A 115,343-nucleotide genomic window follows, 5' to 3' on the forward strand; every position below is an offset into this window, starting at 1 on the left:
CTCACTGGTCGAGTCGGTCTGCGCGGAAGATGTAACGGGGCTAAACTATGCACCGAAGCTGCGGATTCAAAATTTATTTTGAGTGGTAGGGGAGCGTTCTGTAAGCGGTTGAAGGTGTACCGGGAGGTATGCTGGACGTATCAGAAGTGCGAATGCTGACATGAGTAACGATAATGCGGGTGAAAAACCCGCACGCCGGAAGACCAAGGGTTCCTATCCCATGTTAATCAGGGTAGGGTAAGTCGACCCCTAAGGCGAGGCCGAAAGGCGTAGTCGATGGGAAACGGGTTAATATTCCCGTACTTGGTATAATTGCGATGGGGGGACGGAGCAGGCTAAGCAAGCATGGCGTTGGTAGTCCATGTGAAAGTGAGTAGGTTGGTGACTTAGGAAAATCCGGGTTGCTAAGACTGAGACACGAGACGAGTCACTAAGGTGATGAAGTTGCTGATGCCATACTTCCAGGAAAAGCCTCTAAGCTTCAGATTATACCGAATCGTACCCCAAACCGACACAGGTGGTCAGGTAGAGAATACTAAGGCGCTTGAGAGAACTCGGGTGAAGGAACTAGGCAAAATCGTACCGTAACTTCGGGAGAAGGTACGCTCCTATCTGTGATGAGATTTACTCTCTAAGCGGACGGGAGCCGCAGTGACCAGGTGGCTGGGACTGTTTATTAAAAACACAGCACTGTGCAAAATCGCAAGATGACGTATACGGTGTGACACCTGCCCGGTGCCGGAAGGTTAATTGATGGGGTTAGTTTTCGGACAAAGCTCTTGATCGAAGCCCCGGTAAACGGCGGCCGTAACTATAACGGTCCTAAGGTAGCGAAATTCCTTGTCGGGTAAGTTCCGACCTGCACGAATGGTGTAACCATGGCCACGCTGTCTCCACCCGAGACTCAGTGAAATTGAAATCGCAGTGAAGATGCTGTGTACCCGCGGCTAGACGGAAAGACCCCGTGAACCTTTACTACAGCTTGGCACTGAACATTGAACCTACATGTGTAGGATAGGTGGGAGACTTTGAAGATGAGACGCTAGTCTTGTTGGAGTCGTCCTTGAAATACCACCCTTGTAGTTTTGATGTTCTAACGTTGGCCCCTGAATCGGGGTTACGGACAGTGCCTGGTGGGTAGTTTGACTGGGGCGGTCTCCTCCCAAAGAGTAACGGAGGAGCACGAAGGTTGGCTAAGTACGGTCGGACATCGTACGGTTAGTGTAATGGTAGAAGCCAGCTTAACTGCGAGACAGACACGTCGAGCAGGTACGAAAGTAGGTCATAGTGATCCGGTGGTTCTGAATGGAAGGGCCATCGCTCAACGGATAAAAGGTACTCCGGGGATAACAGGCTGATACCGCCCAAGAGTTCATATCGACGGCGGTGTTTGGCACCTCGATGTCGGCTCATCACATCCTGGGGCTGAAGTCGGTCCCAAGGGTATGGCTGTTCGCCATTTAAAGTGGTACGCGAGCTGGGTTTAGAACGTCGTGAGACAGTTCGGTCCCTATCTGCCGTGGGCGTTTGAGAATTGAGAGGGGTTGCTCCTAGTACGAGAGGACCGGAGTGAACGAACCGCTGGTGTTCGGGTTGTCATGCCAATGGCATTGCCCGGTAGCTACGTTCGGAACTGATAAGCGCTGAAAGCATCTAAGCGCGAAGCAGGCCTCGAGATGAGTTCTCACTAGACTTTTAAAGTCTCTGAAGGGCCGTTGAAGACTACAACGTTGATAGGCAAGATGTGGAAGCATGGTGACATGTTAAGCTAACTTGTACTAATTACCCGTGAGGCTTAACCATACAACGCCAAACGCGTTTTATCATTTACGTCCATGTAAATGACTAAAGCCGCACAAGTGCGTTAAAATCTGTTCCAGACAGATTTTTATGTGACTGTTTAAGCGCAGAAGTTAAGATTGTAGGTCGTGATTTATCGCGACAACTAAAGTAGATTTACTAGCAGCTGTAAGCGATAAGCTTTAAGTTGTAAGAAAACAATTATCAGATTTTCCAGATTTTAATTAATTGGCTCGCAAGAGCGGATTAATACCCAATTTGCTTGGTGACAATAGCGTTTTGGACCCACCTGACCCCATGCCGAACTCAGTAGTGAAACGAAACAGCGCCGATGATAGTGTAGCATTTGCTATGTGAAAGTAGGTCATCGCCAGGCTCCAAATAAGAGAAACCCGTTACAGCAATGTGACGGGTTTTTTGTTGTCTGGAATAAAGTATAGCTGTCAGCGTTAAGCCGTCAGCTATCAGCCGCACAGTGTCAACCTGGACACCGTAGCGTGGGTTGAGTATCTGATACTCATGGATAAATAAAGCCACAGACAATGAGAGCGTAGCATTTGCTATGTGGCTCTCTACCGCTGTAGGCACTACGTCATCCCAGGCTCCAAATTAGAGAAACCCGTTACAGCGATGTGACGGGTTTTTTGTTGTCTGGGATAAAGTCAGCTGTCAGCTGTCAGCCGTCAGCTATCAGACGCACAGTGTCAACCTGGACACCGTAGCGTGGGTTGAGGACACCCACGGTAAAGAACGCCACGAACTCCTCAGAGCGCAACATACACCTTTAAAACGGCTTGCCTCTTTCACTCTCCCATACTTTAATCTTGAAAAACTCGAAACTCGAAACTCGAAACTCGAAACTCGAAACTCGAAACTCGAAACTCGAAACTCGAAACTCGAAACTCGAAACTCGAAACTCGAAACTCGAAAAATACTAAAACAGCCCGTATGCTTCGGTTTCTTCTGATTGTTGATTCATTAGGTGTGCAGGTCTGAAGATAGCGCTGGGATCTATCAGTACGCTGTGTTTTTGTTCAAGCTTGATAAGTCCTCTCATCATATTTTTAGTTTGTGAGTCGATCTCGAATCCAACGTCTGTCAGTTTATCGAGCGGTTTTACATCTTCTTTTTTGTAGTTGATACTGTCTTCTACTTTATCGACGAGTAGCCCGATATGTGGATTAATACCGTCTTTGGTCGTGAATATTATAATCGGTTTGTAATCTAGGCTTAACTGCTCTTTTGCGGATTCAAAAAGCCTTATCAGTTGAGTAAAGCTGCTATTTCGTTCAGAGTTTAGCTCTTTTTTAGCTCTTTCAGTTTGGCCTGATTTTGTTAGTTCAATAAGTTCGCTCGCACGTTGATATAAGTGCTCATGTGGAATTCTAAATCGTCCTATAATGGCTTGTAGATCTTCATTATCTGTTTTAAAGCTCTTATACCATTTGGCAAAACTCGATTGCTGACAATCTATATTGTCATTAAATACTGTTTGTTGGTTAATACTACTTTCTAATGAAGAAAACCAGTCTTGTTGCTTACGCTGCCACTTACTAAATACTTCGAGTAACGATTGGTTGGCCTCTTGAGTGGATTTCTTATTGAGAATAATACCCAAATCAAAAATAGGGGTGGGTATTTCCATGTAGTCTTTAACACCGATAAAACTTTTATTATCGTTTGGTAATGAGGTTAAATTATCTTCAAAGCGCTCAGTTAAAAGTATGTCGAGAATTTTTAATGAAATCGTCTTTTGACCTACTTTAAAATTAATTAAATCCATACCGCCCTCATCTCCTAGATTGATAGCTTAAGAATAGAACATTATTTAGAAAGCGCTGTAATTTTGTTAAAACGTAGAACGATAGACAATATGTTTATTTTTATCTGTTTTATTGATGAATAGTGCATGTATTTTCTGGTCTTCACTGAAAATTATATTCAAGTGATGCATTAAGCAATTTTCTTGTAATGGTAGAGGGCAACGTTGTGCGGCGGCGGTAAATATTACTGCATTCAGATAGCCTTCAAAGTGTATGCGATTTGGTTTATTAATATTGGCCACTGCCATATCTTTTAGAAACTCACGACACCAATAGACGTTGCATTTATGTGGGTTTGGCACTACTTCGGTCACCATTACTTCACTAGGGTATTTCAGTCGCGCAAATAGGTCTGAACTTGAAGCAAACGAGACGCTGGTATAGTCTGGGTTAAATTTTTGCTCATAGGCATTATTTATAAACTCTGATAATGGCTTATAAGTACCTACTAAACTAATGGCTGTTACGCCACTGGCTTTAAGTGTTTTTAGGGCGTTTGCGATATCAAGACTATTTCGTTGATAGCGCGCAACCTTGACTGGTTTTAGGTTAAATTTAGCGAGTGACTTTCTTAGCCCTGACTCCACGACGAAGCCAAACTCATCAGCTTGAATCAACAACCCAATACGGCTGTGATTCTTCTCTTTGACAAGGTGCTTTATTTGTTCGTCGGCTTCATCTTCATAGCTGGCACGCAGGTTAAACACATTTATTTTTGGTTGGAAATGCAAAAATTCGGCACCGCTGTAAGGCATCAGATAAGGTGTTTGTAATTTTTCAAGTAAAGCAGAAACAGCGAAGCTTGTTGGCGTGCCCATTGCCCCAAATAGAGCATCGACTTTGTCTTCATAAATAAACTGGCGAGTGTTACTTACTGCTCGTTTTGGTTCGTAACCATCATCGGCAACTTTGAGTAATACTTTAGCGCCATTGATGCCTCCATCTTTATTAATCTTGCTAAAATAAACATTACTACCTTGATACAGTTGTTCACCAATTTGTTTCGCAGGCCCTGTTAATGCGGTCGACATTCCTAGCTTGATAACCGGTTTTTTTTCAGCATGGGCGTAATGACTGCTTAAAAAGAAAAGAAATAAAACAGCACTAAGGTAATTTCTTAAGTAAATATTGCTCATACCATTTAGCTACAACCTGTTTGAATTGTTTGTTGAGTGATTTATTACCATTGATCTGCAAGGCTGCTTGTGCCTTTTGTGGAGACCAATTTTGTAATATTAGCCTAATAAAAAGACATTTGGTATTTTCATCACAATTGAACAAGCTGCTAGGTGTGCACCAAAGTGTGCGCCACAGTAAAGGTTTAATGGCATGCAATTGGTAGTCTGTTGTTAATAAAGATTTTAATCGTCTATCTAAATGGCAATCTATATGTTGTGGTATAAAAGCTGTAAGTATTTGCTCAACTAATTGTGTGTCTAGCTGATTAAAATGATCGAGTAGTTGTAATGCAAAGTCGGCCTGAAATTCATTTTTGAGTTGATCATTTAAGGTGTTGTCATGACTTAAACTTTTGAGCACCAGCGCGGCATGCTCTGCAGTTGCTTTATCTTGTTTGAACCCGAGTTTAATTAAATTAAACCCCGCAGTTTGCCAAAATCTTAGTAAGCTAGCATTTGCGCCAAAACTAGCACCAAACCAATGACAAGTGGTGGCTAATTGTTGCTCGCAATGCGCCAGTAATTTTGAGCCAATCTTGTTGTTATGCTGGGATGGTGCAATAGCAATGCGCACCACACGGGCACAGTTTAAAGAGAGTATACTTGGCTCAACAGTTAGTTGTGCTAAGGTTTGCGCCATTAAATGTCCTTGTGGCCGGCGTTGGCCACTGGCGATCTGTTTGCTTATTACGGTATTTAAACCACCTTCAATAGCAATTAAACATACTCCAATAAGTGTATTGCGTTGTTGGCAGGCAAAAATACGCTGGGCTGTGGCATCCAATAGGTGGCGCAAATCATTCACGCTGGTTTGATAGTGCGCTAATGATAACAGCCCTATGACTTGGCGAAGTAATGTTTCATCACTGGCTAATTCAGCCGCTTTTAGTTCAGTAAACTGTAGTGTAGCGCTATCAAGCTCAGTATTTTTGTAGTCGGCATCTAGGGCCAGTAATTTGCAAATATGTTGTTCGAGCGGATCAGCTGCAGCAAAACGAATTGGTTGCTCTAGATTAACACTACGCATATTTTTAAAGTGTGTTTCTAAGTAGCGCCTAAAGCGTAAAGTATAACCACGACCATTTCCTTCATAGCCAATCATAGTGCTGGCAAATACTACTCGTGGGTAATGATCGAGCATTTTGATAAGCATGGGCACAGGGATTGCTGCAGCTTCATCAACCAACAGTACATCGCACTGAGGCAACTCACTTAATAATTGATCGGGAGCAATGTAACGTAAGTTAGCGAGTTGTTTTTGTGGGGCTTGATAATCGATTCCTTGTTCGTCAGCAAAGTGTTTAAAGCTGCTATGCAGCGCTGAAAATTGCTGTGAACAGATAATTATATCTTTACCGCTTAGCTTTGCAGCTGCAAATCCCAATGCAGCGGATTTTCCTCGGCCCCGATCAGCGCTGATCAATAACGGGCGATTTGCTCTTCCTGTTGCCGTTTTAATTATTTGCTCAATACAATACTGCTGCTCTATCAGTGAAATTACACCCGCTTTAGGGCTAACTTTAGGTAACCGCTGCCAGCCACTAGTTTGGTTAAAATGTGGCAGAGAGTTATCGCTGAGCAAACGAGCTAAACGCTGATTAAAGTAGCTGTGCTGGCGTTGTTGAGCAAATGATTGAAAAGTCTCTAGAGCAGGATCGCACCAATGTTGTAAGTCAGCAAGCTCTGGCAAGAGTAAAATGAATAAGCCGCCAGCTTGGACAGTTCCACTTAGTGCTGCGAGTTTGTCTGGTACTAGCCCACTAAAGCCATCATAAATAACATGTTGGAATTCTTGGCCCAGTATTTGATGAGTATGTTTAGGCCAACTGCTGTTTGTCAGATCGTCATTGTTTGATAATACTTTGCACAGGGTCGGATTCAATTGCTGGTATAATTCGTTGGCTTGTTGGTAACACCAATTTTGCTCGCCAGTAATTAGCAGTAATTGCCTATGTTTTGCATAGGCAAGTTGCGTGAGAAATGTTGCAAATTGCGGGCTAAATAGCTTGCAGTCGTGCATACACTGTTACTAACCATTTGCTACCAAAGTCATCAAAGTTAACTTGTACGCGTGATTGCGCGCCACTGCCTTCATAATTGATCACAGTACCCACACCAAACTTAGCATGTAACACGCGTTGCCCTAAATTAAAGCCGCTTTCTTCAAAAACAGCATGGCTTACTGATGAACTGAAGCGTCCTGCTGCTGGCGGGCGAGATACTTGGGTTTTGATACGAATTTCTTCAATACAATCTTCCGGCATCTCACGTAAAAAACGTGATGGACTGTGGTATTTTTCTTGCCCATAGAGGCGGCGACTTTCAGCGTGACTTATGTAGAGTTTTTCCATTGCGCGAGTCATGCCGACATAACACAGGCGACGTTCTTCTTCTAAGCGACCAGATTCTTCATTACTTTGCTGAGAAGGGAACATGCCTTCTTCAACACCGACCATAAATACCAGCGGAAACTCTAAGCCCTTCGCTGAGTGCAATGTCATCATTTGCACTGCATCTTCATGTTCTTCTGCTTGACCATCACCGGATTCAAGCGAGGTATACGCTAAAAATCCTTGTAGTGGTGAACTAAACTCTTCATCTTCAGGTAGTTCGTACTGACCACACGCGCTAATAAGCTCTTCTAAGTTTTCTACTCGCGCACGGCCTTTTTCGCCTTTTTCAGCTTGGTACATCGCCATTAAGCCGGATGTTTGAATTGCGTATTTGGCTTGCTCTTCTAATGTGAGATCGCTAATTTTATCTTCAATATGTTCAACCAACTCAACAAACTTAGTAACAACACTGGCGGCACGCCCTGATAAGTGCTGTTGTTCAATAATGGCTTTAGCCGCATACCAAAGTGGCAATGATTCAGCGCGAGCGCAATCACGTATATGGCTGAGTGTTTTATCACCAATACCGCGCGCTGGGGTATTAATAACCCGTTCAAAGGCTGCGTCATCTTGGCGGTTCCCTACAAGGCGCAAATAAGCAAGGGCGTCTTTGATTTCTTGACGTTCGAAGAAGCGCATACCGCCGTAAATACGGTACTTTAAGCCTTCTTGTAACATAGCTTCTTCAAGTACCCGCGACTGCGCATTACTACGGTATAAGATTGCGGCATCTTGCAGTGCATTGCCGGCATTGAGCCAGCTACGTAATTTGCTACTAACAAAGCGTGCTTCGTCGAGTTCATTAAAGGCGGCATACACTGAGATTGGCTCGCCATCATTACCATCGGTCCAGAGGCTTTTACCCATGCGCTCGGAATTGTTTTGAATAAGCGCATTGGATGCTTTTAGAATGGTAGCTGTTGAACGGTAGTTTTGCTCAAGACGAATTGTTTCGGCTTCAAAGTCAGTTAAAAAGCGTTTAATGTTTTCAATTTTTGCACCACGCCAACCATAAATACTTTGATCATCATCACCAACAATCATAATGCTATTGGTGTCGCCAGCGAGTAATTTTAGCCAGGCATATTGAATGGTATTGGTATCTTGGAACTCGTCTACAAGCATGTGCGCAAAGCGTTGCTGATAATGGCGCAACAAGGTTGGGTTGTTTTTTAGTACTTCAAAACTACGTAGCAGAATTTCGGCAAAGTCAACTAAGCCTGCACGGTCACACGCTTCTTGATAAGCAGTATAAACTTTGAGCATCATTTGCTCGTTAATATCATAGGCTTGAATGTCTTTTGGACGTAGGCCTTCGTCTTTCTTTGCGCTGATATACCAACCGAATTGCTTTGCGGGCCATTTTTTATCATCGATATTCATGGCTTTTAATAAGCGTTTGATCATTCGTAGCTGATCGTCTGAATCTAAAATTTGAAATGCTTCAGGCAGATTAGCTTCACGGTGATGGGCGCGTAAAATACGGTGTGATAAACCATGGAAAGTACCGATCCACATACCACCTACGGGCGCTTGAAGGGCTTGCTCTACACGCGTGCGCATTTCTTTGGCGGCTTTATTGGTAAAGGTTACTGCAAAAATACTGTAAGCAGAGGCTTGCTCTACTTGCATAAGCCAAGCGATACGATGAACCAGTACTCGAGTTTTTCCTGAGCCTGCGCCTGCCAACACCAACATATTTTGCAGTGGAGCAGCTACGGCATCCCGTTGTTTATCATTTAAACCGTCGAGTAATTCTGAAACGTCCATCATCACGCCTTTTCAATCAATATTGTGAGCAGTATAACAGGTGTTTTTGTTAGGCTAAATAAAATACTGTTTTTATAAACAGTTAATTTCAAAAAGTTCTTTGTTCTATTCGCAGTGCTTTTTAGCTAAGCTATTGTTGTAAGCAATATTTGCTGTAGCCAATTTGACTGATATTTAGTAAAAACCACTATTAAAGGAGAAACTTTATTAGCTAGGTTTGTTGTAACTTTTTGATAGTTAATGAGTTAAAGAATTGGCACGATGTGTGTAAGTATCTAATAAGAAAATCAAATTAATAAATTGAGGTTAACATGGCAGAGCAAGGTTCAGGCGGTAATGTAATTGCGGCAATTTGTAATATCTTTTTTCCAGGTCTTGGGCAATTAGTCCAAGGCAGGATCATGGCAGCGATTGGTTTTTTCCTCGCTTGGGTTATTAGCGGTGCGCTTATTTATGTTGCGATTGGCTTTATTTTACTTCCTATCGTTTACATTTGGGCGATTATTGATGCCGCACGCTTTAAAACCTATCGGTAGCAATTCTAATTAAGAAAATAGCGCTTTATAGCGCTATTTTTGTATCTGGCTTTCTTAATTCACAGCTGACTAGGGTATAATCCTAGGCATGAGATGTATTTAGGTAAAGTTATGGAATATCAATTTATACGTGATCCAATAAGTGGCTTACGTATTAAAATTAGCAGTGAACATGCAGTAATTGGCCGTTGGCTGAATGAAGAAATCGGCAAAGAAAAAATAGCTATGGTACAGGCTTTGATCAGTGCTGTTGCCACAAGTTTTGAGCCTTTAACTTTACAGGGGCAAGAAATTGATTTGATTTTAAATAAAGACGAAGCGATTTTTGAAGCACATGCACTACACCAAGATTCAGAAGATTTGTTAGCCTATCAAGATGATGAGCTAATGCTAGAAGAAAGCGGCTTGAGCAGTGGCTGCGGTTTTGAAGATTTTGTTGATTTAATTAATTCGTGGCAAGAGTTCGCATCTGGAAAGTAAACAGAGAGCTGAGGCTCTCTGCTAAGTAATTATTTACTGTTCAGATACCGATTTCACGGCTGCTAATAATAAGTTTTCGGTTAAGCGAACCTTGTAATTTGGGTTTGCATACTGAAAATGCACCAAGCCTTTTTTATCAATTATAAAAACGGCTGGAACCGGTAAGGCGACCTTTGCTTTGCCATCAAGAGACACAAAATTAACCCCTAATTTATTGCGGTAAATGGTTGCTGTTTTATCATCGAGATAAAAAGCTAAGCCAAGTGCTTGGCTTAAAATCAGACTATCGTCAGATAGTAACTGATAGTTTGGTGAATCAATTTTACTTTCAGCCAGTTTTTCAGGGCTATCAGGTGAAACCGCGATAATTTGTGCGCCTAACTCCGCTAGCTCAGCTTCAATTTTTTGTACATTAGCCAGTTGCTTAGAGCAGTATGGGCACCAACCACCACGGTATACGATTAAAACAGTGGTTTTTTCTGCGAAGCGTTCAGCTAAAACAACATTGTTACCGTCTTTATCTTTTAGCGTTAAAGCTGGAATTGTTAAGCCGGGCATTAATGGACTTACTTTTTCAGCAGCAGAGGCAATATTGGTTGCAGTCGCAGCATTAGCAAAGCTTGCCACAAAGAATGTGCATGCAAGTACAATAGATTTAAACATAGACCACCTTATTTCAGTTATTTTAATAGTGAAGTTTACAGAGTAACAGTACAAAGCTTTTCCTCCAATACGCTCCTTGAGCTGATTTGTGTATACCTGTACTATTAACCGTAATTAAATAGAGTAACTGGGATCGAAATGTCTGCCAATTTAAATAAACTAGTGGTGATGCTAGAAATGCAAAATGCCATGAATACCAAAGTTCATGATCAGTGGTTTAGCCAAGGGTTTGAGTGGTATCGCGCGATCTGGGTTGAATGTGCTGAAATGCTTGATCACTACGGTTGGAAGTGGTGGAAAAAGCAAACACCAGATACAGAGCAAGTGATTCTAGAGCTTGTCGATATTTTTCACTTTGGTTTATCACTACGAATCGACGGAGTAACCAGTTACACCGAGCTGGCTAAGCAGCTTGAGCAACAGTTAAGCGCACCGCAACAAGCCAATGATTTTAAACAGACGCTAGAAATTTTAGCAGCATCAGCGGTTGCTGATAAAACCTTTAATGCGGCTGCTTTTGCAGGTTGTATGGCGCAAATAGGCATGGATATTGATGACTTATATCGTGGCTATGTTGGTAAAAATACACTTAATTTCTTCCGCCAAGATCATGGTTATAAGGATGGTAGCTATATTAAAGTTTGGCATGGTCAAGAAGATAACGAGCATTTAGTCGAGGTGGTAAAGAGCCTTGATACTGAGCATGCTGATTTCGCAAAGCTTGTTTACCAAGGCTTAGAGGCTCGCTACCCGAAAAGCTAGGGAAGCAGCGTGCGAAAATCAGTCACGTTTAAATAATCTCTGAGTTCATTGTGCGGTTGTTTGCTATCAGGGTTAGCAACCGCCAATAAATGACCTATACCATACTCTTTAGCGGCATTTAGCACTGCTAAACTATCATCGACAAATAACGTTCGTTGTTTCTCAAAACCTAATTCTGCCTGTACTTGTTGCCATAATGGTTGGTGTTCTTTACTTACACCATATTGATGCGTTGAGATCACCCCATCGAGATAATTATCTATGTCGGTTTGCTCAAATTTGAGCATCACACTTTCTGGATGCGCGTTGGTTAATAATATTAATTCTTTACCAGCTTTGCGTAGTGCCGTTAAAAACTCAGGCACATCGTCACGTACTTTGATCAAATGCTGGTGTTGGCGTTTTAGTTCCATGATTGGCAGGTTAAGTTGTTGTTCCCAGTACTCCAAGCAATACCACTGAATTTGCCCGCTGACTGCTTGATAGCGTTTGAGAATATCTGCTTGGGCTTGCGCTAAACTGATATTTTTAGCAATGGCGAGTTGCTCGGGGATCACCGTTAGCCAAAAGTAATTATCAAAATGGAGATCGAGTAAAGTACCATCCATATCTAACAGTACTGTATCGATTTTCGACCAATTTAGCATAGGAATTTCATCTCATAGGGTTTATTATTAAACTAACTGCCATGATAGCAAATTAATGCCAATGACACAGAAAAAGCACCCAACACCACCACAAATTCTTAGCTGCGAAGTGGTTGCTAAAAGCCGCCTATTTACGGTGGAATCACTTGAGCTTAAGTTTTCAAATGACGAACAGCGTCAATATGAGCGGATCCGCGGCGGTGGCCGAGGCGCAGTAATGATTGTGCCATTAACCACTGACAATGAATTATTGTTGGTACGTGAATACTGCGCAGGCACTAATGACTATCAACTTGGTTTCCCGAAAGGACTAATTGACCCAGGTGAAACTCCTGAGCAAGCCGCTAATCGAGAGTTAAAAGAAGAAGTGGGCTTCGGTGCTGAGCAATTACAAACACTGAAAACAGTGTCTATGGCGCCCAGTTATTTTAATGCCACTATGCACATACTGTTTGCTCAACAACTGTATCCTGAGGCTTTAGTAGGCGATGAGCCTGAAGCTTTAGTGGTTGTTAAGTGGCCATTAACTGATTGGCAGTCATTATTACAGCAATCCGATTTCACAGAAGCACGAAGCGTTGCAGCTTTGCTATTATTAACTAAGTATTTAGAAGTAGGAGCTGCGAATGATTGAATTACTTGAGCCATGCATTGAACTTGCACAAAGTGCAGGTGCTGCAATTATGGCAATTTACAAGAAAGATGATATTGGCCAGCAAGAAAAGTCAGACCATACCCCCGTAACTAAAGCCGACTTAGCTGCTAATGATGTATTGGTTGCCGGGTTAAAAGCATTGGCGCCTGATATTCCTATCATGTCGGAAGAAACACCGATCCCAGCTTTAGCTGACAGACAAAACTGGCAGCGTTACTGGTTGCTCGATCCAATGGATGGCACAGGAGAGTTTATTTTAGAAAGCGGTGATTTTGCTGTTAATATCGCTCTGATTGAAAACAATCGCCCTGTACTTGGGGTGATCTATTGGCCTGCGAAAGAAACCACTTATTTTGCCAGTTATCAAAATGGTGCCTTTAAGCGTATTGATGGTAAAGATCAACAAATTAATGTTGCTACTCCTGATAACCTAACCTTAGCGGTCAGCCGTCGCCAAAAGATTGAAGCAGTGAGTCAGTACCTGAATATGCAGTTTACCACGGTTGCTGTGGGGTCTTGCTCCCTAAAGGCTTGTATTGTCGCTGAAGGTAAAGCTGATTGTTTTTTACGAATAGGACCAACGGGTGAGTGGGATACGGGCGCATCGCAAATCATCGTTGAAGAAGCAGGTGGGTGTATTACTGATGCTGAGTTTAACCCGCTAACCTACAATCAGCGTGAGAGTACAGAGAACCCTGATTTTATAGTAATGGGTCACCCTGATTGGGAATGGCAAAAAATGATAAATCCACATCAAAGAGCTGTTTAATCGCTCTGTTTGTTTGCTTTTTGTGCGGTTAAACTGCTTTAAGTGGTTTAACAGTTGCATTCTAATTTGATTACTATATTATAGCGCTCTCTTCGAAACAGGCTCGCAAATAACACGAAACTGTTAAGAAGAAATTACAGGCGCGGGATGGAGCAGAATGATAAATCATTCGCCGGACTGCTTAAACCTGAAGTCGAAGGTCGTCGGTTCAAATCCGGCTCTGGGACTCTAAACATACAGGCGCGGGATGGAGCAGCCTGGTAGCTCGTCGGGCTCATAACCCGAAGGTCGTCGGTTCAAATCCGGCTCCCGCAACCAATTTCCTTTAGAGGTTTGAGGTTACTGTAGAATGTAAGTTAAGGAAAAGCTTGTCGGTCTCAGCTCTTCATTAGCCAGCAAAGGTAGTCGTTTTAAATCCGGCTCCCGCAACCAATTTCCTTTAGAGGTTTGAGGTTACTGTAGAATGTAAGTTAAGGAAAAGCTTGTCGGTCTCAGCTCTTCATTAGCCAGCAAAGGTAGTCGTTTTAAATCCGGCTCCCGCAACCAATTCTTTTATTTAAGATTGGTGCTGTAAAACTCTAACTTAAGAGATTAAAATAAGTAGTCGATAGACTTAAAATATACAGGCGCGGGATGGAGCAGCCTGGTAGCTCGTCGGGCTCATAACCCGAAGGTCGTCGGTTCAAATCCGGCTCCCGCAACCAATTTCCTTTAGAGGCTTGAGGTTACTGTAGAATGTAAGTTAAGGAAAAGCTTGTCGGTCTCAGCTCTTCATTAGCCAGCAAAGGTAGTCGTTTTAAATCTGGCTCCCGCAACCAATTTTCTTAGAGAGTTGGCTGACTTCTTTAATTAAGTAAGAAGTAAAATAACACTTAATATTTCAGGCGCGGGATGGAGCAGCCTGGTAGCTCGTCGGGCTCATAACCCGAAGGTCGTCGGTTCAAATCCGGCTCCCGCAACCACTGAAATAAAAATAGTAATATTAAACATACACGCCTAAAGCGTGTTTTTTTATGCCTGAAATTCAGAGAATGCAAAGAATGGGCCATTCATAACCCGAAGGTCGTCGGTTCGCTCTTCATAAACTCTGGCTCCCGCAACCACTGAAATAAAATGTAAGAATGAATCGACACTCTTAATGAGTGTTTTTTTATGCCTAAAATTCAGAGAGTGCAAAGAATGGGCTATTCATAACCCGAAGGTCGTTGGTTCGCTCTTCATAAATTCTGGCTCCTGCAACCACTGAAATAAAATGTAAGAATGAATCGACACTCTTAATGAGTGTTTTTTTATGCCTAAAATTCAGTGAGTGCAAAGAATGGGCTAATACCAATCGTGTTAAGTTACTGACCATTTATAGCGACAGATAAATGGCGTGATAACAAGGCATAAATTTTGACATGTAGTTGTTCTACATGAAAAATTTATAACGCAGTTAGCGCTTTATTTAGCCCGCTAGAATGGTTAAATATTTAAGTCGATTGGTATAACCCGATGGTCGTCGTCACTGCGTGAGGCGCTCACTCATCATAAACTCTGGCTCCCGCAATCTTTGTATGTCAGCATTTTGATAGAACATAGAACATAGAACATAGAACATAGAACATAGAACATAGAACATAGAACATAGAACATAGAACCTAGAACCTACTTCCAAAGATCAGGATCTTCTTCTGGGCGTGAATTTTGCCTATCTAGAACCTGCGAGAATCGATTAGCAAAAATACCAAGGTAACCCCACGCAGCGAAGAACAGTGCGATGGTTAAAATTACTAAGCCGATGATTTGTAAGCTGTAGTGGCTATAATAGCCGAGGGCAATAAATAACACGGCCAGCACAAACAGTGCTAGGCCGCGTAAAAAGCGCTTTAAGCTGAGCTTAGGTTCAGAGCCTAAGCGATATATCAGCTGCTTTAACATTATGATGGGCGATTAATAGTAAGAATGGTCACCAGCTTTGTGGTCTGTGATATCAGCAACCCCGGTGATTTCATCAAACTTTGCTACCATCTCTTTTTCAATGCCTTCTTTTAGCGTGACATCGATCATAGAACAGCCATTACAACCGCCACCGAATTGCAGTACAGCAATACCTTCAGCCGTTACTTCAACAAGACTTACTTGACCACCATGATTAGCAAGCTGAGGATTCACTTCAGTTTCGAGCATGTGTTGAATACGCTCGTTCAGGCTTGCGTCATCACCTATTTTACGGGCTTTGGCATTTGGGGCTTTAAGTGTTAACTGCGTGCCCATTTTATCGGTAACGAAATCAATTTCAGCTTCTTCCAAAAATGGCGCGCTTTCAGCGTCAACAACAGCATCAAAACCGTTAAAAGGAAGGCGAATGTCAGTGGCTTCTACTGCATCTTCAGGGCAATACGAAACACCACATTCCGCTTGTGATGTGCCAGGGTTTACAACAAATACACGAATATTTGTTTGCTCAGCTTGGTCAGCTAATAATTTTGCAAAATGCGATTGTGCGGTTTCGGAAATAGATATCATAAAACGGAATTCAGACTATTCTTGACTAGATACTGAGTATCATACTCCGCTCATCGCGTTGTCGCCAGTGTTGAGCGTAAAAATTTGGCATCTATTTTAAGCAATGGTAGCGTGCAAACATTGATCATTAACTGAGTGTTTTCTATGCGTTTGATAATAACAATCTTTACACTATTGCTGAGCTTTTCTTGTTTAGCGCAACCGCTTTCCTATTATTTTAATAATGATGTGAAATTTGATCCAACAATTCCTACCCCAGAGCAGGTTTTAGGTTATGAAGTCGGGCAGTGGCACGTACGTCATGATCAACTTGTACGTTATATGGAGATATTGGCAGACAAGAGTGACCGAATTAACTTTGAAGTGATTGGCCGTACTCATGAACAGCGTCCATTGGTGATGCTTACTATCACTGCTGCTAATAAGTTACCAAATGTGGAGCAACTACGTCAGGCACATTTAGCGCGTTTAGCTGATCCAGAAAAAACCAAAGAGACCGATCAGCCTGCAGTAGTATGGATGGGGTATAGCGTCCATGGTAATGAATCATCAGGTAGTAATTCAGCCTTGTTGGTGGCGTATTATTTAGCTGCTGCACAAGGTAAAGAAATTGATACATTATTAAATAATACGGTTATTTTACTCGATCCTTCATTAAACCCCGATGGTTTAGCACGCTTTGCGAATTGGGCGAATAGTAACCGAGGCATGAACTTATCGTCTGATCCACAAACGCGAGAGCATATTGAAAGCTGGCCAAGTAGTCGTACTAACCATTATTGGTTTGATTTAAATCGCGATTGGTTATTATTACAGCATCCAGAATCACGGGCACGGATTGCCAAATTTCATCATTGGAAGCCTAATATTTTAACTGATTTTCATGAAATGGGGCCAAACAGCACTTTTTTCTTTCAGCCAGGCATCCCATCGCGCAAACACCCAATTACGCCGGATGAAAATGTGAGCCTCACTAAAGCGATCGGTAACTACCATGCAAAAACATTAGATGAACATAATGCGTTATATTTTACTGAAGAAAGCTTTGATGATTTTTACTATGGCAAAGGCTCTACCTACCCAGATGTAAATGGTGGTGTGGGCATTTTATTTGAACAAGCTAGCTCGCGGGGTCATGTACAGGAAACACAAAACGGTACTTTAACTTTCCCTTTCACAATTAAGAATCAGCTGCTTACCAGTCTATCTACATTTCAGGCCGCGATAGATAACCGTCAGGCATTACTTGATTATCAAGCCAGTTTTTATAATCATGCTATCGAGCTTGCCAATGATGAAGATTATAAAGGGTACGTAGTTCAAGGTGGTGCTGATACTGCGCGCATGGCGTTGTTTTTAGACTTACTAAAACAGCATCAAATTCAGGCATACCCACTTAATAAAGCAGTAAAAGCAGATGGTAAGAGTTTTTCAGCATCAAGCTATTTTGTCCCACTTGCACAGCCACAATTTCGTTTAGTAAAAGCTATTTTCAGTGAACAAAAACGCTTTGTTGATAATACATTTTATGACGTTTCAGGTTGGACCTTGGCTCATGCTTTTAACTTAGAGTTTGCGGCGATAAAAAGTGGTTGGGGCTTGGATGTTAGCAATGATGCATGGCAGCAGCCACAACAACCACAATTGCCAGTCTTGAATGCGCAGTATGCGTTTGGCTTTAAGTGGGATAATTACTTAGCCCCAAAAATGCTTAATAAGTTATTGCAGCAAGGTGTACAAGCACGTGTTGCATTAAGTCCATTATCGGCTAAGTCGCTTACAAGCACAGAAGAGTTTGCTGCGGGCAGTATTATTGTTCCTGCAGGGATCCAAACAAATCCACAATGGGTGTCGTTATTAAACAGTGCTCAAACTGAGTTTGGTATTGCTATTACGCCAATTACTTCAGGCTTGACATCACAAGGAGCCGATTTAGGATCACGAACACTTGCGGTAGTTAAAGCACCTAAAGTGTTATTGGTCGGCGGACAAGGAACGAGCCAATATGAAGTCGGTGAAGTATGGTATTACTTAGACCGCTTTGTAGGTGTAGCGCCTACCATAGTTGAAATGGAGCGCTTGGGTAATTTAGAGCTTAGTGACTACAGCCATATTGTTTTGGCGCATGGTAACTATAATCAGTTGTCAGATGCTGACAAAGTGGCACTTAAAACTTGGGTGCGTAAAGGTGGCGTTATCTGGGGACATAAAGGCGGAGCGAAGTTCTTAGTCGATCAACAACTTTTAAAAACCTCTTATTTATCACGCCGGGATGTTGCCAGCGCCTTCAAAACGGATGGCTTGCATTATGGCGATAAAGATCACCTAGCAGGGCGCCAGCGTATCGCTGGGGCAATCTTTAATACGAAAGTTGATTTAACTCACCCACTCACTTTTTCATTACAGCGTGACACTTTACCAGTATTTAAAAATAGTACCTGGTTATTGGAAATGTCATCTGCACCGTTTGTAAATGTATTGCAGTACACACAGAATCCGTTACTTGCTGGTTTCACCGATGACGTAAATGTAGAGCAAGTTGCTGGTGCAGCAGGTTTGGTCGCTCACTCTTATGGGCGCGGCAATGTAATAGGTATGACAGATAATCCCGTATTTAGAGGGTATTGGTATGGTACTAGCCGATTATTGAGCAATGCATTGTTCTTTGGTCATACATTTAGAGCGAATGCTGATTAAGTACTAGATCCTAATGGTGTTAAGCAGGTTACAAAAGCCCAAACTTGCTTAGCTCCAGCATTTTTAAGTGCGACAGTAGCGGCATTAAGTGTGGCTCCTGTCGTCATCACATCATCAACAATAGCCACGGTTTTTCCTGTCATATCGGTATTGCACATAAATGCCCCCTGTAAGTTTTTAATCCGCTTGGTCTTACTGAGAGATGACTGTGCTTGTGTTTTTTTCGTGCGCTGTAAACTATGGCTATCAATGTTTTCATCAACTAAACATGGCAGCCAACATTGTGCAACTTGGTTAAAACCTCGCTTTAAAAAGCGTTGCTGATGCAAAGGTAAAATAATAAAAAGCTCAGGCCACACCTCACAATGCTGCTTACTAATGGCTAATTGTAGGCTAATAATTAACGATAATGCTTTTTTATAATGGATTTGATTACTGAATTTTAGTTGTGTAAGCCAGCTATCAAATGGAGAACGATACCAAGCACAAGCAAATAGATGATCGAACTGGCAATCTGGGAACAGCTCGACTATATCAGGGCGATACAATAAATTCGGATGTTTACGTAAATCGAGTAGTGGCAAGTCTGCTAAGCATTGCTCACATAGGCTAGAATTACTGTTAACAACGTGCTGGCATTGCACGCAAAAGGAAGGGAAAAACCAATCACCTAACTGTCGAATATATTGCTTACAAGCAGTCATTGCATTCATTCCTTTAAACGCTATTATGGGCCCTAAGTTTGGATGAGGGTTTGCTAAAATGCAAAATGAGTTAGTGCTATTACATGGTTGGGGAATGAACCAAGGTGTGTGGCAAGTGATTTTACCTGAGTTAGAGTTTTTACACAGCGGGACTGTACGGTGTTTAGATTTACCTGGATATGGGAATAACCACCAATGTCCGCTCCCTTACAATTTACATGATGCCGCAAAGCAATTAAGTGAGCAGTTGCAGGCCAATTCGACGCTAATGGGTTGGTCACTGGGGGGCTTATTTGCAATGTATATTGCGAAACATTGGCCTGAAAAAGTAGCCAAAGTACTCTTAATTGCGTCAACCCCATTTTTTGCAGAGAGTGATGATTGGCCTGGTATTAAAAGTAATGTATTAGCTGCTTTTAAAGAGCAGTTAGTCACGCATCGTGAAAAAACCATAGAACGGTTTTTGGCGATCCAAGCTATGGGGAGTGACAGTGCTCGTGATGATATAAAACAACTGAAAAAGCTGTTAAATGAATACCCAGCCCCGCAAGGAAGTGCCTTAAGTGGTGGTTTAGATATTTTGCAGCGTGATGATTTACGTGAGGCTTTTGCTAATTGTCCCGTGCCAATTCGCGCTGTGTTTGGTCGCTTAGATGCGTTGGTTCCATACCGCGCTGTAGCTAAAATGCAGGCATTAAACAGTGACTTTGAGTACGAAGTAATAGATAAAGCATCCCACGCACCTTTTATCTCTCATAAAAGAGAATTTTTATCCGCCATCAAATCAATGCTTTAAAAAGTAACTCTAGAAAGGCTCGAAAAACTCCGTAGGAAAAGCTTTATTTTGGCTGTTTTATGAGCGATAATTAATCAATCTACAATTGGTGGAAGTGTAGCATGCCAATAGGATCTATATTTAATAACGGTGTTGAAGGCTTTAATCGTGCCAGTCAGGGTATTGAAAAAGCCAGCGCAGAAATAAATCGCGCCAGCATTGAACAACAAGATGATGCTCAGCTGGCTCAGCAGCGTCAACTACAAGCCGCTCGCCCAGAAGAGGCCGTAACTGCGCCGGTATCGCAGCCTGCCCGTATAGACGAGGCTTTGGTAAACTTAAAAGTTGAGGAGTTTAATGCCAAAGCCAATACGCAATCAATTCAAACCGCAGATGAAGTACTTGGTACTTTAATTGATGTGCGAGTTTAACTAGCTATGAATATTGTCACGCCATTTCCAAGTATTAATATAAACACCGCAAATGTTTATACAGAAACAGCTCGGCGTGACAATCAGCTGCGTGAAGTTATTCCGCCTCCAGCCGCTACAAAACCAAGTAATGCTGAAAATAAAGCCCTTGGCGATAATGAAAAAGCAAAGCAGCCTGGCACTAACGAAAGCACCACATATGATGCTAAGGGGAAACTTGCTGACGAAAAGGCAATTCAAGAGCGTCAGCAAAGTGATGCACAGCAAGATCCTGAGCAAAGTGAAGAGCAGCAAGACGCTAAAAAAGAAGCGCAACAACAAGAGCAAACAGCACAACAAGAACAGCAAGATGCTGAGCAAATAAAAGAGCTTAAAGCGCGTGATACAGAAGTGCGGATTCATGAACAAGCGCATGCCTCTGTTGGGGGTCAATACGCCGGCTCTCCTAGCTATGAATATCAGCGTGGCCCCGATGGTACTAATTACGCTGTTGGTGGTGAAGTGCAAATAGATGTTGCTGAAATCGAAGGTGATCCACAAGCCACGATAGAAAAAATGCAAACGGTTCGTGCCGCGGCACTCGCACCAGCAGAACCTTCTGGCGCTGATCGCGCAATTGCTGCTGATGCAACGCAAAAGCTTGCTGCAGCGCAGGCTGAGTTAACAAATACAGAAGGGGAAAATAATACTCAAGCTGCGTCACTCAAGACCGAAGACGCATTGGCAAAAGATGAGCCCGTAGAGTCTACGACATCAGAAATCACTAAACGTGATAGTGAGGTTGATCAGCGTGCGGTACGCATTGCACAGTTTTATCAAGCGGCGATCTCACCTTATGGACAATCAGGCTTTTCTGCGACTATATAAACTTTCTTGTAATACCTGCCTTTGAATCTTAAATTAAAATAAACCAGTAACCTCCAGTGTTTCTCAATAGTATCCGCAACATTAAGTTTTAGTTATTTTAAAAGGGTTTGCGAGCAAGCTTAATCTGCGAATCCTTCTTTATATAACTCTTTTCAATACTAAATTATTTTTTTAAATAATTAGGTTATAGCGATACAAAAAGATACATTTGTTATCTATTTGCACGAAAGTTGCGCTGGGTGTGACTTTGTTGTTGTTGATTTGTTAATTTTGTGTGTTTTTCGGTGCTTTGTAAAATTGACCGTTAAAACAACCCTCTGTATATCTGATCCTTGCTAAATGTATTTAGCATTAACAGGAATAATTCAAAGCAGGATATCTGCCTAACAAACGAATTTAATAGGATGAATATGCAACCGTGCAATAATAAGAAAATGCACTTAAAGAAAAGCTCTCTCGCAATTTTGACTGCAATTTATGTGGGAGCCACTGGTTATGCGGCAGCAGAGCCAAGCTTTAAAAAAGTGCCAAATACAAGTTTACACGAACCTACTATTTCAGTTGCTGATTTACAAAATTTAAAAGCGCAAAAAAATCAGTACGACGGCCCAGAAGCGGCTAATTTGAGTGCCGATATTGGGCTTTTGAATAAGCAATATAAAAATGCTCAGCCGCAAGCTGTATTTACATCGGCAAAAGCGAGTCAAGGTGAGCAAACTTATATTGTCCAGTTTGAGGATCGCCCCATTGCAAGCTACGAGGGTGGGGTACATGGATATACTGCCACTGCACAAAATACAACACGCACATTTGTAGGCCGCTCTGTGCTTAATATGCAGGCCGCAGAGGTGAAGCGTTACCAACATTACTTACAAAACCGTCAACAAGCGGTGGTTGCTTCTGCTCAGTCTAGTGGTGCGAGTATTAAGATAAGTAAACAGTTTACTGTTGCAAATAATGCGGCAGTAGTGCGAATGACTCAAGCTGATGCATTACTGCTTGCCAAACAAGCGGGTGTAAAAAAAATCACCCCTAACAGAATATTAGAGCTACAGACCGATCGTGGTCCTGAGTTTATTGGGGCTGATAAGGTCTGGTCTGGTGAGGTTACTCCTCAAGGCGTTGGCTCACAAGGTGAAGGAATGGTGGTAGGTATTATTGATACTGGTATCAATACCGACCATATTGCGTTCGCTAGTGATTCACAATATGAACAAATGAACCCGCTTGGTGCTGGTAATTTTCTAGGTGATTGTGTTGAAGATGCCACCCTCTGTAACGATAAATTAATTGGTGTGCGCTCGTATGAAGAGATCACGAAAGCAAATTCAGATTATATTTTTGCTCGTGATGATCGTCGCCCAGAAAACGGTGAAGATTATAATGGACATGGCTCTCATACTGCTTCAACAGCCGCGGGTAATTATTTAGAGAATACGCCGTTACAACAAATTACCGGAGAAAAAGTGAGTGATGGTGTGGACTTGCCATTTAACTTTCCAAAAACATCGGGTGTAGCCCCACGTGCGCACATTGTTGCTTATCAGGTATGTTATCCAGGTAATGCAGACGATCCTTATGTTGGTTGCCCAGAATCAGCAATTCTATCGGCATTTGAAGATGCCATTGCTGATGGTGTGGATGTAATCAATTTTTCGATAGGTGGTGGAGAAAGCTTTCCGTGGGATGATCCTATAGAGCTTGCGTTTTTAAATGCACGTAAAGCAGGTATACATGTTGCGGCTGCAGCAGGTAACTCAGGGCCTACGTACTACACTGCAGACCACACCTCTCCTTGGGTAACCACTGTAGGGGCTGCATACCATGATCGTGTGCTATCGCTTGGCGAAAAAGTGTTAACTGACTTCCAAGGTACAGGTGTCCCCGCAGAAGAAATTGTCGGTAAAAGCTATACTGGCAGCATTACAGGACAAGTTGTTTTAGCTGAAAATTATGCTGATCCTGATGAAACCGATGAATTTGATGCACAAATGTGTAATGCCCCATTTGCTGAGGGTACTTTTACCAGCGATCAAATTGTGGTGTGTTTACGTGGCGATGCACCTCGTACAGATAAGGCCAAGAATGTTGCTGCGGGTGGCGCTGGTGGCTTTATTTTGCAAAACGTTGATTACAATGCAGATGACTTAGTCGCTGATCAATATGTGATCCCAGGTATTCAAATCACGCGTTCTTCAAGATGGAAATTACGTAACTGGGTTAATGACAATGAAGAACAAGCAATTGCAACCATAACTGCCGGTGAAAACATTTACACCACGGATGCAGAGTTAGGTAATCAACTAGTGCCATTTAGTTCAATGGGCCCTAGTCGCTATATAAATAACTTAGTGCCGGATGTTGCAGCGCCAGGTGTGGATATTTATGCCGCAAATGCAGATGAACAGCCGTTTACTAACTATCCGTCAGCATCAGACTGGACAATGATGAGCGGTACTTCAATGGCAACGCCGCATGTTGCAGGCGCCATGACACTATTAGCCTCAATTCATCCAGAGTGGACTCCAGCTCAATTGCAATCCGCATTAATGATGACAGCAAAGCCTGTCACAATTGCTTTGGCAACAGGTATTCGTGCACCCTACTATACTTTTATGGGCGGAGCTGGTGCGATAGATGTAGCTAGTGCGGCACAGGCAGGCCTAATAATGGATGAAAGCATTGATAATTACATTGATGCTAATCCTAATAATGGTGGCTTGGCTGAATGGTTAAATGTCCCTTCAATGGTCAATATGGAATGTGAGCTAAGCTGTTCATGGGTGCGTACGGTGACGGCCACGCAAGATGGTACTTGGAAGGTTGATGGCCGTGCATGGTCTGCAGAAGGACGTTCAGATGAAATTGGTTTGAGTATTGATGTTCAACCCAAAGCATTCACATTGAAGGCTGGTGAAAGCCAAGATATTCACGTAACTATGAACTTACCTAACGTAGTGGAGCACAAGTTAGACCCTACTGATGAAGCCGCTCCTTGGGATATGATACAAAACCAAGATGTATGGTTTAACGGTGAAGTTACCTTTATCGACCAAGAGGGTGATGCACCGAATGCACATTTACCAATAGCTGCACGCAATCATTTGGATGAGTTACCGTTAAGCGTGGATATGGAGGTTGCACGTGAATCAGGATCTGAAACATTACTTGTAAATACTGATAGCTATAGTCAGCTTACACCACGTTACTATGGTTTAGTAGCACCAACTCGCGAAACGGCAATTATCGAAGAAGTTGGACCTTTTGTTACTAAAGAAAATGTAGAAAAAGGCTGGCATATTCAATCAATAGATGTCCCTGAAGGCACAAAACGTTTGGTCGTTAAAAATGAACAAACACATATGCTTGATGATGAAGTTGTTGTTGATCCACGCTATCAAAAATTCTTCGGTCATGTCATGGTGGGTTTTGATGCTAATGAAAATGGCTCATTTATGATCTCAGATGAAGAAATAAATGAGTATGCAGGTGCGCTAAAAGATGCCTTGTATGAAGAAATGGTGTGTTACTCATCAAGTATGGCAGAGCTTAACTACTGTAATATTGTTGACCCTGCACCAGGTAAATATTGGATAGCTACTGCAATGATCAATGCTCCTAGCAGTGATTATGAAGTGACGACCCACTACGCAATCGTGACCGATGAAGACAAGGGTAACCTTACGGTTGAGGGCCCAGCTTCACATGACGGCAATGGCAACTACGCATTAAAAGTTAATTGGATGATGCCAGAGTCAGAGGTAGGAGAAACCTACTATGGTGGTTTTGACTTAGGCGATATGCCAGGTGGTGAAGGTTCATTAGGCTTTACTGCACTAAATATTCATCGCGATGCTAACGTGTTAACAATGGATGTGGACAAAGATAAAGCCCGCGCAATGGATGTGGTTGACGTTAATGTAAAACTTAAAGCAAACTTTGAAACTGACACGCGTGATTATCAAATGACATTACAAGTGCCAGAAGGATTAAGACTCGCAGAGCAAACGTTGCAAAGTAACAACGAGCAAGTTGCTGAGCTACTAAAGGTAGAAGGAAATACCATCACGTTAAACGGCTCACAATTAAGTACACGCAATGTTCAACGTGAATACAAGTTGAGCTCTAGCTTGACCGATCAAATGTGTCGTACCCCACAAATTGATGAACAATCAACCGGTGGTTATATTGATTTATTCAGTGAGTACGGCATGCAGCCAAATGCTGAATGGATGGTTGGTGATGCAGGTGACTATGAAGATGTGCCTATTGATTGGCTTTTCTATAAAGAAGGCGCAGACTTCAAAGTGTATAATCAGCCGAGCATTAACTCAATGCGTATGCATGCAGTTGGTGCCATTCAAACTACACCATTTTCATGGGTCATGAGCCAACACCGTGGACCAGGGTTTTTAACTGAAGCACTGGCACCATTTTGGCGTGGATCATTTGAAATGGATTACTTACGTCATTGGGAAGACCCTCATGGTTTAACTATTGCAACACAATACGCTGATGAACGTCCTGACTTAGGTGACTTGTTATTTCTCGAATATGACAATGTGAAAGACAAAGAAACTGGTGACAGCTACGATTTCCAAGCTATTTTACGCAGTGGTTATGATGATCATAAGAACAAGTTTGAAATCATTTATGCTTATAACAACCTAGGTGATAACTTAGCCGAAGGTGCTATTTTTGTTGAAGGCGGTGATTCCAACTTCTCACGAACAGCAGGTTTTAAAGAAGGTGGTTTGTACACTATGGTTGGTTATAACACGCTAGATAACGTGTTAGAAGATGATTTAGTGTTATGTTTTGACTATGTGGGTCCTGAGCAAAGTGAAATTGAGTTCAGCTTTAAAGCGGCAGTTAAACCTGATGCTAAAGGTACACAGCAAGATATTACTTTAAATTACCAACTTGGTTCTGCAACAGCTAAAACAATGACTCATTCGATTGCTGTACAAAGCAACCTGAAAGTATCAGCACTTGACGATATGACAGTGGCTGAAAATGGTCGTATTGACGGTATTGAAGTGATGGTACTGGATGCTGATCAATCACCTAATGAGCTTGTAATCACAGGTGAAGGTATTTCAGCAGAAGTAAATGGCATGTCATTTAACCTGATCCCTGATCCACATTTCTTTGGTGAAACGTATGTCACTGTAACCGTGCAAGATAAAGCTGACCCAACTGATAAAGTAAGCACTGAGTTTATGCTAACGGTTGTTTCAGATGGTATCGATGCGCCTGCAACAATTGTTGAGATTGCTGACAAAACAGTTATGGAAGATGGCGTACTTGAAGCAATCACAGTTGCACTATCGCGTGAAACCGATGAAGAGTTTACTCTTTCTGTAGCGGCCGATAATGCAACAACGACAATAAATGGTATGGAGTTTAGCCTTAAACCAGATGCTGGTTTCTATGGTGAAATACCCGTTGTTGTGACGCTTACTGGTACTGAGAACGTGTTAACCACTGAGTTTATGGTTACAGTAACGCCAAGCGATCTTGCGATTGTGGAACTTGCAGATATGACAGTGATCGAAAATGGCAAGCTAGAAGACATTAACGTTGCATTATCGCGTGAGACTGACGAAGAGTTTACTCTGTCTGTTACGGCGCAAAATGCAGCAGTAGTTGTCGATGGTATGTCATTTAGTATTGAGCCTACCGCCCATTTCTTCGGTAATATTCCAGTAATGGTGACATTAACCAGCGGTGCAAAATCGTTGACTACAGAGTTCACCTTATCGGTTATTTCTGATGGTATTGAACTGGGTTGTACGTATCCAGAAGCGACTAACTTTGATCCTGACGCTAATAGCGATGATGGTAGCTGTATTTATCCTGAAGTCGAGGATGAAGAAGACAGTGGTTCGTTTGGTTATTTGATGTTGTTACTACTACCACTGCTTAATGTGCGTCGTCGTAAATAATGATTATTGAATAGCTCGGTCAGTGAAAGCTGATCATATATCAGATAAAAAGCCGCGAGTGTGAATTCGCGGCTTTTTCTGTTGTAGAAACAAAAAGAAGCTGTTACTTTTGCTGCGATTTTTACTATGGAAGACAATTAAATGAAATATGCAGTAATCGCAGGAGCTTTATCGCTTTTTTCAATCACCGCTGCGGCAAACCAAACATCAGGCTTAAGTTACGACTATGTCGAAGTTGGCTATGCAAAAATGGACGTAGATGATTTAGATGATCTCAGTTTTGACGGTTATGCCGTTAAGATCAGTAAACAGCTTAGTGATAATTGGTACTTGACCGGTATGTATGCGAGTACATCAGATGAGATGTCAAATAGTGTCTCTGAGGATTATCGTGATATTTATCAAAATGGTGAATATGTAGGAACATCAACCCTTAATACACAAGGGACACTCGACGCTGAATTTACTCGGATCGAACTCGGCGCAGGTTATATTCAACGCTTATCGGCAGTTACTAATATAGATTACAGTATTAATTTAGGTAAACTTAAATATAGTACCGATTTTGATTTCACCGTTGAAGAAAGATTTAATGGTCAAGTGTTTTCATCTTCTGAAGAAGGTTATTCAGATTCAGATAGTGCAGATATTCTTTCAGCCAATATACAAATTAGACATTTATTAACGGACAAATTTGAAGTAAATGCAGGGGTTGGCTATGAGCGTTTACATGATGAAGAAAGTGATAATAATCTAGTGTTAAAAGCGGGTGTTAATTACACCTTAACTGAAAAAGCAACTTTGGGTGCTTCATACCGTTATGTTGATGAATATGCAGATATCGCAGCGACTTTACGTTATTACTTCTAGTTTTTAGTTATGAACAACAACGCCACAAACTAAGTTTGTGGCGTTTTTGTTTACGAGCTATTTTTTCACTTTGGCATTGGCGAAGGCGTCTGCAAAGGCATTGCCCATCATCGCATTACCGGTATCGCGTTTTGGTTTAGCGGCGCGAGGTTGCTGAGCATTACCACGATTATTTTGCGACTTTTGGTTAACTGATGGCGTTGATTTATTGCTGGTATCAATATCATCATCTAAACGCATGGTAAAACTAATACGTTTACGAGCGGCATCTACTTCCACCACTTTAACTTTCACAATATCGCCAGCTTTAACCACTTCGCGCGGATCAGAAATAAACTTATTAGTAATTGCTGAAATATGCACTAGGCCATCTTGGTGTACACCCACATCAACGAACGCACCAAAGTTAGCAACGTTAGACACTACCCCTTCTAAAATCATGCCTGGTTTTAAGTCGTTGATGGTTTCTACGCCGGCTTTAAATTCGGCGGTTTTAAAATCAGGACGAGGATCGCGGCCGGGCTTATCAAGCTCACTGATGATATCGGTGACAGTCGGTAAGCCAAATTTCTCATCAGTGTAGTCGTTAGCGACTAACTTATTAAGGAGCTCAGAATTACCTATAAGTTGAGTAACATCAAGGTTATTTTTCTCACAGATACGTTTAACAACAGGATAAGCTTCAGGGTGAACCGATGACTTATCAAGTGGATCGCTGCCATTGCTGATTTTTAAGAAGCCCGCGGCTTGCTCAAATGCTTTTGGCCCTAAACGTTCTACTTTCTTAAGCTCTGAGCGTTTAGCGAATGAACCGTTAGCATCGCGATAATTAACAATGTTTTGCGCTAAAGTTTTGTTCAAACCGGATACGCGAGCAAGTAATGGCACTGAGGCCATGTTTAAATCTACACCGACTAAGTTAACACAATCTTCAACAACCGATGTGAGCGTTTGACCTAGCTGACTTTGCGATACGTCATGTTGATATTGGCCTACGCCAATTGATTTTGGCTCTACTTTAACAAGCTCTGCGAGTGGGTCTTGCAAGCGACGTGCAATAGACACAGCGCCACGTAACGATACATCTAAATCGGGGAATTCATTGGCTGCAAATTCTGACGCCGAGTATACAGACGCCCCAGCTTCGCTGACCATAATCTTATTTAGTTTAAGCTCGCTATTCGCTTTGATGAGTTCAGCAACGAGTTTGTCTGACTCACGAGAGGCCGTGCCGTTACCAATAGCAATCAGCTCAACTTTGTGCTGGCGACATAATTGTTCTAGCGTACGTATTGATTTATCCCAATGATTTTGTGGCGCATGTGGGAATATTGTTTGTGTCGCCAATAATTTACCAGTGCTATCGACGACTGCGATTTTACAGCCTGTACGTAGGCCAGGATCAAGGCCAAGTGTAGTGCGTGCGCCAGCAGGTGCTGCCATTAATAAGTCTTTTAAATTTTTCGCAAATACATCAATTGCACCGGTTTCGGCTTTTTCGCGCATAGATGCTAAAAACTCGTTTTCTAGATGTAGGCTTAGTTTAATTTTCCAGGCCCATTGCACAACGGTGAGTAACCATGGGCTAGCTGCTTGGTTATTAATATCAAGGCGATAGTGATCAGCAATCATTACTGCACATAGCTGAGCGGGGTTTTCTGAACTTGGCTCAGGGTTAATACTTAGCTGTAAAATACCTTCATTACGAGCACGAAGCATCGCAAGCGCTCGATGTGAAGGGATTTTCTTAAGCGCTTCTTGATGCTGAAAGTAATCACGATATTTAGTGCCTGCTTGTTCTTGACCTGCAATAAGGCTTGCTTCTATTTGACCATGTTGACTTATGTGACTACGAAATTTAGCGAGTAATTTTGCATCTTCAGCAAAACGTTCCATCAAAATGAATTTAGCACCATCAAGTACCGCTTTTTCGTCAGCAAAACCTGCTTCTGGGTTTAAGTAGCGCGCTGCTTGTTGCGCAGGGTCTAATGTTGCATCGTTGAAAAGCGCATCAGCCAGCGGTTCAATTCCAGCTTCAATTGCTATCTGCCCTTTAGTACGACGTTTTGCCTTATAAGGTAAATATAGATCTTCTAACTCAGTTTTGCTGTCTGCATTGTTGATATCAGCAGCTAAGCTTGCCGTGAGCTTATCTTGAGATTCAATGGTTGCTAAAATAAAAGCTCTACGTTCTTCTAGTTCACGTAAATATGATAAACGCTGTTCGAGTAAACGTAATTGAGTATCGTCTAATCCGCCCGTTACTTCTTTGCGGTAGCGAGCGATAAAAGGCACGGTTGAACCTTCATCGAGTAATTTTGTAGCAGCTATAATTTGTTGCTCTTGGGCGTTCAGCTCAGTGGCTAAACGTGCAGAGATATTGCTCATGCAAAAACCTTATTAAACAATTTGAAGACCAGAACGAGAGTTTTGGCGTAATGAATTGCCTGAATAATATCACAGCAACGCACAATAAAAAGGCCTTAAAGTATGCTTTAAGGCCTTTGCTGTAAAGATAATGACTACTTACGAAATACGTGAATAGTTAAAAATTAATGTGGGTGCTCAATATGCTCCATTACTTCACTAAAAGAGTGGGCGATAGGGCTAATATGAACAGGGATTTGCAATGTTTTTGCAATCTCACGAGCAGAGATCAAGCCACAAATTTCATTATGTACACTAGTAACTAATAAAAACATAACACCGGCTTGCTCCATTGTTTGTAATGCATCACCAACACATGCATAGCTTAAGCTTTGCATACTGACACCTGTTAAGTGGCTAAGTGGCGTCATCACGTGACGCAAGCTGATTTCAGCACGAGAAATATTCAAACGCTGTGCTAAAATCATTACTTTTGAGCTTTGTAGATCAGCACTAGATGCGATCCCTAGTAATTTCTCTTGGTCATCAATTACTAAAATAAAACCGGTATGTTGACTGGTTATTTGTTTTAGTGCATCAACAATGGTGGTTTCATAATGCGCGCGAAGCGGATCTTTTTGAGTGAAATTATTAACCATAGTTAAAGCCGGAGAAGTTAAATCAATTAACGGCTGAGTTTCACGGTAAGTGTGAGATAAAACGCCTTCAGAAATATTTTGAGTACGAAGCTCTTTAAAGTTAGTCATAATAATCACCAATTATGTTATTAAATTTAATAAAGTTTTAAGCAGTAAATTAAATCAAATAACTTGGTGGACCACGCTGGTAAGCTTGGCTAAAAGGTTGTGTTAAAGTAGTGCTCACATAAAGTGATAAAGTATTTTCAGGGAGTGGTTGAAGCACCCTGATAGAGAGTCTGTCAACGTGTGTATCTAGGTCAACGTCAGGGGTAGTTTGCTCTGCTGTGTCACAAACAAAGTAGTGTGGGGTTGGAGAAGCTAATTCTTTAGAATTGGTAACGTCATGCGCAAATGAAGTCAAACTCACACTTACTAAAAGTGTGAATAACATGGCATTACTAATTATGCGATGTATTGCGTTTGACATGACAACGACCTTCCAATTCTGAACTCAAGTGCGAAATGCTTGACTTGAGTATCTTTAGTTATAGTCTACAAATTCACTTTAGACAACCAATAATTAATCTTATCTGAATAATAAATCGAATGCGTTGCTTGCTCTGTCTTACACGTTTTAAGAGCCTGGGTAGTAAATACTGTTAACGTACCACTCTTTCTTTCCTTGTGGGGTTGTGACATAAAATTCATCATCAACTTGCTTGTTTAATAGTGCACGTGCCATTGGAGAATCAATGGAAATATAATCTTTGCGGTCATAAATCTCATCAGGGCCGACAATTCTAAATTTAAGCACTTCACCTTGCTCATTTTCAATTTCCACCCAAGCACCAAAAAACACTTTACCAGCTTGTTGTGGTGAGTAATCAATTATTTTTAGATCTGGCATACGTTTACGCAAATACCGAACACGGCGGTCTATTTGTCGTAGTAAACGCTTATTGTATTGATAGTCTGCATTTTCAGAGCGATCCCCCAAACTTGCTGCCCAGCTCACTATTTTAGTGACTTCAGGACGCTTAACATTCCATAAGTGATCATGTTCTTGTTGTAGTTGTAAATAGCCCTCTCGGGTAATTAAATTGGTTTTCACGTTGCAATTTTACTTTGGGAAACACGTACGCAAGGTATAAAAATCTCGTTGCCTTGTCGAGCTGATTTTTACGATCCTTTATATTTATTGTGCCTTGAAATGTTCAGTAACAATCTAGTGAGCTAATTAGTTTTTTATTATCAAGTTTTTCATTTATATTAATCAGTAACAGTAAAAACAATAAGAATGAAATTAATGGGACATGAAACTACAAAAGTATTAGTCGTTGATGATGATATGCGCTTACGCGGCTTGTTAGAGCGCTACTTGGTAGAACAAGGATTTATTGTACGTACAGCGGGCAACTCAGAACAAATGGATCGCTTACTAGAACGTGAAAACTTTCACTTAATGGTGCTCGATTTAATGCTTCCGGGCGAAGATGGCTTATCTATTTGCCAGCGCTTACGTCAAAAAGAAAATGAAATCCCCATTGTAATGCTGACCGCTAAAGGTGATGAAGTTGACCGAATTATTGGTTTAGAACTTGGCGCAGATGACTACATTCCAAAGCCATTTAATCCACGCGAATTATTAGCTCGTATTAAAGCCATTTTGCGCCGTCGCGCAAAAGAAGTACCTGGGGCGCCTGCTGCAGAAGAAAATGAAATTACGTTCGGGGAATTCTCACTTAATTTAGCCACGCGAGAAATGAGCCAAGGTGACAAGACCATGTCGTTAACCAGTGGCGAGTTTGCGGTATTAAAAGCGTTGGTGACTCACCCACGAGAGCCGCTAAGCCGTGATAAGTTAATGAATTTAGCTCGTGGCCGTGATTACAGCGCACTAGAGCGTAGTATCGATGTACAAGTATCGCGTTTGCGTCGGATGATTGAAGTCGATGCCGCTAATCCGCGTTATATTCAAACTGTGTGGGGCTTAGGTTACGTATTTGTACCTGATGGTGAAAAATAACCTGCTATGAGTATGTTTCCCAAGAGTGCATTTGGACAAACAGTGTTTTTGGTAGCAGCATTATTGTTGATCAACCAAGTAGTATCTTACATCACTGTGAGTCTATACGTAGTTAAACCGACCATTGAACAAGTTAATCTGATTTTAGCCAAGCAGATCAAAACCGTGTTTATAGATTGGGAAGATGGCGTTGAGATCAGCGATGAAGTATCGAATAAGTTTTTTGAAATAACGGGTATCGAAGTCATGAGTCAGCGCCAAGCGATGAGCGAGGGGCTCGGCCAAACCCGTGAGTATTCAATGCTATCACGCAGTATGTCTGAGCAATTAAATGGCTCTGCCCGAGTGCGCATCAGTCAAACCGATCCGTTAGTATATTGGGTTGAAGCACCGCAAGCCCCTGGTTACTGGGTTAAAGTTCCTCTGACTGGTTTTAAAGAAAACAACCTCGAATTTTTGACCTTCTATTTATCCAGTATCGGTTTTTTAAGTGTGCTTGGTGGCTGGCTTTTTGCTCGTCACTTAAATCGACCATTAAAAGCATTGCAGCAAGCGGCTGTTAAAGTAGGTGTTGGTGACTTTTCCACTAAACTTGAAGAACATGGTTCAACTGAAGTGATTGAGGTAACACGGGCATTTAATCAAATGTCACGAGGGATTGCTGCACTTGAAAATGACCGTCGATTATTGATGGCGGGTGTGTCTCATGATTTACGTACGCCACTGACACGCATTCGCTTAGCCACCGAAATGATGTCGGATGAAGAAGACTACCTGCGAGAAGGGATCATCTACGACATTGAAGATATGAATGCCATTATCGATCAATTTATTGAGTATTTGCGCCACCACAAACGTGAAGAGCTCGCGCTTGAAGATCTTAATGCGATTGTTTCAGAAGTGGTGCACTCAGAGCAAAAACATCAACGTACTATCACCTTTCGCGAAAACCCTAGTATTAGTAATATCCCTTTAAGTATGGTGGCAATTAAACGCGTTGTTACCAACATGATTGAAAATGCGATACGTTATTCGGATGGCGATATTGAAGTTGAAACGGCGATCAGCAGTGATAAAAAATACGCTGTGGTGATGGTAAATGATCATGGCCCCGGTATTCCTGAGAGTGAACTAGAAACTGTATTTGAACCCTTTAAACAAGGTGATGCAGCCAGAGGCAGTGAAGGTAGCGGCTTAGGTTTGGCAATTATCAAACGCATAATTGATATGCACGGTGGTAAGGTAAAATTAGTAAACCGCCCAGAAGGTGGTTTAAGTGCACAAATTTATTTACCTAAGTAGCCTTTAGCCGTAAGCAACTTAAAGCTTACGGCTTAAAACTTATGGCTACCTTTAAAGCGCTTTAAATCTAATTGCTGTGCCGCCGCTGGTGGCAAGTTTCAGCGTTAGCTTATCTGTTGCTGTAACAACGCGTTTTTCGATTTTTAAATCGTAAGGGTTGTTCTTCCACTCGGCTTTGTCACCATCACGGTAAATGTGTGCTTCAAACTTTTTACCTTGCTCTAAAAAGTCGAGTTCAACTTCTATGCTACGGGCTTGCTCATCGGTGACTGCGCCTAAGTACCAATCGTTACCTGAATAGTGATCGCGTTTGCGCTCTTTACGAGCAAATACTACGTAGTCGCCAACTTCCCCTGCGATAGCGATACTTTGTTGCCAATCAGTGGGTACGTCTTGAATAAACTGGAAGGCATCAGGCTTGGCCAAATAGTTACGCGGTAAGTCAGCGGCCATTTGAATTGGGCTATACATTACAACATATAAAGCCAGTTGCTTCGCTAAAGTGGTTTGTGGGCGATTAGTATCAGCGCCTAAACCATTAAAACTCATATCAAAAATACCCGGAGTAAAATCCATCGGCCCTGCCAGCATACGAGTGAAGGCAAGCATTGGAATATGTTCAGGTGGATTAGGTGGTGTGCCCCAAGCATTAAATTCTTGGCCGCGAGCACCTTCACGAGCGATCCAATTTGGATACGTACGGCGCAGGCCGGTGTCTTTAATTGGCTCATGGGTATTAATGCTGAGCTTATGTTTAGCGGCTAGTTTGATACTGTGAAGGTACTCGTTAACCATAAATTGGCCGTCATGCCATTCTTTTCGAACAATACCATTGTCGTCAATGCGTTTGATATTACCGCCATCAGCAACGTATCCTGTCTTCACTTGGCTAACGTTGGATTTTTCATAGAGTGCGTAGGCATCTTCCATTTGCTTGCGGTAGTTTGTAACGTTACCAGATGTTTCGTGGTGGCCAATCAGTTGTACACCTTTTTGTTTACCGTAACGAGTAAGTTCAGCAATATCAAAATCATCGTAAGGTTTGGTAAAGCTAAATACATCGCCATTAAAGAACCAGTCGCCATCCCAGCCAATATTCCAGCCTTCCACTAACACACCATCAAAACCGTATTTAGCGGCAAAATCCATGTAACGCTTTGTCTCGCTGGTAGTGGCGCCGTGTTTTTCACCGCTCCCCCAAGTATTTTCATTGATGTGCATGCCCCACCAAATACCGACATACTTCCCTGGTTTAACCCATGACACATCACCGAGTTTATTGGGTTCATTGAGGTTTAAAATAATATCTGAGTTGATCAAATCAACGGCTTTTGCACCAATTTGAATGGTACGCCACGGTGTATTAAACGCGCCGTGTTTTTTTACAGCGATGCCATCAGACCAAGGAGTTAAATCGGCTTGTAAAGTACCTGGGCGACGTTGATTTAACACCATACTGGCGTAATCAACTAGCGCTGCTTCGTGAATACTGACATGCACTCCATCGGCATTTTTAAAAGTAAATGGTGTGTGTACCAACGCGGCATCGTGTAATGGCGTGGTGTTATATGCGTATTCATAGCGATTCCAGCCACGCGCCGGGATCCACCATGCAGTGGTTTTATCAGCACCGGCAATTGCAAACTCAGTAAGCTCTTTGGTGATTTCTATGTTTTCAAAACCTACTTGTTTAGGTACTTCGTAGCGAAAACCTACGCCATCATCAAATGCTCTAAAGCGTACGGTGTAAGTAGCTGCGTGTGGGGCCGATTTGCTAAAAGTAACGGCCACTTCATTATGCTGATCAATAACGGTTTCGCGTTCTCCCCAAGGTTGTTGCCATTGGCTATCATGTTGGGTGTTTTGTACGTCGATGATTTTAAACCCTTCAGCAAAGGCGGCTTGCTGTTTAAATTCAAAACCAAGCACTGAGTTTTCGATGATATCTTTGCCGTTAAAGCTGATTTTATAGCTTGGCATTATTTGCTGATCTGAAATGGTTATTTTTATATTTCCATTCGGAGATTGAATTGTCGCGTCTTTAGCAAAGCAAGCGCTTGAAAATCCTAATAGAAGTAGCAAAGGTAATCGCATAGCTGTTCCTTGAGGTGTAACCTAATTGAATCATTTAGCATAAAACGCCAGTGCTTTTATTACGAGATGGTTGCATACGTATTCAATTTATTGTCAGCTAAGCTGAAACTAAATCTTGGTAATAAAATTAACAAAGTATCAATTGAATCGGTCTATAATGAATAAAAATAAAATAATAAGACATTCAGATGTTCAAACTATTTATTACTGCTTTATTCATTTTTATGGGCTGTAAAAGCTATGCTGCAACCATCACTATTCATGATCAAAACCAGCAACCGCTCGCAAATGCGGTAGTATGGCTAACTGCAACTGATCATACCCTACAAACACTGCCTGTGAGTTCACTCTTTACGATGACGCAAAAAGACCGGCAATTTACTCCTCATGTTTTAGTGGTACCGCAAAATGCGCAGGTTGAATTCCCCAATGCTGATTCAATCATGCATCATGTTTATTCGTTTTCAAACGCTAAATCATTTGAACTAAAGCTTTACCGTGAGCAACCGCAAGCTCCGATCCGCTTTGAGCAAACGGGAGTTGTTGAGCTAGGTTGTAATATTCATGATTGGATGTTGGGTTATATAGTAGTGGTTGATAGTCCATTTTATGGCATCACAAATACTCAAGGACAAATAGCGCTGACTCCACAACACGGTGAGTATGAACTTAATGTATGGCATGAAGGATTTAGCGATATTAGTCAAACCGAAAGTAAAACTATCGCGCTTGGTAGCGCAGCGGTTGTTTATCAAATAAAGCAGGTTATTGTTCCTCGCATTACGATTGGTGTAGATGAATTTGATGACTATGAATAAGGTTAGTTTAGCTTTTATCCTACTAGGGCTAGCATTTAGCTTTAATGCACTGGCACAGGTTAAGGGATTACTGCAATTGACTGCTGTAAATGGTGACCCGCAACTTAGTTGGCAAGAAGGTGGCGTTGGACTTTACCGTTACGATAGTGACAACGATGGTATTGTACTTTCGCAGGGTCTTATCGATTTTAGGGTTGATTTAAGTACTAATTGGTCGGCGCATGGGGTTGTTAATGCTCATCAAGATCCGCAAGCTTCGTTAGGTTTTAGCCAAGCCTATTTTCAATATCAGCCACTAACGAGTAGCAAGTATAAATGGCATGTTAGAGCGGGGGGATTTTACCCGTTATTATCACTGGAAAACCCGGATATGGGTTGGATCTCTCCTTATAATTACACCAACTCTGCTATTAATTCTTGGATTGGTGAGGAGGTTCGTACTGTGGGGGTTGAAGCAACTATCAAGCGCCCTGGTCGCAGCTTTAACAGTAAACATAGCTTTGCGTTTGTTGGTGCAACATTTAAAGGGAATGATCCCGCAGGTACGCTTTTAGCGTGGCGTGGATTTGCAATGCATGACCGACAAACAACCTTTAATGAAGCGGTTGCATTTGCACCCGTTGCATCACTTAATACACCTCAGCTGCAACATCAAGCAAATCAGGTTTTGCCTTTTGAAGAAGTTGATGGTCGCTTTGGTTATTATGGTGGCATTCATTGGGACTATCTTAAAAAGTCACAGTTTCGTTTTTATTATTATGATAATAATGGCGATCCAGCGGCATTAAATTACAGCACAGGGCAATATGCGTGGGATACGCGGTTTTCAAGTGTTGCATGGTTGTATAAATTTACAGCTCAAACTCGCCTGATAGTACAAGCTATGTCTGGCAACACGGCGATGGGCGAGAGCCGTGGTGTTGATAATGACTTTTATAGTCACTTTATCCTATTAAGCCACAAAAAGGCAGCGCATAGGTTGTCTATTCGCTATGACTACTTTGAAGTTACTGACAAAGATGATTGGACGTTTGACCCAAATGCCAGTCATGGCGAAGGGATCACAGCTACTTGGCGCTACCAGCTTTCACCACAATGGCAGTTAGGGATCGAGGGGTCAGCTTTGCATAGTCAAGCTGACAACCGTGAAGCGATGGGCATTGCCAGAAAATTATCGCAACAGCAGCTGAGCTTAAATGTGCAGTGGCGCTATTAATGGTAATTTTATTCATTTGAACTATCTTTAAGTAACTATTGATACAGCATTTTTTGTAAAGGTAAAACATGAAATTACAGAGTATTCGTGTGAAAAGCTCCATTCCAATCATGTTACTTGGGATTGCAATAATTGTATTGATCACAGGTTACAGCCATTTGATTAATTTACAAAAAGTGGCTTTAGATACACAGTCTGAGCGATTCCTTAATGCTATTTCAGTGGTTGTTAATGGCGATCGTGATCTCTACCAAGCCAAAGTTGCAGAGTTGCATTTAGTCACGAATAAAATCGGCAATGCTGAAGAGTTGCAAGAGCATCAAGAAAACGCCCAACAAGTGGCTGAGCGATTTAAGCAGTATTTGCAGTACTTATCTGTCTATCCACAAGTTACTGCACAATTTAGTGGCTTTAACAACGCATTTGATAAATGGCTATCGGCATCAAATGCCTATATTGATGACCCACAAAACCGACAAAAAAATCTTCAAGCTGATAGAGAGTTTGCTGCACTGCGTGGCATTTTAGATAAGGCAGGTGAGCAAGCGGAGCTGACATCGAAAGATGAAAAACAAAAGCTGCTTGAAAAAATTAGCACTACAAAAGGATTCTTATTGGTTATGGTGGTAGTACTGTTAGCCATTTCTGGTTGGTTCAGTTATATCATTCCGCGTCAGTTAACTAAACAGATGCATTATGTGACTGCACGGATCAATGATATTGCCTCCGGTGACGGTGATTTAACGGGCAGGATCGCCGTCAAAAGCCAAGATGAATTTTCTGAGTTAGCGACAGCCTTTAATCGTTTTTTGGATAATTTACAGCAATTGATCCGTGATATTTTAGAACAAGCAAAAGAGTTAAATCACTTAGGTATCGATCTTAATCAGTTCGCCAAGCAAAATAATCAGGTCAACCAAAAACTCAGCCAAGCATCCGAGTCAATTGTCAGTGCTGTGCATGAGATGAGTGTTGCTAGTCGTGAAGTGGCCAATGTTGCGCAGCAGTCATCTAAAGAAGCAGATAACTCACAACAATTTGCTAAGCAGGGGTTAGCGGCGGTGGCTAATTCCAGTGATAAAATAGTTGCGTTATCTGATAATATGGAACACGCGAGTAATAAATCAACCGAGCTACAGGAAAACTCCGAGAATATAGCTAAAGTGCTAGATGTGATCCGTGCAATTGCAGAACAAACTAATCTACTGGCGTTGAATGCGGCGATAGAAGCTGCGCGCGCCGGTGAGCAAGGTCGAGGTTTTGCGGTGGTGGCTGATGAAGTGCGCACTTTGGCAACTCGCACTCAAGAAAGCACTAATGATATACAAATTATGGTGGAGCAATTTGCTAATAGTGTAGAGCAATCATTAGCGGCAATTAATGGTGGCAAGCGCTTTGCTGATGAAGCTGTTGCTTCATTTGCGCAAACTAATGATGTGCTTAATGCTATGCAGCAATCATCGATAAAAGTGAATGATATGGCGATGCAAACAGCGCAAGCAACCGATGAGCAAACCGCCGTTGCTGAAGAAATTAGCCATAATTTATCGTCATTAAATGATCAAACCGTGCAAGGTGGTGAGCTTGCACATTCTACTGAAGAGGTGGCTGTAAGGATGAACCAGTTAACCGATGAGCTGAGTCGTTTAGTGCAACGTTTTAAGGTTTAGTTAATCTTAAATACAGGCAATAAAAAGGGTTCGTACGAACCCTTTTACATATCAATTTTTACTACAACGTTTACTTTTTCTCAAAAGCGCGTTTCATATAATTAGGTGTTGCTAGCGCGCCGTGGTGAATACCACTGTTGTAGTATTCTGTACCTTGTGCGATGTCTGCAGCAGCATCTTCTCTAAATCCTGCAAATGCTTCATCTTTACGAGCAAGCGTCACTGACCATAAACCACTTGGGTAAATTGGCTGTGGGAATGGCAGTGTTTGCAAATCGTTAAAGCCAACATCTGTCATTGCATCACGCATTTCTACTAATAATGGCATGTGCATAAGGGGTGATTCACTTTGTTGCACCATAATACCGCCAGGGCGAAGCGCGTTTAAACAGCTCGTGTAAAAAGCATGGTTGAATAAGCCTTCACCAGGGCCTACCGGATCAGTACCATCAACAATAACCACATCAATTGACTCAGCAGCAAGTTCACGCATGTACTTGATACCATCGTCAAACATGACAGTGGCACGTGGATCTTGGTTCGCTTCACATAATTCAGGGAAGTATTTTAATGACATTTGTGTCACAACTTCGTCAATATCAATCTGTGTAACAGATTCAACGCTAGGGTGTTTGAGCACTTCACGTAAGGTGCCGCAATCACCACCGCCGATAATGACTACATTTTTCGGGTTTGGGTGAGCAAGCAATGCTGGGTGGCTGATCATTTCATGGTAAAAAAAGTTCTCGCGACTACTTACCATAGTACAACCATCAATAATCATTAGGTTACCAAAGTCGGTAGTTTCATACATTTCGACTTTTTGGAAAGGTGATTGCTGCTCATCTAACTTTTTATTGATGCGTAGAGAGAACGCACTGCCGTCACGTTCGCTGATTTCGGTAAACCATTTGCTTTGCTCTAAATTTGCCATGTCGCTAGTTACACTTTTGAGTTGAGTATGAAAAAGGGGCAATTTTGCCAGTGCTTGGCGTTTTGCTCAATGAAATTTTAACCAGTATAGCGAATATTTTATCTTAGCTTTGGTTTAAAGGTTATTTTTTGTTAGCTTAGGGCGTTATGACGTATTAAAATAACCGATTCCGCGAAACTTGTTAACTAGAGAAGAATTTGCCATGACTTGGGGTTTAGACACAGCACGCTCTACATATAACGTCGCACATTGGAGCGATGGTTACTTTGACATTAATAGCCAAGGTGAGTTAGTCGCTTACCCAGATGGCGATCAAACTAAAGCCGCTATTTCATTAACTGAGTTGACTGAGCAATTCAAAAAACAAGGGTTAACGCTACCTGTACTAGTACGTTTTACTGATATTTTACAAAACCGCGTTGATACTCTAACCAGTGCTTTTCGCAGTGCACGTAATGCTCGTACCTATCATGGGCAATATACTTGTGTATACCCAATAAAAGTAAACCAACAGCGCTCAGTGGTCAGTAAGTTATTAGCCCACCCTAGTGGTTTAGTCGGTTTAGAGGCAGGCTCAAAACCTGAGTTAATGGCTATTTTAGGTGTAGCTAAACAGCCAATAACTATCGTTTGTAATGGCTATAAAGATAGCGAGTTTTTACGTTTAGCGTGTATTGGCCAAGCAATGGGGCACAAAGTTAAAATCGTGGTTGAAAAACTTTCCGAATTAACAACCTTACTCGCAGAAATTGAAGATTTAGGCATTGAGCCTGCCATTGGTATTCGTATCCGTTTAAATTCAGTGGGCAAAGGTAAATGGCAAAATACCGGTGGTGAAAAAGGTAAGTTTGGTTTAACAGCAGGGCAAGTATTAGCGGCTGTTGAAGTCCTTAAAAAACATGACAAACTGCATTTAATGCAAATGGTGCATTTTCATATTGGTTCACAAATTGCCAATATTCGTGATATTCACCGTGCTTTACGTGAATGTTCCCGTCACTTTGCTGAATTAAGCCAATTAGGTGTACCACTGAATACCGTGGATGTGGGTGGTGGTTTAGGGGTTGATTACGAAGGTTCGGGTTCACGCAGTGCTTGTTCAATGAATTATACAGTTGAAGAATACGCGCGTAATGTGGTTAATGCGTTTGCTGAAGTATGTGAGCAGCATGATTTACCACACCCTGCCATTATTACTGAATCAGGCCGCGCACTCACTGCGCATCATGCGGTATTGATCACCGATGTTATTGATGTTGAACAAGCACCAAATCACAGCAACCCAAGTGCCCCGGAGCCGAATAGTGCCTTAGTACTTGATGATATGTGGCAATGTTTACAGCGTTTAAATCCACGTATGGCACTGGAAATTTACCATGATGCCATGCACTTATTCAGCGAAGCACACGATCAATATGTACACGGCCTAGTAAGCATGTTGGAATGGGCTAAGATAGAACAGCTTTATTTTACTATTTTGCATCGCGTTCGTGCTTCTTTAAGCAATGCCCGTGCTCACCGTGAAGTGCTTGATGACCTAAACGAAAAATTAGCTGATAAACTGTTTGTGAACTTTTCTTTATTTCAGTCGCTGCCAGATGTCTGGGGGATTCAGCAGTTATTTCCGGTGATGCCGATTGAAAATCTCGACAAACCACTAACACAACGCGCTATTATTCAAGATATTACCTGTGATTCTGATGGGCAAATTCGTGAGTATGTGGAAGGTGCGGGAATTGAAACTAGCCTACCTATCCCACAATATGTTCCTGGACAGCAGTATCACATTGCTATGTTTATGGTCGGGGCGTACCAAGAGATATTAGGTGATCTGCATAATTTGTTTGGTGATACTGATTCTGTACACGTAGAGCTTACCGAGCAAGGTTACCAGCTTACGAATGCAATTAAGGGTGATAGTGTTAAGGATGTATTAAAGTTTGTTGATTATGATAGCGATATTTTTTCGGACAACTTTACTAGCACAGTGCAGCAGTTAGATATCAGTGAGCCAATTAAGCAACAATATTTAGCAGAGCTCAATGCAGGTCTTGAAGGGTATACCTATTTTGAAGATTAATTGCAATATTGGGTATGGCTTAATCAATTGCCTAACAGTTTTAATGAAAGGAATTAAGTAGTAATGTCTTTGATCCGTTGTATTTTTAGCATCTTTTTCTACACCCTAAATACGATAATTTGGTTTGTGCCTATTTTTATTTGTGGCTTAATTAAATTACTGCCGATTAAACCATTGCAAAAAGCCATGAGTTGGTCGGCTAAAAAGTGTGCCAGTATTTGGGTGTCTTGCAATTCGATTAATCAAAATATTTTTACTCCTCATCAGCTAAATGTCACTGGGCTTGAAGAAATAAAGCTAAAAGACTGGTATTTAGTTATTGCCAACCACCAAAGTTGGGTGGATATTTTAGTGATGCAGCGTGTACTTAATCGCCGCATCCCATTTTTAAACTTCTTTTTAAAGAAAGAGCTTATTTATGTGCCATTTTTAGGCTTGGCATGGTGGGCACTGGATTTCCCATTTATGACGCGCACAAGCAAAAGCCAATTAAAAAAGAACCCTAAACTGCGAGGCAAAGACTTAGAAACAACACGTAAAGCCTGTGAAAAGTTCAAAGAGATGCCGGTAAGTATTGTTAACTTTGTTGAAGGTACACGTTTTACAGCACAAAAACACGCTCGTCAGAACAGCCCTTTCCCACATTTATTGAAACCAAAAGCGGGTGGAGTAGCATTTGTAATGCAAGCGATGGGCGAGCAGATCTCTAAGGTAGTTAATGTGACTATCCATTACCCAGATGGCATTCCTAGCTTTGTCGACTTTGCAAGTGGTCGCGTTAAGAACATAAATGTACACATAGAAGTGCGGCCTGTAAGCCCCGAGTTAATAGGTGATTACACGGGAGACTCTGAATTTAGGGTTGGCTTTCAGTCTGAATTAAACCGCCTATGGCAAGAAAAAGAGCAACAGTTAGTTAAGCTTGAGCAACAAGCTAAGTGATCTGTACAAGCGAGTATGTATGCTAAAAAATATCATCCCTAAATGGCTAAATGGCCTTGCAGTAGGTACACTGCTTTTTAGTAATACCTTGCTGTGGGGCTGCATTGTGTTAATACTCGGTCTAATAAAGTTAGTATTACCCATGGCTTGGGTAAGTAACTTACTACATAGCGCTTATCAAGGCTGGTGTAGTGGGAATCGGCTTGGCTTAAAATTCAGTAATGCCAAAGTGACAACAGTGATTAATGGTGATGTTAATAAGCTGGGTTGGTATTTATTGATATCGAATCATTTTAGCTGGCTCGATATTGTGGTGCTAAGTGCAATTGACGTATTACCAGCGCCGAAATTTTTTCTAAAAGATGAGCTAAAATATGTGCCGCTGATTGGCTCTGGTGCGTGGGCGATGGGTATGCCATTCATGAAGCGCATCAGTAAGGCGCAAGTGGCGAAAAACCCAAAGCTCAAAGGTCTTGATGTTGAGCGCACTAAGCACAGTTGCCGAAACTTTCGTAGCCACCCAACCACCATCATTAATTTTGTTGAAGGGACGCGTTTTACTGCTGCAAAACATCAAGCTCAGCAAAGCCCATTTAAACATTTATTAAAGCCGAAAGCGGGTGGTGTTGCATTTGCATTAGAGGTGCTGGGTGAGCAGTTTGATGCCATTCTTAATACAACCTTGATGTACCAAGCAAAAAGCAATCATATTTGTGCGAGTTTTCTGCGAGGGCGCTTAAGTGAAGTTACAATAAATATTACTTTAGTGCCAGTCAGTTCTGAGTTACTTGGTAACTACCAGCAGGATAGTCAGTTTAGAGCTCGCTTCCAAGCGTCGATTAACCAATTATGGTTAGCTAAAGATAGCGAATTGGCTATGGCATATGCACAGCGCAACGCTGAAGCTGTCCTAATCAACAATAAGGAGATTAAACTACCGTGACTACACAGACGCGTCTACAACAATTGGTGACACCTTGGTTTGAAGGTATGCCAGATACGGCATTGTTTAGCTCTCTTACTGCTACCGCAATTGGAGTTTTCTCACTCTTGGTCGTGTATTTATTTACTCGTAGGTTAATGCTGCCTGGTATTCAAAAAGTGGTGACAAAACTTTCACCAGAGCGCATTGGTGTGTTAGCCCCCATGCTAACAAAGTTAAACCGTCGTTTTGCAGGGATGTTGTGTTGCGTTTTATTTTTAGCCACGTTTGATAGTGTCTACCCTGTAAGTGAGTTTGTAGCCGAAGTGTTTAAAACGATCGGCCAAACGTTGTTGATTATTCATGTCGGTTTTATTATCAGTAGTATTGTAAGTATTGCGGGTGGTATTTATAACCAGCTTGAATTTGCCCGAGAAGTGCCTATTCAAGGGTTGATCCAAGTCGTAAAGCTGATCACCTTTATGATTTGTGCGATCCTAATTGTGAGTATCGTACTGGAAAAATCACCCACTTATATTCTTTCGGGCTTTGGCGCGATTGCCGCCGTGACTTTATTAGTATTTAAAGACACTATTTTAGGATTTGTTGCCAGCATTCAAATAGCCGCAAATCGCTTGGTAACCTACGGAGATTGGATCCAGGTAGATAACTATGGCGCAGATGGTGAAGTGATTGATCTGGGTTTAAATACGGTAAAAGTACGAAACTGGGATAATACAATCACCACGATCCCTACTTATATGTTGGTAGCGGGATCATTTAAAAATTGGCGCGGTATGCAAGAGTCTGGCGGACGTCGTATCAAGCGCTCCCTTAATATTGATATGAATAGTATACGTTTAGCCGATGATGAATTGACCAAAACGATAGGTCAAACTATCGCTTTAAAAGAATATATCAAGATGAATACGCTACCAGATCCGGTATCGAATCTCGGCTTGTTCCGTCGTTATGCTGAAGGTTATTTAAAACAGCACAGTAAGATCAATACCTCACTGACATTAATGGTGCGTGAGCTACAGCCGCTTAATCACGGCTTACCTATTGAATTTTACTGTTTTAGTGAAGACAAACGTTGGATATCTTATGAGCATCTGCAAGCAGAGATCATGGACCATCTGCTTGCTGTATTGCCTATTTTTGATTTGCGTCCTTACCAAAGTGTTACAGGACAATTTAGTCCTGCTTCCATTAACCCAACAGGTATTAAGCCCACAATTAAAGTGGCAAATAATACTGAAGAAGACCCATACTAATAAAGGCTATCAACAGCCACCAAATAGGTGGCTTAGCAAGTCTTAACCATGCAAATGCAGCGGCAACAATCACACTATGCCAAATAGAGTGGATCGCAGATGTCCAGATTGGTGAATACAACGCCGCTGCTAAAAATCCCACCACGGCAGCGTTGAGAGCAGCAATACTACTTGCAAAACGAGGGCGTTTGGCTAATTGTAGCCAACTGTTTTGCAAAGCAAACATTAGTAACAACCCCGGTAAAAAAATTAAAATGGTAGCAATTAATGCACCTACAACAGGCTGAATCCCCTCAAATTGCGCACCTAAATAACTCGCAATAGTGAACATAGGCCCAGGTACTGCTTGAGCGCTGGCATAAGCTGTTAGAAATTGTTCCGTACTAAGGGTAGGCAAACCTGCTTGCAGAATGGGTAACACGACATGCCCACCACCAAACACCATTGCACCCGCTTGATAAAAAGGCGCAAATAACGCGATACTTTCATTTAGGGGAATAAAGCTTAAAGCCAGTAGTAAGGCAAATAGCAGTAAAGCAAACCAGTTAATTCCCGCTTTAGTTGTGGTTTTACTCTCATCATTATTTAAGTTGAGCATTGGCCAAATAGCACCAACACTGGCAGCTATTACTAAAACAGCTATTTGACTGGTTAGATTTGGTATTAATATAAGCAATATGGTACTTGCTACGGCCAATATTTTTAATATCCAATTAGTGCAAAAGCTTTTCGCCATACTGAGAGTGGCATCGGCGACAATAACCACAGCGAACAGCTTTAATCCTGCAATAATCGCAAAGTAAATGGCATCAAACTGATGGGTACTAATCGCAAGTAATATCATGATCAACAAGGATGGCAGTGTAAAGCCAATAAATGCCGCAATACCACCGAGTAATCCACCGCGTTCAACTCCTATGGCAAATCCCACTTGGCTTGAGCCTGGCCCCGGTAGTGCTTGGCTTAAACTAATTAATTGCGCATAACGTTGGGTAGTTAACCACTTAAGGTTATCAACAAAATGGCGTTTAAAGTAGCCCAAGTGTGCCGCTGGCCCGCCAAAGCTCATACAACCGAGTAAAAAAAACTGTTTAAATATAGCGAGTAACATAATGAATGTATTTTCCTTTACCACTTTTATATTTCATTATGACAAATTTTAGTGACAGTTTTATGGTTTTTAATTGATGTACCTATTTAGCTTAGATAACGAAATACCTCGGTTCTTAACCGAAAATTCAACAGTTGCTCACAAGGCGATGGGCTTTTAACTGAGTCTTCATCGTTTGTTCATGGATAACTTTGCATACTTGCTGGCAAATGAGAATTTATAGGTAAGGAGTTACCATGACGTTAACTAAACCATTACTAACAGCAGCAATCGTAGGTGTACTACTGACTGGGTGTGAAACCACCAACACAGGTGTGGGAGCGGGTATTGGTGCCGCAACCGGCGCTGTGCTAGGTAAAGCAACCGGTGACCACGATGATAAACGTATTTTTATTGGTGCTGCTATTGGTGCACTAGCTGGCGCCGCTGTCGGTGACTACATGGACAAACAAGAAGCGGCTTTTCGTGATGAGCTTGCGGGTTCTGGCGTCGAGGTTGTGCGTGAAGGTGATAACTTACGCTTAGTTATGCCATCTAATATTACTTTTGCCACTGATCAATCGTATATTTCATCGGGTTTTCATAACACCTTAGATGCTATTGCTAAAGTTATGAATAAATACGAAAAAACATTTTTAAGTATTGAAGGGCATACTGATAGCACAGGTAAAGACAGCTACAACATGACGTTATCTGAGCAGCGCGCACAAAGCGTAAAAAGCTACTTAGTGAACCAACAGATCCTAGCTGGGCGTATTAGTACACGCGGCTACGGGGAAACTCGGCCAATTGCCAGTAACGACAGCGCTAACGGCCGCGCACAAAACCGCCGTGTAGAAATTCAAATCGTACCAAACACCGAAGGTTAGTTATTTGCATTTATTTATCTCAATCACTTGTTTATTAGCTGGTGATTGAGATTATTTACCGCTGACCGCCCCCTCAATCTCTATTAAACTGCAGCTCACATAATTGTTTATACAGCGGATTAGACTCTATTAATTGTTGGTGAGTCCCCGTTGCAATAATTTCACCTTGCTCCATCACTACAATTACATCGGCATGTTTTACGGTTGCTAAGCGGTGAGCAATGATCAAGGTTGTTCTGTCTAGCATTAAATGTTCAAGCGCGGCTTGTACGTGGTGTTCACTTTGTGCATCTAAGGCGCTAGTTGCTTCATCTAATAGCAGTATTTCAGGGTCTTTTAGTATGGCTCTTGCTAATACAATGCGCTGTTTTTGCCCGCCGGATAAACGCACACCTTGCTCACCTAAAAAGCTTTCATAGCCATTTGGTAATTGCGCTATAAACTCATCGGCATGAGCATGCTTAGCGGCAGCATATACTTGCTCGTCAGTGGCATCGGGGTTGCCATAGCGAATGTTGTGCATGACATCCGAGCTAAATAAAATTGGGTTTTGTGCCACCATACCCATGCTATTGCGCAGCGTATTGAGTGACAGATCTTTAATATTTATGCCATGAAATTTAATGTCGCCATGGGCGGGGTCGTAAAAGCGTTGTAATAGTTCAAAAAGAGTGGTTTTACCTGCACCAGATGGGCCGACAATCGCCACTGTTTGGCCTTGTTTTATATTAAGCGTTACATTTCTCAGTGCACTTACATCAGGACGTGATGGGTAATTAAAAGTAATGTTATTGAGCTCAATGGCCGCTGATTTATTGTTTAACTGCAACTGTTCATCAAGTGGTGCTTCAGGGTTTACAATTTCACTTTTTACCGCTAACAGCTCAAGCAGTCGTGCTGCGGCACCAGCCGCACGCTGTAATTCACCATATACTTCGGCCACGGTTGCCACTGACATAGCCACCATAATGGCGTAAAACACAAACGCGCCTAGCTCACCACCGGTCATGGTGCCTGCGAGTACATCGCTGCCGCCAACCCAAAGCATCACGCTTATGGCACTAAAGGTTAAAAATATCACTGCGGCAATTAAAAACGAGCGTTGCTTAATGCGGCTTTTGGCAACCTTAAAGGCTTTTTCGGTCTCGAGTGCAAAGGCGTGCTGCTCACGCTGTTCATGACTATAGCTTTGTACCACTTTGATGTTTTGAATAATTTCGCCAGCATACGTGCTTATATCGGCAATCGCATCTTGGCTGGAGCTGGCAAGCTTACGTACTTTTTTGCCAAATACCATCATCGGCACTAAAACCAACGGTACACAAGCAACCACCACCAAAGTGAGTTTTAAGTTAGTGATTAATAGCATAGCTAAACCACCCACCAACATTAGTGCGCTTCGCAGCGCCATAGAAAATGACGAGCCAATAATAGATTGCAGTAAGGTGGTATCAGTGGTGAGTCGTGACATTAATTCGCCACTGCGGTTTTCTTCAAAATAACTCGGATGAAGGGTAACAATGCGGTCAAACACCGCTTTACGAATATCATTACTAACACGTTCACCAATCCACGACATTAAATAAAAACGGCTAAAGGTGCCAATGGCTAGTAAGCTGATCAACCCAATGAGCACTAACACGGCTTGTTTTAGCTGCTCTTGAGAGCCTGCAATAAAGCCGTGATCGATGACAAATTTAACCCCTTGACCGAGTGATAAGTTAACTCCCGCGGTTACTAGTAGCGCTGCAAGTGCAGAAAAAACCACCCATTTGTAAGGTTTAATAAACTGAAAAATTGGAATTAAACTACTAAAAGCAGCTTTTTCTTTTGGCTCGGGTTTGCTGGTGCTCATGCTGGATTCTTTTTGGTGGATAAGGTATAGATATGGTTACATAAATCATAATTTCAATAACTAACTCTATAACAACGAAGGGACTAGCTATGGCGACTCAAAAAGTAACGGGCGAATTTAACGTTAAACTCAACCCCATTGAAGGTTATGCGAAAGGCGTTGATGGCGTAAATTTGGGGCGTATGTCAATTGATAAAACCTTTACCGGTGAGCTTGATGCAACCAGCACGGGCGAAATGCTCAGTGCAATGACAGCCACGCAAGGTAGTGCCGGTTATGTCGCCATTGAGCAAGTAACGGGGAGTTTATCAGGCAAAAAAGGCAGTTTTGTGCTTCAGCACTATGGGCAAATGAATAAAGGCAAAGACAGTCTAATCTTACAAGTTGTGCCTGATTCAGCAAGCGGTGAGCTAGAAGGATTAACTGGTGATATGGCAATCCGCATTGAACAAGGCATTCACTTTTATGACTTTGAATATCAACTGTAAAGGCTAAAGCTATGCAAAAAATAATAGAATTTAAAAAAACGCGCTTTTTCGGTGGTGTAAACGTCGAGGCCCTAAACGAAAAAATTTATCAATTAAACCAAGATGGCTGGAAAGTGATAAATGTAAGCTCGATCACAGGGTTTTTCGGTGAAGCGAATGGTTATGCGTTACTTATCGAAAATACGGAATTGTAAATGACGCTATCGCTAAGTTTAGTCGCCATTTGGATGGTGGGTGCAATGTCACCTGGGCTAAGGTTGGCTGTGGTTTTTATAGGACTAGCAATAAGAGCGGTGCTTATGATGTAGGTTATTAAATTTTATTAATCTTTACCGCTTACCTTAAAAGTTGTTTCTAGTAATTTGTAATTTCCCCGCGAAATCGTGGCATAAAGCGAGCTTTCTGCTCGCATATCGATTTATTTCACGTTATCTACACGATCGCAGCACTTCGTAACTAAGTTCCTTTCCCCGCAAGCTATTGTCTTTGCTAATGCATACGTATTCATCACACTTAATTTACTTTTTAGTTACACTTTATTGGTTTTATTTTATCCACAATTTAAAAATAAACGGCACACCTTTTTAAAAAATACAACACACAACTATAAAGTTAATAGGGTAGGAAGCTCATGGGGAAATTCAAACTGAGTGCACTAATGCTCGCAATGTTTGCAGCGAGTAGTGCGTTAGGCGCGGTTGAAAATGATGCACAAAATAATGCTGAAAAACCGCAATTAGGTGAGGAACTTGAAGTTATTGAAGTGACTGGGTTTAGTCGCAGTTTAATTCAATCACTTAATCAAAAACGTTTTACTGATACAGTATCAGAGCAGTTATCGGCAGATGACTTAGGGGCATTGCCTGATGTCTCTATGGCTGATGCATTGACTCGATTACCGGGGATATCAGCGGTACGAACTGGCGGACAAGCCGCGGAAATCAACATTCGTGGTATGTCTGGTGGGTTTGTATTTTCCACCTTAAATGGTCGCGAACAAGTATCAACCAGCGGCAGTCGTAGTATTGAGTTTGATCAGTATCCATCAGAATTAATTAGCTCTGCAGCCGTGTATAAATCTCCGAAAGCCTCGCTTATTGAAGGCGGTGTGGCAGGGACTGTAGAACTGCAAACAGCCAGTCCGCTAGATAATGATCAGCAGCATAAGTTTGTGGTTAACGCCAGAGGTATGTACAACGATCGAGCGTCAGAGGTGAACGATGCCACTGAATTTGGCGACCGCATTAGTTTTTCATATCAGGGCAAATTCCTTGATGACACGCTAGGCGTAGCACTTGGCTATGCTCGCTTATTTCAACCTAGTGTAGCAACGCAATTCATTGGTCTTGCGTATAACGATCATAAAGATGTCGACGGTGTTGCTAATGATACTAATGGCCCTGAGGTAAAACCAGAAAACGAATACATCAGCGAAGGCTTTGAGCTTCAGCATTTAGGCGGTGAAGAAACCCGTAACGGTTATATGGCAGCAATTGAGTGGGTGCCGGTGGATAATTTTAAATTAAAAGGGGACGTGTTTTTATCACGCTTTGATACAGAATCATTTGCCCGTGGCTTACGAGTGAAATTAGGCGGCCCAACGGCCACTTATACAAACGCTCAGCTAGAGGGAAATTCGGTGGTTGGTGCCTCTGTTAATCGTACTTCAAAAGGCTACACTCACGTTGAAATTGTAAATGATGATAACCAAGACTTTGACGAAGTAGACAGCTATGGCATTAACGCCGATTGGCAAGTGACAGAACGTTTAAACGTTAATGTTGATGTGTCGCTATCACGGGCTAAAAGTAATTTCCGCAATGGTTTATTGTGGGCGTTGGTTGCCGAAGATGCTACAGCGCAAGAACCAGTTTTAGATAAAAATGTATCAATAAACTATCAGCTCAATGGTTTGAATTTACCGGATGTTGGCTTTAATCAAGCGGCTGCATTTAGCGATATCGAACGGGTAATGGTGAGTAAGTACGGTATTTACCCTTATCAGAATGAAGATGAAGTAAGCGCTTATCGCCTTGATTTTAAATACGAGTTGGATAACAGCTGGTTTAGCTCAGTTGAATTTGGTGCTCGTTACTCTGATCGCGAATACAGTAACAATCGTTCAGTGTTTGAATACGGTAATGATGGTGATTTTTCAGTGAGTGAGCCGCCACTGCGTTTAACCAATGACATGGTAAACGTCGTAGATTGGGAAGGTGATTTTAGTTATTTTCCATCATATTTGGCGATTGATTTAGATAAGGCGCTTAATGCTTGGTTTCCAGAAGGGGCGCCACAGCCAGTTAAAACTTGGGGTAATGCAGATGGGGTAGTCGACCCACAAGGTTACACCACTAACTATTCGTGGACCATGTTACAAAGTGGCTCAGTGTATGAGGAAGTGCTTTCAGCGTACGCCATGCTTAATATTAATGCTGAGATCGGCAATATGCCAGTGTTAGGTAATATTGGTATTCGCCGTGTTGATACTGACCAATCGGCCACTATTTTAGAAAACGTTAATGGTGATTTGGCACTGGGTGCCCAAAACATTACCGACAGTATTGGTATCGTAAATAAAAACTATTTACCTAATGTACTTGGCACAACTTATACTGATTATCTGCCATCCCTTAATTTAAACTTTCAGCTAACGGATAACACGCAATTACGTTTTGCGGCGGCTAAAGTGATGTCGCGTCCACCAATCAACCGACTGGCAGGGGACGCCAGTGCGCAGGCCGATAAAACCACCGGTAAAATTAACGGCTCAAGTACCAATAATCCATTCTTAAAACCATTTTATGCCGACCAATACGATATCTCTTACGAGCATTATTTTGATGAATCAGATGGTGCGCTTGTGATCGCTGGTTTTTATAAAAACATCGATTCGTTTATCGATACCATCGCCATTGAAGGATTTGATTTTAAAGGTAATGGCTTTAACGTTCCTGACTATATTGAAAACCCAGTCAGTGGCGAGCAGGTAGCAACGACTAACGGTACTTATACCACTGCAGTTAATAACGCTAATGGTGGTTATATTCGCGGTATTGAACTTGCCTACACACAAGTATTTTCTTTTCTACCCGCGCCGTTTGATGGTCTTGGGTTTAACGGTAGCTATTCATACACCGAGAGCGAAGTTGAATCTATCACCAGCTTAGGCGGTGAAACGGTAACGCAAGGTTTGCCTGGTTTGTCTAAAAATGTATTAAATGGCACCTTGTTTTACAGCCTAGATAATTTTGAAACCCGCCTTAATGTGCGTTATCGCTCAGACTTTGTTTCAGAGCAAGTAGCTATCAATGAACAGATAGTTAACTTTGATGCTGAGACAGTGGTCGACTTTCAAACCTCTTATCAATTTACTGACTCATTTGGCATGTTGCTACAGGTTAATAACCTTACCGATGAACCAACCCAAAGTTACTTTGGCAATGAAAATATCACCGGTACGACCCAGTACTTTGGTCGTCAGGTTTATTTAGGTTTTACCTATAGTCACTAATAGCAAATTGGAGCATAAATAATGAATAAAATAACTAAATTGACTCATTTGCTATTAGCGGTGAGCTTAACACTACTTTTTGGCTGTGGTGGTTCAGGCAGTAGTGACGTAAAAGCAGGCCAAGCCTTATTGACTTGTGATGTACCGCAAGTGCCTAACAGTGAAGGGACTCAGTGTGTCGATCCTGAGCCTATTTCTTGCGATGCACCGTTGTTTCCAGATGCAAATAATGAGAGCTGTATTAATGGCTATAACCCTGACTTACCAGACCCTGTGGTATTTGCAGGGGAAAATGAAGCCGTATTATTTTATAAACGCAATAAAAATGAAGGATACGAAGGCTACCGTTTACATTCTTGGAATACCGACGGTTGTGACGCTTACGCGCCGCCATTTGATGCTACCGATTGGCCTAATGGCCATGAGTATGATGGTGTGGATCCAAACTATGGGGCTTATTGGATAGTTGCGCTAAAAGACGGTTATACCGAGTGCGCTAATTTTATTATTCACATAGGCACCGAGGGCACCGGTAAGGCCCATGGTGATGTGGATTTAACCATGCCACTGATGCAAGACGATGAACGTTTTGTGCGTATGAACTTTACCTTTGATGGAGAGCCAACAGTATTTGAATACCCAGTTGCGAGCCTTGGTGAACGCCCAGTTGCAATTGATGGTGCATCAGCGCATTGGATAGATTTAAATACGGTTTTGTATAAGCCCGGCAATGAGCTTACGCAGATTATTAAGCTGCATTCATCAGCTGCCGCCGATTTGGTTGTTGATTTAGATGCGGGCTTAAATGGTGAAACAGTTGAACTAATCGCCACAAATTTAACCGATGAACAAGCGGCCAAAGTGCCGCACCTCGCAGATTGGACTGCTTATCAAGGCAATTGGGATGCCGCTACTGCAAAACAACTTATAAAACAACAGCTGGTTGTGGCGGGCTACGACGCCGACGGCAAGCTACTTGAAGCAAGCTTTGTACAAACAGCAAAAGCCCTCGATGCTCTATACACCCAAGGTGAAAACGACGCGAACGAAGCCATGCTGGGTGTGCAATATAATAACAATGCAATAGATGTATCAGTGTGGGCACCAACTGCTAGCAATATGATGATCAACGTGTTTGATGCCGAAAAAGCGCAAGTGCATAGCACAGCCATGACGTTAGACAACAATACCGGTATTTGGTCAGTGAGTTTAGACAGCCAATACGACCGTCATTATTACCGCTTTGCGTTTGATGTTTACCATCCCACTACTCAAGCGATTGAAAGTTTATGGAGTACAGACCCTTACTCACTCAATGTATCAAGCAATGGCCTGTATTCGCAGTTGATCAACTTAAATGATGACGATACCAAACCAGAGGGCTGGGATGAGCGCATTGTGCCAACAATCACTAACCCAGAAGATGCTATTATCTATGAAGGTCATGTACGTGATTTTAGTGTTCGTGATACGTCAGTAAGTGAAGTAAATCGTGGTAAGTACCTCGCGTTTACGGAACTTGAAAGCGTGCCAATGCAGCACCTTAAACAACTGGCAGATAAAGGCTTAACGCATTTTCATTTACTCCCTGTAACAGACATTGGCACCATTGAAGAAGATACAGAGCAACGTGTTGAAATCACCGATACCTTAGGTAAATTATGTGAGCGTATAAACGATGAAGCCAATGCCTGTAAAATCGAAGATAAAAACAGCATCATTGCTGATTTAATGCAAAGCTACTTGCCTGGCTCTGATGACGCTCAAGCACTTGCCAGCGCCATGCGTGATTTAGACGGTTTTAACTGGGGTTATGATCCGCATCATTTTATTGCCCCAGAAGGTTCGTATGCTTCAAGTAGCGAGGGCATTGCTCGGGTTAAAGAGACACGCGCCATGGTACAGTCACTACAAGAGGTCGGCCTTCGTGTGGTTCTTGATGTGGTATACAACCATACAACGTCATCAGGCATTTGGGAAAAATCAGTATTTGATAAACTCGTGCCGGGTTATTACCACAGATACAGTGAAATAACCGGTGAGATTGAGCGTTCAACCTGTTGTGAAAACACCGCGACTGAACATGTGATGATGGACAAGTTTGTTAGCGATTCACTGGTCATTCTTGCTCGCGACTTTGGTTACGACAGCTTCCGCTTTGATGTTATGGGGCACATGCCTAAATCATCAATTTTAGCAGCGCGTGAAGCAGTGCAAGCTGTTGACCCTGACAACTACTTTTATGGTGAAGGCTGGGATTTTGGTGAAGTCGCTAATAACCGATTGTTCACCCAAGCTAAGCAAGCTGATATGGCAGGCTCCGAAGTGGGCACATTCAATGACCGCATCCGTGAGGCTGTTCGCGGTGGGGCTATGTTTAGTAATAATCCGACCGATGGTAATTTAGCAGACCAAGATACCTTACGTTTATCGCTGGTGGGTAATTTACAAAACTACATACTCAAAGACTTTAAGGGTAACTCAGCAAAAGGTAATAGCTTTAGCTGGAACACCCAGCCAACCGCTTATGCGTTAGACCCAGCAGATAGCATTAACTACGTATCAAAGCACGATAACGAAACCTTATGGGATCAACTGCAATATAAGCATGCAGCAAGTATGAGTATTGAGCATCGCGTGCGTGCCCATAATATGGCATTAGCAATTCCATTGGTAAGCCAAGGTATCCCGTTTATGCAATTGGGAGCTGACTTACTGCGCTCAAAATCAATGGATCGTGACAGCTATAATGCAGGGGATTGGTTTAATGCGGTAGATTTAACGAAAGAAAATAATAATTGGAATATTGGTTTACCTAATGCGGAGAAAAACCAAGAGAAATGGCCTGAGATCATTAAGGTCTCAGGTAATCCACAAGCTGCTGCACAGCCGCAAGATATAGCGTACGCAGGGGATGTGTTCCAAGAGTTTTTAGCTATTCGTAGTAGCAGCCCTTTATTTAGATTAACTACAGAGCAAGATGTTATTGACCGTGTCGGTTTTCACAATGTCGGTAAAAACCAGCAACATGGTTTGATTGTAATGAGCATTGATGATGGTCAAGGTCTTGCTGATTTAGATAACCAAGTAGATGCGCTCGTAGTAGTAATTAATGCAACTGAGCATGCGCTTTCACATACAGTACCAACCGCTGCTGGGTTTGAATTACATCCAATACTTAAAAACAGCACCGATAGCAGTATGTCTGGAGTAAGTTTTAGTGCTAATGAAACTGAAGGCACGTTCAATGTTCCTGCTTACACCATAGCTGTGTTTATTAAACCACAAGGCGAAGCGCAAGGCGTTGGTTTGAGTGCTAATGCAACAGTGGGTGCGCCAGATGTGGTGCCTTTTGGTAGCACAACAGTGTATGTGCGTGGCAGTTTAAATGATTGGGGCACAGCTGACAGCTTTGAATATGTAGGCAATGGTGAATACCGTGTCGCTATTACTTTAGCTGCGGGAGACTATGAATTTAAAATTGCCTCTGAAGATTGGTCGAGTGTGGATTTTGGTGCGCTATCAGACGCTGATAAAGAGGTGTTGGAAAATCAAGCCGAAGCACTCACACGCAGTGGCGCTAATATGACCTTTAATGCTGCAATTGATGCAACTTATGTATTCTCGTTTGATGCCAGTGATAAAGACAATCCACAGCTGAGAATTTATAACGAAGAACCATTTGTAGGTACGCCTGTATTTGTTCGTGGCAGCTTGAATGAATGGGGCACCAGTGATGAGTTAATCTATCAAGGCAAAGGAATTTATAGCTTTTCGACTTTTCTTAATGCCGGTAGCTATGAATTTAAAATAGCTTCTGAAGATTGGGATACCATTGATTATGGTTCTGGTGAAGCGGATGCAACCGTAACCGTTGCCGAAGATAAGTTATTAGCTGTTAAAGGCGCTAATATGACGATGGATATTGCAACCGAGGGCGAATATCAGTTTATTTTTGATGCCAGTGATTTGAATGCACCCACGCTGAATGTATTTAATGCGCAAATGTTTGCAGACACACAAGTTTATTTACGCGGCAGCTTAAATGGTTGGGGCACAGATAACCCATTAATCTATCAAGCTAATGCTATTTATAGTACATCACTTGATTTAGATGCCGGTGATTACGAGTTCAAAATAGCCTCTGAAGATTGGAGTACTGTTGATTATGGTGGAGTTGGTGAATCGCCAATTGTTATGGTTGGCGAACAAAGTTTACTTGAAGCTGTGGGGGCAAATATTAATGTAGCCATTACAGATGCAGGTAATTATACCTTTACGGTGATTGGCCCTAATCGTGACAATGTGCAGGTACTGATCAATAAGAACTAAGCATTGATACACTTTATAAACAAATAGAACCGAGCATCCTAGATGCTCGGTTTTTTTATGATCAAATTGCAGCTAAAACAAAGTTCGCGTATTTTATAATCATAATCCAACTATGAGTAGCTAAGATGTCAGAAGTTATTTTAAAAAGTGCCTCTTTTGATCCTAAAATTAAGTCGTATTGGCTAGTCTTTGCTGTGTGTGTCAGTACATTAGGGATTGTGACTATTCCTTTAATTCCCGTGATTTTGCTGCTTGTTTGGATTGTCAGTGGCAGAATCTTGGCTGCTATGTCGGCTCAATTACTCGAGCGTAAGCTGGTGGTTAAACGTGGTGTATTTTTTAAAGAAGAAAAGTCTATCCCACTTGAAAAAATCACCGACGTTGGGTTAAGCCAAGGGCCACTGATGCGCTTATTTGGTTTGTATCGCTTGAGTTTTGAAACCGCAGGGCAATCTGGCCATGGCGCTCTCGTGTCACTGCTTGGCGTAGTCGATGCCAGCGAGTTTCGCGAGGCAATCTTAACGCAAAAAGATAACCTAGCCGAAACAAAACCAAGCAAGGTTAAAGTTGATGAGCCACAAAGCCAAGTCGAATTACTTCGCGCACTCACCTACAGTGTGAAAAACATCGAGCAAATGATGGTCACGCTACTGGATGAGAGAAAGTAAAATTAACTTATTATTGTACTACATTTTGCACAAAGAGAAGAAAATGAGAAGTGAGTGAGGGTCGAAAATTAAATCAATTGACCAGATCAACTGAGCATGTAGGTCGTCATTTATGGCGACAGTAGTGTAATTAACGCGCTAAAGCACGTCCTACGAAGATCCCAGCATCTGGAGTTCGTTACCGCAAAGGGCTCTTTCGCGGAGCTTCGTTGCACTCAAATAACTCCGGCGATCAGCTGATCGCCGGGCTGCTTTAATCTTTCACCTAGAACCTTTTCCCTAGCACCTAAAATCTTTACCCTTGAATTACTGGCTGACCTGCTAGCATACGTAGTTCTTTGCTGCGCTCAGTTTGCATGGCGTAAGACGCGGTTTTAATACTGCTTACGTAGTTCCACTTGGCAGCGGCTTGCTCTGGGGTAAAAGTAACGGTTAAATAACCACGATCTACGAGGTTGTTATAAACTAAATCATTGACTAGTAATGGGATCACTTGTTCCATTTGCGCTGTGGCTTCTGGTCCTTGGGTGTTCAATGCTAAGTATTCTTCCAGACCTGGCGAAGACACCGATGAAGTGGCAAATTCCACTCCTGCATTTTGTGAGGCGGCAATTGGGTTACTGGCATCAGTAGTTAATTGCCCAGCCCATGCATTATGGGTATCACCGGCTAGAACGACTAAATTCTTTTGTGTGGCAATAGCCGTACCTAGCAGTACTTCGCGTTCGTAGGCGTAGCCGTCCCACGCATCTAGATTGTAAGGTGCAGTGGTATCAACACGGGCGCGCTCAGCATCAGTTACCGTTGGATCACCGGCTAGAATACGGCCTTTAATTTGTGCCAGCTCAGCAAATAACCCTGATGCTTGGGCTAATAAGGCATTTGTATCCGCGCCGTTAGCTTGGCTTACTTGTAGGCTTACTAAAAGCTGTAGCACTTCAAACGGCAGGTGCATCTTGGTCATTAACACTTGTTGGCCAAGTACTTGCCATTTTGAACTTGAGGTGGCCATACTATCGGTGAGCCAGGTTAGTTGTTCACTACCCAGTAATGCGCGTGTTGGCGAGCTAACAGCACTAACAAAATCGCTTTGTCCTTGTGCGCTGGTTAAATCAAAATCACCATAGCTTAGTTGCTCATCGCGAGCGAGTACTCGAGTATCAAGCATATACAGCGAGACTAAATCACCAAATTCAAAACGACGGTAAATACGTTCTTTATCAGCTACATTACGTATCGGCATCCACTCAAAGTAGGCTTGCAAAGCGTGCATTTTACGCGCGTTAAATTCACCTTCACCGTCATTATGGTTTTCTGCCCCTTCACGCCAGGTATCATTTGTAACCTCATGGTCATCCCATACTGTTATAAAGGCGCAATTACCGTGAGCGGCTTGTAAGTTGCTATCTTTACGATAGTGGGCGTAACGTTTACGGTAATCAGTTAGGCTGATGATTTCTTCGCTATTATCTTCAGGTAGTAAGCGCCCTAGCAGAGCGGCGTCTTGTGAAGCATAACCACCATTACCGTATTCATAAATATAGTCACCCAAATGTAAAACGGCGTCTAAATCTGTTTGCTTAGCTATTTCGCCGTACACATGAAAAAAGCCAGCAGGGTAGTTAGCGCACGACACAACAGCAAATTTCACTTTATCAATACTGCCTGTAGGTAATGTTTTACCTGCACCCGTAGGTGATGTTTTACCGTTTGAAATAAAGCGGTAATAGTATGTGGTGTTGGCGTCTAGGCCTTGTAAGTCGACTTTTAGAGTAAAGTCGCTGGCAGTCGTTACTTCGGTTTCACCGTCATGAACTATATTGTTAAAGTTACTGTCGGTTGCTGCTTGCCATTGTACTTTGATGCTGGTGGTTGCAGAGTCAAGAGGCGTTACACGAGTCCATAAAATTAGGCTGTCACTAAGCGGATCGCCACTGGCTACACCGTGTTCGAAGCTAACCTCAATGATTTCATCATCATCGTTATCAAATGTACACCCTGTGATGCCTAATGATAAAACGGCAGCGCCAAAACCCGCTGCCGATGCTTTTAAAAACCTTCTCCGTGTAAACGTCATTGCTCTATACCGTTAAAAATAAAACAACGAGCTTATCCGACCAGTATGACTTTTATGTGAAGATATGATGCCAGTTATTTTAAAATACTTGGCAAATAGTATCTGCGTTACAAGTAATCACAGTGACGTTTTCATACCCTACACGGGTTAATGCTTCCGCACTTAAAGTTGCCCGCGCGCCACTGGCACAATGAAGGTAAATCGGTCGTGTAGGGTCTTTTTCAATTTCCATTAACTTCATTTCCAGCAAGCCGCGAGGAATATTAATAGCGCCAGTGGCTGCTTTAGTTGCATGCTCTGCGGGCTCTCTGACGTCAATTAGTAGGCCGTGATTTTGCTCAAGCTCTTGCTTTGCTTGCTCAGCATCAATACGGCGCTGGTTGGGGGTAATTATTTTCATTAGATCTGGGATTGAAGTAAGCATTAGTCTGTAAACCCTCGTTTGCGCAAAAAATTTATAAGTGGGCACCATTTAGTAAACGCTGTTTGGATCAGGTTTACTCCTATAAATAATGTTAACCACATAAAACGGCTATCTACAAAGTAGCTTAATACCCAAACCACCTCAAGATACAGAATTCAGCGTTTCACAGGGGCTTAATATCAAGGCGTTACTTTGCAGGAATGGCAGCCCCTTTTAAGATGTAACAACGATGAGAGTAAGTTCCTGTGGAACGCCCATCGGGTTGGTTTAAAAGCGATTTATACTGCGTTATTGATTTTAGCAATAGAACCACTATTACTTGCAATCAATGCCTTGCCTAAATCGCTTTTAATTCCAACTGAACCTCGGATCTTGAGGTGGTTTGGGTATACTCTGAAATTGTCACCATACTACCTGCAAGTAAAAGAATACCGTCACTAATTTTCATATTTATACCTTATATTAGTTTTTCCTAATGTTATTTATATTAGATTTTACTAATGTAAAAATCTATACTTTGCTTAGAACGTTTTAGTGGGATCGTTATGAATATTGAGCAATTAGCGAATAATGCACAGCAGGCTGAACAGTTTTTAAAACTGATGGCGAATAAAAATCGGTTAATGATTTTATGTAGCCTATTAAACAATGAGTTAAGTGTAGGGCAGTTAAATGAGCGTGTGCCGTTAGCGCAATCTGCGCTGTCGCAACATTTGGCGAGCTTACGTAAAGCCGAGATGGTGGCTACACGCCGTGATGGACAAACAATTTATTACTATTTGACCGACCCAAAAGTTGAGTCGGTCATTGCAATGCTTTATCAGTGGTTTTGCAAAGAGGAAGGTGCTAAATAAACGTTGCAATTTCGTCCAGCGATTTTTTCACTAAGGCATGATTAGGTACGGTTGCCTCATCACTGGGGTAACCTGCTACCAAAAGCATATAAGGGCGCTCGTTGTCTTTATCACGACCGCATATATCGGTTAAAAAACTCATTGGCTTTGGTGTATGGGTGAGTGTTGCAAGGCCAGCTCTATGCAGTGCCTGAATTAAAAAGCCTGTTGCAAGGCCGACCGATTCATGCACGTAATAGTTAGTGTTTTTATCATCAGCATTTAACCCACCTTTCTTTTGACTAAATACGGCAATTAACCACGGTGCATGTTCTAAATAGGGCTTGTTAGCATCTGTGCCAAGGGGTTTTAACGCATCAAGCCACTCTTCGCCTGCGCGGCCTTCATAAAAAGAGCGTTCTAGTTTTTCAGCTGCTTCACGAATTTGTTTTTTAACGTCACTAGAATGAATCGCCACAAAATGCCACGGCTGGTGGTTCGCCCCACTTGGTGCTGTGCCTGCGGCTTTAATGCAGGTTTCTATGATGGCTTTTGGCACAGGGCGATCGCTAAAACTACGAATGCTATGACGGCGCTGGCTGGTGGTTAAAAATTCCGTTGCCCGTTCGAGCATTACATCTTCAGGGTATTCGGTAAAATCATTAAGTGGCTGATTATCATGTTGCTGCATGGCTTTTCGCTTCTTATAAAGTGTGTGTGCTATTTTTATACCTAGTGGCGAGAACAGGTGCAAGTACTATCTACTTTACACTTTTGCTTTTTTAGATTGGGTTGTTTGTTTATTGAACGTTGTGTTCACAAAATATTCAGCTATCTTTGCATATAGTGTCGATCTAGATGGAGAGAGATCATGAACATTCAAGCCGCTAATCAAGTTAATCAATATCAACTTAACACGCGTTTAAGTGATGCAAATAAACAGGTTGCAACAGCGCAAACTACGCCTGTAGAGAAAACCGCTAAGACTGATGTGATTCAAATATCAGCACAAGCACGGGCTTTGAATGCTCAGCCTATCACACCAGAAGTACCTGCAATTGGTCAAATAGAGCAGCCGATTAACAACAAGGTTCAGCAATATTTAGATATTCAAAAATCATTAGCCAAAGCTGATGCCGTTGATAACTTTACTGATGATAATTTTTCGATCGGTGAAGCGTATTTAGCAAAAAACAACGATACCGTACGTAATGCGTATTTAGCTAAAGATAAGATTGAACAAACCAATGAAATTGCTGACATCATGATTGATTCTATCGATCAAGATGATGAGCAAGATGAAAATAATTTACTACAATATTAATCATTAATTTTAGTTAAGTGATATATCAGAATTAAGTCACCTCTCCTAAAGAGTGAAACCAAGCCGCATTTATGCGGCTTTTCTGTTTTCATTCTGTTACAAAATTATAACTTGGCGCTATTGTTACTAACCTACTGGTAATGTAAGTTAATGAACTTAAATAATTACTATAATTAAATACTAGGAAGTAATAATGCTATCTATTAAAGGGCTCTCGAAAACCTATGACAATGGCGTGCATGCCTTGCAAGGTGTTGATTTAAATATTGAAAAAGGTATGTTTGGATTGCTCGGGCCAAATGGCGCGGGTAAATCATCGTTAATGCGTAGTATTGCCACTTTACAATCGGCTGATTCGGGCAGCATTACTTTTAATAGTATTGATGTCTTCAAAGAACCACAAAAACTACGGGAGCGACTAGGCTACTTACCACAAGATTTTGGTGTTTACCCTCGTGTTTCTGCCTATGATTTACTGGATCACATGGCGGTTTTAAAAGGACTAGACAACAAAGCGCAGCGCAAGGAGTCAGTTGAAGGTTTATTGGCGCACACTAATTTATATCAACACCGTAATAAAGCGGTAAGTGGTTTTTCTGGTGGTATGCGCCAACGTTTTGGTATTGCACAAGCATTACTTGGCGATCCTGATTTATTAATTGTTGATGAGCCTACAGCAGGGCTTGATCCTGAAGAACGTAATCGCTTTCATAACTTACTAGTAAGCTTGGGCGAGAAGAAAGTAGTTATATTATCAACTCATATCGTTGAAGATGTGGCAGAGCTTTGTCCTAACATGGCGGTCCTCGCTGGCGGTAAAATACTACTTGAAGGCAACCCTATCGCGCTGACCGATAAGCTGCAAGGTAAAATTTGGCACAAAACAATGAGCCAAACTGAAGCGCAAGAGCTAGAGCAGCATCTACCTGTTATTTCTAAGCGTTTGTTTGCAGGGCAGACAATTTTAAATGTATATAGTGAGCAAGCCCCAGAAGGGTTTTCTGCAAGCCAAGCTAACTTAGAAGATGTGTATTTTTCTACTTTGCATCAGCATCGCAATACCAGTGCAGCGTAGGGGAATATCATGTTTTTGAATATGCTTACCTTTGAGCTGCGTTATTTTATACGTCAGCCTTCATTTTATGTGACCACGCTAATTTTCTTTTTAGCGGCTTTCTTTGCAAGTAGCAGTGATAACTTCTTGCTAGGTGGCAGTAATGTCAATGTAAACTCACCATTTAGTATTTTGATGCTAATGAGTGGCTTGCTGCAGTTTGCTATTTTTCTGGTGGTAAACTTTGTTGCTGGTTCTGCGATTCGTAATGATGAAACTAATATGTCGGAGCTGGTCTTTAGCAAGCCCTTCAAGCCATTAATGTATCAATTAGGGCGCTTTTTAGGTTCGTACTGTGTTGTTGCGCTTATTTTTGCGTTTGTACCGCTGGGAATATATTTGGGCTCAGGCTTTGGTTTACTGGTTGGCTGGCTAGATCCTGAGCTCGTCGGGGCTAATAAGCTACATTATTATTTAACTGCTTATTTCTATATCGCAGTGCCTAGTCTGTTTGTTTTAGCGGCTATTTTTAATGGTGTGGCCACATATTTTCGTTCAATGATGGCGGTATATCTTACCGCTGTGGCTTTTTTAATTGCCTATTCAACGATATCTGTTTACTTCGATGATTTAGCGTTTCGTTGGATTGTAGGCTATGCCGATCCTTTTGCTAGTGGCTCATTACTGGATGTTACTCGTTATTGGACTGCAAGTGATAAAAATAGCCAAACGTTAGAACTGACGGGTGTCTTACTATTTAACCGAGTGCTATGGATTGCCCTTGCTATTATTATATTTTTTGCGTCTGGAAAACTGTCGTCACGTATTGTTATTAAACGTGAGAAGAAAAAACTCGCAGCGTCTAATTTTACTAAACAAAAAGAGGCTGCATTGATTGCCTCTTCGGTGAATCACAAAGCAAGCGCAAGCTCGTTCAAACAGCAACTATTATTACGCTGCGTCTTTGAATTTAAGCATGTCGTGGTCAGTGCACCATTTTTAATTTTAAGTCTTATTACTTTAGCTGTACTAATGGTGCCTTTATTTGCACCGATTGGTTGGTATGGCACAGTTAATTGGCCTGTTACCCAAAATATGGTGGGGATCATTCAAAACGCAATCGGATTATTAATCACCATTGTTATTGTGTACTACAGTGCTGAATTAGTCTGGCGTGAACGTAACAGCGGGATGGGCGATATTATTGATAGCTTCCCTGTACACAACAGTGTGTTTTGGGTTTCTAAGTTATTGGCTTTAGTGAGTGTTATTGGCTTACTTTATGTTTTTAGCATGATACTGACCATTGTTGTGCAGTTAGTTAAAGGGCAGTTTAATTTAGAGCTTGGGCAATACCTATTTAGATTGGGTTATTTTTCTTTCTTACCTTTTGTGATGCTCGCTATTATGGCGTTCTTTTTGCAAATAGTGAGTGCCAATAAATATATCGGGATGGGATTATTTGCACTGTATTATTTAGTTTCAATTGTACTGAGTAATTATGGTTTTAGTCATAATATGTTTCATTTCGCTCAGTCAAGTCCAGCTCCTTATTCTGATATTAATGGCTATGGTCATTACTTAACTGGGGTGGCATGGTACACACTTTATTGGGGTGGTTTGAGTGTGGTGCTAGCCGTTATTGGGCTTGCATTGTGGCACCGTGGTCCGTCGCAAAGCTTACGCAATCGTTTGGCGCAGTTACAGTATAATTTAGGTCGCAAAGGGCAGGCTATAACCGTGCTTGGCTTAGTAGTATTTGTCGCTGCAGGTGCACAAATTTATTACAACACACGAGTGCTGAATGATTTTTACACAGAAGATCAGTTAGAAAACTTGCAAGTTGAATATGAGCAAAAGTTTGTACAGTATAAAGATGATCCACTGCCGATAATCACTGATGTTGAACTTAATGTGGAGATATATCCGCAGCAACGTAAAATGCTCGCCACAGCCAATGTACTTATTACCAATACCAGTGACCAAGCGATTAAGCGCTTTTTGGTAAGTAAACCGGATAGCAGCCCACAGTGGGGCGTTAAAATTGCCGGTGGCGAAATTGTTGAACAATTACCTGACTATAATTCAGCGTGGTTTGAATTTACCCAGCCGTTAATGCCTGGTGAAGTGCGCAAAGGTGAGATTTCAGTTGAGCGCAGCCACCAAGGTTTTGCGGATAACATTACAGATACTAAGCTTGTTGCTAATGGTACCTTTATTGATAATTGGCGCTTATTCCCACGCTTTGGTTATAACGACAGTTATCAATTAACGGATAAACATGAGCGCCGTAAACGAGGCTTACCTGAGTTACAGCGCGCTAATAAACTTGAAGACACTCAGTATTATAAGCAAAGCATGTTTGGCGCGAATGGCGGTTTTATCAACTTTGCTGCAACCATTACTACCGATGAGTCGCAATTTGCAATTGCCCCTGGTTATTTAAAAAGTGAAACCGTGACTGATGGGCGACGTACGTTCCGTTATGAAATGGATTCACCAATAATAAACTTTTATGCCATTTTATCTGCTCGTTTAGAGTCTAAAAAAATAACGCATAACGGAGTCAATGTTGAAGTTTATTACCATCAAGACCATCCGTGGAACGTAGATCGTATGATTGAGTCGGTTACTGATTCAATTGATTATTTTTCTGCTGAATTTGGTGCTTATCAACATAAGCAAATGCGTATTATTGAGTTCCCTGGCTATCAGTCATTTGCACAAAGTTTTGCAAATACCGTACCTTATTCTGAGCAAATTGGTTTTATTACTGATAACCGAGATAGCAGTAAGATTGATGTGCCGTATTATGTTACAGCGCATGAAGTGGCGCACCAGTGGTGGGGGCATCAGGTTACCGGCGCTAATGTACAAGGTGCAGCGGTATTGTCAGAAAGCCTATCGCAATACAGCGCAATTATGGTGCTTAAGAAAAAATACGGGGAGCAAAAGCTACGTAAATTCTTAAAGTATGAGCTTGATAAGTATTTACAAGGTCGCTCGGTTGAAGCGTATCAAGAAATGCCGTTGTATAAAGTAGAAACTCAAGCGCATATTTATTACCAAAAAGGTTCAGTGGTGATGATGGCCATGCATGATCTGTTTGGTGAGGAACGTTTGAATCGTATCTTAAAAGAGTTTGTTCGTGACTTTAAGTATCAAAATAATCCTTATCCTACTACGCTTGATTTACTTAGCTATTTAAAGCGTGATGCGACTCCCGCAGAGCAAGCGTTTATTGATGATCAGTTTATGTTTATCACTTTATATGAGCTCACCATGAAAGAAGCGAAAGTATCTGATGAGGTTGATAGTGACGGTTTATATACGGTAACACTCACTGTTGAAGCTGTAAGCTGCTAAAAAGCGTGCTGATGGTCAAGGGGAAGAAACAGACCAGCCACTTGATGAAATGATTGATATTGCATTATTCAACGATGATCCTGAAAACCTACTAGCAGAAGACTTTGTGATTTATTCACAAAAGCATCGGCTTGTAACAGGCACCAATACAATTGAATTAAAGGTGAAAGAAAAGCCGCTATTCGCGGGGGTTGATCCCTTTGTTAAGTTAATTGATAAAGACAGTGTTGATAACCTAGCTAAGTTTTAGGTTAGTTGACTGGTTTTTAAAAACAACAAGGCCGCACTTATTGCGGCTTTGTTGTATTTCTAAAACGTGTTAATTCATCGGTTAACCACTTATTGGCGGTAACTGTAGTGCCATTAGCTAGGATCACAGTGTAAGGCTTACCAGTCCATGAGCTTTTACTGGCAAGGTTGTCAATAAAATCATCAGCTGTTTTTGCATAGCGCCCAGCTCTGCGGTATTTCATGGCTAAGTGTTCAGCGGCTTCTGTACTGGTATGTTCATCGCCATTACGAATAAAGGTGGCCTGACTTTGCTCAATAAAACTAATTAAGTGATTCACTTCTTGTTCTGCGCTTGCGGCAATACTTAGCTGACTAATACAGAGTAAAAGACAGCCGATAAGAATGTGTATATTACGGGATAGATGTTTCATTTTCAGCCTCGTCTAGGTGAAGTGTTACCTGTATTGGGTTGTGGTCCGAACTTTGATATTGCGGTACGCGAGTTGTGCTGATGGTTACACCACGAGTCCACACTTGATCAAGGGCTAAGCCAAACGCTTTAGTGCGTTTATCGTCTAGGTAGAGCGTTTCAGATAACCCGAGTTTGCTTAAAGCATTTACCACCACAGCTTGTCTCGCATCGCTCCATGCATTGAGATCACCTGCAAAAATAATCGGCCCTTGGTGTTGCTGCATCACTTGTACGGCAGCCTCGATTTGTTGTTGGTAGTTCTCAGTACCTAGTGTGAAGTTTATGCCATGTAAATTCACACTTAATAAGCGTTGTTGACCTGCCATAGCATATTCGACGATATTGGTTGCTTTAGGGCTGCGTAACCAGGGCTCAGTATGAGTAAATGTACAATGCACGGTTGCAGGCCAGCGGCTTAATGTCATCACGCCTGATTGTTGATCGCCACTTTTGTAACCGGGTGAAAAGCGCCAGTATGGTTTGAGTGTACTTAGTTGTGAATCTGCAATCGCCTCTTGCAGCAACACCATATCGGCCTGCTCATTTAACTGTGCCAGATCTTGATAAAGCCCTTTATTTTGCGCTTTATAAATATTCCAACTCAGCAGTTTAAGCTGTTCAGGGATAATGTATTTGTTACTATATGTTTGTTGCCTGCTGGCATGAAGCTGTTGGGCGCATTGCGTGGGTGTATGTGCTGTTTCAGTAAAGCCCTTGTCTTCATCTGATTGTGGTGTGCTGGCCAAAGCTGTGATGCTTAGCAAAACAATTACAGAAGTAACACAAGTAACAAGAAAAAGTGATTTTATCTGCATCAATTACCTTAAAGCAATGTGGCTAAAAAGAGTGTTATCTACATATTAGGCACCATAAATACGATAAAGTTCCTATAAGAGCTTGCCAAGCTAGTGAATACCGCTTGCTGTCTACATTTTCAATACAGTTTCTTACTTTTTTTAGTACGCATTTATTTTACACTTCGTATCAATAAATTAATTAGGATGAAGTAATGCGAATATTTATAGCTGGTTTGTTATTTTTAGTGCTTGCAGGTTGTTCGGCCGTAACAATTCAACCACAAAAAATAGCTAAACTAAACTCAAAACCGACTTATCAAGATAGTCGGCCATTTTTTATGTGGGGACTGGTTGGTGAGCAACGTGTTGATGTGAAAAAAGTCTGTGGCGAGCAAGCTGTAGTGCAAATGCAGTCTCAGCAAACATTTACCGACGGCGCGTTAGGATTAGTAACATTAGGCATTTATGCTCCCCATACCATTAGCGTGTGGTGTAATGAACAACAAGTTAAAGGAGCTGAAATATGAAGAACTTAAGCTTTTTAATACTGTGTATATTCATGATGATTTTAACGGGTTGTACAAATATTCACTTTGATAATGGTGAATATGATGATTTAGCTAATAATCATAAAAGTGAGCAGTGGCATCACAACTTTGCCGCCGCTCTTTATGAGGGCTCCGACGCAGTTGATTTATCAGCTATTTGCCCAGAAACGCAGTGGCAAAGTGTCCACACATACAAATCGTTTACTAATGGCTTAGCCGAGCTGGTTGTAAATGAAGTAGGCCCTATTTGGTATCCTAAAACAGTTGAAGTTAGCTGTGCAAAGGTGCCTTACCAAGTAAAATAACAGTAACTATAAGAACAGTACGGTTGGCTTCACAATAACTACATTGGAGCCAACTTTATAATCACAATCCGAAATATTATCCATTTCTTCCCTATTTATTTCAGTTAACCTTTTAACACTGTTAAAAATATGTCAAGTCGGTAGAATAAAGCGCATTAAATTAAAAGCTAACGGCTCGTTAGTACTGAAATAAATATCCCAGATAAATAAGAGATAATTATGAGCGGCTCAGATCGTGTTATTGAACAATTAGTACTTGGTTTTTGGCGATTATTAGACTGGCAAATTACACCGCAACAATGTTTAACTTTTCTTGAGCAAGCAATTGAAGCGGGTGTAACACATACAGATCATGCTGATATTTATGGTGAATATGGCTGTGAGCGTGAGTTTGGTAAAGCCTTGGCACTAAAGCCAAGTATTCGTGATGAAATTAAAATTATTACTAAATGCGGTATTAAACCGGCCTTTGCAAGCTTAGGCTTAGCGGGTAAAGCCAATCATTATGATTCAAGTACACAGCATATCATCACTTCAGCTCAGCAATCCCTTAAGCACTTTAATACCGACCGTTTAGACGTATTACTTATTCATCGCCCTGATTACTTGATGGATGCAGATGAAGTTGCTCAAGCATTTAATACTCTTAAGCAAAATGGTGATGTACTGGAATTTGGGGTATCTAATTTTACTCCTTCACAGTTGAGTTTATTGCAGTCACGTTTGGACTTTGAATTGGTCACTAACCAAATAGAGTTTTCACCTTATGAAATGAAAGCGCTTGATGATGGCACGTTGGATCAATGTCAGTTGCTCGATATAAAACCTATGTGTTGGTCGCCGCTGGCAGGCGGGCGCTTGTTCGCAGAAAACGATGAAAAAGCCATTCGTCTACGCCATGTGCTTGAACAAGTTGGCAATGAAATTGGTGCAAGCGCAATTGACCAAGTCGTTTATGCTTGGTTGTTAATGCACCCAAGTGCACCATCGGTAGTACTTGGTACGGGCAATATCAAACGTATTGAGTCTGCGGTTGCAGCTAAGCGGTTAAAATTAAACCGTGAGCAATGGTATCGTATTTGGCAAGGTTCAACAGGGAATAGTGTGCCGTAAAGTGAAAGGTTATTTTATAGCGCGATTCGACATCGCGCGATAAATATTAAAGTTAGCAGTTACTAACGGCGATAAAGGTAGTTTCTTTTTGATAAATATTTACAACGCGCTCGTTAGCGTGTTTGTCTACAATTATAACAGTGCGTACATGCTTTACATTTACGCCAGTCATTACGCCACGAGGGCGACATTGAGTTTGCAGATTGCCTCTTTGTGGATTGTTAATTAAAGACTCTAACTCATCAGGAGAGTGAGATCCCTTAATAACATTTTGAGATTCTAAGAATTGTGTCAGAGTATCCCCATTAGCAGCACTTGAAGCGTCTAAATCAGCAATGATTTTTGCAACCCCTTTAGTTACATCTACGTTGACAACTAAAAGACTGCCATCATCAAAGCTCATAACCACATCGTAATTGAGTACTTTATTTAAATTGTTAGTTTCAACATTACCTAAAACTAGTTTAATAAAGGCGCTTGCTTTATCGAGTGCAGCAACGACTGAAATTGAGTTAGCATTATTTTGTACTTCAAGGCGAATCTCGTCGTTTAATATACCCCGGCAATCATCATCACCATTAACATAGTTCATCGCGGTTTTACAGGCATTGAGAGACGATTTTACCGTTGACTGTTCACTCCCCGAATACATGACTCCGCCTTTTTGAGTAAACGTCAATGCGTCCTGTACTTGCATATGGTAATGCTGTGCTTCATTTAAGTGTTTTACAAAGTCACGTTCGTGTTGTGTAGGGTTTACGCGTTGAACGTCGATGCGGCCTTGTTGAGTTATAAGGCCATTTGCGTTAATCACTTTGGGGTATATTGTGACCTGGAATCTATTGGCTTCGTTATCATCAATATTATAAATAGCGTAAGGTTGATAGAGTGGCTGATTATTGGCATCATCAATACAAATAGCATCACCATTAGTGCAGCTATCTTGTAAAGTAGGTATGTAGGTTTGCTGTTTTATAAAAGCAACTTGATCTGTAGGACAACTTGAAAATTGTGCCTGCCAGTAATTGCTACAAATAAGCCCACCCCCTTGTGCTGAAGCATGCTTTGCTAGTAGAAAAGCTGGCAATAAAAAAATGAAAACTATCATTTTTTTCATCGTATATAATTCCTTTTTTATTGATTCCTAAACAATACACCGGAAGGGGGACAAGTGTAAATGTATCGTTTCATTTTGTTGATAAATCATTGTTTATGTTTGTAGGGAAGAGCTACGAGATTGACCAAGTCGTTTATGCGTGGTTGTTAATGCACCCAAGTGCACCATCGGTAGTACTTGGTACGGGCAATATTAAACGTATTGAGTCTGCGGTTGCAGCTAAGCGGTTAAAATTAAACCGTGAGCAATGGTATCGTATTTGGCAGGGCTCTACAGGGCATAGTGTGCCGTAGGAGTTTTAAGCTTTATGCTATAAGTTTGAAGCAGTCTGAGTTTAAGGTAAGTCTTGACATAAAATCTGGATTGATTAGTTTCTTGGCTTACCGCTTACCGCTTACCGCTTACCGCTTACCGCTTACCGCTTACCGCTTACCGCTTACCGCTTACCGCTTACCGCTTACCAAGATCGAGAAAGGGCCTTGCGGCCCTTAGTGTTGCAGCAAGTAACACATTCTTTTTATAGGCTAAAGTCCATTGCAAAAGCAACGTAAGCCTTAATATCACTGTCATCCATATCTGTATCTGATAGGCCAAAAGTGAAACCATCTTTAGAAATAGACACACCGTAGTCGATGATGTCGTCATCACCAATAAAATCGCCAGAATAATGACCTAGGTGCAGTGCCATTTCAGTACCATTACTACCAAGTGCAAATCCATAATCTGCGGTTAAGTACAATGAGTCACCAAAATCTGTGCCATCACCACTTGCCGCTGAAGTTGCAAGCACTGAAGCGCCAAAACTAAAGCCGCCCATGCTAATGCTACCGTAGATTTCAGAAAAATCTGCATCAGCACCTGATGCAGCATCTGGGTATGCATAATAGATGTAACCAACGTCGTAACTCATGTTTTCATTAATATCACCACCAAAGCCTGCGTAAAGGTCAAGCTCATAGGTCATTCCATCGGCCCAACTAGCATTAGATGCCCAAGTACCTGCATAAAAGCCTGACTCGCTGGCGTAATCAATACCGCCAGATATAGCTGCATCACCACCAGTTTGTTCTTGACCACGCCATAAGTAGTTTGACGTTGCGGCGGCGTTGGCTGTAACTTCGGCATAAGCTGCTGTTGATGTAGCTGCCATAAATGCAAGTGTGCTGATAGCAATCGCTGATTTTAGTTTTAACATGTTTAGTATCCTGTTGTTATGCTGATTTTTTGGTTAAGCAATTATTAATTAGATTGCAGTCTATAAATTGCTGGTCCCATTTCTAGTTGTCTGATTGGATAATTGCACCGCTTATGCCAAGTTAAATAAAAATCCTTAAAATAAATTTAATATCTTTTTAAAACATGTGGTTAAATTGTGAGCTTAGAATGATAGGAGAATCTTGATTGATTGTTGTGCACTTAGTTGGTGCATAAAAAAACCCGCATGCACAAATCAGTTGCAGCGGGTTTTTGTATTCTTTACTGGGGTTTAGCCAAAGATAGTACGCATTAGGCTGATAGTCTCAGCAACCCCTCGGCCTTTTTGTACTTCACTGATAATTGAGTCACGTTTCGCACGGATATGTTCTGGCATATCTTCTGCAGCAAGAGCGCGGTCAACGAGTATTTCAGCAGACTCTTTGCCACGACGTACTTTTTTAGTGGTGGTACTTGTAGCCCGCTTCGGTTTATTTAATAATTTGATATAGTTTGAGTTTTCAGCAGTAGTCGTATCTGCATAATAGAAAAAACATGGTATAAGAGCTTTGATTGCTACAAGTTGTTGATCTTGTTCGCTATCACCATTGGCCATTTTAAACCAAGACATAGCATGCACAGCTTGTACAATATCTTGCCAGTAGCGTGCAAAATCACGATTACTGAGTTTGGTAATTGCTAACGCAGAGCATAATGAGTCTAGACGTGAGTTATTAATTGGCGTAAATACATCAGGGCGACGCATTGCCAACAGACGAGTTGCAGGTGCTAGCGTTGGTTTCTCATTATTATCGGTAAAAGCATGTACGTATTTAAGCACAAAATCTTGGTAATTAGCTTCTGTTACTTCACCTTCAAGAGGAATGTGTGCTAACGCTTCATCAAATAAAGCGGGTAGGTCTGCAAGCATTTGATGAAAGGCTTTGGCGCTCTTTGTAGAGCTAAACCATTCAACATCAAAGTTATAGCTACTTGGATCAAGCGCTGAAGTATGTTTACCAGTAAAGGTTAATAAGTCTTCAGGGATCATCTCTTTTAAAGATTGCTCACGGATACTAGCAATATACTGAGTCAGACGTAACTGCTCATCAAGCGCTAATGCGTCTTTGTGCTGTTCAACAAATACACTGACAACCGGCCAAGGCGCGACACGAAGTGTTTTTAATTGCAAAAAGCTAATAGCTGAAATTAATAGGTCATGAAGTTTTTTTAAAACCGGTAATTGCTTTGTTTCAAGTAAATCGTGATTGATACGATCGCGACTAGCGCTCAGTAATTCATAGCACCAACCCAAGAAGTCTTCAGGGTGATTTTCTATTTTTACCGCCATCAGGTTTAAGCTGATTTCAGAAGCCTGCTTTAGAATATTTTGATAAATATGGCCTTCTTGCTCGCTTAATGCCATTTGTGAGGGGGAAATGAGCAGTTTTTTCATGCCTGATGGTACTCCGGTTAGATACATTTTCAGTTGTTTAATTTTAGCGCAAAATGGCTTAGAACAACAGGGCTGTGCATCATACCGAAGAATACAAGGGATGCAATCAAGATAGTTATGAAATCTCAAGATTGCATAATTGCTGTTTTAATCCTGCTCATCGAGTATAAATAGACGCTCAACTGAGGTGTTAAAGTGCTGTGCTATCTTCAGCGCAATGATCACCGACGGTGTAAAGCGAGATGTTTCGATTGTGCTAATGGTTTTACGTGACACATTAATCGCATCGGCTAGGTCTTGCTGTGAAAGCCCCACCGCTTTACGAAATTCTGCTATGTGATTTTGCACATTAACTCCTAATCACGATTTTGCCAAAGCAATGAAACGCCATATACTAATAGCACTATACCTAGATAGAATACTGCCATAGCTGCATGCGAAACCTCACTAGCTATTGCATCGCCTTTATAAAAAACACCGAGAAAACAAAGTCCAAGTGCAAAGCTTGTATGTTTATAAGCATTAGTGTCAATGGTGTTTAGAAACTCATCCTTATAAGCGTATTGAAAATACATTTTTAACGGAAAACCCCCTCTAATGAGGTAAATAACTACTATAACCATGTAAAATAAAACGCTCATCCCAACAATTAAAATTTCCTCAGTATCATGCTTTATTAGAGAGTAAACACTGAGAAGTAAACAAACTATGCCAGCGCTTGTACAAAACCATGCATTATGGTTCATAAATTTTTCTTCGGTTTTAATATCTTGTTGTTTCATAAAATCCATCCTGTGAAAGTGTTAATCTAAATAAATTGTAACCTACAGGTATCAATGTAACCTTGAGGTATCATTTGGTCAACTTGTTTTTGTAACCTAAAGGTATCAAAATGTTTCAGGGCGGATTCAGATACCAACTTGTAGAGTTGGAGAAATTGCTTTTTTCTATATCGGGCAATGATTTTCAGCGTAACTCCCGCTATGATAAGAGTATTATTTGCACATTTGAAAGGATGATCATGAAAACCTTATTTAAAGTTATTGGCGTTATACTGTTATTGCTTGTTGCTTTAATTGTTGCTGCGCCATTTTTAATTCCCACCGATGCCATTTTTAATAAAGTCTCTGAGCAGGTTGAACAAACCACAGGCCGTACTTTAACGATTAAAGGTGATAAAACCCTATCTGTTTTCCCCTCATTAAAACTTGAACTTGAAGATGTGCACTTTGCCAATATGAAAACGGGCTCACGCGCTGATATGGCAAGTATGCAGCAATTGGCCATTCATATTCCGTGGTTTTCGCTATTTGGTGGTGAACTTAAATTAGAAAAGTTTGTGATCAATGAGCCAAATATTCTGCTCGAAACAGATAAAAATGGTAAAGCCAACTGGCAATTGTTTGATGCAGTTGCAGAGCAGCCTACAGCTCAACAACAAAATAGTGGCTCAGTAAAGTTACCTGAAAACTTTGATATTGCATTAGGTGAAGTGGCAATTTACGGTGGTAAGTTTGTGTACTTAGATGGTGCGACTGGCGTTAAACAAGAGATCAGCGATCTCGAGTTAGCAATTTTACTGCCTTCATTACATAAAACATTAGAAGTAAAAGGCGCAATTACTTATATGCAAGAGCGCTTTGAACTGGATGTAACGGTTGATAACCCGGCTAAAGCAATTGAAGGTGATACCTTTAATGTTACTAAGAGTGTGACTTCTCGATTGGTAGATGTTGAGTTTAAAGGCTCAATTGCTGATCAAGGTAAAGATATTCAAGGTCAATTAGCGCTTAACGGTGATTCTGTAAAAGACATTGCTAAATGGCAGGGGGTAGAGCTCAATGCCAAAGATAACGCATTTAATACCTTTAGCGTGAGTGGCAAAATGCGCATGCAAGGTGACAAATTTAACCTAGCTGAATTAGTTGCGACATTGGATGCGCTAGAGATCAAGGGTAAGAGTGAGTTAAACCTTGGCAAGCGCCTAGCTGTAACCGCAGATATAGACTTGGGCATGCTTGATTTAAATCCATACCTACCAGAAGCAGTTGCACAAGCCGAAGCACCAGAGCCAGCAAAGGATGCGCCTGTGCAGCCGATTATTTGGGATGACACCAAAATGGACTTGAGTGGCTTAAACGCCCTTGATGCTAATGTTGTGATCCGCTCAAGTGGTTTGAAGGCGAATGAGATCAAACTTGGAGCCAATCAATTTACAGTTAATCTGAAAAATGCAGTTGCTTCAGTTAGTCTAGATAAATTTGCCGCTTACGAAGGTAATGGTAAAGGCACAATTACTGTAAATGCGAAACAAACACCATATAAAATAGCCACCAACTTCTCATTAGATAAAATCGATGCCCAACCATTACTAACCGATGCAGCTGGTTTTGACAAGCTAATGGGTAAAGGCTCACTTAATTGGGATTTAGCCACATCAGGGCAAAGCCAAAAAGACTTTATGGGTGCCCTGCAAGGCAAGTTGGCATTTGAGTTTGCTGATGGCGCAGTGAAAGGAGCCAATATCGCTGAAATGGTACGCAAAGGTAAAGAGCTTATCAAAGGGAACTTAGGCGCTGTATCTGAAGGACTGGATACTGGCTTTGATAATTCACAGCAAACCGATTTCTCAGCATTAACGGGAAGCTTTATATTTACCAATGGTGTTGGCAAAAATACTGATTTATCGATGTTAAGCCCATTAATTAGAATTACTGGAGAAGGTGATGTTGATTTACCTAAGACGACAGTGAACTATCGTTTAGTAACTGGTATTGTAGATTCTTTAGAAGGGCAAGGTACTACAGATGATAGTACAGGCTTTAAGATACCGGTACGCATTAAAGGGCCATTCCATGATGTTGGCTTCAGTTTAGATGTAAGCAAAGCAGCAGAAGATGAAGTAAAAGAGAAAGCCAAAGATAAAATTAAAGATAAGTTAAAAGGCTTATTTGGTAATTAATGCCGATTTTATTCGGTGATAAAACAATCAGGGCATAAATTTGCCCTGATTGTTTTATAATCAATGTTAAAATAGCAAAATTTGTTTGCCAAGCAAAATAACCACCCTCGTATTTCGAAATTAATTAAAAAATAACCTACCACTACCCCCTCAATGCTGATACAATTGCCCGCCCTTGGAATGCAACTAGATTGCTTTTTGAGTGGTTTTTAACCTAAATGTCTTGATTTTAAACGATTTAAGGCAGTTGTAATAACTACACCGGAGGTCATTAACATGATCCAAATGCAAACTCAGCTGGAAGTTGCTGATAACAGCGGCGCTCGCAAAGTGCAGTGTATTAAAGTCTTAGGCGGTTCGCACCGTCGTTATGCAGCGATTGGTGACATCATTAAAGTTTCTGTAAAAGAAGCGATTCCTCGCGGTAAAGTGAAGAAAGGTGATGTTAAAAACGCGGTAGTTGTGCGTACTAAGAAAGGCGTTCGTCGTCCAGATGGTTCTTTGATCCGTTTTGACAGCAATGCGGCTGTTATCTTAAATGATAACTTGCAGCCAATTGGTACACGTATTTTCGGCCCTGTGACACGCGAACTTCGTACTGACAAGTTCATGAAAATCGTTTCACTAGCCCCAGAAGTACTGTAAGGAGTCAATCATGGCAGCAAAAATCCGTCGTGATGACGAAGTAATCGTTCTAGCAGGTAAAGACAAAGGTAAGCGCGGCAAAGTGCTTTCAGTTGTTACCGAGTCTGGTCGAGTATTTGTCGAAGGCATTAACTTAATCAAGAAGCACCAAAAGCCGGTTCCACAATTGAACCAGCCTGGCGGCATTGTTGAGAAAGAAGCGTCTATTGACGTATCAAACGTTGCGATCTACAACTCAGAAACGAGTAAAGCAGATCGTGTAGGTTTCAAGATTGAAGATGGTAAGAAATTACGTATCTTTAAATCTACTGGTAAAACTATCTAATAGTTGGAGTAGAATGATGGCGAAACTGCATGAAGTATATAAAGACAAAGTAGTTGCTGAACTTCAAGAGAAGTTTGGTTTCAGCTCTGTCATGCAAGTCCCTCAGATCGAAAAGATCACATTGAATATGGGTGTGGGCGAAGCCCTAGCTGACAAGAAAATTTTAGATAACGCTGTTGCGGATCTAGAAGCTATTGCTGGTCAGAAGCCACTTATTACTAAAGCACGCAAATCTGTTGCAGGCTTTAAAGTACGTGAAGGCTACCCAATTGGCTGTAAAGTAACCTTACGCGGCGAGCGTATGTGGGACTTTTTTGAGCGTTTGGTTTCAATCGCTATCCCACGTATCCGTGACTTCCGTGGTGTAAGTGCTAAGTCTTTTGATGGACGTGGTAACTACAGCATGGGCGTACGTGAACAAATCATCTTCCCAGAAATTGATTATGATAAAGTAGACCGTGTACGCGGTATGGATATCACAATCACTACATCTGCGAAAACAGATGAGGAAGGCCGTGCGTTGTTAGAAGCGTTTAACTTCCCATTCAAGAAATAAGGGTAGGGTTATGGCAAAGAATTCTATGAAAGCGCGCGAAGCAAAGCGCACGAAATTAGTTGCTCAGTACGCTGAAAAGCGCGCAGCACTAAAAGCTATCATCAGTGATGTGAAAACATCTGACGATGATCGTTGGGACGCGGTATTAAAGCTACAAGCTTTACCACGTGATTCTAGCCCTGCACGTCAACGTAATCGTTGTAACATTACGGGCCGCCCACATGGTTACCTTCGCAAATTCGGCATGAGCCGTATTAAAGTTCGCGAAGCAGCTATGCGCGGTGAAATTCCTGGCCTTAAAAAGGCTAGCTGGTAATAGAATCACGGGAGTAAGACTATGAGCTTGCAAGATCCTATCGCGGATTTGTTCACACGTATCCGTAACGGTCAGTCAGCGAAGAAAGTATCTGTAACGATGCCTAATTCAAAACTGAAAGTAGCATTAGCTAAAGTATTAAAAGATGAAGGTTACATCACTGATTTCACTGTAAGTGGTGATGTTAAACCTGAGCTTTCTATCGAGTTGAAATACTTCGAAGGCAAAGCTGTTATTGAAAATATCCAGCGTGTTAGCCGCCCTGGTTTACGTATCTATAAGAAACGTGACGAATTACCGAAGGTAATGGGTGGTCTAGGTATCGCTATCGTATCAACTTCTAAAGGCCTAATGACAGACCGCGCCGCACGTAGTGCTGGTGTTGGTGGTGAAATCATTGGTTTTGTAGCTTAATCGGAGGGGAACTATGTCTCGCATAGCAAAGGCACCAATTAATGTTCCTGCCGGTGTAGAAGTTACATTAAAAGGCCAGGACATCACAGTTAAAGGCAAAAACGGTGAATTAACGCGTACTATCAACGATGCCGTTGAAGTACAAGTTAACGACAACGTTATTACAACTTTACCTCGTGAAGGCGTAGCCAATGCATGGGCACAAGCAGGTACTGCTCGCGCTCTAATCAACAACATGGTTGTTGGTACGCATGAAGGTTACGAGAAGAAACTTCAGTTAGTAGGCGTTGGTTACCGTGCTGCAGCTAAGGGTAAAACATTAGATTTAACTCTTGGTTTCTCACACCCAGTTAACTTCGCAGTTCCTGAGGGAATTACGATTGAAACTCCAAGCCAAACAGAAGTTCTAGTTAAGGGCGTAGATAAGCAGTTAGTTGGTCAAACAGCTGCTAACATTCGTGCATACCGTAAACCTGAGCCTTATAAAGGTAAAGGTGTTCGCTATTCAGATGAGAATGTACGCCGTAAAGAGGCTAAGAAGAAGTAAGGTAAGACGATGGATAAAAAAACAGCTCGTCTACGTCGTGCTAAACGCACTCGTAGAAATTATATTGAACAAGGCACAACGCGTCTTGTTATCCACCGCACGCCACGTCACATTTACGCTCAAGTTGTAAACGCTGAGGGTAATGTACTGGCTGCTGCTTCTACTGTTGAAAAAGCTATTAGCGAAACAGTTAAAGGCACAGGCAACATTGCAGCTGCACAAGCAGTTGGTAAAGCAGTTGCTGAACGTGCGGCTGACAAAGGCATCGAAAAGATTGCTTTTGATCGCAGTGGCTTTAAATATCACGGCCGTGTGAAGGCGCTAGCAGATGCTGCGCGTGAAGCCGGTTTGCAATTCTAGGAGTAGACAATGGCTAACGTAGAAGCAAAGCAACAACAGCCTGATCTAGCTGAAAAGCTAATCGCGGTGAACCGTGTGTCTAAAGTAGTTAAAGGTGGTCGTATCTTTAGCTTCACTGCACTAACAGTAGTTGGTGACGGCGCAGGTAAAGTAGGTTTCGGTTATGGTAAAGCACGTGAAGTTCCAGCTGCTATTCAAAAAGCAATGGAAAAAGCACGTCGTAACATGATCAACGTAGACCTAAATGGCAACACATTACAGCATCCTGTTAAAGGACGTCATGCTGGCTCACAAGTGTTCATGAAACCAGCATCTGAAGGTACTGGTATCATCGCAGGTGGTGCTATGCGTGCAGTACTTGAAGTGACTGGTGTGCAGAACGTACTTTCTAAATGTTACGGTTCTACTAACCCGATCAACGTTGTACGTGCAACGATCTCAGCTCTTGAGAACATGAACTCTCCTGAGTCTATCGCTGCAAAACGTGGTCTTCGAGTAGATGAGATTCTGGGGTAAACCATGGCTAATAAAACTGTAAAAGTAACACAAGTAAAGAGCTCTATCGGTCGTTTACCGAAGCATAAAGCTACATTACGCGGTCTTGGTTTACGTCGTATCAATCACACTGTTGAGTTGGAAGACACAGCATGTGTACGTGGTATGATCAACCAAGTTTCATACATGGTTAAGGTTGAGGGGTAATTCGAATGCATTTGAATACACTTTCTCCTGCTGCAGGTTCAAAATCTGCTGGTAAACGTGTTGGTCGTGGTATCGGTTCTGGTCTTGGTAAGACTGGTGGCCGTGGTCACAAAGGTCAAAAATCACGTTCTGGCGGTAAAGTACGCGTTGGTTTTGAAGGCGGTCAAATGCCTATGCAACGTCGTCTACCAAAGTTTGGTTTCACTTCTCGCAAATCGTTAGTATCTGCAGAAATTAACCTATACGAAATCGCTAAAGTTGAAGGCGATGTGGTAGACCTAGGTACGTTACAGGCAGCTGGTCTAGTTAAAAAGAACGTTCAGTTCGTTAAAGTTGTTAAATCTGGCGAAGTTTCACGCGCAGTTACTGTTAAAGGCCTTAAAGCCTCTAAAGGTGCTCGCGAAGCTATCGAAGCCGCCGGAGGCAAGGTAGAAGACTAAGGAAGTACTAATGGCTAAACCAGGTCAAGATATACAAAGTGCACAAAGTGGGCTTTCGGAATTGAAACGTCGATTACTATTTGTATTGGGCGCTATCATTATTTACCGTCTAGGTTCATTTGTGCCAATCCCTGGGATTGACGCCGCTGTACTTGCCGATTTCTTCGAGCAACAAAAGGGCACCATTGTTGAAATGTTTAACATGTTCAGCGGTGGTGCGCTTGAGCGCGCTTCGGTGTTAGCACTGGGTATTATGCCTTACATCACAGCTTCAATTATTACGCAACTATTAACGCATATGTATCCGCCGTTTATAGAGCTTAAGAAAGAAGGTGAACAAGGTCGTAAGAAAATTAGCCAGTACACACGCTACGGCACGCTCTTGCTTGCTACTATCCAATCAATCGGTATTGCCACAAGCTTACCGGGTATGATGGACGGGTTAGTTGTTAACCCTGGTCTCGGTTTCTACTTCACCGCTGTGGTGAGCTTAGTAACCGGTACTATGTTCCTAATGTGGTTGGGCGAGCAAATAACTGAACGTGGTATCGGTAACGGTATCTCAGTTCTGATATTTGTTGGTATTGTAGCTAACCTGCCGTCTGCTATTGGTTCGACAGCCGAAATGGCGCGCCAAGGTGATTTACATGTTTTAGCACTGTTATTGATTGCGGTAATCGTATTCGCTGTTACTTATCTTGTAGTGTTCTTTGAACGTGGTCAACGTCGTATTGTCGTTAACTACGCAAAACGCCAACAAGGTCGTCAAGTATTTGCTGCCCAAAGCACGCATTTACCACTAAAAGTAAACATGGCGGGTGTTATTCCACCAATCTTTGCTAGCAGTATAATTCTGTTCCCTGGTACAATTGCCAGCTGGTTCGGCCAGGGTGAAGGTCCTGTCGCTGATGTGCTACAAGCCATTGCTACAACGTTGACTCCAGGTCAGCCTTTGTATGCATTAGTTTTAGCTGCGGCTATTATCTTCTTCTGCTTTTTCTATACAGCGTTGGTGTTTAACCCACGTGAAACTGCAGATAACCTGAAAAAATCTGGCGCATTTATCCCAGGTATTCGTCCAGGCGAGCAGACATCGAAATACATTGATAAAGTGATGACACGCCTGACATTGGCAGGTGCTTTGTATATAACCTTTATCTGTCTGGTGCCCGAATTCATGACGATGGCATGGCAAACGCCATTCTACTTCGGCGGTACATCAATTTTGATTATCGTTGTTGTCATCATGGACTTTATGGCACAAGTACAGACTCATATGATGTCTCATCAATATGATTCTGTGCTGAAAAAAGCGAACCTTAAAGGCTATGGTCGATAAGGTCAGTTTACGGAGTTGAGCAATGAAAGTACGTGCTTCCGTTAAGAAAATATGCCGTAACTGTAAAGTTATTAAACGTGCCGGTGTTGTACGTGTAATTTGCAGTGAGCCTAAGCATAAGCAAAGGCAAGGTTAATTAATAAGTCGTGCAGGCTGAGGTTTCTCGGCCTGTGTTTTCAGTTGTGATTTGGTCTTCGTTTGAGTATCCTTACGGGCTCTTCAAACAGATGATAACCGAATTCAAATATAGGAGATGTGTTAGTGGCCCGTATCGCTGGCATTAACGTCCCTGATCATAAACATGCAGTTATTGGTTTAACAGCTATTTATGGCATAGGTAAGACTCGCTCTAAGGCTATCTTAGTAGCGACTGGTATCGCCGAGACCACAAAAATCGGTGAACTTTCAGACGAAACACTTGACGTACTTCGTGAAGAAGTTGGCAAGTACACTGTAGAAGGTGACCTTCGTCGTGAAGTTACTTTGAATATCAAGCGCCTTATGGACCTTGGTTGTTACCGTGGCCTACGTCACCGTCGCTCTTTACCACTACGTGGTCAAAGAACTAAGACTAACGCGCGTACCCGTAAGGGTCCTCGTAAGCCTATTAAGCGATAAGGGGATAGTATTATGGCTAAGACACCAATTCGTCGTAAAAAGGTTAAAAAGCAAGTTGCTGATGGTATGGCTCACGTTCATGCTTCTTTCAACAACACTATTGTTACAATTACCGACCGTCAAGGTAATGCACTATCATGGGCTACTGCCGGTGGTTCAGGTTTCCGTGGTTCACGTAAATCTACACCATTCGCTGCTCAGGTTGCTGCAGAGCGTGCAGGTACTGCTGCTCAAGAATACGGTTTAAAAAATCTAGAAGTTTTCATTAAAGGTCCAGGTCCAGGTCGTGAATCTGCTGTACGTGCTTTGAATGCTGCTGGTTACCGTATCACCAACATCACTGACGTGACGCCAATACCACATAATGGTTGTCGTCCACCGAAGAAACGTCGCGTTTAACAATAGGTTAGGAGAAATAACATGGCAAGATATTTGGGCCCTAAGCTCAAGCTGAGTCGTCGTGAAGGTACTGACCTGTTCCTTAAGAGCGGCGTAAGAGCTATCGACTCTAAGTGTAAACTTGAGACTGCACCTGGTCAGCACGGCGCTCGTAAAGGTCGCTTATCTGATTACGGTTTACAATTACGTGAAAAGCAAAAAGTACGTCGTATCTACGGTGTATTAGAAAAGCAATTCCGTAACTACTACAAAGAAGCTGCTCGCCTTAAAGGCAACACAGGTGAAAACTTGTTACAGCTTTTAGAGCAACGTTTAGACAATGTTGTATACCGCATGGGTTTTGCAAGCACACGTGCTGAAGCACGTCAGTTAGTAAGCCACAAAGCGGTTTTAGTTAATGGTCGTGTAGTGAACATTCCTTCATTTGTAATTACTCCAGAAGATGTAGTAGTTATCCGTGAAAAGTCTAAGACACAAGCTCGTATCATCGCTGCTCTAGAACTAGCCGAGCAACGTGAAAAACCGACTTGGGTTGAAGTTGACGGTAAGAAAATGGAAGGTAATTTTAAACGCCTACCAGAGCGTTCAGACCTGTCTGCGGACATCAATGAACAACTAATCGTCGAACTTTACTCTAAGTAAAGTTAAGAGTTAAGAGAGGATAAAATGCAGGGTTCTGTTACAGAATTTCTAAAACCAAGGTTAGTCGATATCGACGCTATTAACCCAACTCGTTCTAAAGTAGTTTTAGAGCCATTAGAGCGTGGCTTCGGTCATACTCTTGGGAATGCCTTACGCCGTATACTTCTTTCGTCAATGCCAGGATGTGCAGTAACCGAAGTTGAAATCGACGGTGTGTTGCACGAATACAGCGCGAAAGAAGGCGTACAAGAAGACATCATTGAAATTCTGTTAAATCTTAAAGGTCTAGCAGTTACTTTGGAAGGTAAAGATGAAGTTTTTCTTACCCTGACTAAGTCTGGTGTAGGCCCTGTGACTGCGGCTGATATTCAGCACGACGGCGATGTAACAATTGCTAACCCAGATCATGTTATTTGTCATTTAACGGCAGATAACAGTGCGATCAGCATGAGAATTCGTGTTGAACGTGGTCGTGGGTATGTGCCGGCATCAAGCCGATTATCCTCTGATGACGATGAGCGTCCAATTGGTAGATTGTTGCTTGATGCATCATTTAGTCCTGTTGAACGTATTGCGTACTCGGTTGAATCAGCACGTGTTGAACAACGTACAGACTTAGACAAGTTAATCATTGATATGGAAACAAACGGCACTTTAGATCCTGAAGAAGCGATCCGCCGTGCGTCTACTATCTTAGCTGAACAGCTAGAAGCATTCGTAGATCTACGTGATGTTACTGAGCCAGAAGAGAAAGAAGAGAAGCCAGAATTCGATCCTATTCTACTTCGTCCAGTTGATGATCTTGAACTAACAGTACGTTCTGCAAACTGTTTGAAAGCCGAGCAAATTCAATATATCGGTGATTTAGTTCAGCGCACAGAAGTTGAGCTTCTTAAAACGCCTAACTTAGGCAAGAAGTCTCTGACTGAAATTAAAGACGTGCTAGCTTCACGTGGTCTATCTCTAGGTATGCGCCTAGAAAACTGGCCACCTGCAAGCCTAGCTGAATAATCTAAATCACTATATTAGTTTAGTTAGAAGGATAGGGTCATGCGCCATCGTAAGAGTGGTCGTCAATTAAACCGTAACAGCAGCCATCGTAAAGCGATGTTCAGCAATATGGCAGGTTCTTTGGTGAAACATGAAATCATCAAAACTACTTTGCCAAAAGCGAAAGAGTTACGTCGTGTAATTGAACCTTTAATCACACTGGCTAAGACTGACAGTGTAGCAAATCGCCGTTTAGCGTTTGCTCGCACGCGTGATAAAGAAGTAGTTGGTAAATTGTTCAGTGAAATCGGTCCTCGTAACACAGACCGTCCAGGTGGTTACACTCGTATTATCAAGTGTGGCTTCCGTGCTGGTGACAATGCACCAATGGCTTATATTGAACTAGTAGGTCGCACATCTGCGAACGAAGAAGTTCAAGAAGACGCGCAGTCTGCTGAGTAAGTCTTAAAGACACCAAAAAGCCGAGCTTAATGCTCGGCTTTTTAATGCTTAAAATTCCTAACAATAAACAAGCTACTTAAGTTCCCTCAAATAAGCACTGCTTTCTTTCAAAACATCTCTAATGTAATAGCAAGCAGTCATACCAATCGACTTAAATATTTAACCATTCTAGCGAGCTAAATAAAGCGCTAACTGCGTTATAAATTTTTCATGTAGAACAACTACATGTCAAAATTTATGCCTTGTTATCACGTCATTTATCTGTCGCTATAAATGGTCAGTAACTTAACACGATTGGTATCACTCTATTTTTACTACTTACTACGCATATTGATCGCATTGTGGATCATTCAATAATGATCATTGAGTTTAAGGTATTTAAAAGATCTTATGTTTAGTAGGCCAAAGAGGCTGATAAAAGGCCGGTTTAGTATTATTTTTGGGCGTTTAGTTTAAATTATCAACGAAAAGTCATTTATTTCATGTTTTCTTCAAAAAAGGGTTGATCTGTTTTTGGATCTCCCTATAATGCGACCCCACTGAGACGGCAGAGCAGGCAACGCTTAGCGAGGCAGCAGCTAATCAGTAAGTCGAGTAAAACTTGAGTTTAGATTTTTTAGAAAGTTTAAAATTAAGTGTTGACAAAAAAATAGGAAAGCGTAAAATGCGCAGCCCTAGCGAGATAAAGCCAAGTGCTTTAATCGCAACGTTCTTTAACAATATAAAGCAATCATCTGTGTGGGCACTCGTACAGATTGAGTTCTAACAGCAGATTCTAGTTCGCTAGATGACGCAAACAAATTTAGAGTCTCAATTGAACTGAGTGACCAACAGCAATAAATTTATTTATTGCAGCACAGTCAATTCAATATCGAAAGATATTAAATAAATTCAGAATTCATTGAGCGTGTCGGCTCTCTTTATGGGAGAAGACAGAAAAAACTTTTAATTGAAGAGTTTGATCATGGCTCAGATTGAACGCTGGCGGCAGGCCTAACACATGCAAGTCGAGCGGTAACAGAAAGTAGCTTGCTACTTTGCTGACGAGCGGCGGACGGGTGAGTAATGCTTGGGAATATGCCTTTTGGTGGGGGACAACAGTTGGAAACGACTGCTAATACCGCATGATGTCTACGGACCAAAGTGGGGGACCTTCGGGCCTCACGCCAAAAGATTAGCCCAAGTGGGATTAGCTAGTTGGTAAGGTAATGGCTTACCAAGGCGACGATCCCTAGCTGGTTTGAGAGGATGATCAGCCACACTGGGACTGAGACACGGCCCAGACTCCTACGGGAGGCAGCAGTGGGGAATATTGCACAATGGGCGCAAGCCTGATGCAGCCATGCCGCGTGTGTGAAGAAGGCCTTCGGGTTGTAAAGCACTTTCAGTAAGGAGGAAAGGTTAAGTGTTAATAGCACTTAGCTGTGACGTTACTTACAGAAGAAGCACCGGCTAACTCCGTGCCAGCAGCCGCGGTAATACGGAGGGTGCGAGCGTTAATCGGAATTACTGGGCGTAAAGCGTACGCAGGCGGTTTGTTAAGCGAGATGTGAAAGCCCCGGGCTCAACCTGGGAACTGCATTTCGAACTGGCAAACTAGAGTGTGATAGAGGGTGGTAGAATTTCAGGTGTAGCGGTGAAATGCGTAGAGATCTGAAGGAATACCGATGGCGAAGGCAGCCACCTGGGTCAACACTGACGCTCATGTACGAAAGCGTGGGGAGCAAACAGGATTAGATACCCTGGTAGTCCACGCCGTAAACGATGTCTACTAGAAGCTCGGTTCCTCGGAACTGTTTTTCAAAGCTAACGCATTAAGTAGACCGCCTGGGGAGTACGGCCGCAAGGTTAAAACTCAAATGAATTGACGGGGGCCCGCACAAGCGGTGGAGCATGTGGTTTAATTCGATGCAACGCGAAGAACCTTACCTACACTTGACATACAGAGAACTTACCAGAGATGGTTTGGTGCCTTCGGGAACTCTGATACAGGTGCTGCATGGCTGTCGTCAGCTCGTGTTGTGAGATGTTGGGTTAAGTCCCGCAACGAGCGCAACCCCTATCCTTAGTTGCTAGCAGGTAATGCTGAGAACTCTAAGGAGACTGCCGGTGATAAACCGGAGGAAGGTGGGGACGACGTCAAGTCATCATGGCCCTTACGTGTAGGGCTACACACGTGCTACAATGGCGCATACAGAGTGCTGCGAACTCGCGAGAGTAAGCGAATCACTTAAAGTGCGTCGTAGTCCGGATTGGAGTCTGCAACTCGACTCCATGAAGTCGGAATCGCTAGTAATCGCGTATCAGAATGACGCGGTGAATACGTTCCCGGGCCTTGTACACACCGCCCGTCACACCATGGGAGTGGGTTGCTCCAGAAGTAGATAGTCTAACCCTCGGGAGGACGTTTACCACGGAGTGATTCATGACTGGGGTGAAGTCGTAACAAGGTAGCCCTAGGGGAACCTGGGGCTGGATCACCTCCTTATACGATTTAGAACTTATTTGTTCGAAGTGTCCACACAGATGATTGTTAGTTAGTAAGCCGCAAGGTTTATTAATTAATATGCTCTTTAAAAATTTGGAAAAGCTGATAATAAAATTCGTATGAATAACATTGTTATTTATACAGAGTTTTCAAAAGTAAAAAAGAATGATAGCAGTATCATTCAGTGCCATTTAATAAACGTTTACGTTTGTTGATTGGTATCTACTTTAGTATTCAATATTAACTTCTGGCGAAGTTAAACTGTCACAAAACAAAGACCCGTTTGGGTTGTATGGTTAAGTGACTAAGCGTACACGGTGGATGCCTTGGCAGTTGGAGGCGATGAAGGACGTATTAACTTGCGATAAGCTTAGTCGAGCTAGTAAAAAGCACTTGAGACTAAGATTTCCGAATGGGGAAACCCACCTGCTTGCAGGTATCGTTAACTGAATACATAGGTTAACGAGGCGAACGCGGAGAACTGAAACATCTAAGTACCCGTAGGAAAAGAAATCAACCGAGATTCCGGAAGTAGCGGCGAGCGAAACCGGAACAGCCCTTAAGCTTATAATGTGTTAATGGAAGGCTCTGGAAAGTGCCACGATACAGGGTGATAGTCCCGTACATGAAAATGCATTTTAAGTGAAATCGAGTAGGTCGGAGCACGTGAAACTTTGACTGAATATAGGTGGACCATCATCTAAGGCTAAATACTCCCAACTGACCGATAGTGAACCAGTACCGTGAGGGAAAGGCGAAAAGAACCCCTGTGAGGGGAGTGAAATAGAACCTGAAACCGTGTACGTACAAGCAGTAGGAGCAGACTTGTTCTGTGACTGCGTACCTTTTGTATAATGGGTCAGCGACTTATATTTTGTAGCGAGGTTAACCGATTAGGGTAGCCGTAGGGAAACCGAGTCTTAACTGGGCGAATAGTTGCAAGGTATAGACCCGAAACCCGGTGATCTAGCCATGGGCAGGTTGAAGGTTGAGTAACATCAACTGGAGGACCGAACCCACTAACGTTGAAAAGTTAGGGGATGACCTGTGGCTAGGAGTGAAAGGCTAATCAAACCGGGAGATAGCTGGTTCTCCCCGAAATCTATTTAGGTAGAGCCTCGGACGAATACTTACGGGGGTAGAGCACTGTTAAGGCTAGGGGGTCATCCCGACTTACCAACCCTTTGCAAACTCCGAATACCGTAAAGTACTATCCGGGAGACACACGGCGGGTGCTAACGTCCGTCGTGAAGAGGGAAACAACCCAGACCGCCAGCTAAGGTCCCAAAGTCATAGTTAAGTGGGAAACGATGTGGAAAGGCCCAGACAGCCAGGAGGTTGGCTTAGAAGCAGCCATCCTTTAAAGAAAGCGTAATAGCTCACTGGTCGAGTCGGTCTGCGCGGAAGATGTAACGGGGCTAAACTATGCACCGAAGCTGCGGATTCATCTTAGGATGAGTGGTAGGGGAGCGTTCTGTAAGCCGTTGAAGGTGTGCCGGGAGGCATGCTGGAGGTATCAGAAGTGCGAATGCTGACATGAGTAACGATAATGCGGGTGAAAAACCCGCACGCCGGAAGACCAAGGGTTCCTATCCCATGTTAATCAGGGTAGGGTAAGTCGACCCCTAAGGCGAGGCCGAAAGGCGTAGTCGATGGGAAACGGGTTAATATTCCCGTACTTGGTATAATTGCGATGGGGGGACGGAGCAGGCTAAGCAAGCATGGCGTTGGTAGTCCATGTGAAAGTGAGTAGGTTGGTGACTTAGGAAAATCCGGGTTGCTAAGACTGAGACACGAGACGAGTCACTAAGGTGATGAAGTTGCTGATGCCATACTTCCAGGAAAAGCCTCTAAGCTTCAGATTATACCGAATCGTACCCCAAACCGACACAGGTGGTCAGGTAGAGAATACTAAGGCGCTTGAGAGAACTCGGGTGAAGGAACTAGGCAAAATCGTACCGTAACTTCGGGAGAAGGTACGCTCCTATCTGTGATGAGATTTACTCTCTAAGCGGACGGGAGCCGCAGTGACCAGGTGGCTGGGACTGTTTATTAAAAACACAGCACTGTGCAAAATCGCAAGATGACGTATACGGTGTGACACCTGCCCGGTGCCGGAAGGTTAATTGATGGGGTTAGTTTTCGGACAAAGCTCTTGATCGAAGCCCCGGTAAACGGCGGCCGTAACTATAACGGTCCTAAGGTAGCGAAATTCCTTGTCGGGTAAGTTCCGACCTGCACGAATGGTGTAACCATGGCCACGCTGTCTCCACCCGAGACTCAGTGAAATTGAAATCGCAGTGAAGATGCTGTGTACCCGCGGCTAGACGGAAAGACCCCGTGAACCTTTACTACAGCTTGGCACTGAACATTGAACCTACATGTGTAGGATAGGTGGGAGACTTTGAAGATGAGACGCTAGTCTTGTTGGAGTCGTCCTTGAAATACCACCCTTGTAGTTTTGATGTTCTAACGTTGGCCCCTGAATCGGGGTTACGGACAGTGCCTGGTGGGTAGTTTGACTGGGGCGGTCTCCTCCCAAAGAGTAACGGAGGAGCACGAAGGTTGGCTAAGTACGGTCGGACATCGTACGGTTAGTGTAATGGTAGAAGCCAGCTTAACTGCGAGACAGACACGTCGAGCAGGTACGAAAGTAGGTCATAGTGATCCGGTGGTTCTGAATGGAAGGGCCATCGCTCAACGGATAAAAGGTACTCCGGGGATAACAGGCTGATACCGCCCAAGAGTTCATATCGACGGCGGTGTTTGGCACCTCGATGTCGGCTCATCACATCCTGGGGCTGAAGTCGGTCCCAAGGGTATGGCTGTTCGCCATTTAAAGTGGTACGCGAGCTGGGTTTAGAACGTCGTGAGACAGTTCGGTCCCTATCTGCCGTGGGCGTTTGAGAATTGAGAGGGGTTGCTCCTAGTACGAGAGGACCGGAGTGAACGAACCGCTGGTGTTCGGGTTGTCATGCCAATGGCATTGCCCGGTAGCTACGTTCGGAACTGATAAGCGCTGAAAGCATCTAAGCGCGAAGCAGGCCTCGAGATGAGTTCTCACTAGACTTTTAAAGTCTCTGAAGGGCCGTTGAAGACTACAACGTTGATAGGCAAGATGTGGAAGCATGGTGACATGTTAAGCTAACTTGTACTAATTACCCGTGAGGCTTAACCATACAACGCCAAACGCGTTTTATCATTTACGTCCATGTAAATGACTAAAGCCGCACAAGTGCGTTAAAATCTGTTCCAGACAGATTTTTATGTGACTGTTTAAGCGCAGAAGTTAAGATTGTAGGTCGTGATTTATCGCGACAACTAAAGTAGATTTACTGACAGCCGTAAGCCATAAGCTTTCAGCCGTCAGAAAACAATTATCAGCCATTTTCCAAATTTTAGTTAGTGCGTAGTAATACGAACTGACACCAAATTTGCTTGGTGACAATAGCGTTTTGGACCCACCTGACCCCATGCCGAACTCAGTAGTGAAACGAAACAGCGCCGATGATAGTGTAGCATTTGCTATGTGAAAGTAGGTCATCGCCAGGCTCCAAATAAGAGAAACCCGTTACAGCAATGTAACGGGTTTTTTGTTGTCTGGAATAAAGTATAGCTTTCAGCGTTAAGCCGTCAGCTATCAGCCGCACAGTGTCAACCTGGATACCGTAGCGTGAGTTGAGTATCTGATACTCATGGATAAATAAAGCCACAGACAATGAGAGCGTAGCATTTGCTATGTGGCTCTCTACCGCTGTAGGCACTACGTCATCCCAGGCTCCCAATAAGAGAAACCCGTTACAGCGATGTAACGGGTTTTTTGTTGTCTGGGATAAAGTATAGCGCTCAGCGATAAGCCGCACAGTGTCAACCTTATACACCGTAGCGTGAATTGAGTCTCTGACACCTACGGATTAAAGAACGCCACGAACTCCTCAGAGCGCAACATACACCTTTAAAACGGCTTGCCTCTTTAACTCTCCTATACTTTAATCTTGAAAAACTCGAAACTCGAAACTCGAAACTCGAAACTCGAAACTCGAAACTCGAAACTCGAAACTCGAAACTCGAAACTCGAAACTCGAAACTCGAAACTCGAAACTCGAAACTCGAAACTCGAAACTCGAAACTCGAAACTAATTTCCTCTATTTGTGAGTGAACTTTCATTTTATGACCGTTTCAAATTCATGACAGTAAGTAACCGAGTAATTACAAATTAAGCTATATTTTTTACTTAAATACATCGCCAAAAACTGCAATAGTGGGTTAACTTCTATATGCTCTGGCCAAATTATTATACTAATAGGTTAAGTGCATGAACTCTTCCACAGATGCTACGCAGTATGACGCATCGACAACAAGTAACTCAAAATGGAATTTTCATGATACCCAGTGGGTATTAAGTCTTTTTGGTACTGCCGTTGGGGCTGGTATTTTGTTTTTACCAATCAACATCGGTATTGGTGGATTTTGGCCGCTGATCATTTTAGCGTGCATGGCGTTGCCGATGACATTTTTAGCCCACCGTGGCTTAGCGCGTTTTGTGCTGTCATCAAAAAATAAAGATGCGGATTTTACTGATGTGGTCGAAGAGCACTTTGGTGCTAATGCGGGTCGATTAATTTCTCTTTTGTACTTCTTATCAATCTTTCCGATTTTATTGATCTATGGTGTAGGTTTAACCAATACCGTTGATAGCTTTATTGTTAATCAGCTTGGTATGGAATCACCTTCTCGAGTACTACTTTCTGGTGTGTTAGTTGCTGGTATGATTAGCCTCATGCTTGGCGGTGAGCGATTGATGCTTCGTGCTTTTGCAATTTTAGTGTATCCCTTAGTAGGAATTTTATTGTTCTTATCGTTGTACTTGATCCCTAGTTGGCAAGTGCCCAATATGGCCTTTCCTGAGTTTACAGGCTTTAGTAAAACATTGTGGCTGTCAATCCCTATTATTGTGTTCTCATTTAGCCACGCAGCGGCGATCTCAAGCTTTGTAAATGTGCAACGAAGTCACTATGGCGATCAAGCGACAGCTAAGTCTGAGGCGATTCTAAAGCGTACTAGCTTGTTGTTAATTGTATTTGTGCTGCTATTTGTATTTTCGTGTGTACTATCTTTAACACCAGAGCAAATGCTGCAAGCTAAAGCACAGAACGTGTCAATATTGTCTTACTTAGCTAATGTCACAGATAACTCATTTATTGCCACGTTTGGTCCTTTGGTTGCATTTATTGCTATTACCTCATCTTTCTTAGGTCATTTTTTAGGTGCGCGAGAAAGCTTTAATGGGTTGGTGACTAAACAAACAAGCTTATCGATGAAAAGTGCTGATAAAATTGGTGTAGCTATCATGTTCTTTGCTATTTGGTTTTGTGCCGTTAAAAACCCAAGTATCTTAGATATGATGGATCAACTATCGGGGCCAATTATTGCGATGATATTATTTATCATGCCGATGATTGCGGTATATAAAGTGCCAGCATTAAAGCAGTACCGTGGCATGAGTTCTTTGTTTGTATTGGTGGTAGGCTTATTAGCAGTGGCCGCTTTGATCTATGGTTTTGTTGCTTAGTGAGTCGCTATCGAGTATTTAGTTAGATCAAATAAAAGCCCTGTAGGTGCAAACTTACAGGGCTTTTAGATTATGCTATTGCAGCCATAGCGCGGGCTCTAATATCAGCAGCAAAGATTAGACCTTTTTTAAAACTTGCTTCTGCAGCACAAATAGCATCTGCATCGCCATTTGCTGCCAATACACCTTGGCTTAGCGCATTATAGAGATTTTTAATCTGTGCTTGGTAGGCTGAATCAATCGCACTTTCGATAGTCGTCATTACTTATTCCATAGAATCAATTAATTGAATCACGAATGTTAAAGCACAGATGCTGATTTTACGAGCGGCTTTTTAGATAGAGGAATATTTTCGTAACTAAAGCCTCCGGTGGGAAGTTTAGCTTACTGTTTATGTCGGCTGATTTTGTGATACTCAATTAACTCTGTAATGGTCAATTTAACGTTGACTTGCTTGTCAGTCCTTTTCGGGATAAATCCCGACCCTACAAAAGAACGGAAATACCAGACTTTTGTGCAGCGCGAAGCGCCTCGGTGAGCTTAGTCGTGAGATTGTTTTTTCCAATAGAATGCAGAGCAGGACTTTTTGTGGCTGAAGCCACCTCCTGCGAGTGAAGTGCTGGCTTATAACTTACCGCTTTAAGCTCTACAGCTTATGGCTTAAACATGCTGGGTTTCGCATAGCTCTACCCAGCTCAGGGTAAACAATTTAATTATCTATCAATTTTATCTAGGCTTAGCTACTCGAAGTTTTCCATTGTCTTCATTAAATTAAATGGCTTCTTTAATTTTTCTAAACTAGAAAATTGTTCACGTATATCTTCAGGCAAAATAAAGTAATCAGCTTTAGTTCGCTCGAAAGTTAAAGGGATTGTCATAATTAATTGGTTGTACTGATTAAGTATGGCTTTATCGCTATCTTTTAAGGCCCGCAATTTTGCTGAAAGTAATGTGAAACGCTGCAACTCATCATGTGTGCATAAATCTTGCGTCTTTGCATAATGATAAGATAAGACGCTACTAAGCACATTCCAGTCATCTGAAATATGTTTAACGTCATTTGGAGTTATGACTATTGATGTTTGCTGGCATTTTTCAAGCTTCGTATCATATGCTTTTATTGAGTTATGGTATTCAACCGTTAAATAACTAGTGAGGTTATCTTCGGCTATATTTGCATATGTTAAAAAGGAACTGAATAAAGCAAGAGAAAAAACAATAAAATTATTCATTTTGCTGCCTCGCAACCGTTATAGACAGCCTTCCAGAACTGTCTTTCTTTAGATGTTTTAGCTTTAATTGCTTGAAGACCAGATATCGTTTCTATGGTTTTTCGGGCTAAGCTCGGAGAGCTTTTTAGTGCAGCAGAAAAAGCATCAAAATCAGTTTGAGTGAGGTTATAGTGACTTTTAATGATGCCATTACCCGCAAAAATGTTAGCAAAAGTACCAACTGTAATTGTTGCACTGAGCCACTGATTAATTTCTTTTATTCGTCTTATTTCTTTTACAGCTAGCTTGCCGCGCTCAGAAAACTCCAGATCATTAATTTCAGGACATTTCATGATTACTCCTTGTTATTGAATTCCATAAATATGGAGCCTAGCAAAAGCAATCTAAATATTGTACCTGAAAATTGTAACCAAGAAGTAGAGCTCTTAAATTTCTATTTTTATTCAACAGGGTATACACTGGCTTGGTATATGGTTTATAAGGATATTAAATTGTCGCAGCCTCTTCCTATTCCAGCCCAGCGTTGGTTGTCACTGTTACTGTGCGCAATTACCGCGTCCGCGATTACAGTATTTTTAAGTAATGTCAGCTTTGTACAACAAGCCTGTGCAAGCTGGGGCAGCATTTTAAATACAAGCCCTGTACTGCATTATAGTTTTGCTTTCCTCGCAGGTATTGGCATCAAGCTAATGCTGGATAAGTTTTATATCTCCCACGCCAAACGCAGTATAGGGTTTAGTTGGCAATATCCACCAGTAACAATCAGTGTATTGTTTAGCTTACTTTGCATTGTGGGTTATGTGTACTTCACGCATTCCAATGAAATAGTAGAACAACTGACTGCTCATACCTTTGTCAGTTTTAAGTTTCTGTCACTGAGCTTTTTAGCTATTGCAGCAACTACTATCTATCAAACAAAACTGTACACAGAAAAGCCTATATTTTCAGCGATACTGTACGCGGTATCAGCATTTTATTTATTTTCAGCAATAAACTTAGTTGAGATAGAACATGCATTCTGGGTGTTTTTATTTATAGCAGCTGCCTATTTGGGTATATCGGTATATTTGTTATGGGAGCGGCTAAAAGCATCTAGTGCAGAGTCGAGAGTCGAATCAAAACAAGAAGCGGAATTAACGCTTGAGAGCTTAGAAGATTTTCGAAAATGGTTTAAAGATGATTCAACCATTAAACATACTGAGCAATTAGAGCCTGATTTACGGATTTATGCCACTCGTATTACTGAACGGCTGTTGACCGGTGGTGATAAAGAAGGATATGAGAAAAAGGGAGCGCAACATATCGCTCTTTGTGGGCCATTTGGTTGTGGAAAAAGCAGCATAGTTGATTGCATTGCAAATGATTTAGCAAAAAGCCCTAAGCAAGGTAGTGTCTGGATCCACAGTGATATATCAACGTGGGGCGCAGCCAGCGGCAGTGTCGCGCATGTAATACTGAGCCATATTATTGATGATATCAGCCAGCACTTAGATATGTGTGCTTTTCGGTCTTTGCCAAAACATTATACCGAAGCCCTAAAATCAGGCGGCAGCTTTTTTCAATTTGCATCTGCACTACTCGCAGGCCCAATTGATATTGAGCAAAGTTTTAAAAAGCTTAACAATGTTCTTAAAGTAACCAACTATAAATTACTGATCACCCTGCAAGATGTAGATCGCGGCACCGGTGATGAAAACGAAAAACGCCTAAATGATATCGCTGCGTTGCTGGATAGGTTGAAAGATAGAAAGCTAAGTCATATCAACTTTATCATCGCTATAGGTAATGAAAATGAAATTGCCGCAGAAGTAATATCAAAAGTGACTGATTATAGGGAGGATATTCATAAACAGAATGTTCTAGTGGTATTACGTAAATTCATTGAAGTAAGTATCAATTATGCGATTGCAGAAGGCTGCTTTGTTATTTTTGAGGGGGAAATTTTAACCGCTGACAAATTAATGCGCATTTTGCGTGGGGGACGTGATTGGTACTTTTTAGAGCAAAAATTAATTGAAGTGGAAAACCAAATCTATTCAATTCTACAACTTAAAAAGATTCTTCGCAGAGTAAATCAGATTTGGCAAAAAGATAGGTTAATGGGAGAAATTGATTTTATTAACTTATTGATGGTTATTACTTTACGAGAAGTTAATCTCAAATCATTTGAGTTATACACAAAGTTAGAACCTTACAATATTAAAGCTCTGAGATCACATCATGAGTATGATCTAAAGCCATTTATTTTAGAGTGTTCAAGTGTAGGAAAAGAAGATGACTATCTAACTCGTTTTTATATCGAAATGCTTGATATAACAGCTGATAGAGTTCTTAATCCAGCGAAAAATCATGTACTAGATAACCCAGATGCTAAGTGGCAGCAAGATGGAAGTTTCAAAAATCAAGGTGTTGGATTTAATAATGGTTACACGGATTATTTAGTAAGAGTTTTAGCTGAGCGCATACCGCAAGAGCAGGTATCAGATCAAAATGCCATTGCAAATGTAATTGAACTTTATGAATTAAAGCTAAATGATACAAAAGGCATACTTTTATTTATAAACCGTTATCTTGGCTTTAGCGATAAAGAAGTTATAAATTTTGAACGGTTCTTTGGTGTAGTCGATGATAAGTTTAGCGCTATAGAAAGTATTGGTAAAAGTATTATGAAACGGCCTCCTTTGGCTGATTATGGAGTTAATTGTGGTGTAGAAGAGGTACTTAAAAAATTGCTGGCAGAAAGTTTAACAATACATAATTTACAATATTTATTTAGTAGCCTTTTGGATAAAGGGTCATTAGGTGCTAATAATGAAAGCTCGAAGCGAGTAGAGTTTCTATATGACTTTTTAACCTTTCTAGGAGTTACTTCAGGGAAAACAGGCGTCTTTAGCCCTAGTTCAATAAAAGGAGCAGTTAGGTTTTTGGCTACCCCTTCAAACAAGTCGGCCTATTGTTTGTTTTATTTATTGTTGTTATCACACCGGGTGTCAATGTCTGACGAGCTTACAAATGATGAAATTCTAGAAAAGTTAAATAAAATTAAATTTGGAAGTCAAACACTGGATAAAATTTTAATCAGGCCATTAGATAAACTGCCAACTATTGATACTACCAACCTGACAGAGTTTAAGAATGTAAGTCATTTAAATTTGGAAACCAAACAGCTTTCAGGGCGAGATTTTTAGTTGGTTGATATGGGGATATATGAGGATACAAACTACTTGCCCGCAGTGTATAAGTGAAGCTGGTACTTATACGGCTTTTATAATGCAGTCACAGCAGTTAATTGATGATGGTATTCATAAAGTTGTTTGCGATAGAGGGCATAAATATACAGTTGAATTAAGAGCTCAAAAGTTTGAAATGCTTTTTGATATAGCTGTAAATGCAATTGGTGATGGATATATGAGAGAGGCAGTTGCTTCATTTGCAGCATCACTCGAGCGCTTCTATGAATTCTTTATTAAATATCATATTCATTCATTAGGAATTGATGAAAGTATTTTACTCAATACATGGAAGGAAGTTTCTAATCAATCTGAAAGGCAGTTAGGTGCTTTTACTTTTCTATTTCTAGCAAAATATAATGAGAAGCCTCAAGTACTCGATAGTAATGCGGTAAAGTTTAGAAATAAGGTGATCCATAAAGGGTACATACCTACAGAAGCTGAAGCTATAGGTTTTGGTGACAAAGTTTATAGTGTCATTAAAGGGACAGCTCAAAAGTTGGAATTAAGTGAAGGGAAAAGGTTATATAGCTACTCTATCGCTTCACTCTGCCTTGTTCAAAAGGAGCTAAGTATTCGTTGGCGCAACAGTCAAAAGCAATCTCGATGGATCATAAAATAAATGGAACCAGTTTTAGAGATTATAAAAGTATTTTGAAACAATTTAGAATAGACGATGTTCGATGAACCTTTACAGAAATTTGAAGCTGTGTCTGTAACTTTCTCTGTGTAGCGAAGCGCCTCGGTGTTCTCTGTGGTGAAATTCGTTTTTTCAAATAGAATGCAGAGCAGGATTTTTCGTGGCTGAAGCCAACTCCTAAGGGGGGACGCTTTTATGTCTTGTAGGTCAGGCTTTAGCCTGAAAAATGTGACGGGATAAATCCCGACCTACAAAAGAGCGGAAATACCAGACCTCAGTGCAGTGCTGGCTTATAACTTACCGCTTTAAGCTCTACAGCTTATGGCTTAAACATGCTGGGTTTCGCTTCGCTTTACCCAGCCTACGTCTCAACACTCAACCCAGCCTACGATGATAAATTTAACGCCGGTCTGCTCTTTAACTGACGGCTGATAGCTTACAGCTGAAAGCTCTTATTCTTCCAGTGCTGAAACTACAAAATACGGGTTTAAGTATTCATCTTTGGTGTTGTATAACAGCGGGCTGCCGTCGAGTTTAGTGACTTTTGCACCAGCGATTTCGGCAATCGCATGGCCGGCACCCGTATCCCATTCGCAGGTTGGGCCGAGGCGTGGGTAAATATCGGCACTACCTTCGGCGACTAAACATAATTTGAGAGAACTACCTTTGGAGACCATTTCAACGTCATCAAATTGTTTTACAAACTCGGCTAGATCAGGGGAAGGGTGCGAGCGGCTGCCGACAACACGAATTAACCCTTTGTTAGCTTTAGTTGTTACTTTAAGTTCGATGCGCTCATCGCCGCGGTCTTTAAAGGCGCCGATGGCGTCGCTTGCGAGGTAAGATACGCCTAAGGCAGGGGCGTCTACTACGGCTAATATGGGTTTGCCATTTTCAATTAACGCGATGTTGACGGTAAACTCACCGTTCTTTTTAATGAACTCTTTGGTGCCGTCAATTGGATCGACTAACCAGTAGCGGGTCCAAGTTTTTCGTACATCCCAGCTAATATTCGCGCTTTCTTCACTGAGTACTGGGATGTCTGGAGTTAAGTGGGCTAGGCCATTGGCAATCACTTTATGAGCTGCTAGATCGGCGTCGGTTACTGGGCTTTCATCGGCTTTGTATTCAACGTTAAAATCCTTTTCGTAAATCCCCATAATGGCGCTGCCAGCTTGGCGGGCGAGGATCAATATTTCTTCGAGCAGTTCCGTTTGGTTCATGACTTAACCTTTGATTATTTGCTGTTGCTTTAGATACGCTATCAGCTCTTGCACCGATTGGTCTAGGGTGTTTTTGCTGGTATCTAAAATTATTTCTGGTGAATGAGGTATTTGATAGTCTGAATCAATACCAGTGAAGTGCTTTATTTCACCAGCACGGGCTTTTTTATACAAGCCTTTTGGATCGCGGCTTTCGCATACGTCCAGTGGGGTGTCTAAAAACACTTCGATAAATTCACTCTCGTCGACCAAGCCTCTTACCATATCGCGTTCGGCACGGAAGGGGGAAATAAATGCGGTGAGCACCAAAAGCCCCGCATCGACCATTAGTTTAGCGGTTTCACCCACACGACGGATATTCTCAATCCGGTCTTCGTCACTAAAGCCTAAATCTTTACACAAGCCATGGCGTACGTTGTCGCCATCAAGCAGGTAAGTATGGATGCCTTGCTGATTAAGTGCGCTTTCTAATGCGTTAGCAACGGTGCTTTTACCTGAGCCTGAAAAACCAGTAAACCATAAAATTGCTGGCTTGTGACTTTTTTGCTCGCTACGCTGTGCTTTAGTAATGGCATAATTATGCCAAACAATGTTCTCATCCATTGTAAAACTCTCTTATCAAATACTAAGTAGCGCTGGCTTAAAAAGGAAACACCAGCGGAATAAGGGTTAATACCGTTATTGAATAAATAATAGAAAGCGGTAAACCCATTAATACATAATCTTTTAAGCGATAGTTGCCGGCGCTATATACCATTAAGTTAGTTTGATAACCGAACGGGGAGATAAAGCTCGCTGATGCACCAAACGCCACCGCCATAATAAATGGTAGTGGATCAACATTAAAACCAATCGCTAATGCATAGGCGACAGGGAATGATAATGCCGCAGCTGCGTTATTAGTGATCAGCTCGGTAAACATTACGGTCATCACAAAAATAGCGATAAATGCCCCGTAGGGGCCAAAGTCACCCAACACATAAAACATCGCGCTGGATATTTGCCCCGCAAGGCCGGTGCCTATCATCAGTTTAGCAAGGCCAATGGCGCTACCTACCACTGCGAGTAACTCTATCGGAAAGCGACGTTTTACTTCACTGAGCTTAATAGTACCAGTAAGCATTAAAGCAATTAGTAATACTAATAGGCCCTTAACTAAAGGCACGATGCTGAAAATACTAAGCGCGAGTACACCCGTAAAACTGGCAAGTACTAAGTTTGACTGTTTCGGCGCTAAATGAGTTTGTAAATCAAGCCCAGAGATATACACAAATTCTCGCTTTAGGTTAGGTAAATTATAAAAATCTTTACCGGGGGCGAGGATCAGCGAATCGCCAGCTTGTAATTGTACTTTACCTAATCCACCTTGTAAGCGGTCGTGGCCGCGACGAATGGCAATAACGGCAGCATGAAACTGTTCGCGAAAGCGAATTTCTTTGACTGTTTTGCCAATAAACTTTGACGATTGGCTTACGACTACTTCAACAAGGTGCTCTACGTCTTTTTCGTGTTTATCATGGACGACTTTTAAACCGTCAAAGCGGGTGAGCAGTGGCACTGATTTGATGTCGCCAACAAACAATAATATATCGCCAGACTTTATCACTTGTTGCGGAGTTACCGCACAAATACGCCTGTCGCCACGTAGAATTTCAGCGAGGAATAAATCTTTAAGCTCGCGCAGGCCATTTTCTTCAACGCTTTTTCCTATCAGTTTTGAGCCTGGCTCTACTTTACCTTCGAGGTAGAAAGGCACGACTTCTTGGTCGTTTTTACCGTTGTCAGGCAAGTATTTTAGCATCACCAAAATAGTGATAAGGCCCACACTTAATGCGCCTAAGCCAACTAAGGTAAAGTCGAAAAAGCCCAGTGGTGCCATGCCTGCATCAACGGCAAAACCGTTGACGATTAAATTAGTTGAGGTACCAATTAAGGTAATTGTGCCACCTAAAATCGCGGTATACGACAGCGGTAATAGTAGCTTAGAGGGGGAATGTGTAGGGCTGTCTTTAATCGCGGTAATAAGCGATGCGACAACCGCTGTATTGTTAGTAAATGATGATAAAAAGGCAGTAGAAAGCCCAAGCTTTGTTACTGAGCTGGTTAAGCTTCCTTTTGATAATGATTGGGCAAGCTTTTGTACTAGCGTGGTTTTTTCAACCGCGATAGAAACCAACACTAAAAGTACTAAGGTGATCAGTGATGGGTTAGCGTAGTTGATCAACATATCTTCAAGCTCGATTAAGCCACCAAGATAAGCGGTGCCAATTGCGCCAACAAAAAGCCATGCTGGCTTTAGTCGTGTACCAAAAAGGCACCCGACTAAAGTTAGCATTATGCCTGTTAATACTAGCTGTTGATACATGCTTTATACGTCCTTAACAGGCAAAGTTGATTATTTAAGCTTTGAGATATCAAGCGCTTGCCAATGAGGAAAGTGCTTGCGTACTAAGGCATTAAATTCAACTTCAAACTCACTAAAGTTACTTGTTTGTTCTTGCTTAGCAAGTACAGTTTCAATCATACCCGCAGCAACCGTTAAGTTAGATAAACGGTCGATCAAAATGAAAGCACCGGTTTCGTGATTGTTGTGATAAGCATCAGCCAAAATAGTTTCGGTCAACTCTAAAGTTACAATCGCGATTTCGTTTAGCTGTAGGCTATCTGCACTGCCGTGCTCAAGGGTGTTCACATCGATAGTGTGATCAATCTTTTTCACGATCGCTGAGGTGTTTTTACTACCTAACTTAAAGTTGTAGCTTTTACCTAACACCAACGGTGCTTCATGCATCCATACAAGTTTTGCTTGTACTTGGTTTGTAACTGTTGCGGTTGACTCAGCAGGTACAATGACGTCCCCTCGGCTAATATCAATTTCAGTGTTAAGTGTTAAGGTTACTGCTTGGCCAGCTTCGACTGTGTCTAAGTTCCCATCAAAGGTTACGATCTCTTTGATGCTTGATGTTTTGCCAGATGGTAATACTTTTACAGCATCGCCTACACGTAACTTTCCTGAGGTTAATGTACCTTGGAAACCACGGAAGTTCAGGTTAGGGCGCACTACATATTGCACAGGAAAACGCGCCTCAAAGCCTGTGTCTGTTTCTGCCGCTGGCGAGTCTTCTAATAACTCAAGCAGTGGTTTGTCAGTGTAATACGGCGTGTGCTCAGAGCGTGTTACTACGTTATCACCTTTAAGTGCCGACATAGGTACAAACTTAATGTTAGCTACGTTAAGTTGCTCGGCAAATTTTAGGTAATCTGCTTTAATGCGCTCATAAACAGTTTCGTCAAAATCAACGATATCCATTTTATTGATTGCTACAACAAATTGTTTAATGCCTAAAGAGTCACAAATAAAGCTATGGCGTTTAGTTTGTACTTGTACGCCATAACGCGCGTCAACAAGAATGATAGCCACGTCACTGGTGGATGCGCCAGTTACCATGTTGCGGGTGTATTGCTCGTGCCCTGGGGTATCAGCAATAATAAACTTACGTTTTGCTGTTGAAAAATAACGGTACGCTACGTCAATCGTGATGCCTTGCTCACGTTCGGCTTGGAGGCCGTCAACCAGTAGCGCTAAATCTAGCTCTTCACCAGCGTTACCTACTTTTTCGTTATCTTTGTGCAATGCCGCTAATTGATCTTCATAAATCTGGTGACTGTCATGTAATAGGCGGCCAATCAGGGTTGATTTACCATCATCCACACTACCACAGGTCAACATACGTAACAGGCTTTTATCTTGTTGGCGAGCAAGGTAGGCGTCGATGCCAATTGCTCTTACTTCATTAATTGTATCGTTAGTATTGGTAGACATTAGAAATAGCCCTCACGTTTTTTCTTTTCCATTGAACCTGCTGAATCATGGTCAATCACTCGGCCTTCACGCTCTGATGAAGTCGATAGCAGCATTTCTTCGATAATCTCAGTCAGTGAACTGGCTGTTGATTCCACCGCACCAGTAAGCGGGTAACAACCTAAAGTACGAAAACGCACTGACTTCATCATGGGTACTTCGCCATCAGCAAGTGGCATACGTTCATCGTCAACCATAATCAAGGTGCCGTCACGTTCAACCACTGGGCGCTCTTTAGCTAAATAAAGCGGAACCATGTCAATGTTTTCTTGATAGATATATTGCCAAATATCAAGTTCAGTCCAGTTAGAAAGCGGGAATACACGAATGCTTTCGCCTGGGTTAACTTGGCTGTTATAGGTATTCCAAAGCTCAGGACGTTGGTTTTTTGGATCCCAGCGGTGGTGTTTATCTCGGAACGAGTAAACACGCTCTTTTGCTCGTGATTTTTCTTCATCACGGCGCGCACCACCAAATGCAGCGTCAAAGCCATACTTATCAAGAGCTTGCTTTAAGCCTTGAGTTTTCATAATGTCGGTGTGCTTACCAGAGCCATGGGTAAATGGGCTGATATTAATCGCTAAACCTTCAGGATTTTTATGGACGATTAAGTCAAAACCATACTCTTTGGCAAGGCGATCACGAAATTCGATCATTTCTTTAAACTTCCAGTTGGTATCAACGTGAAGCAGTGGAAATGGAATTTTACCTGGGTAAAACGCTTTACGCGCTAAGTGTAAAAGTACCGATGAATCTTTACCGATAGAGTAAAGCATAACTGGGTTCTCAAACTCAGCAGCAACTTCGCGCATGATTTTGATACTTTCAGCTTCTAATTGCTGAAGGTGAGTTAAAGCCATTGTTAGTCGTCCTACTAAAATGATTAAAAGTTAAAATCTAAATAGTTTACAGCTATGCCACACCAGTAAGGGGTTGTGCAAAGCTGCTGGTTTGGGCTTTTTCGCCAAACCAATGAAGTTGTTCATGTAATGACGCAACTTCACCAATAATTAATAATGCTGGTGAAATAATGCTGTGGCGTTCGATTAAATCAGCCAGCTCACCTAATTGCCCAGTTACTACGCGTTGGTTTTTACGCGTGCCGTTTTCAATAATTGCCACTGGCGTATCTGCACCACGGCCATGTTTAAGTAACTGCGCTTGGATGTGAGGGGATTTAATCACCCCCATATAAATTGCTAAAGTTTGGTTTGGCTTAGCCAGTGATTGCCAATCGAGTTCTTGGCCGTCTTTTTTACAATGGCCGGTGACAAACTGTATTGCTTGTGCATGGTCACGATGCGTAAGTGGAATACCCGCATAGGCACTGCAACCTGCAGCAGCAGTAATACCTGGGACTATCTGATAGTTCACTTGGTTAGCTGCAAGTACTTGTACTTCTTCGCCGCCACGGCCGTAAATGAATGGGTCACCCCCTTTAATACGGCATACTTTTTTACCTTGTTTGGCAAAATCGACCAGCATTTGATTGGTATCTTCTTGCGGCACACTGTGATCACCTAAACGTTTACCAACACACACTAAGTCGGCATCACGGCGAACAAGCTCCATAATTTCATCAGAAACTAAATAGTCGTATACTACGACATCAGCTTGTTGCATTAATTGCAGTGCTTTTAGTGTTAACAACTCAGGGTCTCCAGGGCCTGCACCAATCACATACACTTCGCCTTCAGGCTCAGGTTTCGCATCCAGTAGTTGTTCAAGCTGCTGTGCTGCGGCTGTGGTATCGCCACTTTGCACTTTACTTACTACCGATGAATCAAATACGGTTTCCCAAAACTGACGACGGTCTGAAAAATGTGTAAAGCGTTGTTTTACCTTTTCGCGAAAGCTGCCTACTAAACTAGCAAGCGGACCGATGTGCTGTGGAATAAGTGTTTCTAATTTTTCGCGTAAGCGTCGTGCTAGTACTGGTGCTGTACCAGAACTGGAGATCGCAATAGTGATTGGGTTGCGATCAACAATGGATGGAAAAATAAAGCTGCATTTGGGTTGGTCATCAACCACGTTAACAAAAACATTGCGCGCATTAGCTAATTCAAACACTTGCGCGTTTACATCTTCCAGATCGGTTGCTGCAATTACCAGCATCATGCCGTCTAGGTGCTGTTCGTTAAAGTAATCCGTGATCAACGTAACTTCGTTATTATTGGCTAAAGTATTTAGCTCATCACAGAATTCAGGTGCTACTAACGTTACCGCAGCGCGTGCTTTTAAAAATGCACGACATTTACGTAACGCAACATCTCCCCCACCCACAACTAATACAGGTTTGTTGTCGAGCTTAGTAAAAATAGGTAAATATTGCATGTAGTAGACCCCTAGAGAAAAATCGCAGCATAAATGCTTTTTCAACAAACGCAGAATATAGCGGTGCAAGCGAAGTAAAAAATAATTAAAACCCAGTTGATATAACCAAATGTTATATGTGGTGGTTAGGTTTGGCTTAAGCCTTAGTTAACAGGGGATTGCGACGAGTTGCAAGCTATATAGAGGGCCGTTTGTTAGCTTAGAGTGTTTGGTTATTAGCTATAGCGAGATTTGCTATTTTTGGTACTATTACTCATACCTGACCTGATTTGGTGATTTTATGACAACACAATTAGACGCTGCGACACTAGCAGTAAAATTAATGGATTTAACCAGTTTAAATGATGACGATACCACAGCCAGTATTCAGGCTTTGATCACTAGTATTGAGCCAAACGTAGGTATTCCCGCGGCGGTGTGTGTGTACAGCCAGTTTGTTGCTGATGCTAAATTGGCTCTAGCACAGCGTGAGCTGAGTTTCGTAAAGGTGGCCACTGTGACTAACTTTCCCACGGGCAATAACCCGTTAAATAATGTTGTAAACGAGACCTTAATTGCGATTGAGCGTGGTGCTGATGAAATTGATTTAGTAATGCCATATCAAGCATTGATTGATGGTGATGCAGATACAGCACTGCATTATGTACGCGCATCTAAAGAGCTTTGCCCTGAACATGTACAACTTAAAGTCATTATTGAGTCGGGAGAGTTAAAAACCCCTGAATTGATTAAACAAGCGACAGAACTGGCCATTGCCGGCGGTGCTGACTTTGTAAAAACCAGTACAGGAAAGGTTGCTATAAATGCAACTCTTGAAGCTACAGAGATCATGTTGAGTACCATTAAGCAATCATCACAAGTGGTGGGTTTTAAAGCCGCAGGTGGGGTTAAAACAGTATCTGATGCAAGTAATTACTTACGTTTAGCTCACGATTTAATGGGTGAGCAGTATTTACAACCTACGACTTTTAGGTTTGGCGCCTCAAGCTTACTTACTGACGTTTATACGGTACTCAATGACGCGTCAGAGTGAATTAGAAAAGTTACGGCTGGAGCATGATGCGGCTAAATTGTTTTTTGGCACAAAGCTGATTTTGAAAATGCACTACAGTGGATGGTGATACCTGCAGAACATCCATCTGAGCAAATTTGCTTGCTGTGTGACTTTACCAAAGTGACATATTACAGTTACTGTAAGCTGAAAATAGCAGCCAGTATAAAACTGGCTGCAAGTTGGAGTCAGAGCAAGTGCTCTAAAAGTTAAACATACTGCCTAAGCTTTCTAAGCCAGATTTATTTGTTTTAGCTAAGCACTGGCTATCATCTAAGGATTTTTTTGTTACCTCATCAGCAAGGCCGGTTACTTTCAATTGTTTTTCTTGTTGATATTCACGCAGAGCAATGACGGTTTGACGGTCATAGGCAACATCTTCAGTTTCAAACTCTTCGTAATGCGGTTGGCTTTTTAAATACCCTAAACAAACTAGATTCATGCGTGACATAGCTAGATCCATTTTTTCATAATGCGGCATTCTATGTGTGGGTACATCAACAGCAGCAACGGGGGCAACAGCTTTAGGTGTTGCGGCTGCGCTAACCGTCAGTGGTGGTGGCGCAGTGTATCCAGCGGCTAAAGTGTTATTACTGTTGTAGCGGTAGTAAGTGTCAGGTACCTTTGTTTGTAAAAACTCAACTGCTTTGATGATCACTTCTCTGAGTGCTTTCTCTTTTGGGGTATCTGACCAGCCGCTTAAGTTACCCCCAACAAGCGCACCACCAAAGTTGGTAGCGGCACTGGTGAAGTCAAAGTCTTTACTACCGCCCTCGACACTGGTTGCGGCTAAAATACGTGAAGTGCGAGTGTCTATTAGGCGTAAATCAATCGCCATATGTGAGCCTGAAAAGCCCGCAGATACAGAACTAAACACATAACCAATAAAGCCACCTGAACCCATACTTGCACCTGAGCTATCATCGTCAAATTCTGTCACAGCTGCAACTACAACGATTTCAGCACCTTCAATTTCACCATAAGCGGCACCAGAAGCTGCGCTGACACGCCCTGATACGGCTAAATCTTGCTCTGATAACACGGCATCTAATGCTTGGCGTTCCAGTACAATAAAGCGATTAGTTCCCACTAAGGCGGTAGTGAGTTGATCAGCCATGCCATCGCCAATTTCTTTACGCCACCAACGCGAGTCGTTTGATTTGTCAGTAAAGCGTGCCACTGCAATACGTGCTTTTGGGCCATTGTATTGCTGCTGAGCAACGTCGTTAATATTTGGCGAGTCTTGGTTTGAGGTCACTTGTGTTGAAGTACTTTGACAAGCACTGAGGCTCCCTGCAATAAGGGTTGCAAGCAGTGCTTTTTTGGTTGTTGTGAACATATGATTTTCCTTAATTACTATGCCAAATTAAAACTGTAGGGTTTTATATTTTACAAATTGTTTTAAAGTTAATTTAAAGAAATCATAAAGTTAAAAGTAGTACTGAAACGAACACTTTGGTCACACAGGCGAAACTTTGACATTGCGACAGCTCTTTTCTCTAAATTGCTTTGGCGAGATGCCATGCTTAGTTTTAAAGCAGCGAGCAAAGTAACTTTGTGAACTAAAGCCGACTTGCTCGGCAACCAAACCAATCGCCAGCTCACTATCAGTCAGTAATTGCTCGGCATATTCTATGCGGGTGTTACGAATGTAATCACTGGGGGTTAAGTTGTAGAGCGCTTTCATTTTCAGCTGTAAGGCTCGGGGGCTGAGGTATAACTCAGCGGCAAATTCCTCGATAGTAAATGTGTCGTTATGGTAGTTACCGCGGATCACCGTTTTTAGTCGTTCGGTAAACAGATAATCTTTACTTTGGGTAAGCTGTGGATCTAGCTCTAAAGTTGGGGTATGGGCTGCTAGTTGTTTTGCTAAATGGCGATTAAGTACAGCGCGAATATTGAGTAATCCTTGTACTCGGCTAAGTAGTAATTGGGGCTCAAATGGTTTACTTAAAAAGTCATCGGCAAGTAGATCAAGGCCCTTGAGTCTACTTTGGGTATCGGCTTTAGCTGAGAGTAATAATACCGGTATATGGCTAGTCAGATTGTTGGTTCGCAGTGTATTAAGTAATTGGTAGCCATCCATACAAGGCATCATGACATCGCTGATCACTAAGTCTGGCATCTCAGTTTGACACATGGCTAACCCTTGCTCTCCGTCAATAGCCGTTAAACAATGATAATGCTCAGCAAATAAAGTAAGTAATAGTTCGCGCATGTCAGTGTGATCTTCAACAATCAACAGCTTTTTCATTTTGTTTATGTCGTTGTTGTTACTTAAAGCTACCGGCTGTGAGACGCTCTTATGCTCAGCGGTTACTAAAGGGAGTGTGACACTAAAGCAGCTACCTTCACCGATTGTGCTGGTTAGTGAGATCTCTCCTCCATATTGCGCTAATAGCTGCTTCACTAAAGCTAAGCCAATACCGCTGCCGCTTTGTTGGGTTGTAACACGAGTAAAACGTTCAAAATTAAGTGTTGTTGATGCTTTTCAATGCCGATACCTGTATCAGTAATCATGATCACAGCATGTGTATTCTGCACTGATAAACTCACCTCAACTCGCCCACCAGAGTGTGTGTATTTCAAGGCATTGTTGATTAAGTTACTTATAATAGAAGTTGTATGTTCTGGTGCTAGGATAATTAGGCAGTCTTGGGAAGTGAGATCCGTAAATGTTAATTGAATACCTTTTTGCTCAAACAAGACACTGAAATCGACTACCAATTGCTCTATAAATGCTGTCAGTGGGTAGGGGGAAACATACTGAATGGCAGTGCTGGGACGTTGGCTTAGCTGCAGTAGTTGATTAATTAAGCTAAGTAAACGCAGGCTGTTTCGTTTGATCATCGACAGCTGTGTAGAGCTTGCGTGATCTTGATGTTGAAGTTGTAGGCTTTCCAGTGGGGCTAAAATTAGGCTCAATGGCGTTTTTAACTCATGGCTAATATTATCTAAGAACTGGCTCTTTAAACGATTTAGCTGTTGGGCTTGTTGGCTGCTCTGCTCAGCAAGTTTAGCACGATATAGCGAGGCGACAATCAACCAGATGATAAGCACAGTGACGATACAATAAACAGCAATTGCAAATTGGCTTTGCCACCAAGGTGGTACCACTGTTAGTGCAACTAGCGTGCTGGTTTTGCTCCACAGGCCATATTGATCTTTTACTTTTAGCTTTAGTTGATAATCTCCCGCGGGCAATTGTGGGTAATTTATCTGCCGTTGTTGGGCATCAGTATAAAGAAATTGTTTATCAAAGCCTGCCAGTTTATAGGCATATTGATATTGTTGAGGTGCGGAAGGGCTATTAAGCGCTGCGAATTTAAAACCAATTACGCCATCACTTTTATTAAAGCGTAGTGTTTTAGTGTAGCTCATCATGGGGGCAGTATGAGATTGGTGTTTGGTATATTGTGCTGTGCTAATAACTTGGTTGTTAATCAGTAACTCAGTTAATACTGGTTCAGGAGTCTTTGCGGCTAGTTGCAGCTTGAGCGGATCGAACTGATTAAAGCCGTTGATCCCACCAAAGAGTAGCTCGCCATCTGCTGCCTGAAAAGCGGCTCCAAGGATAAATGAATTATGTTGTACTCCATCTCGGGGTAAAAAGTGCTGCATACTATTAGAGTTTGGCTCATAACGAGTCAAACCTTGATTGCTTGCCAACCATAACTGGCCTGTCTTATCTTGTTTAATAGCAAAGATATTATCATTGAGCAGGCCATTATGTTCAGTGATGGGAGTTATTGTACCGCTGACTTTATCGAATTTGTTTAAGCCCCCGAATGTTCCCACCCATAGGGTATTTTCATCTTGCAAATGCAAAGCTGTGACCATGTTGTGAGTTAAACTGTTAGCTTTTGTTGGCTCAGCTTGGTAGTGGCTAAATTGGTAGTTACCTAGCGAGAGCTTGTTTAAGCCCACGCGGGTACCAGCCCAAATCGCATTGGCTTGAGTGTCGTAAATTAAGCTAAATACAATATTATTCGATAGGCTTAACGATTGTTCCGAATGTTGAAAATGCGTTACGGCGTAATTACTTGGGTTAAACCGGCTTAATCCTTGGTTACTACCTAGCCATAAATTACCGCTTTGATCACTGGTGATCGCGTAGATATAGTCGCTGCTGAGCTGGTGGCTTTGCACCGTAAATGCTGTAAAGTCATCGCTATCGTGATTATAACGCAGAAGTCCACCACCGTAGGTGCCAATCCATATGCGTTGTTGGTTATCTTGATGGAGGCTAAAGATATTGTTATTAGTGAGATTACTGTTGTTGATCAGATAACGCACAAAACCGTCTTCGGTTTGTCGATTTAAGCCATTACGAGTACCGACCCATAATTGCCCTTGGCTATCCTTGAGTAAGGCACGCACAAAGTTGTGGCTAATAGTTGTGGCTTGCTCGTCATGATGTTGTTGATGATGAAACTGATTTTGACGAGGATCATAGCGTTGTAAACCATAGCCATCACTTCCAATCCAAATAATGCCCTGAGTATCTTGATACAAGGAGAGTAGGTGGTCATTAACAAGGCCATGGCGTTGTTGTGGCTGATACTTAAGCTGAGTAAAGTCGTTAAGTTTAGTTTGATAGTTAGGGTTATAGTACAAACCATGGCCATAACTGCTTAGCCATAAATTATTATTATTATCAATTAAGATATCACTGATCCATATATTGGTCAGTTGCGTGACCTCAGTAAAGTGCTCTTTATGGAGATCAAATATACTCAGACCTGTTTTACTAGCAATCAGCAATTGCCCTTGTGTAGTTAGCTTAAGGCGCCATAGTTGCTTTTTACTTGTTGGGAAGTAACTAAACTGCCCAGTTGCTGGATTAAATTTAACGAGACCTTGGTTACTCGCAAGCCATAAATTTTGCTGCGTATCAATGACCATATCCTGAAAAATAAGGTTACCATGCTGTGTGTATTGAAAATACTCAACTTCATTGTTTATCAGGTTTAAACGGGTTAAAGACCCTTCTTCATGGCCTAACCAAATATTATTCTGTTGATCTGCTAGGATTGACCAAATGCGGTTATCTTTTATTGCAAGTGCACTATTTTGATCAAACTGGGTAAATACACCTGTTTCAGTATTTAGTGCGTTCAGCCCCTGTGTGGCGGTGGCAAACCACAGCAAGTTATCGCTTGTTTTAAGGCAGTCTGTGATCCAATTCCCAGCTATACTTGGCTGGGTAGGATGTGACTTAAAGCGTTTAAACTCATAGCCATCAAAGCGATTAAGGCCACTTTGAGTAGCAAACCAGTGAAACCCTCGTGCATCAGTAACGCTACAAGTAATCGAATTTTGCGTTAAACCTTGCTCATTAGAAAATGAATCCAAATGCAGTGATAGGGCAAAAGCTTGACTGTGCAATAACCCAATAAACCCTAAAAGGGCGATATAGATGCTTGTTTTTATTTTAGGCACTACGTTCCTGATAAATGTTAAAATCCCTTTAATTGAAACAATCATAAACTGCTTTTTAATCAATGTTAAGGTGGATTTTTCAATCCAGTGGTGAGATTTTGACTTCTGGGTATCTTTTACACTTGTGTTAATGAATTGCGTAAGTATAATAGGCATCCACTTTGCAGGGGCGTAGTTCCAATTGGTAGAACAGCGGTCTCCAAAACCGACGGTTGGGAGTTCGAATCTCTCCGCCCCTGCCAATTTTCCTGTTAGTGGGTAAAGTCTAGGGTTAAAAATCGGTTTAAATAAGTCTGTTTTTAAGTTTGGATTTTAATGGATTAACCCTGCCATAGTGTAGGGTTGTTGTGTCTGTAGTTAAGGTAATAATATTATGAGCACGAATGTAGAAACGCCATCAAGTGCGATGGATTCAGTAAAGTGGCTTGTAGCAATTGCGCTACTTGCAGGCGCAGTAGTTGGAAACTACATGTACGCAGATCAATCTGTGTTACTCCGTGCTATTGGTGTTGTGGTTGCGGTGGCTGCTGGTTTAGGCATTGCATCACAAACTGAAAAAGGGCGTACCTTTCTTGCTTTTGCAAAAGAAGCACGCATCGAAGTACGTAAAGTAGTGTGGCCAACGCGCCAAGAAACTACCCATACGACATTTATTGTAATGGTTGCAACTGCGATTATGGCACTTATCCTTTGGGGATTAGATGGTATATTATTCCGCGCAGTAGGCTTTTTAACTGGATTGGAGATCTGATCCCATGTCGGATGAGAACAACGAAAAGAAACTACGTTGGTACGTAGTACAGGCTTTCTCAGGTTATGAGAAGCGTGTTGCACAGAC

General features: G+C 42.0%; 96 protein-coding genes, 4 tRNA genes, 5 rRNA genes and 2 pseudogenes (2 of these 107 only partly in view). 67 read left to right on the forward strand and 40 right to left on the reverse strand.

Annotated features, from left to right (window positions below; all coding sequences use genetic code 11):
* Both KAN5_RS15530 and rrf (KAN5_RS15535) read left to right on the forward strand, forming a co-directional pair.
* A 23S ribosomal RNA gene (locus KAN5_RS15530) occupies window positions 1-1,803 on the forward strand (it extends 1,084 nt beyond the left edge of the window).
* A gap of 258 nt (window positions 1,804-2,061) precedes the next feature.
* Window positions 2,062-2,176: ribosomal RNA gene (gene rrf / locus KAN5_RS15535) — 5S ribosomal RNA — on the forward strand.
* Window positions 2,177-2,734: 558 nt separating this feature from the next.
* Here rrf (KAN5_RS15535) and KAN5_RS15540 read toward each other — a convergent pair.
* The 4 genes from KAN5_RS15540 to uvrD all read right to left on the reverse strand — a co-directional run bounded on the left by KAN5_RS15540 (window position 2,735) and on the right by uvrD (window position 8,964).
* Complete coding sequence (locus KAN5_RS15540; protein WP_016710121.1) at window positions 2,735-3,583, reverse strand: hypothetical protein; 849 nt, start codon at window positions 3,581-3,583, stop codon at window positions 2,735-2,737.
* Window positions 3,584-3,649: 66 nt separating this feature from the next.
* Window positions 3,650-4,759 (reverse strand): ABC transporter substrate-binding protein, encoded by a 1,110-nt coding sequence (locus KAN5_RS15545; RefSeq protein WP_244390066.1) that lies wholly within the window; start codon window positions 4,757-4,759, stop codon window positions 3,650-3,652.
* Window positions 4,728-6,821, reverse strand: a complete 2,094-nt coding sequence (locus KAN5_RS15550) for a GNAT family N-acetyltransferase (RefSeq protein ID WP_244390067.1) — start codon at window positions 6,819-6,821, stop codon at window positions 4,728-4,730. Before KAN5_RS15550 ends, KAN5_RS15545 begins: the two co-directional genes overlap by 32 nt.
* The gene (gene uvrD / locus KAN5_RS15555; RefSeq protein WP_016710124.1) at window positions 6,799-8,964 is read right to left on the reverse strand and encodes a DNA helicase II; all 2,166 of its coding nucleotides are present in this window, start codon (window positions 8,962-8,964) and stop codon (window positions 6,799-6,801) included. The genes KAN5_RS15550 and uvrD overlap by 23 nt, the downstream gene beginning before the upstream one ends.
* A gap of 311 nt (window positions 8,965-9,275) precedes the next feature.
* On the opposite strand from uvrD, the gene KAN5_RS15560 reads away from it, so the two are divergent.
* Window positions 9,276-9,500 carry a hypothetical protein gene (locus KAN5_RS15560; RefSeq protein ID WP_016710125.1) on the forward strand — a complete coding sequence of 75 codons (225 nt, stop codon included), beginning with the start codon at window positions 9,276-9,278 and terminating at the stop codon, window positions 9,498-9,500.
* Between the two features lie 111 nt (window positions 9,501-9,611).
* Complete coding sequence (locus tag KAN5_RS15565; RefSeq protein WP_138555936.1) at window positions 9,612-9,980, forward strand: YacL family protein; 369 nt, start codon at window positions 9,612-9,614, stop codon at window positions 9,978-9,980.
* Window positions 9,981-10,013: 33 nt separating this feature from the next.
* On the opposite strand, the gene KAN5_RS15570 is transcribed toward KAN5_RS15565, so the two are convergent.
* Window positions 10,014-10,643: a peroxiredoxin-like family protein gene (locus tag KAN5_RS15570; protein ID WP_244390068.1), complete on the reverse strand. Its 630-nt coding sequence runs from the start codon at window positions 10,641-10,643 to the stop codon at window positions 10,014-10,016.
* 138 nt (window positions 10,644-10,781) lie between these two features.
* Between KAN5_RS15570 and KAN5_RS15575 the strand changes: the two genes are divergently transcribed.
* Window positions 10,782-11,405, forward strand: a complete 624-nt coding sequence (locus KAN5_RS15575) for a dUTP diphosphatase (protein WP_244390069.1) — start codon at window positions 10,782-10,784, stop codon at window positions 11,403-11,405.
* On the opposite strand, the gene yrfG is transcribed toward KAN5_RS15575, so the two are convergent.
* Window positions 11,402-12,052 (reverse strand): GMP/IMP nucleotidase, encoded by a 651-nt coding sequence (gene yrfG / locus KAN5_RS15580; protein ID WP_244390070.1) that lies wholly within the window; start codon window positions 12,050-12,052, stop codon window positions 11,402-11,404. The two genes, KAN5_RS15575 and yrfG, sit on opposite strands and share 4 nt — an antisense overlap.
* A 61-nt stretch (window positions 12,053-12,113) precedes the next feature.
* Between yrfG and nudE the strand changes: the two genes are divergently transcribed.
* From nudE to KAN5_RS15605, 5 genes are all read left to right on the forward strand, one after another.
* A complete protein-coding gene (gene nudE / locus KAN5_RS15585; protein ID WP_029216259.1) occupies window positions 12,114-12,686 on the forward strand; it encodes an ADP compounds hydrolase NudE in 573 nt (190 codons plus the stop codon).
* Window positions 12,679-13,476 (forward strand): 3'(2'),5'-bisphosphate nucleotidase CysQ, encoded by a 798-nt coding sequence (cysQ, locus tag KAN5_RS15590; protein ID WP_016710130.1) that lies wholly within the window; start codon window positions 12,679-12,681, stop codon window positions 13,474-13,476. Before nudE ends, cysQ (KAN5_RS15590) begins: the two co-directional genes overlap by 8 nt.
* Window positions 13,477-13,717: 241 nt before the next feature.
* Window positions 13,718-13,794 (forward strand) — tRNA-Met (locus KAN5_RS15595).
* Between the two features lie 309 nt (window positions 13,795-14,103).
* Window positions 14,104-14,180: transfer RNA gene (locus tag KAN5_RS15600), tRNA-Met, on the forward strand.
* A 181-nt stretch (window positions 14,181-14,361) separates the two neighbouring features.
* Window positions 14,362-14,438: transfer RNA gene (locus tag KAN5_RS15605), tRNA-Met, on the forward strand.
* A gap of 685 nt (window positions 14,439-15,123) precedes the next feature.
* Here the strand turns inward: KAN5_RS15605 and KAN5_RS15610 are convergent.
* Window positions 15,124-15,396, reverse strand: a complete 273-nt coding sequence (locus tag KAN5_RS15610) for a hypothetical protein (RefSeq protein ID WP_016710136.1) — start codon at window positions 15,394-15,396, stop codon at window positions 15,124-15,126.
* Window positions 15,397-15,408: 12 nt separating this feature from the next.
* Window positions 15,409-15,984 (reverse strand): Fe-S biogenesis protein NfuA, encoded by a 576-nt coding sequence (nfuA, locus tag KAN5_RS15615; protein ID WP_138555160.1) that lies wholly within the window; start codon window positions 15,982-15,984, stop codon window positions 15,409-15,411.
* A gap of 144 nt (window positions 15,985-16,128) precedes the next feature.
* Here nfuA and KAN5_RS15620 point away from each other — a divergent pair, with 144 nt between their 5' ends.
* Entirely contained in the window at window positions 16,129-18,681 is a 2,553-nt protein-coding gene (locus tag KAN5_RS15620; protein ID WP_244390071.1) for a M14 metallopeptidase family protein, read from the forward strand.
* Here KAN5_RS15620 and KAN5_RS15625 read toward each other — a convergent pair.
* On the reverse strand, window positions 18,678-19,385 hold the full coding sequence (locus KAN5_RS15625) for a phosphoribosyltransferase family protein (RefSeq protein ID WP_244390072.1): 708 nt from the start codon (window positions 19,383-19,385) through the stop codon (window positions 18,678-18,680). The genes KAN5_RS15620 and KAN5_RS15625 overlap by 4 nt on opposite strands.
* Before the next feature lie 58 nt (window positions 19,386-19,443).
* On the opposite strand from KAN5_RS15625, the gene bioH reads away from it, so the two are divergent.
* From bioH to KAN5_RS15655, 5 genes are all read left to right on the forward strand, one after another.
* Window positions 19,444-20,181: a pimeloyl-ACP methyl ester esterase BioH gene (gene bioH, locus KAN5_RS15630; protein WP_244390073.1), complete on the forward strand. Its 738-nt coding sequence runs from the start codon at window positions 19,444-19,446 to the stop codon at window positions 20,179-20,181.
* A 101-nt stretch (window positions 20,182-20,282) separates the two neighbouring features.
* Window positions 20,283-20,591 carry a hypothetical protein gene (locus KAN5_RS15635; RefSeq protein ID WP_244390074.1) on the forward strand — a complete coding sequence of 103 codons (309 nt, stop codon included), beginning with the start codon at window positions 20,283-20,285 and terminating at the stop codon, window positions 20,589-20,591.
* A gap of 6 nt (window positions 20,592-20,597) precedes the next feature.
* Window positions 20,598-21,458, forward strand: a complete 861-nt coding sequence (locus tag KAN5_RS15640; RefSeq protein ID WP_244390075.1) for a putative metalloprotease CJM1_0395 family protein — start codon at window positions 20,598-20,600, stop codon at window positions 21,456-21,458.
* Window positions 21,459-21,868: 410 nt separating this feature from the next.
* On the forward strand, window positions 21,869-27,406 hold the full coding sequence (locus KAN5_RS17545; RefSeq protein WP_279612623.1) for a S8 family serine peptidase: 5,538 nt from the start codon (window positions 21,869-21,871) through the stop codon (window positions 27,404-27,406).
* 141 nt (window positions 27,407-27,547) lie between these two features.
* Complete coding sequence (locus tag KAN5_RS15655) at window positions 27,548-28,276, forward strand: outer membrane beta-barrel protein (RefSeq protein ID WP_016710145.1); 729 nt, start codon at window positions 27,548-27,550, stop codon at window positions 28,274-28,276.
* Between the two features lie 57 nt (window positions 28,277-28,333).
* On the opposite strand, the gene KAN5_RS15660 is transcribed toward KAN5_RS15655, so the two are convergent.
* From KAN5_RS15660 to greB, 4 genes are all read right to left on the reverse strand, one after another.
* A complete protein-coding gene (locus KAN5_RS15660; protein WP_244390076.1) occupies window positions 28,334-30,664 on the reverse strand; it encodes a Tex family protein in 2,331 nt (776 codons plus the stop codon).
* A gap of 164 nt (window positions 30,665-30,828) precedes the next feature.
* Window positions 30,829-31,410, reverse strand: coding sequence for a CBS domain-containing protein (locus KAN5_RS15665; protein ID WP_016710148.1), 582 nt, complete (start codon window positions 31,408-31,410; stop codon window positions 30,829-30,831).
* A gap of 49 nt (window positions 31,411-31,459) precedes the next feature.
* Entirely contained in the window at window positions 31,460-31,771 is a 312-nt protein-coding gene (locus tag KAN5_RS15670; RefSeq protein WP_244390077.1) for a hypothetical protein, read from the reverse strand.
* Between the two features lie 147 nt (window positions 31,772-31,918).
* Window positions 31,919-32,395 (reverse strand): transcription elongation factor GreB, encoded by a 477-nt coding sequence (greB, locus tag KAN5_RS15675; protein ID WP_016710150.1) that lies wholly within the window; start codon window positions 32,393-32,395, stop codon window positions 31,919-31,921.
* 195 nt (window positions 32,396-32,590) lie between these two features.
* Here greB and ompR point away from each other — a divergent pair, with 195 nt between their 5' ends.
* Both ompR and envZ read left to right on the forward strand, forming a co-directional pair.
* On the forward strand, window positions 32,591-33,310 hold the full coding sequence (ompR, locus tag KAN5_RS15680) for a two-component system response regulator OmpR (RefSeq protein ID WP_029216262.1): 720 nt from the start codon (window positions 32,591-32,593) through the stop codon (window positions 33,308-33,310).
* Window positions 33,311-33,316: 6 nt separating this feature from the next.
* On the forward strand, window positions 33,317-34,612 hold the full coding sequence (envZ, locus tag KAN5_RS15685; protein WP_244390078.1) for a two-component system sensor histidine kinase EnvZ: 1,296 nt from the start codon (window positions 33,317-33,319) through the stop codon (window positions 34,610-34,612).
* 51 nt (window positions 34,613-34,663) lie between these two features.
* Here envZ and KAN5_RS15690 read toward each other — a convergent pair whose 3' ends face one another.
* On the reverse strand, window positions 34,664-36,706 hold the full coding sequence (locus KAN5_RS15690; RefSeq protein ID WP_244390079.1) for a glycoside hydrolase family 97 protein: 2,043 nt from the start codon (window positions 36,704-36,706) through the stop codon (window positions 34,664-34,666).
* Between the two features lie 188 nt (window positions 36,707-36,894).
* Between KAN5_RS15690 and KAN5_RS15695 the strand changes: the two genes are divergently transcribed.
* From KAN5_RS15695 to KAN5_RS15705, 3 genes are all read left to right on the forward strand, one after another.
* Window positions 36,895-37,524, forward strand: a complete 630-nt coding sequence (locus tag KAN5_RS15695; protein ID WP_016710154.1) for a methylamine utilization protein — start codon at window positions 36,895-36,897, stop codon at window positions 37,522-37,524.
* Entirely contained in the window at window positions 37,511-38,740 is a 1,230-nt protein-coding gene (locus tag KAN5_RS15700; protein ID WP_244390080.1) for a hypothetical protein, read from the forward strand. The genes KAN5_RS15695 and KAN5_RS15700 overlap by 14 nt, the downstream gene beginning before the upstream one ends.
* A 68-nt stretch (window positions 38,741-38,808) precedes the next feature.
* Complete coding sequence (locus tag KAN5_RS15705; protein ID WP_244390081.1) at window positions 38,809-40,410, forward strand: methyl-accepting chemotaxis protein; 1,602 nt, start codon at window positions 38,809-38,811, stop codon at window positions 40,408-40,410.
* Window positions 40,411-40,480: 70 nt separating this feature from the next.
* Here KAN5_RS15705 and speE read toward each other — a convergent pair whose 3' ends face one another.
* A complete protein-coding gene (gene speE / locus KAN5_RS15710) occupies window positions 40,481-41,344 on the reverse strand; it encodes a polyamine aminopropyltransferase (RefSeq protein WP_016710157.1) in 864 nt (287 codons plus the stop codon).
* A gap of 202 nt (window positions 41,345-41,546) precedes the next feature.
* Between speE and speA the strand changes: the two genes are divergently transcribed.
* From speA to KAN5_RS15730, 4 genes are all read left to right on the forward strand, one after another.
* Window positions 41,547-43,424 carry a biosynthetic arginine decarboxylase gene (gene speA / locus KAN5_RS15715; protein WP_244390082.1) on the forward strand — a complete coding sequence of 626 codons (1,878 nt, stop codon included), beginning with the start codon at window positions 41,547-41,549 and terminating at the stop codon, window positions 43,422-43,424.
* Between the two features lie 63 nt (window positions 43,425-43,487).
* Entirely contained in the window at window positions 43,488-44,366 is an 879-nt protein-coding gene (locus KAN5_RS15720) for an acyltransferase (protein ID WP_016710159.1), read from the forward strand.
* Between the two features lie 19 nt (window positions 44,367-44,385).
* A complete protein-coding gene (locus KAN5_RS15725) occupies window positions 44,386-45,309 on the forward strand; it encodes an acetyltransferase (protein WP_244390083.1) in 924 nt (307 codons plus the stop codon).
* Between the two features lie 47 nt (window positions 45,310-45,356).
* Window positions 45,357-46,565, forward strand: coding sequence for a mechanosensitive ion channel family protein (locus KAN5_RS15730; RefSeq protein WP_050901605.1), 1,209 nt, complete (start codon window positions 45,357-45,359; stop codon window positions 46,563-46,565).
* Here the strand turns inward: KAN5_RS15730 and chrA are convergent.
* The gene (gene chrA / locus KAN5_RS15735) at window positions 46,528-47,676 is read right to left on the reverse strand and encodes a chromate efflux transporter (RefSeq protein ID WP_244390084.1); all 1,149 of its coding nucleotides are present in this window, start codon (window positions 47,674-47,676) and stop codon (window positions 46,528-46,530) included. The two genes, KAN5_RS15730 and chrA, sit on opposite strands and share 38 nt — an antisense overlap.
* A 236-nt stretch (window positions 47,677-47,912) precedes the next feature.
* Between chrA and KAN5_RS15740 the strand changes: the two genes are divergently transcribed.
* The gene (locus tag KAN5_RS15740; protein ID WP_138555171.1) at window positions 47,913-48,545 is read left to right on the forward strand and encodes an OmpA family protein; all 633 of its coding nucleotides are present in this window, start codon (window positions 47,913-47,915) and stop codon (window positions 48,543-48,545) included.
* 73 nt (window positions 48,546-48,618) lie between these two features.
* On the opposite strand, the gene KAN5_RS15745 is transcribed toward KAN5_RS15740, so the two are convergent.
* Complete coding sequence (locus KAN5_RS15745) at window positions 48,619-50,400, reverse strand: ABC transporter transmembrane domain-containing protein (protein ID WP_138555172.1); 1,782 nt, start codon at window positions 50,398-50,400, stop codon at window positions 48,619-48,621.
* An 89-nt stretch (window positions 50,401-50,489) separates the two neighbouring features.
* On the opposite strand from KAN5_RS15745, the gene KAN5_RS15750 reads away from it, so the two are divergent.
* From KAN5_RS15750 to KAN5_RS15770, 5 genes are all read left to right on the forward strand, one after another.
* A complete protein-coding gene (locus tag KAN5_RS15750) occupies window positions 50,490-50,888 on the forward strand; it encodes a DUF3224 domain-containing protein (protein ID WP_016710165.1) in 399 nt (132 codons plus the stop codon).
* Window positions 50,889-50,899: 11 nt separating this feature from the next.
* Window positions 50,900-51,082: a hypothetical protein gene (locus tag KAN5_RS15755; RefSeq protein ID WP_244390085.1), complete on the forward strand. Its 183-nt coding sequence runs from the start codon at window positions 50,900-50,902 to the stop codon at window positions 51,080-51,082.
* Between the two features lie 437 nt (window positions 51,083-51,519).
* Window positions 51,520-54,402: a TonB-dependent receptor gene (locus tag KAN5_RS15760; protein ID WP_244390086.1), complete on the forward strand. Its 2,883-nt coding sequence runs from the start codon at window positions 51,520-51,522 to the stop codon at window positions 54,400-54,402.
* A 21-nt stretch (window positions 54,403-54,423) separates the two neighbouring features.
* Window positions 54,424-58,734, forward strand: coding sequence for an alpha-1,6-glucosidase domain-containing protein (locus tag KAN5_RS15765; RefSeq protein ID WP_244390087.1), 4,311 nt, complete (start codon window positions 54,424-54,426; stop codon window positions 58,732-58,734).
* Window positions 58,735-58,859: 125 nt separating this feature from the next.
* Window positions 58,860-59,402 carry a PH domain-containing protein gene (locus KAN5_RS15770; protein WP_016710171.1) on the forward strand — a complete coding sequence of 181 codons (543 nt, stop codon included), beginning with the start codon at window positions 58,860-58,862 and terminating at the stop codon, window positions 59,400-59,402.
* A gap of 295 nt (window positions 59,403-59,697) precedes the next feature.
* On the opposite strand, the gene KAN5_RS15775 is transcribed toward KAN5_RS15770, so the two are convergent.
* The 3 genes from KAN5_RS15775 to KAN5_RS15785 form a co-directional block, all read right to left on the reverse strand.
* The gene (locus KAN5_RS15775) at window positions 59,698-61,479 is read right to left on the reverse strand and encodes an alkaline phosphatase D family protein (protein WP_244390088.1); all 1,782 of its coding nucleotides are present in this window, start codon (window positions 61,477-61,479) and stop codon (window positions 59,698-59,700) included.
* A gap of 79 nt (window positions 61,480-61,558) precedes the next feature.
* Window positions 61,559-61,903: a rhodanese-like domain-containing protein gene (locus KAN5_RS15780; protein WP_016710175.1), complete on the reverse strand. Its 345-nt coding sequence runs from the start codon at window positions 61,901-61,903 to the stop codon at window positions 61,559-61,561.
* Window positions 61,903-62,043, reverse strand: a complete 141-nt coding sequence (locus KAN5_RS15785; protein ID WP_347881505.1) for a DUF2892 domain-containing protein — start codon at window positions 62,041-62,043, stop codon at window positions 61,903-61,905. The genes KAN5_RS15780 and KAN5_RS15785 overlap by 1 nt, the downstream gene beginning before the upstream one ends.
* A gap of 405 nt (window positions 62,044-62,448) precedes the next feature.
* On the opposite strand from KAN5_RS15785, the gene KAN5_RS15790 reads away from it, so the two are divergent.
* On the forward strand, window positions 62,449-62,757 hold the full coding sequence (locus KAN5_RS15790) for a metalloregulator ArsR/SmtB family transcription factor (RefSeq protein WP_016710179.1): 309 nt from the start codon (window positions 62,449-62,451) through the stop codon (window positions 62,755-62,757).
* On the opposite strand, the gene KAN5_RS15795 is transcribed toward KAN5_RS15790, so the two are convergent.
* Entirely contained in the window at window positions 62,750-63,427 is a 678-nt protein-coding gene (locus KAN5_RS15795) for a nitroreductase family protein (protein ID WP_016710180.1), read from the reverse strand. The two genes, KAN5_RS15790 and KAN5_RS15795, sit on opposite strands and share 8 nt — an antisense overlap.
* Window positions 63,428-63,607: 180 nt before the next feature.
* On the opposite strand from KAN5_RS15795, the gene KAN5_RS15800 reads away from it, so the two are divergent.
* From KAN5_RS15800 to KAN5_RS15810, 3 genes and pseudogenes are all read left to right on the forward strand, one after another.
* Window positions 63,608-64,060 (forward strand): hypothetical protein, encoded by a 453-nt coding sequence (locus tag KAN5_RS15800; protein WP_244390090.1) that lies wholly within the window; start codon window positions 63,608-63,610, stop codon window positions 64,058-64,060.
* Between the two features lie 193 nt (window positions 64,061-64,253).
* The gene (locus KAN5_RS15805) at window positions 64,254-65,135 is read left to right on the forward strand and encodes an ABC transporter ATP-binding protein (protein WP_016710182.1); all 882 of its coding nucleotides are present in this window, start codon (window positions 64,254-64,256) and stop codon (window positions 65,133-65,135) included.
* Between the two features lie 9 nt (window positions 65,136-65,144).
* Window positions 65,145-68,730: pseudogene (locus KAN5_RS15810) on the forward strand (M1 family aminopeptidase).
* 37 nt (window positions 68,731-68,767) lie between these two features.
* Here the strand turns inward: KAN5_RS15810 and KAN5_RS15815 are convergent.
* A complete protein-coding gene (locus KAN5_RS15815) occupies window positions 68,768-69,142 on the reverse strand; it encodes a DUF5329 domain-containing protein (RefSeq protein WP_244390091.1) in 375 nt (124 codons plus the stop codon).
* Window positions 69,123-69,998 (reverse strand): endonuclease/exonuclease/phosphatase family protein, encoded by an 876-nt coding sequence (locus tag KAN5_RS15820; protein WP_244390092.1) that lies wholly within the window; start codon window positions 69,996-69,998, stop codon window positions 69,123-69,125. The genes KAN5_RS15815 and KAN5_RS15820 overlap by 20 nt, the downstream gene beginning before the upstream one ends.
* A gap of 194 nt (window positions 69,999-70,192) precedes the next feature.
* Here KAN5_RS15820 and KAN5_RS15825 point away from each other — a divergent pair, with 194 nt between their 5' ends.
* From KAN5_RS15825 to KAN5_RS15835, 3 genes are all read left to right on the forward strand, one after another.
* On the forward strand, window positions 70,193-70,507 hold the full coding sequence (locus tag KAN5_RS15825) for a Bor family protein (RefSeq protein WP_016710186.1): 315 nt from the start codon (window positions 70,193-70,195) through the stop codon (window positions 70,505-70,507).
* Entirely contained in the window at window positions 70,504-70,833 is a 330-nt protein-coding gene (locus tag KAN5_RS15830; protein WP_244390093.1) for a Bor family protein, read from the forward strand. The genes KAN5_RS15825 and KAN5_RS15830 overlap by 4 nt, the downstream gene beginning before the upstream one ends.
* A 219-nt stretch (window positions 70,834-71,052) precedes the next feature.
* A complete protein-coding gene (locus KAN5_RS15835) occupies window positions 71,053-71,946 on the forward strand; it encodes an aldo/keto reductase (protein WP_244390094.1) in 894 nt (297 codons plus the stop codon).
* 52 nt (window positions 71,947-71,998) lie between these two features.
* Here KAN5_RS15835 and KAN5_RS15840 read toward each other — a convergent pair whose 3' ends face one another.
* Window positions 71,999-73,063 (reverse strand): hypothetical protein, encoded by a 1,065-nt coding sequence (locus KAN5_RS15840; RefSeq protein WP_244390095.1) that lies wholly within the window; start codon window positions 73,061-73,063, stop codon window positions 71,999-72,001.
* Between the two features lie 110 nt (window positions 73,064-73,173).
* On the opposite strand from KAN5_RS15840, the pseudogene KAN5_RS15845 reads away from it, so the two are divergent.
* Window positions 73,174-73,356 (forward strand): annotated as a pseudogene (locus KAN5_RS15845) (oxidoreductase); the annotation flags it as partial.
* 224 nt (window positions 73,357-73,580) lie between these two features.
* Here KAN5_RS15845 and KAN5_RS15850 read toward each other — a convergent pair.
* The 4 genes from KAN5_RS15850 to KAN5_RS15865 form a co-directional block, all read right to left on the reverse strand.
* A complete protein-coding gene (locus KAN5_RS15850; protein WP_016710189.1) occupies window positions 73,581-74,258 on the reverse strand; it encodes a TorF family putative porin in 678 nt (225 codons plus the stop codon).
* Between the two features lie 291 nt (window positions 74,259-74,549).
* On the reverse strand, window positions 74,550-75,713 hold the full coding sequence (locus KAN5_RS15855) for a hypothetical protein (RefSeq protein ID WP_244390096.1): 1,164 nt from the start codon (window positions 75,711-75,713) through the stop codon (window positions 74,550-74,552).
* A gap of 147 nt (window positions 75,714-75,860) precedes the next feature.
* The gene (locus KAN5_RS15860; protein ID WP_244390097.1) at window positions 75,861-76,061 is read right to left on the reverse strand and encodes a helix-turn-helix transcriptional regulator; all 201 of its coding nucleotides are present in this window, start codon (window positions 76,059-76,061) and stop codon (window positions 75,861-75,863) included.
* A gap of 8 nt (window positions 76,062-76,069) precedes the next feature.
* Window positions 76,070-76,495 (reverse strand): hypothetical protein, encoded by a 426-nt coding sequence (locus tag KAN5_RS15865; protein WP_244390098.1) that lies wholly within the window; start codon window positions 76,493-76,495, stop codon window positions 76,070-76,072.
* Window positions 76,496-76,734: 239 nt separating this feature from the next.
* Between KAN5_RS15865 and KAN5_RS15870 the strand changes: the two genes are divergently transcribed.
* The 22 genes from KAN5_RS15870 to KAN5_RS15975 all read left to right on the forward strand — a co-directional run bounded on the left by KAN5_RS15870 (window position 76,735) and on the right by KAN5_RS15975 (window position 95,491).
* A complete protein-coding gene (locus KAN5_RS15870; RefSeq protein WP_138555510.1) occupies window positions 76,735-78,675 on the forward strand; it encodes an AsmA family protein in 1,941 nt (646 codons plus the stop codon).
* Between the two features lie 276 nt (window positions 78,676-78,951).
* Entirely contained in the window at window positions 78,952-79,320 is a 369-nt protein-coding gene (gene rplN, locus KAN5_RS15875; protein WP_138555509.1) for a 50S ribosomal protein L14, read from the forward strand.
* Window positions 79,321-79,330: 10 nt separating this feature from the next.
* Window positions 79,331-79,645, forward strand: a complete 315-nt coding sequence (gene rplX / locus KAN5_RS15880) for a 50S ribosomal protein L24 (protein WP_138555508.1) — start codon at window positions 79,331-79,333, stop codon at window positions 79,643-79,645.
* Between the two features lie 16 nt (window positions 79,646-79,661).
* Entirely contained in the window at window positions 79,662-80,201 is a 540-nt protein-coding gene (gene rplE, locus KAN5_RS15885; protein ID WP_016710195.1) for a 50S ribosomal protein L5, read from the forward strand.
* A gap of 10 nt (window positions 80,202-80,211) precedes the next feature.
* Complete coding sequence (rpsN, locus tag KAN5_RS15890) at window positions 80,212-80,517, forward strand: 30S ribosomal protein S14 (protein ID WP_016710196.1); 306 nt, start codon at window positions 80,212-80,214, stop codon at window positions 80,515-80,517.
* Between the two features lie 21 nt (window positions 80,518-80,538).
* On the forward strand, window positions 80,539-80,931 hold the full coding sequence (rpsH, locus tag KAN5_RS15895) for a 30S ribosomal protein S8 (RefSeq protein ID WP_016710197.1): 393 nt from the start codon (window positions 80,539-80,541) through the stop codon (window positions 80,929-80,931).
* 13 nt (window positions 80,932-80,944) lie between these two features.
* The gene (rplF, locus tag KAN5_RS15900; RefSeq protein WP_016710198.1) at window positions 80,945-81,478 is read left to right on the forward strand and encodes a 50S ribosomal protein L6; all 534 of its coding nucleotides are present in this window, start codon (window positions 80,945-80,947) and stop codon (window positions 81,476-81,478) included.
* Between the two features lie 9 nt (window positions 81,479-81,487).
* On the forward strand, window positions 81,488-81,838 hold the full coding sequence (gene rplR, locus KAN5_RS15905) for a 50S ribosomal protein L18 (RefSeq protein WP_016710199.1): 351 nt from the start codon (window positions 81,488-81,490) through the stop codon (window positions 81,836-81,838).
* Between the two features lie 9 nt (window positions 81,839-81,847).
* A complete protein-coding gene (gene rpsE / locus KAN5_RS15910) occupies window positions 81,848-82,354 on the forward strand; it encodes a 30S ribosomal protein S5 (RefSeq protein ID WP_016710200.1) in 507 nt (168 codons plus the stop codon).
* A gap of 3 nt (window positions 82,355-82,357) precedes the next feature.
* Window positions 82,358-82,540: a 50S ribosomal protein L30 gene (gene rpmD, locus KAN5_RS15915; RefSeq protein WP_016710201.1), complete on the forward strand. Its 183-nt coding sequence runs from the start codon at window positions 82,358-82,360 to the stop codon at window positions 82,538-82,540.
* 5 nt (window positions 82,541-82,545) lie between these two features.
* Window positions 82,546-82,980: a 50S ribosomal protein L15 gene (gene rplO, locus KAN5_RS15920; RefSeq protein ID WP_016710202.1), complete on the forward strand. Its 435-nt coding sequence runs from the start codon at window positions 82,546-82,548 to the stop codon at window positions 82,978-82,980.
* A 10-nt stretch (window positions 82,981-82,990) separates the two neighbouring features.
* Window positions 82,991-84,319, forward strand: coding sequence for a preprotein translocase subunit SecY (gene secY, locus KAN5_RS15925; RefSeq protein ID WP_016710203.1), 1,329 nt, complete (start codon window positions 82,991-82,993; stop codon window positions 84,317-84,319).
* 22 nt (window positions 84,320-84,341) lie between these two features.
* Window positions 84,342-84,455 (forward strand): 50S ribosomal protein L36, encoded by a 114-nt coding sequence (gene rpmJ, locus KAN5_RS15930; protein WP_002959476.1) that lies wholly within the window; start codon window positions 84,342-84,344, stop codon window positions 84,453-84,455.
* 125 nt (window positions 84,456-84,580) lie between these two features.
* Window positions 84,581-84,937 carry a 30S ribosomal protein S13 gene (rpsM, locus tag KAN5_RS15935; RefSeq protein ID WP_016710204.1) on the forward strand — a complete coding sequence of 119 codons (357 nt, stop codon included), beginning with the start codon at window positions 84,581-84,583 and terminating at the stop codon, window positions 84,935-84,937.
* A 12-nt stretch (window positions 84,938-84,949) separates the two neighbouring features.
* The gene (rpsK, locus tag KAN5_RS15940; protein ID WP_002959471.1) at window positions 84,950-85,336 is read left to right on the forward strand and encodes a 30S ribosomal protein S11; all 387 of its coding nucleotides are present in this window, start codon (window positions 84,950-84,952) and stop codon (window positions 85,334-85,336) included.
* Window positions 85,337-85,357: 21 nt separating this feature from the next.
* Window positions 85,358-85,978, forward strand: coding sequence for a 30S ribosomal protein S4 (gene rpsD, locus KAN5_RS15945; protein ID WP_016710205.1), 621 nt, complete (start codon window positions 85,358-85,360; stop codon window positions 85,976-85,978).
* Window positions 85,979-86,002: 24 nt separating this feature from the next.
* Window positions 86,003-86,989: a DNA-directed RNA polymerase subunit alpha gene (gene rpoA, locus KAN5_RS15950; protein ID WP_016710206.1), complete on the forward strand. Its 987-nt coding sequence runs from the start codon at window positions 86,003-86,005 to the stop codon at window positions 86,987-86,989.
* Window positions 86,990-87,028: 39 nt separating this feature from the next.
* A complete protein-coding gene (gene rplQ, locus KAN5_RS15955; RefSeq protein WP_016710207.1) occupies window positions 87,029-87,430 on the forward strand; it encodes a 50S ribosomal protein L17 in 402 nt (133 codons plus the stop codon).
* A gap of 946 nt (window positions 87,431-88,376) precedes the next feature.
* A 16S ribosomal RNA gene (locus tag KAN5_RS15960) occupies window positions 88,377-89,918 on the forward strand.
* Between the two features lie 294 nt (window positions 89,919-90,212).
* Window positions 90,213-93,097 (forward strand): 23S ribosomal RNA (locus KAN5_RS15965).
* A gap of 258 nt (window positions 93,098-93,355) precedes the next feature.
* Window positions 93,356-93,470, forward strand: a 5S ribosomal RNA gene (gene rrf / locus KAN5_RS15970).
* The 16S, 23S and 5S rRNA genes sit together here, the layout of an rRNA operon.
* A 764-nt stretch (window positions 93,471-94,234) precedes the next feature.
* Window positions 94,235-95,491: an aromatic amino acid transport family protein gene (locus tag KAN5_RS15975; RefSeq protein ID WP_016710566.1), complete on the forward strand. Its 1,257-nt coding sequence runs from the start codon at window positions 94,235-94,237 to the stop codon at window positions 95,489-95,491.
* Window positions 95,492-95,561: 70 nt separating this feature from the next.
* Here the strand turns inward: KAN5_RS15975 and KAN5_RS15980 are convergent, their stop codons facing one another.
* The 3 genes from KAN5_RS15980 to KAN5_RS15990 all read right to left on the reverse strand — a co-directional run bounded on the left by KAN5_RS15980 (window position 95,562) and on the right by KAN5_RS15990 (window position 97,055).
* On the reverse strand, window positions 95,562-95,753 hold the full coding sequence (locus tag KAN5_RS15980; protein ID WP_016710565.1) for a hypothetical protein: 192 nt from the start codon (window positions 95,751-95,753) through the stop codon (window positions 95,562-95,564).
* A gap of 478 nt (window positions 95,754-96,231) precedes the next feature.
* Complete coding sequence (locus KAN5_RS15985) at window positions 96,232-96,723, reverse strand: hypothetical protein (RefSeq protein WP_244390099.1); 492 nt, start codon at window positions 96,721-96,723, stop codon at window positions 96,232-96,234.
* On the reverse strand, window positions 96,720-97,055 hold the full coding sequence (locus KAN5_RS15990) for a hypothetical protein (RefSeq protein ID WP_244390100.1): 336 nt from the start codon (window positions 97,053-97,055) through the stop codon (window positions 96,720-96,722). Before KAN5_RS15990 ends, KAN5_RS15985 begins: the two co-directional genes overlap by 4 nt.
* A 30-nt stretch (window positions 97,056-97,085) precedes the next feature.
* On the opposite strand from KAN5_RS15990, the gene KAN5_RS15995 reads away from it, so the two are divergent.
* Window positions 97,086-99,911 (forward strand): KAP family NTPase, encoded by a 2,826-nt coding sequence (locus KAN5_RS15995; protein WP_244390101.1) that lies wholly within the window; start codon window positions 97,086-97,088, stop codon window positions 99,909-99,911.
* Window positions 99,912-99,993: 82 nt separating this feature from the next.
* Window positions 99,994-100,575 (forward strand): hypothetical protein, encoded by a 582-nt coding sequence (locus KAN5_RS16000; protein ID WP_244390102.1) that lies wholly within the window; start codon window positions 99,994-99,996, stop codon window positions 100,573-100,575.
* Window positions 100,576-101,045: 470 nt separating this feature from the next.
* Here the strand turns inward: KAN5_RS16000 and cysQ (KAN5_RS16005) are convergent, their stop codons facing one another.
* The 6 genes from cysQ (KAN5_RS16005) to cysG are packed head-to-tail and all read right to left on the reverse strand — an operon-like array spanning window position 101,046 to window position 108,012.
* Complete coding sequence (cysQ, locus tag KAN5_RS16005) at window positions 101,046-101,816, reverse strand: 3'(2'),5'-bisphosphate nucleotidase CysQ (protein ID WP_016710564.1); 771 nt, start codon at window positions 101,814-101,816, stop codon at window positions 101,046-101,048.
* A 3-nt stretch (window positions 101,817-101,819) separates the two neighbouring features.
* Entirely contained in the window at window positions 101,820-102,419 is a 600-nt protein-coding gene (gene cysC, locus KAN5_RS16010) for an adenylyl-sulfate kinase (RefSeq protein ID WP_016710563.1), read from the reverse strand.
* 37 nt (window positions 102,420-102,456) lie between these two features.
* On the reverse strand, window positions 102,457-104,181 hold the full coding sequence (locus KAN5_RS16015) for an SLC13 family permease (protein ID WP_244390103.1): 1,725 nt from the start codon (window positions 104,179-104,181) through the stop codon (window positions 102,457-102,459).
* Between the two features lie 30 nt (window positions 104,182-104,211).
* Window positions 104,212-105,639 (reverse strand): sulfate adenylyltransferase subunit CysN, encoded by a 1,428-nt coding sequence (cysN, locus tag KAN5_RS16020; RefSeq protein ID WP_016710561.1) that lies wholly within the window; start codon window positions 105,637-105,639, stop codon window positions 104,212-104,214.
* A complete protein-coding gene (gene cysD, locus KAN5_RS16025) occupies window positions 105,639-106,538 on the reverse strand; it encodes a sulfate adenylyltransferase subunit CysD (protein ID WP_016710560.1) in 900 nt (299 codons plus the stop codon). Before cysD ends, cysN begins: the two co-directional genes overlap by 1 nt.
* A gap of 52 nt (window positions 106,539-106,590) precedes the next feature.
* Complete coding sequence (gene cysG / locus KAN5_RS16030) at window positions 106,591-108,012, reverse strand: siroheme synthase CysG (protein WP_138554554.1); 1,422 nt, start codon at window positions 108,010-108,012, stop codon at window positions 106,591-106,593.
* A 280-nt stretch (window positions 108,013-108,292) separates the two neighbouring features.
* Between cysG and deoC the strand changes: the two genes are divergently transcribed.
* Window positions 108,293-109,045: a deoxyribose-phosphate aldolase gene (deoC, locus tag KAN5_RS16035; RefSeq protein ID WP_016710558.1), complete on the forward strand. Its 753-nt coding sequence runs from the start codon at window positions 108,293-108,295 to the stop codon at window positions 109,043-109,045.
* Window positions 109,046-109,265: 220 nt separating this feature from the next.
* Here the strand turns inward: deoC and KAN5_RS16040 are convergent, their stop codons facing one another.
* The 3 genes from KAN5_RS16040 to KAN5_RS16050 all read right to left on the reverse strand — a co-directional run bounded on the left by KAN5_RS16040 (window position 109,266) and on the right by KAN5_RS16050 (window position 114,505).
* Complete coding sequence (locus tag KAN5_RS16040; RefSeq protein WP_244390104.1) at window positions 109,266-110,402, reverse strand: CsgG/HfaB family protein; 1,137 nt, start codon at window positions 110,400-110,402, stop codon at window positions 109,266-109,268.
* A gap of 120 nt (window positions 110,403-110,522) precedes the next feature.
* Entirely contained in the window at window positions 110,523-111,473 is a 951-nt protein-coding gene (locus tag KAN5_RS17590; RefSeq protein WP_347881506.1) for a response regulator, read from the reverse strand.
* Window positions 111,474-111,478: 5 nt separating this feature from the next.
* On the reverse strand, window positions 111,479-114,505 hold the full coding sequence (locus KAN5_RS16050; protein WP_347881507.1) for a two-component regulator propeller domain-containing protein: 3,027 nt from the start codon (window positions 114,503-114,505) through the stop codon (window positions 111,479-111,481).
* Window positions 114,506-114,670: 165 nt separating this feature from the next.
* On the opposite strand from KAN5_RS16050, the gene KAN5_RS16055 reads away from it, so the two are divergent.
* The 3 genes from KAN5_RS16055 to nusG all read left to right on the forward strand — a co-directional run.
* A tRNA-Trp gene (locus tag KAN5_RS16055) sits at window positions 114,671-114,747 on the forward strand.
* A gap of 131 nt (window positions 114,748-114,878) precedes the next feature.
* The gene (gene secE / locus KAN5_RS16060; RefSeq protein WP_016710555.1) at window positions 114,879-115,256 is read left to right on the forward strand and encodes a preprotein translocase subunit SecE; all 378 of its coding nucleotides are present in this window, start codon (window positions 114,879-114,881) and stop codon (window positions 115,254-115,256) included.
* 4 nt (window positions 115,257-115,260) lie between these two features.
* Window positions 115,261-115,343, forward strand: partial view of a transcription termination/antitermination protein NusG gene (nusG, locus tag KAN5_RS16065; RefSeq protein WP_016710554.1) — the 5' end (the start) only. It continues 475 nt past the right edge of the window; only the first 83 of its 558 coding nucleotides appear in the window; the start codon lies at window positions 115,261-115,263; its stop codon lies beyond the right edge, outside the window.

It is taken from the genome of Pseudoalteromonas sp. KAN5, from assembly GCF_022846535.1.
GTDB classification, from domain to species: domain Bacteria; phylum Pseudomonadota; class Gammaproteobacteria; order Enterobacterales; family Alteromonadaceae; genus Pseudoalteromonas; species Pseudoalteromonas haloplanktis.

Excerpts from the sequence above, each read along its gene's own strand:
- KAN5_RS15730 (WP_050901605.1), top strand. The coding sequence starts at position 45,357 with ATGCCAGATACGGCATTGTTTAGCTCTCTTACTGCTACCGCAATTGGA.
- KAN5_RS15745 (WP_138555172.1), bottom strand. The coding sequence starts at position 50,400 with ATGAGCACCAGCAAACCCGAGCCAAAAGAAAAAGCTGCTTTTAGTAGT.
- KAN5_RS16015 (WP_244390103.1), bottom strand. The coding sequence starts at position 104,181 with ATGTATCAACAGCTAGTATTAACAGGCATAATGCTAACTTTAGTCGGG.
- KAN5_RS15790 (WP_016710179.1), top strand. The coding sequence starts at position 62,449 with ATGAATATTGAGCAATTAGCGAATAATGCACAGCAGGCTGAACAGTTT.
- KAN5_RS15870 (WP_138555510.1), top strand. The coding sequence starts at position 76,735 with ATGAAAACCTTATTTAAAGTTATTGGCGTTATACTGTTATTGCTTGTT.
- cysG (WP_138554554.1), bottom strand. The coding sequence starts at position 108,012 with ATGCAATATTTACCTATTTTTACTAAGCTCGACAACAAACCTGTATTA.
- deoC (WP_016710558.1), top strand. The coding sequence starts at position 108,293 with ATGACAACACAATTAGACGCTGCGACACTAGCAGTAAAATTAATGGAT.
- KAN5_RS15865 (WP_244390098.1), bottom strand. The coding sequence starts at position 76,495 with ATGAAACAACAAGATATTAAAACCGAAGAAAAATTTATGAACCATAAT.
- KAN5_RS15625 (WP_244390072.1), bottom strand. The coding sequence starts at position 19,385 with ATGACTGCTTGTAAGCAATATATTCGACAGTTAGGTGATTGGTTTTTC.
- secY (WP_016710203.1), top strand. The coding sequence starts at position 82,991 with ATGGCTAAACCAGGTCAAGATATACAAAGTGCACAAAGTGGGCTTTCG.
- rpsK (WP_002959471.1), top strand. The coding sequence starts at position 84,950 with ATGGCTAAGACACCAATTCGTCGTAAAAAGGTTAAAAAGCAAGTTGCT.
- KAN5_RS15705 (WP_244390081.1), top strand. The coding sequence starts at position 38,809 with ATGAAATTACAGAGTATTCGTGTGAAAAGCTCCATTCCAATCATGTTA.
- KAN5_RS15780 (WP_016710175.1), bottom strand. The coding sequence starts at position 61,903 with ATGCTTACTTCAATCCCAGATCTAATGAAAATAATTACCCCCAACCAG.
- KAN5_RS15575 (WP_244390069.1), top strand. The coding sequence starts at position 10,782 with ATGTCTGCCAATTTAAATAAACTAGTGGTGATGCTAGAAATGCAAAAT.
- speE (WP_016710157.1), bottom strand. The coding sequence starts at position 41,344 with ATGGCAAATTTAGAGCAAAGCAAATGGTTTACCGAAATCAGCGAACGT.
- KAN5_RS15565 (WP_138555936.1), top strand. The coding sequence starts at position 9,612 with ATGGAATATCAATTTATACGTGATCCAATAAGTGGCTTACGTATTAAA.
- KAN5_RS15550 (WP_244390067.1), bottom strand. The coding sequence starts at position 6,821 with ATGCACGACTGCAAGCTATTTAGCCCGCAATTTGCAACATTTCTCACG.
- KAN5_RS15670 (WP_244390077.1), bottom strand. The coding sequence starts at position 31,771 with ATGTCAAACGCAATACATCGCATAATTAGTAATGCCATGTTATTCACA.
- cysQ (WP_016710130.1), top strand. The coding sequence starts at position 12,679 with ATGATTGAATTACTTGAGCCATGCATTGAACTTGCACAAAGTGCAGGT.
- KAN5_RS15760 (WP_244390086.1), top strand. The coding sequence starts at position 51,520 with ATGGGGAAATTCAAACTGAGTGCACTAATGCTCGCAATGTTTGCAGCG.
- KAN5_RS15980 (WP_016710565.1), bottom strand. The coding sequence starts at position 95,753 with ATGACGACTATCGAAAGTGCGATTGATTCAGCCTACCAAGCACAGATT.
- KAN5_RS15775 (WP_244390088.1), bottom strand. The coding sequence starts at position 61,479 with ATGACGTTTACACGGAGAAGGTTTTTAAAAGCATCGGCAGCGGGTTTT.
- nfuA (WP_138555160.1), bottom strand. The coding sequence starts at position 15,984 with ATGATATCTATTTCCGAAACCGCACAATCGCATTTTGCAAAATTATTA.
- uvrD (WP_016710124.1), bottom strand. The coding sequence starts at position 8,964 with ATGGACGTTTCAGAATTACTCGACGGTTTAAATGATAAACAACGGGAT.
- rplQ (WP_016710207.1), top strand. The coding sequence starts at position 87,029 with ATGCGCCATCGTAAGAGTGGTCGTCAATTAAACCGTAACAGCAGCCAT.
- chrA (WP_244390084.1), bottom strand. The coding sequence starts at position 47,676 with ATGTTACTCGCTATATTTAAACAGTTTTTTTTACTCGGTTGTATGAGC.
- KAN5_RS15830 (WP_244390093.1), top strand. The coding sequence starts at position 70,504 with ATGAAGAACTTAAGCTTTTTAATACTGTGTATATTCATGATGATTTTA.
- KAN5_RS15725 (WP_244390083.1), top strand. The coding sequence starts at position 44,386 with ATGCTAAAAAATATCATCCCTAAATGGCTAAATGGCCTTGCAGTAGGT.
- KAN5_RS15640 (WP_244390075.1), top strand. The coding sequence starts at position 20,598 with ATGAATATTGTCACGCCATTTCCAAGTATTAATATAAACACCGCAAAT.
- KAN5_RS15805 (WP_016710182.1), top strand. The coding sequence starts at position 64,254 with ATGCTATCTATTAAAGGGCTCTCGAAAACCTATGACAATGGCGTGCAT.
- KAN5_RS16040 (WP_244390104.1), bottom strand. The coding sequence starts at position 110,402 with ATGTTCACAACAACCAAAAAAGCACTGCTTGCAACCCTTATTGCAGGG.
- KAN5_RS15820 (WP_244390092.1), bottom strand. The coding sequence starts at position 69,998 with ATGCAGATAAAATCACTTTTTCTTGTTACTTGTGTTACTTCTGTAATT.
- KAN5_RS15800 (WP_244390090.1), top strand. The coding sequence starts at position 63,608 with ATGAACATTCAAGCCGCTAATCAAGTTAATCAATATCAACTTAACACG.
- KAN5_RS15855 (WP_244390096.1), bottom strand. The coding sequence starts at position 75,713 with ATGAAAAAACTGCTCATTTCCCCCTCACAAATGGCATTAAGCGAGCAA.
- nudE (WP_029216259.1), top strand. The coding sequence starts at position 12,114 with ATGACACAGAAAAAGCACCCAACACCACCACAAATTCTTAGCTGCGAA.
- cysN (WP_016710561.1), bottom strand. The coding sequence starts at position 105,639 with ATGTCTACCAATACTAACGATACAATTAATGAAGTAAGAGCAATTGGC.
- cysD (WP_016710560.1), bottom strand. The coding sequence starts at position 106,538 with ATGGCTTTAACTCACCTTCAGCAATTAGAAGCTGAAAGTATCAAAATC.
- KAN5_RS15700 (WP_244390080.1), top strand. The coding sequence starts at position 37,511 with ATGACTATGAATAAGGTTAGTTTAGCTTTTATCCTACTAGGGCTAGCA.
- rpsH (WP_016710197.1), top strand. The coding sequence starts at position 80,539 with ATGAGCTTGCAAGATCCTATCGCGGATTTGTTCACACGTATCCGTAAC.
- KAN5_RS15835 (WP_244390094.1), top strand. The coding sequence starts at position 71,053 with ATGAGCGGCTCAGATCGTGTTATTGAACAATTAGTACTTGGTTTTTGG.
- KAN5_RS15985 (WP_244390099.1), bottom strand. The coding sequence starts at position 96,723 with ATGAATAATTTTATTGTTTTTTCTCTTGCTTTATTCAGTTCCTTTTTA.
- KAN5_RS16000 (WP_244390102.1), top strand. The coding sequence starts at position 99,994 with ATGCAGTCACAGCAGTTAATTGATGATGGTATTCATAAAGTTGTTTGC.
- cysQ (WP_016710564.1), bottom strand. The coding sequence starts at position 101,816 with ATGAACCAAACGGAACTGCTCGAAGAAATATTGATCCTCGCCCGCCAA.
- rplN (WP_138555509.1), top strand. The coding sequence starts at position 78,952 with ATGATCCAAATGCAAACTCAGCTGGAAGTTGCTGATAACAGCGGCGCT.
- KAN5_RS15545 (WP_244390066.1), bottom strand. The coding sequence starts at position 4,759 with ATGAGCAATATTTACTTAAGAAATTACCTTAGTGCTGTTTTATTTCTT.
- rplR (WP_016710199.1), top strand. The coding sequence starts at position 81,488 with ATGGATAAAAAAACAGCTCGTCTACGTCGTGCTAAACGCACTCGTAGA.
- KAN5_RS15610 (WP_016710136.1), bottom strand. The coding sequence starts at position 15,396 with ATGTTAAAGCAGCTGATATATCGCTTAGGCTCTGAACCTAAGCTCAGC.
- secE (WP_016710555.1), top strand. The coding sequence starts at position 114,879 with ATGAGCACGAATGTAGAAACGCCATCAAGTGCGATGGATTCAGTAAAG.
- bioH (WP_244390073.1), top strand. The coding sequence starts at position 19,444 with ATGCAAAATGAGTTAGTGCTATTACATGGTTGGGGAATGAACCAAGGT.
- KAN5_RS15770 (WP_016710171.1), top strand. The coding sequence starts at position 58,860 with ATGTCAGAAGTTATTTTAAAAAGTGCCTCTTTTGATCCTAAAATTAAG.
- KAN5_RS15990 (WP_244390100.1), bottom strand. The coding sequence starts at position 97,055 with ATGAAATGTCCTGAAATTAATGATCTGGAGTTTTCTGAGCGCGGCAAG.
- KAN5_RS15765 (WP_244390087.1), top strand. The coding sequence starts at position 54,424 with ATGAATAAAATAACTAAATTGACTCATTTGCTATTAGCGGTGAGCTTA.
- KAN5_RS15540 (WP_016710121.1), bottom strand. The coding sequence starts at position 3,583 with ATGGATTTAATTAATTTTAAAGTAGGTCAAAAGACGATTTCATTAAAA.
- KAN5_RS17545 (WP_279612623.1), top strand. The coding sequence starts at position 21,869 with ATGCAACCGTGCAATAATAAGAAAATGCACTTAAAGAAAAGCTCTCTC.
- KAN5_RS15620 (WP_244390071.1), top strand. The coding sequence starts at position 16,129 with ATGCGTTTGATAATAACAATCTTTACACTATTGCTGAGCTTTTCTTGT.
- KAN5_RS15755 (WP_244390085.1), top strand. The coding sequence starts at position 50,900 with ATGCAAAAAATAATAGAATTTAAAAAAACGCGCTTTTTCGGTGGTGTA.
- KAN5_RS15635 (WP_244390074.1), top strand. The coding sequence starts at position 20,283 with ATGCCAATAGGATCTATATTTAATAACGGTGTTGAAGGCTTTAATCGT.
- KAN5_RS15695 (WP_016710154.1), top strand. The coding sequence starts at position 36,895 with ATGTTCAAACTATTTATTACTGCTTTATTCATTTTTATGGGCTGTAAA.
- rpmD (WP_016710201.1), top strand. The coding sequence starts at position 82,358 with ATGGCTAATAAAACTGTAAAAGTAACACAAGTAAAGAGCTCTATCGGT.
- rplF (WP_016710198.1), top strand. The coding sequence starts at position 80,945 with ATGTCTCGCATAGCAAAGGCACCAATTAATGTTCCTGCCGGTGTAGAA.
- rpsE (WP_016710200.1), top strand. The coding sequence starts at position 81,848 with ATGGCTAACGTAGAAGCAAAGCAACAACAGCCTGATCTAGCTGAAAAG.
- yrfG (WP_244390070.1), bottom strand. The coding sequence starts at position 12,052 with ATGCTAAATTGGTCGAAAATCGATACAGTACTGTTAGATATGGATGGT.
- KAN5_RS15840 (WP_244390095.1), bottom strand. The coding sequence starts at position 73,063 with ATGAAAAAAATGATAGTTTTCATTTTTTTATTGCCAGCTTTTCTACTA.
- envZ (WP_244390078.1), top strand. The coding sequence starts at position 33,317 with ATGAGTATGTTTCCCAAGAGTGCATTTGGACAAACAGTGTTTTTGGTA.
- KAN5_RS15815 (WP_244390091.1), bottom strand. The coding sequence starts at position 69,142 with ATGAAACATCTATCCCGTAATATACACATTCTTATCGGCTGTCTTTTA.
- KAN5_RS15690 (WP_244390079.1), bottom strand. The coding sequence starts at position 36,706 with ATGCGATTACCTTTGCTACTTCTATTAGGATTTTCAAGCGCTTGCTTT.
- rplO (WP_016710202.1), top strand. The coding sequence starts at position 82,546 with ATGCATTTGAATACACTTTCTCCTGCTGCAGGTTCAAAATCTGCTGGT.
- KAN5_RS15720 (WP_016710159.1), top strand. The coding sequence starts at position 43,488 with ATGTCTTTGATCCGTTGTATTTTTAGCATCTTTTTCTACACCCTAAAT.
- rplX (WP_138555508.1), top strand. The coding sequence starts at position 79,331 with ATGGCAGCAAAAATCCGTCGTGATGACGAAGTAATCGTTCTAGCAGGT.
- rpmJ (WP_002959476.1), top strand. The coding sequence starts at position 84,342 with ATGAAAGTACGTGCTTCCGTTAAGAAAATATGCCGTAACTGTAAAGTT.
- KAN5_RS15740 (WP_138555171.1), top strand. The coding sequence starts at position 47,913 with ATGACGTTAACTAAACCATTACTAACAGCAGCAATCGTAGGTGTACTA.
- KAN5_RS15795 (WP_016710180.1), bottom strand. The coding sequence starts at position 63,427 with ATGCAGCAACATGATAATCAGCCACTTAATGATTTTACCGAATACCCT.
- KAN5_RS15995 (WP_244390101.1), top strand. The coding sequence starts at position 97,086 with ATGGAGCCTAGCAAAAGCAATCTAAATATTGTACCTGAAAATTGTAAC.
- KAN5_RS15655 (WP_016710145.1), top strand. The coding sequence starts at position 27,548 with ATGAAATATGCAGTAATCGCAGGAGCTTTATCGCTTTTTTCAATCACC.
- KAN5_RS15570 (WP_244390068.1), bottom strand. The coding sequence starts at position 10,643 with ATGTTTAAATCTATTGTACTTGCATGCACATTCTTTGTGGCAAGCTTT.
- KAN5_RS15665 (WP_016710148.1), bottom strand. The coding sequence starts at position 31,410 with ATGACTAACTTTAAAGAGCTTCGTACTCAAAATATTTCTGAAGGCGTT.
- KAN5_RS15750 (WP_016710165.1), top strand. The coding sequence starts at position 50,490 with ATGGCGACTCAAAAAGTAACGGGCGAATTTAACGTTAAACTCAACCCC.
- KAN5_RS15825 (WP_016710186.1), top strand. The coding sequence starts at position 70,193 with ATGCGAATATTTATAGCTGGTTTGTTATTTTTAGTGCTTGCAGGTTGT.
- KAN5_RS15660 (WP_244390076.1), bottom strand. The coding sequence starts at position 30,664 with ATGAGCAATATCTCTGCACGTTTAGCCACTGAGCTGAACGCCCAAGAG.
- rpsD (WP_016710205.1), top strand. The coding sequence starts at position 85,358 with ATGGCAAGATATTTGGGCCCTAAGCTCAAGCTGAGTCGTCGTGAAGGT.
- cysC (WP_016710563.1), bottom strand. The coding sequence starts at position 102,419 with ATGGATGAGAACATTGTTTGGCATAATTATGCCATTACTAAAGCACAG.
- ompR (WP_029216262.1), top strand. The coding sequence starts at position 32,591 with ATGGGACATGAAACTACAAAAGTATTAGTCGTTGATGATGATATGCGC.
- KAN5_RS15975 (WP_016710566.1), top strand. The coding sequence starts at position 94,235 with ATGAACTCTTCCACAGATGCTACGCAGTATGACGCATCGACAACAAGT.
- rpoA (WP_016710206.1), top strand. The coding sequence starts at position 86,003 with ATGCAGGGTTCTGTTACAGAATTTCTAAAACCAAGGTTAGTCGATATC.
- KAN5_RS15850 (WP_016710189.1), bottom strand. The coding sequence starts at position 74,258 with ATGTTAAAACTAAAATCAGCGATTGCTATCAGCACACTTGCATTTATG.
- rplE (WP_016710195.1), top strand. The coding sequence starts at position 79,662 with ATGGCGAAACTGCATGAAGTATATAAAGACAAAGTAGTTGCTGAACTT.
- speA (WP_244390082.1), top strand. The coding sequence starts at position 41,547 with ATGACTTGGGGTTTAGACACAGCACGCTCTACATATAACGTCGCACAT.
- KAN5_RS15560 (WP_016710125.1), top strand. The coding sequence starts at position 9,276 with ATGGCAGAGCAAGGTTCAGGCGGTAATGTAATTGCGGCAATTTGTAAT.
- rpsN (WP_016710196.1), top strand. The coding sequence starts at position 80,212 with ATGGCAAAGAATTCTATGAAAGCGCGCGAAGCAAAGCGCACGAAATTA.